At 65.5% G+C, this 108,125-nt stretch carries 116 protein-coding genes and 5 tRNA genes (2 of these 121 only partly in view); 29 read left to right on the top strand and 92 right to left on the bottom strand.

Annotation, left to right across the window (positions count from 1 at the left end):
• From ACEN9H_RS07365 to ACEN9H_RS07215, 31 genes are all read right to left on the bottom strand, one after another.
• Nucleotides 1-240: the 5' end (the start) of an ion transporter gene (locus ACEN9H_RS07365; protein WP_413674249.1), read on the bottom strand. The gene continues 663 nt to the left of window position 1, outside the view; only the first 240 of its 903 coding nucleotides appear in the window; the start codon lies at nucleotides 238-240; its stop codon lies beyond the left edge, outside the window.
• Nucleotides 237-671 (bottom strand): VOC family protein, encoded by a 435-nt coding sequence (locus ACEN9H_RS07360; RefSeq protein ID WP_413674248.1) that lies wholly within the window; start codon nucleotides 669-671, stop codon nucleotides 237-239. The genes ACEN9H_RS07365 and ACEN9H_RS07360 overlap by 4 nt, the downstream gene beginning before the upstream one ends.
• Nucleotides 661-1,215, bottom strand: coding sequence for an NADPH-dependent FMN reductase (locus tag ACEN9H_RS07355; protein WP_371768093.1), 555 nt, complete (start codon nucleotides 1,213-1,215; stop codon nucleotides 661-663). Before ACEN9H_RS07355 ends, ACEN9H_RS07360 begins: the two co-directional genes overlap by 11 nt.
• Nucleotides 1,216-1,284: 69 nt before the next feature.
• Nucleotides 1,285-1,593 (bottom strand): hypothetical protein, encoded by a 309-nt coding sequence (locus ACEN9H_RS07350; protein WP_413674247.1) that lies wholly within the window; start codon nucleotides 1,591-1,593, stop codon nucleotides 1,285-1,287.
• Between the two features lie 3 nt (nucleotides 1,594-1,596).
• Nucleotides 1,597-2,808 carry an MFS transporter gene (locus tag ACEN9H_RS07345; RefSeq protein ID WP_413674246.1) on the bottom strand — a complete coding sequence of 404 codons (1,212 nt, stop codon included), beginning with the start codon at nucleotides 2,806-2,808 and terminating at the stop codon, nucleotides 1,597-1,599.
• A 92-nt stretch (nucleotides 2,809-2,900) separates the two neighbouring features.
• Nucleotides 2,901-3,413: a 2-C-methyl-D-erythritol 2,4-cyclodiphosphate synthase gene (ispF, locus tag ACEN9H_RS07340; RefSeq protein ID WP_036230599.1), complete on the bottom strand. Its 513-nt coding sequence runs from the start codon at nucleotides 3,411-3,413 to the stop codon at nucleotides 2,901-2,903.
• A gap of 15 nt (nucleotides 3,414-3,428) precedes the next feature.
• Nucleotides 3,429-4,133, bottom strand: coding sequence for a 2-C-methyl-D-erythritol 4-phosphate cytidylyltransferase (ispD, locus tag ACEN9H_RS07335; protein WP_413674245.1), 705 nt, complete (start codon nucleotides 4,131-4,133; stop codon nucleotides 3,429-3,431).
• 10 nt (nucleotides 4,134-4,143) lie between these two features.
• Nucleotides 4,144-4,836 carry a hypothetical protein gene (locus ACEN9H_RS07330; RefSeq protein WP_413675563.1) on the bottom strand — a complete coding sequence of 231 codons (693 nt, stop codon included), beginning with the start codon at nucleotides 4,834-4,836 and terminating at the stop codon, nucleotides 4,144-4,146.
• A gap of 10 nt (nucleotides 4,837-4,846) precedes the next feature.
• Entirely contained in the window at nucleotides 4,847-5,404 is a 558-nt protein-coding gene (locus ACEN9H_RS07325; protein ID WP_413674244.1) for an NUDIX domain-containing protein, read from the bottom strand.
• A gap of 53 nt (nucleotides 5,405-5,457) precedes the next feature.
• Nucleotides 5,458-5,778, bottom strand: coding sequence for a DUF2818 family protein (locus ACEN9H_RS07320; RefSeq protein WP_413337351.1), 321 nt, complete (start codon nucleotides 5,776-5,778; stop codon nucleotides 5,458-5,460).
• 7 nt (nucleotides 5,779-5,785) lie between these two features.
• Nucleotides 5,786-7,312: an NADH-quinone oxidoreductase subunit NuoN gene (gene nuoN, locus ACEN9H_RS07315; protein ID WP_413674243.1), complete on the bottom strand. Its 1,527-nt coding sequence runs from the start codon at nucleotides 7,310-7,312 to the stop codon at nucleotides 5,786-5,788.
• 23 nt (nucleotides 7,313-7,335) lie between these two features.
• Nucleotides 7,336-8,859 carry an NADH-quinone oxidoreductase subunit M gene (locus ACEN9H_RS07310; RefSeq protein ID WP_056137056.1) on the bottom strand — a complete coding sequence of 508 codons (1,524 nt, stop codon included), beginning with the start codon at nucleotides 8,857-8,859 and terminating at the stop codon, nucleotides 7,336-7,338.
• Between the two features lie 16 nt (nucleotides 8,860-8,875).
• Nucleotides 8,876-10,993, bottom strand: a complete 2,118-nt coding sequence (gene nuoL, locus ACEN9H_RS07305) for an NADH-quinone oxidoreductase subunit L (protein WP_413674242.1) — start codon at nucleotides 10,991-10,993, stop codon at nucleotides 8,876-8,878.
• Between the two features lie 45 nt (nucleotides 10,994-11,038).
• Nucleotides 11,039-11,347, bottom strand: coding sequence for an NADH-quinone oxidoreductase subunit NuoK (nuoK, locus tag ACEN9H_RS07300; protein WP_029757428.1), 309 nt, complete (start codon nucleotides 11,345-11,347; stop codon nucleotides 11,039-11,041).
• Nucleotides 11,344-12,009 (bottom strand): NADH-quinone oxidoreductase subunit J, encoded by a 666-nt coding sequence (locus ACEN9H_RS07295; protein WP_413674241.1) that lies wholly within the window; start codon nucleotides 12,007-12,009, stop codon nucleotides 11,344-11,346. The genes nuoK and ACEN9H_RS07295 overlap by 4 nt, the downstream gene beginning before the upstream one ends.
• 26 nt (nucleotides 12,010-12,035) lie before the next feature.
• Nucleotides 12,036-12,524: an NADH-quinone oxidoreductase subunit NuoI gene (gene nuoI / locus ACEN9H_RS07290; RefSeq protein WP_029757430.1), complete on the bottom strand. Its 489-nt coding sequence runs from the start codon at nucleotides 12,522-12,524 to the stop codon at nucleotides 12,036-12,038.
• A gap of 13 nt (nucleotides 12,525-12,537) precedes the next feature.
• Entirely contained in the window at nucleotides 12,538-13,605 is a 1,068-nt protein-coding gene (nuoH, locus tag ACEN9H_RS07285) for an NADH-quinone oxidoreductase subunit NuoH (protein ID WP_371831819.1), read from the bottom strand.
• A 36-nt stretch (nucleotides 13,606-13,641) separates the two neighbouring features.
• On the bottom strand, nucleotides 13,642-15,972 hold the full coding sequence (gene nuoG / locus ACEN9H_RS07280) for an NADH-quinone oxidoreductase subunit NuoG (protein WP_413674240.1): 2,331 nt from the start codon (nucleotides 15,970-15,972) through the stop codon (nucleotides 13,642-13,644).
• Between the two features lie 21 nt (nucleotides 15,973-15,993).
• Nucleotides 15,994-17,289, bottom strand: coding sequence for an NADH-quinone oxidoreductase subunit NuoF (gene nuoF / locus ACEN9H_RS07275; RefSeq protein ID WP_413674239.1), 1,296 nt, complete (start codon nucleotides 17,287-17,289; stop codon nucleotides 15,994-15,996).
• A complete protein-coding gene (nuoE, locus tag ACEN9H_RS07270; protein ID WP_036230634.1) occupies nucleotides 17,286-17,762 on the bottom strand; it encodes an NADH-quinone oxidoreductase subunit NuoE in 477 nt (158 codons plus the stop codon). Before nuoE ends, nuoF begins: the two co-directional genes overlap by 4 nt.
• 17 nt (nucleotides 17,763-17,779) lie before the next feature.
• Complete coding sequence (locus ACEN9H_RS07265; protein ID WP_056137044.1) at nucleotides 17,780-19,033, bottom strand: NADH-quinone oxidoreductase subunit D; 1,254 nt, start codon at nucleotides 19,031-19,033, stop codon at nucleotides 17,780-17,782.
• Complete coding sequence (locus ACEN9H_RS07260) at nucleotides 19,033-19,626, bottom strand: NADH-quinone oxidoreductase subunit C (protein ID WP_056137042.1); 594 nt, start codon at nucleotides 19,624-19,626, stop codon at nucleotides 19,033-19,035. Before ACEN9H_RS07260 ends, ACEN9H_RS07265 begins: the two co-directional genes overlap by 1 nt.
• Before the next feature lie 18 nt (nucleotides 19,627-19,644).
• Entirely contained in the window at nucleotides 19,645-20,121 is a 477-nt protein-coding gene (locus ACEN9H_RS07255) for a NuoB/complex I 20 kDa subunit family protein (protein ID WP_036230641.1), read from the bottom strand.
• Between the two features lie 3 nt (nucleotides 20,122-20,124).
• Nucleotides 20,125-20,484, bottom strand: a complete 360-nt coding sequence (locus ACEN9H_RS07250; RefSeq protein WP_056137041.1) for an NADH-quinone oxidoreductase subunit A — start codon at nucleotides 20,482-20,484, stop codon at nucleotides 20,125-20,127.
• Between the two features lie 297 nt (nucleotides 20,485-20,781).
• Nucleotides 20,782-20,866: transfer RNA gene (locus ACEN9H_RS07245), tRNA-Leu, on the bottom strand.
• 209 nt (nucleotides 20,867-21,075) lie between these two features.
• Nucleotides 21,076-21,516, bottom strand: a complete 441-nt coding sequence (secG, locus tag ACEN9H_RS07240) for a preprotein translocase subunit SecG (protein ID WP_413337359.1) — start codon at nucleotides 21,514-21,516, stop codon at nucleotides 21,076-21,078.
• 177 nt (nucleotides 21,517-21,693) lie between these two features.
• Nucleotides 21,694-22,440, bottom strand: coding sequence for a triose-phosphate isomerase (gene tpiA, locus ACEN9H_RS07235; protein ID WP_413674238.1), 747 nt, complete (start codon nucleotides 22,438-22,440; stop codon nucleotides 21,694-21,696).
• 111 nt (nucleotides 22,441-22,551) lie between these two features.
• Nucleotides 22,552-23,538 carry an NAD(P)H-quinone oxidoreductase gene (locus tag ACEN9H_RS07230; protein ID WP_413674237.1) on the bottom strand — a complete coding sequence of 329 codons (987 nt, stop codon included), beginning with the start codon at nucleotides 23,536-23,538 and terminating at the stop codon, nucleotides 22,552-22,554.
• A 312-nt stretch (nucleotides 23,539-23,850) separates the two neighbouring features.
• A complete protein-coding gene (locus tag ACEN9H_RS07225) occupies nucleotides 23,851-24,177 on the bottom strand; it encodes a KGG domain-containing protein (RefSeq protein WP_036230653.1) in 327 nt (108 codons plus the stop codon).
• Nucleotides 24,178-24,346: 169 nt separating this feature from the next.
• On the bottom strand, nucleotides 24,347-24,961 hold the full coding sequence (locus tag ACEN9H_RS07220) for a tetratricopeptide repeat protein (protein WP_056137032.1): 615 nt from the start codon (nucleotides 24,959-24,961) through the stop codon (nucleotides 24,347-24,349).
• 62 nt (nucleotides 24,962-25,023) lie between these two features.
• Nucleotides 25,024-25,797, bottom strand: coding sequence for a GIN domain-containing protein (locus ACEN9H_RS07215; protein WP_371768084.1), 774 nt, complete (start codon nucleotides 25,795-25,797; stop codon nucleotides 25,024-25,026).
• Between the two features lie 302 nt (nucleotides 25,798-26,099).
• Here ACEN9H_RS07215 and ACEN9H_RS07210 point away from each other — a divergent pair, with 302 nt between their 5' ends.
• Together ACEN9H_RS07210 and ACEN9H_RS07205 are read left to right on the top strand one after the other, a co-directional pair.
• Nucleotides 26,100-27,452, top strand: coding sequence for a M16 family metallopeptidase (locus ACEN9H_RS07210; protein ID WP_413674236.1), 1,353 nt, complete (start codon nucleotides 26,100-26,102; stop codon nucleotides 27,450-27,452).
• An 11-nt stretch (nucleotides 27,453-27,463) separates the two neighbouring features.
• Nucleotides 27,464-28,882, top strand: coding sequence for a M16 family metallopeptidase (locus tag ACEN9H_RS07205; RefSeq protein ID WP_413674235.1), 1,419 nt, complete (start codon nucleotides 27,464-27,466; stop codon nucleotides 28,880-28,882).
• Between the two features lie 33 nt (nucleotides 28,883-28,915).
• On the opposite strand, the gene ACEN9H_RS07200 is transcribed toward ACEN9H_RS07205, so the two are convergent.
• The 12 genes from ACEN9H_RS07200 to rpsO all read right to left on the bottom strand — a co-directional run bounded on the left by ACEN9H_RS07200 (nucleotide 28,916) and on the right by rpsO (nucleotide 39,244).
• A complete protein-coding gene (locus ACEN9H_RS07200) occupies nucleotides 28,916-29,104 on the bottom strand; it encodes a hypothetical protein (protein ID WP_056137417.1) in 189 nt (62 codons plus the stop codon).
• A gap of 79 nt (nucleotides 29,105-29,183) precedes the next feature.
• Nucleotides 29,184-31,076: a response regulator gene (locus tag ACEN9H_RS07195; protein ID WP_413674234.1), complete on the bottom strand. Its 1,893-nt coding sequence runs from the start codon at nucleotides 31,074-31,076 to the stop codon at nucleotides 29,184-29,186.
• 10 nt (nucleotides 31,077-31,086) lie between these two features.
• On the bottom strand, nucleotides 31,087-32,424 hold the full coding sequence (locus tag ACEN9H_RS07190) for a sensor histidine kinase (RefSeq protein ID WP_413674233.1): 1,338 nt from the start codon (nucleotides 32,422-32,424) through the stop codon (nucleotides 31,087-31,089).
• Nucleotides 32,421-33,449 (bottom strand): SpoIIE family protein phosphatase, encoded by a 1,029-nt coding sequence (locus ACEN9H_RS07185; RefSeq protein WP_413674232.1) that lies wholly within the window; start codon nucleotides 33,447-33,449, stop codon nucleotides 32,421-32,423. Before ACEN9H_RS07185 ends, ACEN9H_RS07190 begins: the two co-directional genes overlap by 4 nt.
• Nucleotides 33,437-33,904: an anti-sigma regulatory factor gene (locus tag ACEN9H_RS07180; RefSeq protein ID WP_082577662.1), complete on the bottom strand. Its 468-nt coding sequence runs from the start codon at nucleotides 33,902-33,904 to the stop codon at nucleotides 33,437-33,439. Before ACEN9H_RS07180 ends, ACEN9H_RS07185 begins: the two co-directional genes overlap by 13 nt.
• Entirely contained in the window at nucleotides 33,904-34,260 is a 357-nt protein-coding gene (locus tag ACEN9H_RS07175; RefSeq protein WP_056137019.1) for an STAS domain-containing protein, read from the bottom strand. Before ACEN9H_RS07175 ends, ACEN9H_RS07180 begins: the two co-directional genes overlap by 1 nt.
• 9 nt (nucleotides 34,261-34,269) lie before the next feature.
• Nucleotides 34,270-35,139, bottom strand: coding sequence for an STAS domain-containing protein (locus ACEN9H_RS07170; protein WP_056137018.1), 870 nt, complete (start codon nucleotides 35,137-35,139; stop codon nucleotides 34,270-34,272).
• Nucleotides 35,140-35,475: 336 nt separating this feature from the next.
• Nucleotides 35,476-35,688, bottom strand: coding sequence for a hypothetical protein (locus tag ACEN9H_RS07165; RefSeq protein ID WP_056137016.1), 213 nt, complete (start codon nucleotides 35,686-35,688; stop codon nucleotides 35,476-35,478).
• A 182-nt stretch (nucleotides 35,689-35,870) separates the two neighbouring features.
• Nucleotides 35,871-36,194: a type II toxin-antitoxin system RelE/ParE family toxin gene (locus ACEN9H_RS07160; protein WP_413674231.1), complete on the bottom strand. Its 324-nt coding sequence runs from the start codon at nucleotides 36,192-36,194 to the stop codon at nucleotides 35,871-35,873.
• Between the two features lie 8 nt (nucleotides 36,195-36,202).
• Nucleotides 36,203-36,478, bottom strand: a complete 276-nt coding sequence (locus ACEN9H_RS07155) for a type II toxin-antitoxin system Phd/YefM family antitoxin (RefSeq protein ID WP_413674230.1) — start codon at nucleotides 36,476-36,478, stop codon at nucleotides 36,203-36,205.
• Nucleotides 36,479-36,639: 161 nt separating this feature from the next.
• The gene (gene pnp, locus ACEN9H_RS07150; protein WP_056137010.1) at nucleotides 36,640-38,748 is read right to left on the bottom strand and encodes a polyribonucleotide nucleotidyltransferase; all 2,109 of its coding nucleotides are present in this window, start codon (nucleotides 38,746-38,748) and stop codon (nucleotides 36,640-36,642) included.
• Nucleotides 38,749-38,974: 226 nt separating this feature from the next.
• Nucleotides 38,975-39,244 carry a 30S ribosomal protein S15 gene (gene rpsO, locus ACEN9H_RS07145; RefSeq protein ID WP_056137414.1) on the bottom strand — a complete coding sequence of 90 codons (270 nt, stop codon included), beginning with the start codon at nucleotides 39,242-39,244 and terminating at the stop codon, nucleotides 38,975-38,977.
• Between the two features lie 189 nt (nucleotides 39,245-39,433).
• Between rpsO and ACEN9H_RS07140 the strand changes: the two genes are divergently transcribed.
• The 4 genes from ACEN9H_RS07140 (at nucleotide 39,434) to ACEN9H_RS07125 (ending at nucleotide 42,234) form a co-directional block, all read left to right on the top strand.
• Nucleotides 39,434-39,937, top strand: coding sequence for a hypothetical protein (locus tag ACEN9H_RS07140; RefSeq protein ID WP_413674229.1), 504 nt, complete (start codon nucleotides 39,434-39,436; stop codon nucleotides 39,935-39,937).
• A 14-nt stretch (nucleotides 39,938-39,951) separates the two neighbouring features.
• On the top strand, nucleotides 39,952-40,458 hold the full coding sequence (locus tag ACEN9H_RS07135; protein WP_413674228.1) for a hypothetical protein: 507 nt from the start codon (nucleotides 39,952-39,954) through the stop codon (nucleotides 40,456-40,458).
• Nucleotides 40,459-40,522: 64 nt separating this feature from the next.
• Nucleotides 40,523-41,257: a hypothetical protein gene (locus ACEN9H_RS07130; protein ID WP_413674227.1), complete on the top strand. Its 735-nt coding sequence runs from the start codon at nucleotides 40,523-40,525 to the stop codon at nucleotides 41,255-41,257.
• Between the two features lie 356 nt (nucleotides 41,258-41,613).
• Complete coding sequence (locus tag ACEN9H_RS07125) at nucleotides 41,614-42,234, top strand: phasin family protein (RefSeq protein WP_413674226.1); 621 nt, start codon at nucleotides 41,614-41,616, stop codon at nucleotides 42,232-42,234.
• Between the two features lie 81 nt (nucleotides 42,235-42,315).
• Here ACEN9H_RS07125 and pssA read toward each other — a convergent pair whose 3' ends face one another.
• From pssA to ACEN9H_RS07095, 6 genes are all read right to left on the bottom strand, one after another.
• Entirely contained in the window at nucleotides 42,316-43,176 is an 861-nt protein-coding gene (gene pssA / locus ACEN9H_RS07120; protein ID WP_056137002.1) for a CDP-diacylglycerol--serine O-phosphatidyltransferase, read from the bottom strand.
• A gap of 85 nt (nucleotides 43,177-43,261) precedes the next feature.
• The gene (locus tag ACEN9H_RS07115) at nucleotides 43,262-44,026 is read right to left on the bottom strand and encodes an SIMPL domain-containing protein (protein ID WP_056137000.1); all 765 of its coding nucleotides are present in this window, start codon (nucleotides 44,024-44,026) and stop codon (nucleotides 43,262-43,264) included.
• Between the two features lie 237 nt (nucleotides 44,027-44,263).
• Nucleotides 44,264-45,280, bottom strand: coding sequence for a ketol-acid reductoisomerase (gene ilvC, locus ACEN9H_RS07110; RefSeq protein WP_056136998.1), 1,017 nt, complete (start codon nucleotides 45,278-45,280; stop codon nucleotides 44,264-44,266).
• Between the two features lie 73 nt (nucleotides 45,281-45,353).
• Nucleotides 45,354-45,845 (bottom strand): acetolactate synthase small subunit, encoded by a 492-nt coding sequence (ilvN, locus tag ACEN9H_RS07105; RefSeq protein WP_056136997.1) that lies wholly within the window; start codon nucleotides 45,843-45,845, stop codon nucleotides 45,354-45,356.
• Entirely contained in the window at nucleotides 45,845-47,569 is a 1,725-nt protein-coding gene (locus ACEN9H_RS07100; RefSeq protein ID WP_056330513.1) for an acetolactate synthase 3 catalytic subunit, read from the bottom strand. Before ACEN9H_RS07100 ends, ilvN begins: the two co-directional genes overlap by 1 nt.
• 372 nt (nucleotides 47,570-47,941) lie before the next feature.
• Entirely contained in the window at nucleotides 47,942-48,568 is a 627-nt protein-coding gene (locus ACEN9H_RS07095; RefSeq protein ID WP_413674225.1) for a glutathione S-transferase family protein, read from the bottom strand.
• A gap of 166 nt (nucleotides 48,569-48,734) precedes the next feature.
• Here ACEN9H_RS07095 and ACEN9H_RS07090 point away from each other — a divergent pair, with 166 nt between their 5' ends.
• The 5 genes from ACEN9H_RS07090 to ACEN9H_RS07070 all read left to right on the top strand — a co-directional run bounded on the left by ACEN9H_RS07090 (nucleotide 48,735) and on the right by ACEN9H_RS07070 (nucleotide 51,582).
• On the top strand, nucleotides 48,735-49,304 hold the full coding sequence (locus ACEN9H_RS07090; RefSeq protein ID WP_056136992.1) for an RNA polymerase sigma factor: 570 nt from the start codon (nucleotides 48,735-48,737) through the stop codon (nucleotides 49,302-49,304).
• Complete coding sequence (locus ACEN9H_RS07085; RefSeq protein ID WP_413674224.1) at nucleotides 49,301-49,729, top strand: DUF3619 family protein; 429 nt, start codon at nucleotides 49,301-49,303, stop codon at nucleotides 49,727-49,729. Before ACEN9H_RS07090 ends, ACEN9H_RS07085 begins: the two co-directional genes overlap by 4 nt.
• 3 nt (nucleotides 49,730-49,732) lie before the next feature.
• The gene (locus ACEN9H_RS07080) at nucleotides 49,733-50,500 is read left to right on the top strand and encodes a DUF3106 domain-containing protein (RefSeq protein ID WP_413674223.1); all 768 of its coding nucleotides are present in this window, start codon (nucleotides 49,733-49,735) and stop codon (nucleotides 50,498-50,500) included.
• 29 nt (nucleotides 50,501-50,529) lie between these two features.
• Nucleotides 50,530-51,048, top strand: coding sequence for an RDD family protein (locus ACEN9H_RS07075; RefSeq protein WP_413674222.1), 519 nt, complete (start codon nucleotides 50,530-50,532; stop codon nucleotides 51,046-51,048).
• A 78-nt stretch (nucleotides 51,049-51,126) separates the two neighbouring features.
• A complete protein-coding gene (locus ACEN9H_RS07070; RefSeq protein ID WP_413674221.1) occupies nucleotides 51,127-51,582 on the top strand; it encodes an EF-hand domain-containing protein in 456 nt (151 codons plus the stop codon).
• A 3-nt stretch (nucleotides 51,583-51,585) separates the two neighbouring features.
• Here ACEN9H_RS07070 and ACEN9H_RS07065 read toward each other — a convergent pair whose 3' ends face one another.
• Both ACEN9H_RS07065 and ACEN9H_RS07060 read right to left on the bottom strand, forming a co-directional pair.
• On the bottom strand, nucleotides 51,586-52,032 hold the full coding sequence (locus ACEN9H_RS07065; protein WP_413675562.1) for a thioredoxin family protein: 447 nt from the start codon (nucleotides 52,030-52,032) through the stop codon (nucleotides 51,586-51,588).
• A gap of 64 nt (nucleotides 52,033-52,096) precedes the next feature.
• Nucleotides 52,097-52,789: a cytochrome c biogenesis CcdA family protein gene (locus ACEN9H_RS07060; protein WP_413674220.1), complete on the bottom strand. Its 693-nt coding sequence runs from the start codon at nucleotides 52,787-52,789 to the stop codon at nucleotides 52,097-52,099.
• Nucleotides 52,790-52,962: 173 nt separating this feature from the next.
• On the opposite strand from ACEN9H_RS07060, the gene ACEN9H_RS07055 reads away from it, so the two are divergent.
• The 3 genes from ACEN9H_RS07055 to ACEN9H_RS07045 all read left to right on the top strand — a co-directional run bounded on the left by ACEN9H_RS07055 (nucleotide 52,963) and on the right by ACEN9H_RS07045 (nucleotide 55,536).
• Nucleotides 52,963-53,706 carry a response regulator gene (locus ACEN9H_RS07055; protein ID WP_056136984.1) on the top strand — a complete coding sequence of 248 codons (744 nt, stop codon included), beginning with the start codon at nucleotides 52,963-52,965 and terminating at the stop codon, nucleotides 53,704-53,706.
• Entirely contained in the window at nucleotides 53,703-55,004 is a 1,302-nt protein-coding gene (locus ACEN9H_RS07050; RefSeq protein WP_413674219.1) for an ATP-binding protein, read from the top strand. Before ACEN9H_RS07055 ends, ACEN9H_RS07050 begins: the two co-directional genes overlap by 4 nt.
• A 61-nt stretch (nucleotides 55,005-55,065) precedes the next feature.
• Complete coding sequence (locus ACEN9H_RS07045) at nucleotides 55,066-55,536, top strand: MarR family winged helix-turn-helix transcriptional regulator (RefSeq protein WP_082577689.1); 471 nt, start codon at nucleotides 55,066-55,068, stop codon at nucleotides 55,534-55,536.
• A 3-nt stretch (nucleotides 55,537-55,539) separates the two neighbouring features.
• On the opposite strand, the gene ACEN9H_RS07040 is transcribed toward ACEN9H_RS07045, so the two are convergent.
• Nucleotides 55,540-56,145, bottom strand: coding sequence for a TetR/AcrR family transcriptional regulator (locus tag ACEN9H_RS07040; protein WP_056136979.1), 606 nt, complete (start codon nucleotides 56,143-56,145; stop codon nucleotides 55,540-55,542).
• An 82-nt stretch (nucleotides 56,146-56,227) separates the two neighbouring features.
• Here ACEN9H_RS07040 and ACEN9H_RS07035 point away from each other — a divergent pair, with 82 nt between their 5' ends.
• A complete protein-coding gene (locus tag ACEN9H_RS07035; protein WP_056136977.1) occupies nucleotides 56,228-56,965 on the top strand; it encodes a 3-oxoacyl-ACP reductase family protein in 738 nt (245 codons plus the stop codon).
• On the opposite strand, the gene ACEN9H_RS07030 is transcribed toward ACEN9H_RS07035, so the two are convergent.
• The 13 genes from ACEN9H_RS07030 to ACEN9H_RS06970 form a co-directional block, all read right to left on the bottom strand.
• Nucleotides 56,893-57,921, bottom strand: a complete 1,029-nt coding sequence (locus ACEN9H_RS07030; RefSeq protein ID WP_056136975.1) for a hypothetical protein — start codon at nucleotides 57,919-57,921, stop codon at nucleotides 56,893-56,895. The two genes, ACEN9H_RS07035 and ACEN9H_RS07030, sit on opposite strands and share 73 nt — an antisense overlap.
• 68 nt (nucleotides 57,922-57,989) lie before the next feature.
• Entirely contained in the window at nucleotides 57,990-58,709 is a 720-nt protein-coding gene (locus tag ACEN9H_RS07025; RefSeq protein WP_056136973.1) for a S4 domain-containing protein, read from the bottom strand.
• Nucleotides 58,706-59,743 carry a low-specificity L-threonine aldolase gene (ltaE, locus tag ACEN9H_RS07020; protein WP_056136971.1) on the bottom strand — a complete coding sequence of 346 codons (1,038 nt, stop codon included), beginning with the start codon at nucleotides 59,741-59,743 and terminating at the stop codon, nucleotides 58,706-58,708. Before ltaE ends, ACEN9H_RS07025 begins: the two co-directional genes overlap by 4 nt.
• Nucleotides 59,740-60,615 carry a class I SAM-dependent methyltransferase gene (locus ACEN9H_RS07015; RefSeq protein ID WP_056136969.1) on the bottom strand — a complete coding sequence of 292 codons (876 nt, stop codon included), beginning with the start codon at nucleotides 60,613-60,615 and terminating at the stop codon, nucleotides 59,740-59,742. The genes ltaE and ACEN9H_RS07015 overlap by 4 nt, the downstream gene beginning before the upstream one ends.
• A complete protein-coding gene (gene iscX, locus ACEN9H_RS07010) occupies nucleotides 60,602-60,796 on the bottom strand; it encodes a Fe-S cluster assembly protein IscX (protein ID WP_036230754.1) in 195 nt (64 codons plus the stop codon). The genes ACEN9H_RS07015 and iscX overlap by 14 nt, the downstream gene beginning before the upstream one ends.
• A gap of 16 nt (nucleotides 60,797-60,812) precedes the next feature.
• On the bottom strand, nucleotides 60,813-61,151 hold the full coding sequence (gene fdx / locus ACEN9H_RS07005; protein ID WP_056136967.1) for an ISC system 2Fe-2S type ferredoxin: 339 nt from the start codon (nucleotides 61,149-61,151) through the stop codon (nucleotides 60,813-60,815).
• A gap of 203 nt (nucleotides 61,152-61,354) precedes the next feature.
• Nucleotides 61,355-63,259: a Fe-S protein assembly chaperone HscA gene (hscA, locus tag ACEN9H_RS07000; RefSeq protein ID WP_371762922.1), complete on the bottom strand. Its 1,905-nt coding sequence runs from the start codon at nucleotides 63,257-63,259 to the stop codon at nucleotides 61,355-61,357.
• Nucleotides 63,260-63,350: 91 nt separating this feature from the next.
• Entirely contained in the window at nucleotides 63,351-63,866 is a 516-nt protein-coding gene (hscB, locus tag ACEN9H_RS06995; RefSeq protein WP_056136963.1) for a Fe-S protein assembly co-chaperone HscB, read from the bottom strand.
• A 16-nt stretch (nucleotides 63,867-63,882) separates the two neighbouring features.
• Complete coding sequence (gene iscA, locus ACEN9H_RS06990) at nucleotides 63,883-64,206, bottom strand: iron-sulfur cluster assembly protein IscA (RefSeq protein ID WP_056136961.1); 324 nt, start codon at nucleotides 64,204-64,206, stop codon at nucleotides 63,883-63,885.
• 27 nt (nucleotides 64,207-64,233) lie between these two features.
• Nucleotides 64,234-64,626 carry a Fe-S cluster assembly scaffold IscU gene (gene iscU, locus ACEN9H_RS06985; protein WP_025511909.1) on the bottom strand — a complete coding sequence of 131 codons (393 nt, stop codon included), beginning with the start codon at nucleotides 64,624-64,626 and terminating at the stop codon, nucleotides 64,234-64,236.
• A 31-nt stretch (nucleotides 64,627-64,657) separates the two neighbouring features.
• A complete protein-coding gene (locus tag ACEN9H_RS06980; RefSeq protein ID WP_056136957.1) occupies nucleotides 64,658-65,914 on the bottom strand; it encodes an IscS subfamily cysteine desulfurase in 1,257 nt (418 codons plus the stop codon).
• Complete coding sequence (gene iscR, locus ACEN9H_RS06975) at nucleotides 65,914-66,411, bottom strand: Fe-S cluster assembly transcriptional regulator IscR (protein WP_056136955.1); 498 nt, start codon at nucleotides 66,409-66,411, stop codon at nucleotides 65,914-65,916. The genes ACEN9H_RS06980 and iscR overlap by 1 nt, the downstream gene beginning before the upstream one ends.
• Before the next feature lie 376 nt (nucleotides 66,412-66,787).
• A complete protein-coding gene (locus ACEN9H_RS06970; RefSeq protein ID WP_056132428.1) occupies nucleotides 66,788-67,549 on the bottom strand; it encodes a uracil-DNA glycosylase in 762 nt (253 codons plus the stop codon).
• 153 nt (nucleotides 67,550-67,702) lie between these two features.
• On the opposite strand from ACEN9H_RS06970, the gene ACEN9H_RS06965 reads away from it, so the two are divergent.
• Complete coding sequence (locus ACEN9H_RS06965) at nucleotides 67,703-68,161, top strand: CBS domain-containing protein (RefSeq protein ID WP_056132425.1); 459 nt, start codon at nucleotides 67,703-67,705, stop codon at nucleotides 68,159-68,161.
• 31 nt (nucleotides 68,162-68,192) lie between these two features.
• Here ACEN9H_RS06965 and maiA read toward each other — a convergent pair whose 3' ends face one another.
• Together maiA and ACEN9H_RS06955 are read right to left on the bottom strand one after the other, a co-directional pair.
• Complete coding sequence (gene maiA, locus ACEN9H_RS06960; RefSeq protein WP_160410012.1) at nucleotides 68,193-68,837, bottom strand: maleylacetoacetate isomerase; 645 nt, start codon at nucleotides 68,835-68,837, stop codon at nucleotides 68,193-68,195.
• On the bottom strand, nucleotides 68,834-69,859 hold the full coding sequence (locus ACEN9H_RS06955) for a fumarylacetoacetate hydrolase family protein (RefSeq protein WP_160410011.1): 1,026 nt from the start codon (nucleotides 69,857-69,859) through the stop codon (nucleotides 68,834-68,836). The genes maiA and ACEN9H_RS06955 overlap by 4 nt, the downstream gene beginning before the upstream one ends.
• A 95-nt stretch (nucleotides 69,860-69,954) precedes the next feature.
• Here ACEN9H_RS06955 and ACEN9H_RS06950 point away from each other — a divergent pair, with 95 nt between their 5' ends.
• The 3 genes from ACEN9H_RS06950 (at nucleotide 69,955) to ACEN9H_RS06940 (ending at nucleotide 72,200) form a co-directional block, all read left to right on the top strand.
• Nucleotides 69,955-70,953 (top strand): LysR family transcriptional regulator, encoded by a 999-nt coding sequence (locus tag ACEN9H_RS06950; RefSeq protein ID WP_056132415.1) that lies wholly within the window; start codon nucleotides 69,955-69,957, stop codon nucleotides 70,951-70,953.
• A gap of 56 nt (nucleotides 70,954-71,009) precedes the next feature.
• Nucleotides 71,010-71,582: a gamma-glutamylcyclotransferase gene (locus ACEN9H_RS06945; protein WP_056132412.1), complete on the top strand. Its 573-nt coding sequence runs from the start codon at nucleotides 71,010-71,012 to the stop codon at nucleotides 71,580-71,582.
• An 81-nt stretch (nucleotides 71,583-71,663) separates the two neighbouring features.
• The gene (locus ACEN9H_RS06940; RefSeq protein ID WP_413674218.1) at nucleotides 71,664-72,200 is read left to right on the top strand and encodes an ankyrin repeat domain-containing protein; all 537 of its coding nucleotides are present in this window, start codon (nucleotides 71,664-71,666) and stop codon (nucleotides 72,198-72,200) included.
• Nucleotides 72,201-72,208: 8 nt separating this feature from the next.
• Here ACEN9H_RS06940 and ACEN9H_RS06935 read toward each other — a convergent pair whose 3' ends face one another.
• Nucleotides 72,209-72,778: an RNA 2'-phosphotransferase gene (locus ACEN9H_RS06935; protein ID WP_200949053.1), complete on the bottom strand. Its 570-nt coding sequence runs from the start codon at nucleotides 72,776-72,778 to the stop codon at nucleotides 72,209-72,211.
• Nucleotides 72,779-72,873: 95 nt separating this feature from the next.
• Between ACEN9H_RS06935 and ACEN9H_RS06930 the strand changes: the two genes are divergently transcribed.
• A complete protein-coding gene (locus ACEN9H_RS06930) occupies nucleotides 72,874-74,076 on the top strand; it encodes an acyltransferase family protein (protein ID WP_413674217.1) in 1,203 nt (400 codons plus the stop codon).
• A gap of 3 nt (nucleotides 74,077-74,079) precedes the next feature.
• On the opposite strand, the gene ACEN9H_RS06925 is transcribed toward ACEN9H_RS06930, so the two are convergent.
• On the bottom strand, nucleotides 74,080-74,772 hold the full coding sequence (locus tag ACEN9H_RS06925) for a PadR family transcriptional regulator (RefSeq protein ID WP_413674216.1): 693 nt from the start codon (nucleotides 74,770-74,772) through the stop codon (nucleotides 74,080-74,082).
• A gap of 116 nt (nucleotides 74,773-74,888) precedes the next feature.
• On the opposite strand from ACEN9H_RS06925, the gene ACEN9H_RS06920 reads away from it, so the two are divergent.
• Nucleotides 74,889-76,223 (top strand): deoxyguanosinetriphosphate triphosphohydrolase, encoded by a 1,335-nt coding sequence (locus ACEN9H_RS06920; RefSeq protein ID WP_056132405.1) that lies wholly within the window; start codon nucleotides 74,889-74,891, stop codon nucleotides 76,221-76,223.
• Here the strand turns inward: ACEN9H_RS06920 and ACEN9H_RS06915 are convergent.
• Nucleotides 76,220-76,765 (bottom strand): AAA family ATPase, encoded by a 546-nt coding sequence (locus ACEN9H_RS06915; RefSeq protein WP_056330387.1) that lies wholly within the window; start codon nucleotides 76,763-76,765, stop codon nucleotides 76,220-76,222. The two genes, ACEN9H_RS06920 and ACEN9H_RS06915, sit on opposite strands and share 4 nt — an antisense overlap.
• A gap of 85 nt (nucleotides 76,766-76,850) precedes the next feature.
• Between ACEN9H_RS06915 and ACEN9H_RS06910 the strand changes: the two genes are divergently transcribed.
• Nucleotides 76,851-77,405, top strand: a complete 555-nt coding sequence (locus ACEN9H_RS06910; RefSeq protein WP_056330390.1) for a GNAT family N-acetyltransferase — start codon at nucleotides 76,851-76,853, stop codon at nucleotides 77,403-77,405.
• Here the strand turns inward: ACEN9H_RS06910 and ACEN9H_RS06905 are convergent.
• The 7 genes from ACEN9H_RS06905 to ACEN9H_RS06875 all read right to left on the bottom strand — a co-directional run bounded on the left by ACEN9H_RS06905 (nucleotide 77,402) and on the right by ACEN9H_RS06875 (nucleotide 84,556).
• Entirely contained in the window at nucleotides 77,402-78,553 is a 1,152-nt protein-coding gene (locus ACEN9H_RS06905; RefSeq protein WP_056132578.1) for a PA0069 family radical SAM protein, read from the bottom strand. The two genes, ACEN9H_RS06910 and ACEN9H_RS06905, sit on opposite strands and share 4 nt — an antisense overlap.
• Nucleotides 78,554-78,652: 99 nt before the next feature.
• A complete protein-coding gene (locus ACEN9H_RS06900; RefSeq protein ID WP_056330394.1) occupies nucleotides 78,653-79,258 on the bottom strand; it encodes a tRNA-uridine aminocarboxypropyltransferase in 606 nt (201 codons plus the stop codon).
• A gap of 31 nt (nucleotides 79,259-79,289) precedes the next feature.
• Nucleotides 79,290-79,904, bottom strand: a complete 615-nt coding sequence (locus tag ACEN9H_RS06895) for an NADPH-dependent FMN reductase (protein WP_056330398.1) — start codon at nucleotides 79,902-79,904, stop codon at nucleotides 79,290-79,292.
• 21 nt (nucleotides 79,905-79,925) lie between these two features.
• Complete coding sequence (locus tag ACEN9H_RS06890; protein ID WP_056330402.1) at nucleotides 79,926-81,296, bottom strand: efflux transporter outer membrane subunit; 1,371 nt, start codon at nucleotides 81,294-81,296, stop codon at nucleotides 79,926-79,928.
• Nucleotides 81,293-82,372 carry an HlyD family secretion protein gene (locus ACEN9H_RS06885; protein WP_056132388.1) on the bottom strand — a complete coding sequence of 360 codons (1,080 nt, stop codon included), beginning with the start codon at nucleotides 82,370-82,372 and terminating at the stop codon, nucleotides 81,293-81,295. The genes ACEN9H_RS06890 and ACEN9H_RS06885 overlap by 4 nt, the downstream gene beginning before the upstream one ends.
• 13 nt (nucleotides 82,373-82,385) lie before the next feature.
• Nucleotides 82,386-84,122 carry an MFS transporter gene (locus tag ACEN9H_RS06880; RefSeq protein ID WP_082577642.1) on the bottom strand — a complete coding sequence of 579 codons (1,737 nt, stop codon included), beginning with the start codon at nucleotides 84,120-84,122 and terminating at the stop codon, nucleotides 82,386-82,388.
• Nucleotides 84,119-84,556, bottom strand: coding sequence for a MarR family winged helix-turn-helix transcriptional regulator (locus ACEN9H_RS06875; RefSeq protein WP_056132385.1), 438 nt, complete (start codon nucleotides 84,554-84,556; stop codon nucleotides 84,119-84,121). Before ACEN9H_RS06875 ends, ACEN9H_RS06880 begins: the two co-directional genes overlap by 4 nt.
• Before the next feature lie 204 nt (nucleotides 84,557-84,760).
• Between ACEN9H_RS06875 and ACEN9H_RS06870 the strand changes: the two genes are divergently transcribed.
• Both ACEN9H_RS06870 and ACEN9H_RS06865 read left to right on the top strand, forming a co-directional pair.
• Complete coding sequence (locus ACEN9H_RS06870; protein ID WP_413674215.1) at nucleotides 84,761-86,005, top strand: dienelactone hydrolase family protein; 1,245 nt, start codon at nucleotides 84,761-84,763, stop codon at nucleotides 86,003-86,005.
• A gap of 160 nt (nucleotides 86,006-86,165) precedes the next feature.
• The gene (locus tag ACEN9H_RS06865; RefSeq protein ID WP_413674214.1) at nucleotides 86,166-87,362 is read left to right on the top strand and encodes an esterase/lipase family protein; all 1,197 of its coding nucleotides are present in this window, start codon (nucleotides 86,166-86,168) and stop codon (nucleotides 87,360-87,362) included.
• On the opposite strand, the gene ACEN9H_RS06860 is transcribed toward ACEN9H_RS06865, so the two are convergent.
• The 3 genes from ACEN9H_RS06860 to ACEN9H_RS06850 all read right to left on the bottom strand — a co-directional run bounded on the left by ACEN9H_RS06860 (nucleotide 87,363) and on the right by ACEN9H_RS06850 (nucleotide 91,179).
• Nucleotides 87,363-89,267 carry a PAS domain S-box protein gene (locus ACEN9H_RS06860; protein ID WP_413674213.1) on the bottom strand — a complete coding sequence of 635 codons (1,905 nt, stop codon included), beginning with the start codon at nucleotides 89,265-89,267 and terminating at the stop codon, nucleotides 87,363-87,365.
• A gap of 177 nt (nucleotides 89,268-89,444) precedes the next feature.
• Nucleotides 89,445-90,326, bottom strand: coding sequence for a helix-turn-helix domain-containing protein (locus ACEN9H_RS06855; protein WP_413674212.1), 882 nt, complete (start codon nucleotides 90,324-90,326; stop codon nucleotides 89,445-89,447).
• Between the two features lie 4 nt (nucleotides 90,327-90,330).
• Nucleotides 90,331-91,179, bottom strand: coding sequence for an alpha/beta fold hydrolase (locus tag ACEN9H_RS06850; RefSeq protein ID WP_413674211.1), 849 nt, complete (start codon nucleotides 91,177-91,179; stop codon nucleotides 90,331-90,333).
• Between the two features lie 254 nt (nucleotides 91,180-91,433).
• Here ACEN9H_RS06850 and ACEN9H_RS06845 point away from each other — a divergent pair, with 254 nt between their 5' ends.
• Both ACEN9H_RS06845 and ACEN9H_RS06840 read left to right on the top strand, forming a co-directional pair.
• Nucleotides 91,434-93,692 (top strand): ATP-binding protein, encoded by a 2,259-nt coding sequence (locus ACEN9H_RS06845; protein WP_413674210.1) that lies wholly within the window; start codon nucleotides 91,434-91,436, stop codon nucleotides 93,690-93,692.
• Nucleotides 93,693-93,710: 18 nt separating this feature from the next.
• Nucleotides 93,711-94,169, top strand: coding sequence for a response regulator (locus ACEN9H_RS06840; RefSeq protein ID WP_025511382.1), 459 nt, complete (start codon nucleotides 93,711-93,713; stop codon nucleotides 94,167-94,169).
• Here ACEN9H_RS06840 and ACEN9H_RS06835 read toward each other — a convergent pair whose 3' ends face one another.
• The 8 genes from ACEN9H_RS06835 to ACEN9H_RS06800 form a co-directional block, all read right to left on the bottom strand.
• The gene (locus tag ACEN9H_RS06835) at nucleotides 94,170-95,780 is read right to left on the bottom strand and encodes a response regulator (RefSeq protein ID WP_413674209.1); all 1,611 of its coding nucleotides are present in this window, start codon (nucleotides 95,778-95,780) and stop codon (nucleotides 94,170-94,172) included.
• 136 nt (nucleotides 95,781-95,916) lie between these two features.
• A complete protein-coding gene (locus ACEN9H_RS06830; RefSeq protein WP_413674208.1) occupies nucleotides 95,917-96,261 on the bottom strand; it encodes an HNH endonuclease in 345 nt (114 codons plus the stop codon).
• A 40-nt stretch (nucleotides 96,262-96,301) separates the two neighbouring features.
• Complete coding sequence (locus ACEN9H_RS06825) at nucleotides 96,302-97,396, bottom strand: tartrate dehydrogenase (RefSeq protein ID WP_413674207.1); 1,095 nt, start codon at nucleotides 97,394-97,396, stop codon at nucleotides 96,302-96,304.
• A 25-nt stretch (nucleotides 97,397-97,421) separates the two neighbouring features.
• Nucleotides 97,422-98,807 (bottom strand): MFS transporter, encoded by a 1,386-nt coding sequence (locus tag ACEN9H_RS06820; RefSeq protein ID WP_413674206.1) that lies wholly within the window; start codon nucleotides 98,805-98,807, stop codon nucleotides 97,422-97,424.
• Nucleotides 98,808-98,872: 65 nt separating this feature from the next.
• Entirely contained in the window at nucleotides 98,873-100,090 is a 1,218-nt protein-coding gene (locus ACEN9H_RS06815; protein WP_413674205.1) for a YeeE/YedE family protein, read from the bottom strand.
• Between the two features lie 114 nt (nucleotides 100,091-100,204).
• Nucleotides 100,205-100,280 (bottom strand) — tRNA-Asn (locus ACEN9H_RS06810).
• A gap of 22 nt (nucleotides 100,281-100,302) precedes the next feature.
• Nucleotides 100,303-101,397 carry an acyl-CoA dehydrogenase gene (locus ACEN9H_RS06805; protein ID WP_413674204.1) on the bottom strand — a complete coding sequence of 365 codons (1,095 nt, stop codon included), beginning with the start codon at nucleotides 101,395-101,397 and terminating at the stop codon, nucleotides 100,303-100,305.
• A 53-nt stretch (nucleotides 101,398-101,450) separates the two neighbouring features.
• A tRNA-Asn gene (locus ACEN9H_RS06800) sits at nucleotides 101,451-101,526 on the bottom strand.
• 102 nt (nucleotides 101,527-101,628) lie between these two features.
• Here ACEN9H_RS06800 and purT point away from each other — a divergent pair.
• Entirely contained in the window at nucleotides 101,629-102,831 is a 1,203-nt protein-coding gene (purT, locus tag ACEN9H_RS06795) for a formate-dependent phosphoribosylglycinamide formyltransferase (RefSeq protein WP_413674203.1), read from the top strand.
• 42 nt (nucleotides 102,832-102,873) lie between these two features.
• Here purT and ACEN9H_RS06790 read toward each other — a convergent pair.
• From ACEN9H_RS06790 to ACEN9H_RS06780, 3 genes are all read right to left on the bottom strand, one after another.
• Nucleotides 102,874-102,949, bottom strand: a tRNA-Asn gene (locus ACEN9H_RS06790).
• A gap of 67 nt (nucleotides 102,950-103,016) precedes the next feature.
• A tRNA-Asn gene (locus ACEN9H_RS06785) sits at nucleotides 103,017-103,092 on the bottom strand.
• A 45-nt stretch (nucleotides 103,093-103,137) separates the two neighbouring features.
• Nucleotides 103,138-104,349, bottom strand: coding sequence for an aromatic amino acid transaminase (locus ACEN9H_RS06780; RefSeq protein ID WP_082577643.1), 1,212 nt, complete (start codon nucleotides 104,347-104,349; stop codon nucleotides 103,138-103,140).
• Nucleotides 104,350-104,457: 108 nt separating this feature from the next.
• Between ACEN9H_RS06780 and uvrB the strand changes: the two genes are divergently transcribed.
• A complete protein-coding gene (uvrB, locus tag ACEN9H_RS06775) occupies nucleotides 104,458-106,554 on the top strand; it encodes an excinuclease ABC subunit UvrB (protein ID WP_413674202.1) in 2,097 nt (698 codons plus the stop codon).
• 43 nt (nucleotides 106,555-106,597) lie between these two features.
• Here the strand turns inward: uvrB and ACEN9H_RS06770 are convergent, their stop codons facing one another.
• Nucleotides 106,598-107,173, bottom strand: a complete 576-nt coding sequence (locus ACEN9H_RS06770) for a methyltransferase domain-containing protein (RefSeq protein WP_056132335.1) — start codon at nucleotides 107,171-107,173, stop codon at nucleotides 106,598-106,600.
• A gap of 481 nt (nucleotides 107,174-107,654) precedes the next feature.
• On the opposite strand from ACEN9H_RS06770, the gene ACEN9H_RS06765 reads away from it, so the two are divergent.
• Nucleotides 107,655-108,125 carry the start of a choice-of-anchor Q domain-containing protein gene (locus ACEN9H_RS06765; protein WP_413674201.1) on the top strand. It continues 597 nt past the right edge of the window, so only the first 471 of its 1,068 coding nucleotides appear in the window; it begins with the start codon at nucleotides 107,655-107,657; the stop codon falls past the right edge of the window.

The raw sequence follows: 108,125 nt of genomic DNA, 5'->3' as shown, positions 1-108,125 counted from the left end.
CCATTCGAACGCGTTCAGCAGGTCGGCATGGTCGCGGTGCAGCCGCGGCACGCTGTCCAGCACGACGACGAGGATGCTGAGCAGGATGGCGCACACGAGCGCGATGTCGAAGCGCCGCCCGGCCGGGGTGTCGGCTTCGAAGATGACGTCGTACATGCGCCGCCGCCACCCGGGCGGCGGCTTGCCGTAGGCGACGGGCGCCTGCGACACGTACGTCGGTGCTTCATCGTCCTGCCTCATGGCGCGGTCGGCGGCCCCTTCAGCTCGATCATGTTGCCTTCCGGGTCAGTCAGGTAGATCGACGGGCCTTCTCCTTCGGCGCCGAAGCGCGACGCGGCCGGCCCCGCCTCGATGCCGTGCGCGGCCAGGTGGGCGCGGATCGCGTCTTCGTCGAATGGCTCGACGCGGAAGCAGAAGTGATCGACGTTGCGCCCTTCCGTGCCCGGCGCCGCGCCGCCCGCCGCCCCCAGCTTGCCGGAAATCGGGATCAGGTCGACCATCGAACTGCCGGCGCGCAGCTGCACGAGGCCGATCTCGTCCTGGCGCCGCACTTCGCGGCAGCCCAGCACGTCGCCGTAGAAGGCCTGCATGCGCGCGAGATCCACCACGCGCAGCACGATGTGATCGATTTCGCGGATCGCGATGGGGCTTTTTACGGCATCAGTCGGCATGGCGCTCCACCCACGTCGCAAAACACTCCATGAACTGCTGCAGGAAGGTTTTCAGGCCTTCGTCCGTCAGCGTGTCGCCGTCGAACTTGTTGGCCACGCCGCCGATGTACGCTTCCGGCGACTGCATGCACGGCATGTTGAGGAAGACGAGGCACTGGCGCACGGCGTGGTTGGCGCCGAAGCCGCCCAGCGCACCCGGCGAGTTGGACACGACCGCACACGGCTTGCCCGTCCACGCTGCCTGGCCGTACGGGCGCGAGCCGACGTCGATGGCGTTCTTGAGGACGCCGGGCAGCGAGCGGTTGTATTCCGGCGTGCAGAACAGGACGCCGTCGGCGTCGCGGATGCGGCCGCGGAACTCGGTCCAGGTGGCGGGCGGCGTATCGGTCTCGTCATCCTGGTTGTACAGCGGCATGTCGCCGATCTCGACGATCTCCAGTTCGAGCGTGGGCGGTGCGGCCAGCATCAGGCTCTTGGCCAGCTTGCGCGTAAATGATTCCTTGCGCAGGCTGCCGACGAGCACTGCAATCTTCCTTGTTGCCATGACGGTCCTTTCGGTCTTGATGGGTCGGATGATGCCCAGAGTGTAACGATTTTCGGCGGACCGTGCGGATCAGATGCGCCGGCGCCGGTATTCGTCGAGAAAGGAACGCACCTCGCGCGCCGTCAGCACGCGCACCGGATCGCCATGCCACGCGTACAGGAACGGCGGCCCGCCCGCGCGGTCCGTCAGCTTGGCGCGGATGAGGAACCGGGTGCCGGCGGGATAGCGCTCGGGGTCGGACAGCGCCCGCGCGCACTGCACGCGCATCGACGTCGCGTACGCCTGCCCCGCCATCGGCTTGATGCGCAGCCGGCCCGTGCGCGGGTCCGGTACCGATTCGACCGCCACGTCGCGGTAGGCCCAGGGATCGCGTGCCATGCGTTACGCCGCCACGGCCGCGGGGGCCGGCTTCGCCTCGCGGATCGGCAGGTTGACGAAGGCGGCGGCGAGCGCCAGCGCGATGTCCGCGTACCACATCCAGGAATAGTCGCCGAAGCGGACGAATGCGAGCCCTCCCAGCCAGGCGCCGAAGAAGCCGCCGATCTGGTGCGACAGCAGCGTCAGGCCGAACAAGGTGGCGAGGTAACGCATGCCGAACAGCTTGCCGACGAGGCCCGCCGTGGGCGGCACGGTCGCGAGCCACGTGAAGCCGAGGGCGGCGGCGAACACGTAGAACGTCCAGGCGGATTTCGGCGCCAGCAGGTATGCCGCGATGATCACGGCGCGGCTGCCGTAGGTGAACGCCAGCAGCCATTTCATGCGGTAGCGCTGCGCCAGCGCGCCCGCCGCCAGCGACCCGGCGATGTTGAACAGGCCGATCAGGCCCAGCGCCGTCGCCGAGACGCCCGCCGGCAGGCCGCACAGCGCGACCTCGCCCGGCAGGTGGGTGACGAGGAAGGCGATGTGGAAGCCGCACGTGAAGAAGCCGGCGTGCAGGCACAGGTAGCTGCGGTCGCGCATCGCGTCGCGCACCTGGCGGCTTAGGGTGAGATCACCGTGGCCGACGACGGACTGCGCCGGCGGCTTGCCGCGCAGCGGCCACGCGAGCGGGATGGTGAAGAGGCTCGTCGCGGCCAGCGCCAGCATCGCCGTGATCCACCCGGTGGTCGCGATGAGGAACTGGACGAGCGGCGCGAACACGAACTGGCCGAACGAGCCGCCCGCGTTGATGAAGCCGGACGCGAACGCGCGCCGCTCGGCCGGCAGGCGCTGCGCGGTGGCGCCGATGAGGATCGAGAAGCTGCCCGCGCCCGCCCCGCTCGCGGACAGGATGCCCAGCGTGACGAGCAGGCCCCATTGGGTGGAGACGAAAGGCGTCGCCGCGAGCCCGCCGGCCAGCAGCACGGCGCCCAGCACGATGACGGGCATGGAACCGTATTTGTCGGCGACGGCGCCGAAGACGGGTTGCGAGGCGCCCCACATGAACTGGCCGACGGCCATGGCGAAGCTGATCGACGCGATGCCGAGGCCCGTCGCCGTGTTCAGCGGCGACAGGAACAGGCCCGTCGTGAGACGCGCCGCCATCGTGATCATCAGGATGGCGCTGGCGGCCAGGATCAGCGTCCAGGCCGCACGTGGCGTGGTGGTGGTCATGTCGTCCCCGTTGTTATTGTCAGACCGACGATGTTACAACGGAAACGCCAAAGAGGTTGAAGGTGGGCACGCCGTGCCCACCGAACGACTGATCAGCCCGCCGCGCGGATCAGGAGCACGGTCGCCTGCGCCGCCATGCCTTCCTCGCGGCCGAGGAAGCCGAGTTTTTCATTGGTCTTGGCCTTGATGTTCACCTGCTGCGGCGACGCGCCGATGTCCTCGGCGATGCGCGACACCATCTGCGGGATGTGCGGCGCCATCTTCGGCTGCTGCGCGATGATGGTCGCGTCCACGTTGCCGATGGTGTAGCCGGTGCCCAGCACGCGGTTGGCCGCTTCGCGCAGCAGCACGCGCGAGTCGGCGCCGGCGAACATCGGGTCGGTGTCCGGGAAGTGCTTGCCGATGTCGCCGAGGCCGGCGGCGCCCAGCATGGCGTCGATGATGGCGTGCAGCAGCACGTCCGCGTCCGAGTGGCCGAGCAGGCCCAGCCGGTGCGGGATGGTGACGCCGCCGACGATCAGTTTGCGCCCTTCGACGAGGGCGTGGCAGTCATAGCCGGTACCGATGCGGAACGGCGGGGTCGGGTTGTACGATGCGAGAGCCATGATGTTCTTTACACGCTATACGAATTCAGGTTGGGACACTGCCAGGTACATCTCGGCGATCCGGATATCGTCCGGCAATGTCACTTTGAGATTGCGGGGATGCCCTTCCACCAACTTGGGGCTCAATCCGAGGGCTTCAACCGCACTGGCATCATCGGTAATCGAATCCGGATCTTTAGCCGCCGCCAGCGCTTCGCGCAGCAATTCATAGCGGAACATCTGCGGGGTCTGCGCGAGCCACAGGCCGTTGCGGGGCACGGTGCCGGCCGCTTCGCCGTGGATGCAGCGCTTGACCGTGTCGACGACCGGCAGCGCCAGCAGGCCGCCGGCCGGGTGGTCGCCCGTGCCCGTGATCAGTTTTTCGATCAGTTCGGCAGTCAGGCCGGGACGCGCGGCGTCGTGCACGAGCACCCGGTCGGCGGGCGACAAGGTGTTGGCGAGCACGGCCAGGCCGTTGCGCACGGATTCCATGCGGCTCGCCCCGCCGCAGCGCAGGACCGTCACGCCGTGATGGGGCGCGACGGCGTCGATGTACGGGTCGTCCGGGCTCACGACGACGAATGTGTGCGCGATGAGCTCGCTGGACAGGAATGCGTCGAGCGTGTGCCTGAGCATGGGCTTGCCGCCGATTTTCAGGTACTGCTTGGGGCTCGTGGCCCCCATCCGGGCGCCGACGCCGGCGGCGGGAATGAGGGCGAAATAACGTGGTGCTTGAGTCATGTTGTTCAATCTACGATCGGGAACGTCTTGTCGATCCAATAAGAGACTGTACCTCACCTTGGCAAACTTTGCTCAGACGTGCGTACTCCGCCGGACTGTCGATCGTGGCCTGCAAGCGTTCGACACGTCCCATCTCGGCCTTAATGTACGGCATCCAGTTGCGGTCGATTTCGCGCTGGAGCAGCGTGCGCGACTCGCCGGCGCGCGCATACAACGGTTTGCCGGCAAAGCGGCCGCCGAGGCGTGCGCGCACCCGCTCTTCCACTTTCGGCAGATAGTCCAGGTAAGACTTGAGATGGCGCATTTCGTGCGCAAGTATCTCGTCATACGTGCACGAGTCCGGCTCGAATTCGCGGCTGACGTACACGACGATGGGCTGGTAGTACAAGGTCACCGCGATGCGCGGCATCACGCATTCGGCCGCGCCGTCCGGCGACGTGAGCAGGGCGCCGTCGACCTGGATCGCGACGCGCGACTCCGTGCGCGTGAGGCCCAGCACGTAGCCGTTGCGTACGCCGGGCCGCTTCATGCGCGTCAGGTCGCGGTAGGACACCGTATTGTCGACGCGCCAGCCGCTCTCGCGCGTGGAAAACGTCGCGCCGGCATCCCGGGCCGCGGCTTCGCAACTCGCCTCGAACGGCGTGCGCGCGGATGCGAAGCCGCTCCAGGCGAGCAGCATCAAGCCGAGCGCGGCCGGGCGCACAGGCTTCAAACTAAGCCGGCGTCCAGGTGCCGGCGGCGATCTTCTCCAGCCAGAACGTGCCGATCACGGTTTTCACATCCGTGATGTCGCCCCGTTGCACCATCTCCAGCATCTCGGGGATGGTCGCCGTGAAGGTCTCGAGAAATTCACCGTCGTCCAGCTTCGCGTCGCCCGCCGTCAGGCCGCGTGCGAGGAACAGGTCGAGGTGCTCGTCCGAATACGCGATCGCGTTGTGGATCGTGCAGACGAAATGCCAGTCGGTGGCCGTGTAGCCAGTCTCTTCTTCCAGTTCGCGCTTGGCGCAGGCGAGCGATGCCTCGCCCGGATCGATCTTCCCGGCCGGGAATTCGATGAAGACCTGGTCGTTCGGATAGCGGAACTGGCGTTCGAGCAGCACGCGGCCGTCGTCGAACAGCGCGAGGATCACGACGGCGCCGGGATGGCGGATGAATTCGCGTTGCGTGACCTTGCCGTCGGGGAGTTTCACGCGGTCGCGCGAGACTTTGAGGAAGTTGCCGTCGTAGGCGAGCTGGCCGTCGATTTTTGTTTCTTTGAGGTGGTCGTCCATGGAAGGCTCCGGTACATCGTTATTCTTTGCACCGGCGCCATGGACGCTGGTGCTCAGCCGCGGCGCTTGCGCAGATATCGTAAAACGAAACCCGGGAAGGCCAGCACGACGAACAGGCAGGCGGTGATCGCATAGAACTCCCAGGTCTGGGGGAACGCGGTACCGATGCGGGATTCGAGGGCGTGGGCCAGCGCGCCGACGACGAAGTATAGAACAACCAGCTCGAGCAGACGCACGACGAAGTATTTCGCGTGCGCCTTGTTGAGTGCCGGCTTCACGGGAATGAAGCCGAGCACGCTCTCGTTGAGGAACGGCAGGTTGGCGAACGCGAGTGCGACCGCGATCACCAACCAGCTGGCCAGGGAGGCGTCCACCGTGGCCTTAGGACTTCAGGGTTGCGGACATGGCCGACAGGCAAGCCGCCAGCAGCGGGCCCGGCAGGATGCCCAGGATCACGACGAGGATACCGTTCAACGACAGCACGACGCGCATGTCCAGCGGGGTCGAGATCGGCGATGCATCGGCCACCTCGTCGAACCACATGACTTTCACGACGCGCAGGTAGTAGAACGCACCCACCAGCGACGCGGCCACGGCGATGATCGCGAGCCACAGCTGGCCCGAACCGACGACGACGTCCAGCACGGCCCACTTGGCCATGAAGCCCATCATCGGCGGCACGCCGGCCAGCGAGAACATCAGGGCGGTCATGACGAGCGCGTACCACGGGCTGCGCTTGGCCAGGCCCTTGAAGTCGGCCACTTCTTCCGCTTCGTGGCCCGAGCGCGCCAGCATCATGATGATGCCGAAGGTGCCCAGCGTGGTCAGCACGTAGGTGATCGTGTAGTACATCGACGCGCTGTAGGCGTTGGCGATGTTCGCGGCATTCGTGGCATCGCGGGTGCCGACGACGCCGGCCATCATGCCCAGCAGGACGAAGCCCAGCTGTGCGATGGTCGAGTAAGCCAGCATGCGCTTCAGGTTGGTCTGCGCGATCGCGGTCAGGTTACCGACCAGCAGCGACAGCACGGCCAGCGCCAGCAGCATCTGCTGCCAGTCGATCGCCAGCGGCAGCAGGCCTTCGACCAGGATGCGGATCATCATCGCGAACGATGCCAGCTTCGGCGCGGCGCCCAGCAGCAGCGTGACGGCGGTCGGCGCGCCCTGGTACACGTCCGGGACCCACATGTGGAACGGTACGGCGCCCAGCTTGAAGGCCATGCCGGCCACGACGAACACGAGGCCGAACACGAGGATCGTGTGGTTGGCGGCGTTGCTCGACACCAGCTTGGCGATCGTCGTGATGTCCAGCGAACCGGTGGCGCCGTAGATCATCGAGATACCGTACAGCATGAAGCCCGACGCGAGCGAACCCAGGATGAAGTACTTCATCGAGGCTTCGGTCGAGATCGCGTGGTCGCGGCGCATCGCCACCAGCGCGTACAGCGACAGCGACATCAGTTCCAGGCCCAGGTAGATCGGCAGCATGTTGTTACCAGAGATCATGATCATCTGGCCCAGCAGCGTGAACAGCGCGAGCACGTAGAACTCGCCGCCCATGTTGCCCGACATCATGCCGCGCTCGCCGGCGTACTGGCGCGAGTACACGAGGGTCACGCCCACGGCCAGGTAGGTGAACAGCTTGAGCAGGTTCGCCATCGGGTCCGACACGAACATGTTGTAGAACGTGTAGGTCGTCGTGCCGGCCTTGAAGTCGGCGTAGGTGATCACGGCGCAGCCCACCAGGGTGAGCAGCGACAGTGCGTAGGTCAGCGTGCGCTTGCCTTCCTTCTGGAACATATCGATCAGAAGGATGGCGCAGGACGCGATGACCAGGAAGATTTCTGCAGAGACCGGCCCCAGGTTGTTGGCGGCCAGCACGGCTTGGGTGTTAATCATCGGATTCATATCGTTATTTGTGCCCTATCGACTCAGTGCGCGGCGACGGCAGCCACTGCCTGCGGCAGCTTGCTGACCGACACGTGCTGCAGCAGGTCCGCGACCGACACCTGCATCGTGTCGGTGAACGGCGCCGGATACAGGCCCATGTAGATGGTCAGGATCGCGAGCACGCCCAGCATGAAGAACTCGCGGCCGTTCAGGTCGGTCAGTTCGGCCACGTGCTTGTTGCCGATCTTGCCGAACACGACGCGCTTGACCATCCACAGCGAGTACGCCGCGCCCAGGATCAGGGCGGTGGCGGCCAGCAGGCCGGTCCAGAAGTTGAACTTGACGGCGCCCAGGATGACCATGAATTCACCCACGAAGCCCGACGTCGCCGGCAGGCCGCAGTTGGCCATCGCGAACAGCACGGAGAACGCGGCGAACTTCGGCATCACGTTGACGACGCCACCGTAGTCGGCGATCTGGCGCGAATGCAGGCGGTCGTACAGCACGCCGATGCACAGGAACATCGCGCCCGACACGAAGCCGTGCGAGATCATCTGCACGATACCGCCCTGCACGCCGATCTCGTTGAAGATGAAGAAGCCGAGCGTGACGAAGCCCATGTGGGCGATCGACGAGTACGCGACCAGTTTCTTCATGTCGACCTGCACCATCGCGACCAGGCCGATGTAGATCACGGCGATCAGCGACAGCACGATGATCAGCGGTGCCAGGTAGTGCGAGGCGTCAGGCGCGATCGGCAGCGAGAATCGCAGGAAGCCGTAACCGCCCAGCTTCAGCATGATCGCAGCCAGCACGACGGAACCGCCGGTCGGCGCTTCCACGTGGGCGTCCGGCAGCCAGGTGTGCACCGGCCACATCGGCACCTTGACGGCGAAGGCCATCAGGAACGCGACGAAGATCAGGACTTGCTCCTTCATCGTCAGCGGCAGGTTGTGCCATGCCAGGATGTCGAAGCTGCCGTTCGATTTGTTGTACAGGTAGATGATCGCGATCAGCGTCAGCAGCGAGCCCATGAACGTGTACAGGAAGAACTTAAACGACGCATACACGCGGTTCGGGCCGCCGAACACGCCGATGATGATGAACATCGGGATCAGCGTGGCTTCGAAGAAGAAGTAGAACAGCAGGCCGTCCAGCGCGACGAACACGCCGATCATCAGGCCCGACAGCAGCAGGAACGACCCCATATACTGGGCGACACGTTCCTGGATCACTTCCCAGGCCGAGATCACCACGATGATCGTGATGAACGCCGTCAGCGGCACGAACCAGAGGCTCAGGCCGTCGATGCCGAGGTAGTACTGGATGTTAAAGCGCGAAATCCAGGCGGCTTTTTCCACGAACTGCGGGCCGTGGGCCGTGTTGCTGAATTGCGTGAACAGCGGGATCGTCGGCAGGAAGCTGATGATAGCACCGGCCAGCGCCAGAAGGCGGGTGAAGCCCGCGCGGCTGTCGCGACCGACGGCCAGCACGATGACGCCGCACAGGATCGGCAGCCAGACGGACAGGCTCAGGTAAGGAGGAAAGGTCGAAATAGACTGCATCTTGTTTTTCTCTCTTTTAAGCGTGCCAGAACGGGAAGAAGTACAGCAGCGTACCCAGCACGCCCAGGATCATCACGAACGCATAGTGGTAGATGTAACCAGTCTGGAACGTGCGGACGACGGTCGAGAACCAGCCCACGACCTTCGCGGAACCGTTGACGACGAGGCCGTCGATCAGCGCGCGGTCGCCGACCTGCCACAGGCCCTTGCCCAGCAGGCGTGCGCCGCCGGCGAACACGACTTCGTTGAACTTGTCCATGTAGTACTTGTTGTCCAACAGCGTGTGGATCGGACGCAGCGCTTTGTAGAAAGCGGCCGGCACGCGCGGATTGATCATGTAGCAGTAGAACGCGGCGACGACGCCGGCCAGTGCGAGCCAGAACGGGAGCGACGTGAACGAATGCACGCCCATCGCGGCGGCGCCGTGGAACTCGTGCGCCAGTTCTTCCATCGCCGGGTGACGCTCGGCGTTGATGTAGATGACGTTCTTGAAGAAGTCGCCGAACAGCATCGGACCGATCGTGAAGAAGCCGATGATGACGGACGGGATCGCCAGCAGGATCAGCGGCAGGGTCACGACCAGCGGCGACTCGTGCGGCTTCTGGCCCGGGGCCAGGCCGTGGTGGCCGTGATCGTCCTCGTCTTCTTCGTGATGGGCAGTGGCCTCGTGCAGCGCGGTCGGGTCCTTGCCTTCGCCGTTGTGTGCGTGGTCGTCGTGGTGCGCGTGGTGATCGTCATGAGCATGCGCCTTGCCGAAACGCTCCTCGCCGTGGAAGACCAGGAAGTACATGCGGAACGAGTAGAACGCGGTCACGAACACGCCGGCGATGACGGAGAAGTACGCGAAGCCCGAACCCCACAGGTGCGAGGCGGCGACGGCTTCGATGATCGAATCCTTCGAGTAGAAACCGGCGAAGAACGGCGTACCGATCAGTGCCAGCGAACCCAGCAGCGACGTGATCCACGTGATCGGCATGTACTTGCGCAGGCCGCCCATGTTGCGCATGTCCTGGTCGTGGTGCATGCCGATGATGACGGAACCGGCACCGAGGAACAGCAGCGCCTTGAAGAACGCGTGGGTCATCAGGTGGAACACGGCGACGTTATACGCCGACACGCCCAGTGCGACCGTCATGTAGCCCAGCTGCGACAGCGTGGAGTACGCGACGACGCGCTTGATGTCGTTCTGGATGATGCCCAGGAAGCCCATGAACAGCGCGGTGATCGAGCCGATGACGACGATGAACGACAGTGCCGTATCCGACAGCTCGAACAGCGGCGACATGCGGGTCACCATGAAGATGCCGGCGGTAACCATCGTCGCGGCGTGGATCAGTGCCGAGATCGGGGTCGGGCCTTCCATCGAGTCCGGCAGCCAGACGTGCAGCGGGAACTGCGCCGATTTGCCCATCGCGCCGATGAACAGGCAGATGCAGGCAGCCGTCAGCAGCGGCCAGGTCGTGCCCGGCACGAACATGGCCGACAGCGCGTCCGCCTTGGCGAACGTCTCGTCGTAGTTCATCGTGCCGGTCGCGGCCAGCAGCAGGCCGATGCCGAGGATGAAGCCGAAGTCACCCACGCGGTTCACGAGGAACGCCTTCATGTTCGCGAAGATCGCGGTCGGACGCGTGTACCAGAAGCCGATCAGCAGGTACGAGACCAGTCCCACCGCTTCCCAGCCGAAGAACAGCTGCAGGAAGTTGTTGGACATGACCAGCATCAGCATCGAGAACGTGAACAGCGAGATGTACGAGAAGAAGCGGTTGTAGCCGTCGTCTTCCGCCATGTAGCCGATCGTGTAGATGTGGACCATCAGCGAGACCGACGTGACGACGCACATCATCATCGCGGACAGCGCGTCGATCTTGAAGCCGACCGACATCTTCATGGTGCCGATCGTCATCCAGGTGTAGACGTCGCCATTGAACGTGGCGCCGTCGATGACCTGGTTCAGCGTCATGATCGAGATGACCATGGCAATGAAGACGCCCAGGATGGTCGCGGAGTGCGACACGACCCGGCCGACGACGTTGCCGAAGAACTTGGTGCCGAGCAGGCCGGCGATCGCCGAGCCCGCGAGCGGCGCCAGTGGCACCGCCAGCAAGAGATTAGGGTTAATAATTTGCCCCGCCATGTTGAACCTTTTGTGTATTTATCAGGAGGTTGACAGACAAACCGCTTAGCCCTTCAGGCTGTCGAGGTCTTCCACGTTGATCGTGTCCAGGTTACGGAACAGGACCACCAGGATCGCCAGGCCGATCGCCGATTCGGCGGCCGCGACAGTCAGGATGAAGAACACGAAGATCTGCCCTGCCGCGTCGCCCAGATAATGCGAGAACGCCACAAAGTTCAGGTTCACCGCCAGCAGCATCAGTTCGATGGCCATCAGCAGGATGATGATGTTCTTCCGGTTCAGGAAAATGCCGATCACGGAGATCGCGAACAGGATCGCGCCCAGGATCAGGTAGTGAGCGAGCGACAACGTCATTGCGCCTCCTTGTTGGCATTGGCGGCAGCGGCGGCGGCAGCGATAGCCGCATCGTCGATCGCCTTCTGGTTCACCGTCTGCATCTTGACGATCTTCAGACGGTCGTTACGCTTGACGCGGACGGCGAGGCCCGGGTCGATGGCTTTGGTGTCCTTGCGCTTGCGCAGGGTCAGCGCCACGGCGGCGATGATGGCGACCAGCAGGATCAGGCCGGCGATCTCGAAACCGTAGATGTACTGGGTGTAGATCAGGCGGCCCAGTTCATGCGTGCCGCCGATGTGGCCCACAGTCGCCTCGGTCGGGGCATCGCCCTGGCCCAGGAAGCCGCGCCACAGCACGGCGGCCATTTCCAGCACGATCAGCGCGCCGACGCCGGACGCCACCGGGAGGTAGCCCCAGAAGCCTTCGCGCATGCGGTCGATATTAATGTCGAGCATCATCACGACGAACAGGAACAGCACCATGACGGCGCCGACGTAGACCAGTACCAGCACGATGGCCAGGAACTCGGCCTTGAGCAGCATCCAGATACCGGCAGCGTTGAAGAACGCGAGCACCAGGAACAGCGCGGCGTGGACCGGGTTCTTGGCGGTAATGACGCGCAACCCGGCCAGCACCATCACGGCCGAGAAGACGTAGAACAGAACAGTTGTGAAATCCATGACGTTACGCAGGAGCCCTTTTTTTGTTAGCGGTACTTGGCATCGGCTTCGCGTGCAGCGGCGATGTCGTTCTCGTAGCGATCGCCCACGGCCAGCAGCATTTCCTTGGTGTAGTACAGGTCGCCGCGTTTTTCGCCGTGGTATTCCAGCACCTGGGTCTCGACGATCGAGTCGACCGGGCACGACTCTTCGCAGAAACCGCAGAAGATGCACTTGGTCAGGTCGATGTCGTAGCGCGTCGTGCGGCGGGTGCCGTCTTCGCGCTGCGCCGATTCGATCGTGATGGCCATCGCCGGGCACACGGCTTCGCACAGCTTGCACGCGATGCAGCGCTCTTCCCCGTTCGGGTAGCGGCGCAGCGCATGCAGGCCGCGGAAGCGCGGCGAGATGGGGGTCTTTTCTTCCGGATACTGAACCGTGATCTTGCGCGAGAACGCGTACTTGCCGGTCAGGGCCAGACCTTTAATCAGCTCGGACAGCATCAGGCTGCCGAGGATCTCTTTAACTCGTGTCATTTTGTGTGCTTCCTTACTTCCAGATGTTCCACGGCGTCTGCATCCAGCCAGCCACCAGCACCAGCCAGATCAGGGTCAGCGGAATGAACACTTTCCAGCCGAGGCGCATGATCTGGTCATAGCGGTAGCGCGGGAACGTGCCGCGGACCCAGATGAACAGCGAGACGATCAGGAACATCTTCGCGAACAGCCAGAAGAAACCGCCGATGGCGCCGAATTCCAGGAACGAGAACGGTGCGGACCAGCCGCCCAGGAACATGATAGCCGCCAGCGTGCCGACGAGGATCATGTTGGCGTACTCGGCCAGCATGAACATCGCGTACGACATGCCCGAGTATTCGACCATGTGGCCGGCCACGATTTCCGATTCGCCTTCCACCACGTCGAACGGGTGGCGGTTGCACTCGGCCAGGCCGGACGTGATGTAGATGATGAACAGCGGCAGCAGCGGCAGCCAGTTCCACGACAGGATGTTCACGCCGTGGGCGGCGAACATGCCGCGTTCCTGGCTTGCGACGATGTCGGAGAAGTTCAGCGAGCCCGACACCATCAGCACGACGACCATCACGAAGCCCATCGGGATTTCGTACGAGATCATCTGCGCCGATGCGCGCATCGCGCCCATGAACGAGTACTTCGAGTTGGCAGACCAGCCGGCGATGATGATGCCGTACACCTCCATCGACGTGATCGCCAGCAGCAGCAGCAGGCCGGCGTTCACGTTGGCGAGGGCCGCTTGCGGGCCGAACGGGATGACCGACCATGCGGCCAGCGCCGGCATGATGGTCATCAGCGGGCCGATCACGAACAGGCTCGCGGTGGCTTTCGCCGGGATCACGATTTCCTTCAGCAACAGCTTCAGGGCGTCCGAGATCGGCTGCAGCAGGCCGCCGGGGCCGACGCGGTTCGGGCCGATACGGATGTGGATCCAGCCGATCAGCTTGCGCTCCCACAGCACGAGATAGGCCACGAGGCCCATCAGCGGCAGCAGGACGACGACGATTTTCAGCAGCGTCCACACGAGCGGCCATGCCGTCGTGCCGAGCAGGCTCGCGCCACTGCTGTTCAGGTTGTTAATCATGTCAGGTACCGACATTTTGCTTGGGCTCCCCTGCTTTTATGCTTTAGCTACGTTGATCGGACCGAACATGTCGCCCAGTACCGAAGTCGATTCGTGGGCGGCCGCGACGCGCACGACGTTCGCCGGCAGGCGTGCGTCGATGTTTGCGCTCAAGACGACACTGCCCTGCCCTTGCGATACCGTGATCTGGTCGCCGGCGTTGACGCCCAGCTTTTCAGCCAGTGCTGCCGAGATGGTCGCCAGCGGCGCCTGGCCGTCGGCCGTGCGCAGCAGCGGTTCGGAACGGCGCGCGACGGCGTCGGCGAAGTGGATCGGCACGTCGGCCAGGCGTTCCAGTTGCTCGCCATTGCCGAAGAACGCGCCGGCCGGAGCGATCTTGGCGACGTTGTTCAGCTTGGCGGACAGGTCGGTGTTGCCCTTGCCCAGCGCTTCGTCGCGGATAGCTTCCGAGTTCTCGTAATCGAAGCCTTGCAGGCCCAGCAGGTTGCCCAGCACGCGCAGCACTTTCCAGGCCGGACGGGTTTCACCCAGCGGCTTGACGGTGCCGTTGAAGCTCTGTGCGCGGCCTTCGCAGTTGACGAACGTACCGGCGGTCTCGCTGAACGGCGAGATCGGCAGCAGCACGTCGGCGTAGTCGGTGCCGTGCTTGAAGGCCGACATCGCGACGACCATCTCGGCGCCACGCAGGGCCTTGACGGCTTGCGCCGGGTTGGCGGCATCCAGTTCCGGCTCGGCGTTCAGCAGCACGTACGCTTTCTTCGGCTGTGCGAACAGGTTCGCGGCGTTCTTCGAGGTCGCATTGACCAGGTAGCCACCGACCGTGTTGGCGGCGTCGACGAAGTAGCCGAACTTGGCGCCCGTCTCGGCGGCGATCCACTCGGCGACGGCGTGCAGCTTCGATGCCTGCGGGTGGTACATCGCGGCATTGCCCAGCAGGACAGCGCCCGGCAGGTCGGCGGCGTTTTCCACGACCAGCGTCGCGGCGACAGCCTTGGCGGCGTCGCCGGCGGTCACGCCTTCGAAGCCGGCCGGCGCAGCGATGCCTTTGGCAGCGGCGACGGCGACGGCGATTTCCGTCAGCGCAGCCAGCCAGTCGCTCGGTGCGGCGATGATGCGGTTCGCGGTCGGGATCAGGTTGTCGTCGGCCGAACCGTGGACGATGGACAGCTTGGCGCCCGACTTGACGGCGGCGCGCAGGCGCGTCGCGGCCAGCGGGTGGTCCTTGCGCAGGAACGAGCCGACGACCAGCACGCGCGACAGGGTCGACAGTTCGGCGATCGGCATGCCCAGGTGCGGGACGACTTTGCCGTCCAGCGCGAAGTCGGTCTGGCGCAGGCGGAAGTCGACGTTCTCGATGCCGAAGCCACGCATGGCTTTCTGCAGCAGGAACAGTTCTTCGACCGTCGAGTGCGCGGTGCCGATCGCAGCGATGCTGTCGGCGCCGTGCTCGTGGCGGATGTTGCGCAGGCCGTGGGCGACGTATTCCAGCGCCGTCTGCCAATCGGTCTCGATCCACTTGCCGTCCTGCTTGATCATCGGCTGCGTGAGGCGCGAGGCGTTGTCGAGGGCTTCGTACGAGAAGCGGTCCTTGTCGGAGATCCAGCACTCGTTGATGTTCTCGTTTTCCAGCGGCAGCACGCGCATGACCTTGCCGCCCTTGACCTGGACGATCAGGTTCGAACCGAGCGAGTCGTGCGGCGACACCGAACGGCGGCGCTGCAGTTCCCACGGACGTGCCGAATAGCGGAACGGCTTCGACGTGAGTGCGCCGACCGGGCACAGGTCGATCATGTTGCCCGACACTTCCGAGTCGACCGACTTGCCGACGAACGTCGTGATTTCCGAGTGCTCGCCGCGGCCCAGCATGCCGAATTCCATCACGCCGGCCACTTCCTGGCCGAAACGCACGCAGCGGGTGCACTGGATGCAGCGGGTCATCTCTTCCATCGAGATCAGCGGACCGGCTTCCTTCGGTGCCACCACGCGCTTTTCTTCCGCGTAGCGCGACTCGCCCTTGCCGTAGCCGACTGCGAGATCCTGCAGCTGGCATTCGCCGCCCTGGTCGCAGATCGGGCAATCCAGCGGGTGGTTAATCAGCAGGAATTCCATGACGGATTTCTGCGCCTGCACGGCCTTGTCGCTGTGCGTGCGCACGATCATGCCCGGCGAGACCGGGGTGGCGCAGGCAGGCAGCGGTTTCGGCGCTTTTTCCACTTCCACGAGGCACATGCGGCAGTTGGCCGCGATGGACAGCTTCTTGTGGTAGCAGAAGTGCGGGATGTATGTTCCCAGTTTGTTTGCGGCGTCCATCACCATCGAACCTGGTGGGACTTCGACTTTCTTGCCGTCTAATTCGATTTCAACCATTTGATCGTTACCTGACCTGGTTTAGAGGTAAGTCGGCACCAGGCAGTGCTTGTGCTCGACGTGATATTCAAATTCTTCGCGGAAGTTCTTGATCATGGCGCGAACCGGCATCGCGGCAGCATCGCCTAGCGCGCAGATGGTGCGGCCCTGGATGTTGTCGGCGATCGAGTTCAGCATATCCATGTCTTCCGGACGACCCTGGCCATGTTCGATGCGGTGGACCATGCGGTACATCCAGCCCGTACCTTCACGGCACGGCGTACACTGGCCGCACGATTCCTCGTAGTAGAAGTAGGACAGGCGCAGCAGCGACTTGACCATGCAGCGGGTCTCGTCCATGACGATCACGGCGCCCGAACCCAGCATCGAACCGGCCTTGGCGATCGAGTCGTAGTCCAGGTCGGTCTGCATCATGACGTCGCCGCGCACCACCGGTGCCGACGAACCGCCCGGGATGACGGCCTTGATCTTCTTGCCACCACGCATGCCGCCGGCCAGCTCCATCAGCGTGGCGAACGGGGTGCCCAGCGGGACTTCGTAGTTGCCCGGACGCTCGACGTCGCCGGAGATCGAGAAGATCTTCGTGCCGCCGTTGTTCGGCTTGCCCAGCGCCATGTAATCGGCGGCGCCCATGTTCAGGATGAACGGGACGGCTGCGAACGTTTCCGTGTTGTTGATCGTGGTCGGCTTGCCGTACAGGCCGAACGAGGCCGGGAACGGCGGCTTGAAGCGCGGCTGGCCCTTCTTGCCTTCCAGCGATTCCAGCAGCGCGGTTTCTTCGCCGCAGATGTAGGCGCCGTAGCCGTGGTGCGCGTGCAGCTGGAACGAGAACTCCGAACCCATGATCCTGTCGCCCAGGAAGCCGGCGGCGCGCGCCTCTTCCAGCGCCTCTTCGAAGCGCAGGTATTCCTGGAAGATCTCGCCGTGGATGTAGTTGTAGCCCACGGTGATGCCCATCGCGTACGCACCGATGGCCATGCCTTCGATCAGCGCGTGCGGGTTGTAGCGGATGATGTCGCGGTCCTTGAACGTGCCCGGTTCGCCTTCGTCGGTGTTGCAGACGAGGTATTTCTGGCCCGGGAACTGGCGCGGCATGAAGCTCCACTTCAGGCCGGTCGGGAAGCCCGCGCCGCCGCGGCCACGCAGGCCGGACGTCTTGAGGTCGGCGATGATCGCCTCGGGGGTGATCTTCTCTTCCAGGATGCGGCGCAGCGCGGAATAGCCGCCGCGCTTGACGTAGTCTTCCAGGTGCCAGTTATCGCCGTTCAGATCCTTCAGGATCAGCGGATTGATGTGGCGGTCGTGCAGGCTGGTCATTTGTTCAGTTCCTCCAGCAGGGCGTCGATCTTCTCGTCCGACATGAACGAGCACATGCGGTGGTTATTCACCAGCATGACCGGCGCGTCGCCGCAGGCGCCCATGCACTCGCCTTCCAGCAGGGTGAACTGGCCGTCTTCGGTCGTGTCGCGGAAATTGATGCCCAGGGCATCCTTGATGCGCTGGGCGGCACGCTCGCCGCCCGACAGGGCGCACGGCAGGTTGGTGCACACGGTGATCTTGTGCTTGCCGACCGGCTTGATGTTGTACATGTTGTAGAAGGTGGCGACTTCCTGCACGGCGATGGCGGGCATGCCGATGTAGTCGGCCACTTCCTGCATCGTTTCCGGCGACAGCCAGCCCTTTTCGACCTGCGCGTGGGCCAGCGCGGCCATCACGGCCGACTGGCGCTGGTCGGCCGGATACTTGGCCAACTCGCGGTCGATTTTTTTCAAGCACTGCTCAGATAACATAATCTTTTCTACCCTTCTTATCGGTCGATCGAGCCGAACACGATGTCCTGCGTACCGATGATGGTGACGGCGTCGGCGATCATGTGACCGCGCGCCATTTCATCGAGCGATTGCAGGTGGACATAGTCCGGGGTGCGGATCTTCAGGCGGTACGGCTTGTTGGCGCCGTCCGAGACGATATAAATGCCGAACTCGCCCTTCGGATGTTCGACCGCTGCGTAGGCTTCGCCCGGCGGGACGTGGAAGCCTTCGGTGAACAGCTTGAAGTGGTGGATCAGCGATTCCATGTTGGTCTTCATGTCCACGCGCGACGGCGGAGCGACCTTGTGGTTGTTCGTCATCACCGGGCCCGGGTTCGCCTTCAGCCAGGCGACGCACTGCTTGATGATGCGGTTGGCCTGGCGCATTTCCTCGATGCGGACCAGATAGCGGTCGTACGAGTCGCCATTGGTGCCGACCGGGACGTCGAATTCGACCTTGTCGTAGGCGGCGTACGGCTGGAGCTTGCGCAGGTCCCAGGCGATGCCCGAACCGCGCAGCATCGGGCCCGAGAAGCCCATGCCCATCGCGTCTTCCGGCGTCACCACGCCGATGCCGACGGTACGCTGTTTCCAGATACGGTTGTCGGTCAGCAGGGTCTCGTATTCGTCGACATAGCCGTCGAAGCGCTTCGTGAACGACTCGATGAAGTCCAGCACGGAACCGTGGCGCGTCTCGTTCAGTTCGTCGATGGCCTTCTTGCTGCGCAGCGGCGATTCGCGGTGCTTCGGCATCACGTCCGGCAGGTCGCGGTACACGCCGCCCGGGCGGTAGTAGGCCGCGTGCATGCGCGCGCCCGACACGGCTTCATACACGTCGAACAGGTCTTCGCGGTCGCGGAACGCGTACAGGAACGGGCCCATCGCACCGATGTCCAGCGCGTGCGCGCCCAGCCACATCAGGTGGTTCAGGATACGGGTGATCTCGTCGAACATCGTGCGGATGTACTGCGCACGGATCGGGACGTCGATGCCCAGCAGCTTCTCGATGGCCAGTACATAGCCGTGCTCGTTGCACATCATCGAGACGTAGTCGAGGCGGTCCATGTACGGCACCGACTGCAGGTAGGTGCGGGTCTCGGCCAGCTTCTCGGTGCCGCGGTGCAGCAGGCCGATGTGCGGGTCGGCGCGCTGGATGACCTCGCCGTCCAGTTCCAGCACGAGACGCAGCACGCCGTGCGCTGCCGGGTGCTGCGGACCAAAGTTCAGGGTGTAATTCTTAAGCTCAGCCATTATTTCATCCCGTAGGTTTCTTCGCGGATCACACGCGGAATGTTTTCGCGCGGCTCGATCGTCACGGGTTGGTAGATCACGCGTTTCTGCTCGGGGTCGTAACGCATCTCGACATAGCCCGAGATCGGGAAGTCCTTGCGGAACGGGTGGCCGATGAAGCCGTAGTCGGTGAGGATGCGGCGCAGGTCGCCGTGGCCCTCGAACAGGATGCCGAACAGGTCGAACGCTTCACGCTCGAACCAGTTGGCATTGCGCCAGACGCTCGTGACGGAGTCGACCAGCGGCATGTCGTCGTCCGGGCAGAACACGCGGACGCGCACACGCCAGTTGTGCTCGATCGACAGCAGGTGCGACACGACCGCGAAACGCAAACCGTCCCACGTGCCTTCGCCGTAGGACTGGTAGTCGACGCCGCACAGGTCGACGAGTTCCTGAAAACGCAGCGCGGGATCATCGCGCAGCTTTTGCATGGAGGCCAGGTAGTCACTGGCCTTCACCACTACCGTTACTTCGCCCAGCGCCACGGTAATGGCAGCGCCCTCGCCCAGAGCATTCTTCAGGGCGAGTTCGAGGGCTTCGATTTTTGTCGTCATGGTTGAAACCGGCTTGGATTATCGCGCGATGGTATTGGTGCGCTGGATCTTATTCTGGAGCTGGATGATGCCGTACAACAGGGCCTCGGCGGTCGGCGGGCAGCCCGGGACGTAGACGTCGACCGGCACGATGCGGTCGCAGCCGCGCACGACGGAGTACGAGTAGTGGTAGTAGCCGCCGCCGTTGGCGCACGAGCCCATCGAGATGACCCAGCGCGGCTCGGCCATCTGGTCGTACACCTTGCGCAGCGCAGGTGCCATCTTGTTGCACAGGGTACCGGCCACGATCATCACGTCGGACTGGCGCGGCGACGGGCGGAACACAACGCCGAAACGGTCGAGGTCATAGCGCGCGGCACCCGCGTGCATCATCTCGACCGCACAGCATGCCAGGCCGAACGTCATGGGCCACATCGACCCGGTACGCGCCCAGTTGATCAGTTTGTCGGCTGTGGTAGTGACAAAACCTTCGTTTAAAACGCCTTCAATAGCCATGGCTTATTCCCAATCAAGGGCACCTTTCTTCCAGATGTACCAGAACCCGACGATGAATTCGACGATGAACACCATCATCGTGAGGAATCCAGGCAGGCCCAGGTCGCGCATCGAAACGCCCCAAGGGAAGAAGAATGCCGTTTCCAGATCAAACAAAATAAACAGGATCGCGACCAGGTAGTACCGGACGTCGAACTTCATGCGCGCGTCTTCGAAGGCTTCGAAGCCGCATTCATACGGAGAGAGCTTGGCGGGGTCGGGACGATGCGGACCGACGACACGGCCCAACACCTGCGATGCGACGCCGACGACGGTGCCGATCACGATGAAGAGTAAGACGGGGAAGTAGTTCTCGAGGTTCACGATGAAGCCTTAGTTGAACGATCGGTTGAAAAAACACTGCAGGGGCTGCAGTACCGCATCGCGCAATCCTGGCTATTGGCCTACACCAGGATCGTACGACTGGAGACTCTCAATCACCTGTTCCGCGTTGCCGATCCCGACCTTCGAGGCTCGCCGCACGTTCGTACGACCGGGCTTCTCGGGCCAGAAGGGCCGCCGCAGGGGACGGTTCTTCAAAGCCTCCGACAGATCCTCGTAAAAAAGCCAGCTAGTGCTAACGAGCGGAAGCTCATGCGCCCTAGCTGGCTTCTTGTATCTTGGTGCCGACGGCGAGACTCGAACTCGCACAGCTTGCGCCACTACCCCCTCAAGATAGCGTGTCTACCAATTTCACCACGTCGGCTGGAGACCAGTATTCTACTCTGACTTAGCAGCATTTTTCAATGCTCAAATTGCGCTAAACCAAGAAAAAATACTCTTTTTCTCAACTTTTTAAAACCCGTGTTTACGGCGAACCGAGTTGAGAGTCCGGTCGCCGGCGCTGGCGGACCGAAGCCCGCAGCATGTTACACCACCCTGCTCGCGCTTGCAGGAAGTGGCCGCGCCGCAAAATTACTTGGCAGGCGCGGGTGCCGGAGCAGCCGGTGCGGCTGCCGGCGCAGGCGCCGGCACGTCTTGCGTGGCCGACGGTGCAGGTGCAGCAGGTGCCGGAGCCGGTGCGGTCGTCGGGACGGCATCGCCTGCGCCGGCGGGAACCTTGGCGGCCGGGACCGTCACGCGTTCCATCACGCCGCCGCCGACACTCGCGTGCGGACGGTTGGTGCCGAAGTACGCCAGGCCCAGCGTCGACGCGAAGAAGATCGCGGCGGCGACGGCCGTCGATTTCGACAGGAAGTTCGACGAACCGCTGGCGCCGAACAGGCTGCCGGACGCGCCGGAACCGAAGGCGGCGCCCATGTCCGCACCCTTGCCGTGCTGGACGAGCACGAGACCGATGATGGCCAGCGCGGAGATGACCTGTACGACGACGATCAGATTGAACAACACGTTCATTGTTTATTCCATTCCAAGGTTGACTACGTTTGCAAAAACTTTGCACCACGTCGTCCCTGCGAAGGCAGGGACCCAATTTTCCAAGCATCGTGGCAGCGCCCGAAACTTGGGTTCCCGCCTGCGCGGGAACGACGTTTTTGCTTCATCGCCCGGATGGAATTTCCAACCCGGCACTATTCAGGCGGCGTGTATGATGGCAAGAAAATCTTCCGCCTTCAAGGCCGCGCCGCCGATCAGCCCGCCATCGATATCCGGCTGGGACAGCAGTTCCTTCGCATTCTCCGGCTTCATGCTGCCGCCGTACAGGATCGGCACGACTTCCGCCGCTTCCGCGTTGCGCGCCTTCAGTTGCGCGCGCAATTGCGCATGCACTTCCTGCGCCATCGCCGGCGTCGCGTTCCTGCCGGAGCCGATGGCCCACACGGGCTCATAGGCCACGACGATTCTTCCCACCGATGCCGCGTCGAGCGCTTCCAGCACCGCGTCGAGCTGGGCGCCGACCACCTGCGCCGTCTCGCCCGCCTCGCGCTGCTCCAGCGTTTCGCCGACGCACACGATCGGGGTCATCCCTTCGGCCAGCACCGCCTGCGCCTTCTTCGCCACCAGCGCGCTGTCTTCGCGGTGGTAGGCGCGGCGCTCGGAATGGCCGACGATCACGTAGCGGCAACCGAACTCGGTCAGCATCTTCGCGCACACTTCGCCGGTGTACGCGCCGGACGCGTGCATCGACACGTCCTGCGCACCCCAGGCGACCGGCGTACCGGTCAGCACGTCTTCGCACTGCTGCAGGAATGGTGTCGGCACGCAGACAGCGCACACTGCACGCGCATTGTCGAGGCCGGCGACGATCCCCTTCAGCAAAGCTTCATTGGCCGCGCGGCTGCCATTCATCTTCCAGTTGCCTATGATGAGCTTGGCACGCATTACAACCTCACGGTCAAATAACCCGTTATTGTAACGGGCGTTGAAAAACCGGTCAAACCGGGCCGGGCATGGTTGTTCAGTCGCTGATTCATTGTATTTTTCATTGTCTTATCAGTGTTCTACGACACGCAGCATGATCTTGCCGACGTGCGCACTGCTTTCCATCAGCGTGTGCGCGGCCGCGGCTTCTTCGAGCGGGAACGTCTTGTAGATGACGGGCTTGATCTGGCCGGCCGCCAGCAGCGGCCACACGCGCTCGCGCAGTTCGCGCGCGATCCGCGCCTTGAACGCGACCGGGCGCGGACGCAAGGTGGAACCCGTGATCGTCAGGCGGCGGCGCAGCACCTGGCCCAGGTCGACGTTCGCCTTCGCCCCGCCCAGCAGGGCGATGATGACGATGCGGCCGTCGTCCGCCAGGCATGACACCTCGCGCGCCACGTAGTCGCCGCCCACCATGTCGAGCACGACGTCGACGCCCTTCCCGCCCGTCAGTTCCTTGACGATGGGCGCGAAGTCCTCGGTCTTGTAGTTGATCGCCCGCTCGGCGCCCAGGTCTTCGCACGCGCGGCATTTGTCGGCGCTGCCGGCCGTCGCGAACACGCGGTGGCCCAGCGCCTTCGCCAACTGGATCGCCGTGGTACCGATACCGGAGCTGCCGCCCTGGACGAGCAGGGTCTCCCCTTCGCCCAGCGCGCCGCGCTGGAACACGTTGCTCCACACGGTGAAGAACGTCTCCGGCAGCGCGGCCGCCTCGAGTGCGCTCAAGCCTTGCGGCACCGGCAGGCATTGCGCAAGCGGCGCCGCGCAGTACTCGGCATAGCCGCCGCCCTGCACGAGGGCGCAGACGAGGTCGCCCCTTTTGAATCCGCTGTCGCCGAGGTCGCCGTCGACGATCTCGCCGGCCACTTCGAGGCCGGGCAGGTCGGATGCGCCGGGCGGCACGGGATACTGGCCGAGCCGCTGGAACACGTCGGGCCGGTTGACGCCGGCCGCGTGGACGCGGATGAGGATTTCGCCCGGCTTCAGCTCGGGCATCGGGCGCTCGCAAGGCTGAAGCACCTCGGGCCCACCGGGTTGGACGATTTCTATTGCACGCATGGCATACCCTAGTTAAATGATGAGCAATGGTACCCCATCGGACCGGATCACCCAAGCATGCCGCGCCAGAAAATGGCTGCTATCGCTAACAATGAGCAAGAAACTGCTCATTTAATGGAAGAATGTAGTAAATTTACTGCTCGGCTCACAGATCGTGTAGTAGCCGGACGGACGCATGAAACGACACCGCCAGCCTCGAAGGGCTGGCGGTGTCGTGAACATTGTGTGTGCGATATAGAACGGCCAGGCAGCATGCGAACTCGCCGGCGGCGCCGGCGCACGCGGCCTGCCTGCGGCGTTCAGCGCATCACATTACTTCTTGTCGTTCTTGTGGCTCTGCGAGCCGGCCTTGGCGTGCTGCTCGGGCGTGCCGCCGCGGGTGCTGTTGCCGCTTTGCTGGCTGCCGCCGCCCTGGCTCTGCTGGCTGCCGCCGTCGTTCTTGTGGCTCATCGAGCCGGCACGGCGTGCCTCTTCCGACGTGAACTCGTGGGCGTTGCCCGAGGCGTGCGCAGCCTTGCCGCCTTCCGAGGCGATTTCGCGCTGCTTCTGCGGGTCCATCGATGCGAAACCGCGGTTGCTGGTATCGCCGCTCTGGTTGTTGCCCTTGTTGCCGCCCTGATTATTGCCTTGGTTTGCCATGATTGCCTCCAATGGATGCGTTGTCGTACAGCTCGTGAAAACTGCTTGAGGGGTTCTCATCGTAGTCCCGCAAAGGCGGGCGGGACACCAAGGTTTGGCCATGCGCGCGTAGGACGACGCCCCATACCAGCGTCGGCATCGTCCTTACATTTGAAGGTAACAAAACTGTTCAGGAACCGCCGCTGCCCGTATGCGATTGCGTCGGCAGCGGCGTGCCCGGTTTCCAGTTGCGCGACATCGATTGCGCTTCGTCGATCTGTTCCTGGCTCATCTGCTTGACGAGCGAAGCGCGCTGCTCGATGGCGTTGCGGTGGCCGTTGGCGGCCGCCAGGTTGCACAGCATGTACGCGATGACGAGGTCTTGCGGCATGCCCGCCACGTGGTAGCGGTACATCAGGGCGAGCGCGTGCTGGGCATCCGGATGGCCCTGCTCGGCGGCCTTGCGGAACCACTGCACGGCCAGTTTCTGGTCCTGGGGCACGGCATTGCCCGTGTAGTACATGGCGCCGATCACGTATTGCGCGTCGGCCTTGCCCTGCACGGCCGCCTTGTAGTGCCAGGCGAACGCCTGCTTGTAATCGCGCGGCACGCCGCGGCCCATGTAGTACATCAGGCCCAGCAAATGCTCCGCGTCCGCGTTGCCGGCCTTGGCAAGCGGCGTGATTTCCTTCAGGGCCAACGCATAATTGCGGGCATTGTAGGCATTGGCGCCCTCCGCGAGGCCCGCCATCGCACTACCGTGCAGGCCCAGCGCGAACAGGATCGCAACGGTCAGTTTTCTCATCGTCTCGTTCGGATTCGTGAGGCCTCGCCTCTTTGTTCTTTTGTTTCGAGATAAATCTTCTTTTACTTCCAGCTCACTTTCCCCAGCCCGTCGACCGCGACCTTGCGGTTCTGGGGCTTGCCGTACACCGTGACGGAACCCATGCCGGACAAATTCAGGTTCGCGTTCTGGCGCGCCGTCACGCGCGCGTTGCCGAGGCCGGACAGGTCGATGTCGACGGAGTCCGCGTTACACTGCTGCGCGTCCAGGTTGCCCAGGCCGCCCAGGTCGGCCTTCAGCCATTTCGCGCGTCCCGCCAGCGAGATGTATCCGGCACCCTGCAGGTTCAGTTCGACGCCCTCCCCGTTCAGGCCCTGCATCTCCATGCTGCCGATGCCGCCCAGGCTCGCCCGCACGAGGCGGTAGCTGCCCGCGATCTTCATCGAGCCGGCGCCGTCCAGGGTCAGTTCCAGCTCGTCGCCGGAAAAGCCGGAAATGTCCGTCGAGCCCAGGCTTTCCGAGGTCACCGACCGCAGCGCCGGCAGCACGAGTTCCGCGTGGAGCGACCCGGTGCGCACGTGGCCGCGGATGTCCGTATCGATGTTCAGCGTATCGCCGTTCTGCGACGTCATCGTGCGTTCCAGGTAGCGCGATTCGCCCTTGAGCGTCAGGGCCGGCGTGGCGCCCTGGCGGATCTTCAGGTCGACGGCGCCGTCGACCTTGACCCGCACGACGCGGGCATCGACGGGGCGCGTCTCGGTCGCGAGGTCCGGGGCGGCATGCGCGAGCCCGAGGACGAACAACTGCGCGACACACAGGGCGGCACCGACGGGGGCGAGCGAGAAAATCTTGTTCATCCGATTCTCCGAATTCCTGTTTTTGTTTTGTATGGGTTGGTGTGATGGAAAACAGGATAAACGGACGGCCCCGCCCGGCCCAGCGGATTGCGACGAACTGCAAAAATGACCACCTGAACGACATGGGGGCGGGCTGGCATGCATAGGCGAGCCGGTCATTATCGCGCGCCGGGCTGCCTTCAAATGTCACCGTTTGTCACCGTTTGTCGCCGATGTATGTATCAACATTTCATGCCGGCCCTGCATTTGTTGCGTTAAGATAAATTCGATGCCCTGACCCATAACTTCATAAAAGGTGATCAATGCGCCTGCGCTACCTGCCCGCCCTGCTGGCCGGGTTGTCACTCTCGCTGACCTCGCTCGCGGCGACCAGCGACCAGTGGACCCTGCCGGTCAACGTCAAGAAGCTCGACAACGGCCTGACGGTCGTCGTCTCCGAAGACCATGGTTCGCCGACCGTCGGCGTATCCGTCGTGTACCACGTCGGCATGCGCCTCGAGCCGCGCAACCGCACGGGCTTCGCCCACCTGTTCGAGCACCTGATGTTCCAGGGCACGCCGAACGCGCCGAAGGGCGTGTTCGACCGCGCCATCACGGGCGGCGGCGGCAACAACAACGGCTCCACGCGTCCCGACTTCACGAACTACATCGAGACGGCGCCCGTGTCGTCGCTCGAGCCGATCCTGTGGCTCGAGGCCGACCGCATGAAGACGCTCGACTTCAACCCGGCCACGCTGAAGAACCAGCAGGACGTGGTCAAGGAAGAGATCCGCGTGAACGTCAAGAACAAGCCGTACGGCGGCTTCTTCTGGCTCGACATCAGCCAGCTCGCGTTCCAGAAATGGGAGAACAACCACGACGGCTACGGCAGCTTCGAGGACCTCGAAGGCGCGAGCCTCGACGACGTGCGCGCCTTCCACCGCGACTACTACGGTCCGAACAACGCCGTGCTGGCGATCGCCGGCGACGTCACGCCCGCGCAGGCCTTCGCGCTCGCGCAGAAGTACTTCGGCGGCATCGCGGCCCGCCCCGTGCCGCAAGGCTCCGACTTCACGGAAGGCCTGAACACACAGGAAAAACGCATCGAGCAAAGCGACGCGCTGGCGCAGGTGCCGGCCGTCGCCGTCGGCTGGAAAGTGCCGCCGCAGGGCAGCGCGGACCAGGCGCCGATGGCCGTGCTGTCCGAACTGCTGGCGGGCGGCGACGCGTCGCTGTTCTACCTGAATCTCGTCAAGGGCCGCGAGATAGCGCTGAACGTCCAGGGCGGCTTCGGCCTCACCGGTCCGTTCGAATACGGCGGTCCTACGCTGTTCACCGTGTTCGGGCTGTACAAGCCGGACAGCAGCGCGGACGCGATGCTGGCCGCGATGGACGAGCAGATCGCGAAGGTCGTCAAGGACGGCGTCGACGCCGCCACCTTGAAGCGCGTGAAGACCCGCATGCTCGCGGACTGGAACAACGACCTGGAAAACATCCTGTCGCGCGCCGATACGCTCGCCAAGCTGCAGACGCTGTGGGGCGACGCCAACGTCGTCAACAAGGTGCCGGGCTGGATCGAGGGCGTGACGTCCGCCGACCTCCAGCGCGTGGCCGCCACCTACCTGACGAAGGCGAACCGCACCGTCATCGACCGTAAACCGGCAGCAAAGAAATGAGGAGCGCATCGATGAACAAACTGATGCTGACGATGATCGTGGGCGCTTTGTTCGCCCACCCGGCGCAAGCCGCGGACGTGCCGAAGGACGCGATGCCGGCCGCGATGCCGGCCTATGCGAAAGACAAACCCCTGCCCGTCCCGCACATCGGCAAGAAGACCCTGGCCAACGGCCTGCAGGTGTGGATCGTGCCGCGCACGGGCATCCCGCGCGTGGACATGGTGCTGGCCGTGCGCGACGCGGGCCTCGTCGCGGACGATGCGAAACACCCGGGCTTCGCCAACCTGCTGGCCGGCCTGCTCAACGAAGGCACGGCGAAACGCGATTCGCGCGCGATCGCGGAGGCGGCGCAGGGCATGGGCGGCTCCGTGGCCGCCGGCGCCGGCGCAGACGGCATCGCGGTCCAGGCCAGCGCGCTCGCGTCGCAGGCCGGGCCGATGATGCAGTTGCTGGCCGAAGTCGTGCGCACGCCCGCCTTCCCGGCCAACGAAGTGGCGCTGGCCAAGGCGAACGCACTGCAAAGCCTGCGCGTGTCCGAGACGACGCCGCGCTTCCGCGCCGAGCGCGCGATCAGCCGTGCGATCTACGGCGATCACCCGTACGGGCACATGACGCCGACGGCGGAATCGATCGAGTCGACGACGGAAGACCTGCTGCGCACCGAGCACGCGAAACGCTTCCGTCCGGAGCGCGCGCTGCTCGTGATCACGGGGCGCATCAAGGAAGCGGATGCCTTGAAACTCGCGCAGAAGGCGTTCGGCGACTGGAAGGCGAGCGGTCCGGCCACGGCCGACGTGCCGAAGGCCCCGGCCACGGCAAAACCCGTGCGCCTGCTGCTGGAACGGGGCGGCAGCGTGCAGTCGACGCTGCGCCTGGGCAGCCCCGGCATCGCGGCGACGGCGTCCGACCAGATCCCGCTGCGCCTGGCCAGCACGATCCTGGGCGGCAGCTTTTCGAGCCGGGTGAACATCAACCTGCGCGAGGAGAAGGGTTACACCTACGGCGCCTCGGCCGGCGCGCGCCTGCTGCGCGAAGGCGGCGGCATCGTCGGCGGCGCGGACGTGCGCAACGAAGTCACGGGCGCCGCGCTGACCGAGTACTTCAACGAGTACAAGCGCATCGGCGCGGACCTCGTCCCGGCGGACGAGATGAAGATGCACAAGCGCTACGTGGCGGGCGGCTACCTGCTGAGCAACCAGATGCAGCGCGCCGTCGCGAACACGCTGTCCAGCAACTGGCTCGTGGGCCTGCCGGCCGAGTTCCTGGGCCAGTACGTGCCGCTGATCGAAAAGGTCACGCCGGAACAGGTGCGCGACGTGGCGAAGAAGTACTTCGCGCCGGAGAACCAGTCCATCGTCGTGGTGGGCGATTCGAAGGCCGTCGGCGAGCAGCTGAAGGCGTTCGGCGACTTTACGGTGACCGACAAGTAACCGCACCAGCCCCCGGGCGCAAGTCCGGGGGTTTTACTTCTTCGCCGACTGCTTCGACCCGCCGCCCGACGACTGCTTCGTCTCGCCGTGCTCCGCGCGCTGCTTGTTCACGATGCGCGACGCGACCTCTTCCTCGCGGCCGGGATAGCGGTGTTCCTTCTTGAATTCCGTCTCGAGCTTCTTGTACTCGCGCTCGCGTTTCGGGCTGGCTCCCTTGGGCATGATGGCCTCCATCGGTGGCAATGATGGCGCCAGATTAGGCCGATGCAGCGCGAATGTACGTGCGCTGACGCACGTTCCATCAACCCTGCAATGCCTTTTCCAGATCCTCCAGCTCGGCCGGCTTGACGAGGTGCGCATCGAACCCGGCGTCGTGCGCCTTGCGCCGGTCTTCCGGCGAACCGTAGCCGGTATGCGCGACGAGGCGGGTCGAGGCCAGCTGCGGATGCCGCTTGAGCATGCGCGCTAGTTCGTAGCCGTCCACGCCCGGCAGGCCGATGTCGAGCACGATCACGTCCGGCCGCAACTCCAGCGCCATCTGCACGAGGTTGCCGGCATCCGCGGTCGTGTGCGCCTCGTAGCCCATCTCGGCCAGCAGGAACGCCATCATCTCCATCGCATCGACGTTGTCGTCGACGAGCAGGATCCTGCGGCCGCCCGACGCCGGCGCCGGTGCGCCGGACGGCGCCTCGGCCGCCTGCGCGCCCTGCTCCGCCGTGCGCAGCACCGGCAGCTCGACGGTGAACGTGGAGCCGAGGCCGATGCCGGGGCTCGTGGCGGACAACCGGCCGCCGTGCATCTCGAGCAGGCGCGAGACGAGCGACAGGCCGATGCCGAGGCCTTCCGGTGCGCGGTCCGGCGGGACGGCGGCCTGCGCGAACATGCCGAAGATGCGCGACAGGTTGTCCTCGGCGATGCCGATGCCGTTGTCCTGCACGGCGATGCGCACGACGGCGTCCTGCAGCGTCACCTCGACCCTGATCCTGCCGCCCTTCGGCGTGAACTTGGCCGCATTGTGCAGCAGGTTGCCCATCGATTGCGCGAGGCGCACCGGGTCGCCCCTCAGCCAGATCTGGCGGTCCGGCTGGACGACGTCCAGCTTGTGCTCGCGCGCCGCGATCAGCGGGCCGGCCGTTTCGACCGCCTGGGCGATCACGCCTTTCAGCTCGACCTCTTCCTGGCGCAGGACGATCTTGCCCTCCGAGATGCGCGCCACGTCGAGCAGGTCGTCGACGAGGTGGGCGAGATGGTCGACCTGGCGCGTGATGACGTCGCGCGCGCGCGCCTGGTGCTCGCTGGCGCCATTGCCGGACGCACCCAGCAGCGCCGCCGCATTGCGGATCGGCGACAGCGGATTGCGCAGCTCGTGCGCGAGCGTCGCGAGGAACTCGTTCTTGTTGGCGTCGGCCGCGCGCAGCAGGGCTTCCATCTCCTTGCGGCGCGTGATGTCGCTCGTCACGCGCGCCACGCGGTACACCTCGTCGCGCCGGTCGCGCACAGGGAACAGGCGGTCGCGCACCCAGCGCGGCGAGCCGTCCGGCATCATCACGCGGAATTCGGCTTCGTAGTGCGGCGCGGTCTGCAGCGCATCCCACAGCGACGCAACGTAGGCGCGGTCGTCCGGATGCACGGCCGAGAGCCAGCTGCCTGGCTCGCGTTCCAGCGTGTCGATGGGGCGGCCCCAGATCGTCGCATAGGCCGGGCTGACGTATTCGAGCGCGCGCGCCGGCACGGAGAACATCCAGAACACGTCCTCGATGTTGTCGGTGAGCTGGCGGAAGCGTTCCTCGCTGTCGCGCAGCGCGCTCTGGGTCTGGCGCATGCGCAGCAGCGCGTTGACGTTGGCGACCAGTTCGTCGGCCTCGATCGGCGCCGCGAGATAGTTGTCGGCGCCGCCTTCCAGGCCGCGGATCTTGTCGGCGCGGCCCGTCAGCGCGGCCGACGTCTGCAGCACGAGGACCATCGCGCTGTCCGGGTCGGCCTTGATGCGGCGGCACACCTCGATGCCGTTGATGTCCGGGAGCTTCACGTCGAGCAGCACGAGCGCCACGCCGCCGCGCTTGACGACATTCAGCGCATCGGTCCCGTTGCTGGCCTCGACGACGTCGAAGCCGGCGCTCTGCAGGATGCGCGTCTTGGCGTAGCGGGCGCCGTCGTTGTCGTCGACGTTGAGGATCAAAGTCGGGGTAGTCATGTTGCGTTCCTCAGGTTCCAGCGTTGCGCTGCACAGTTTGGGCCGGGAAGAAGCGCGGCAGCACGAGGCTGAAGGTGGAGCCGACGCCGGGCTGGCTGGCCACGTCCACGCGACCGCCGAGTAGATCCGCCAGCTTGCGGCACAGGGGCAGGCCGAGGCCGGTGCCCTTGCTGCGCCGCTGCAGCGGGTGTTCGATCTGGCTGAACTCTTCGAAGATCAACTGCAGGTTGTCCGGGCTGATGCCGATCCCGGTATCGGCGACCGCGAACGTGATCGTGTCGGCCTCGGGGTCGTGGAAGGCCGACACGCGCACCGCGCCCTGCTCGGTGAATTTCAGGGCGTTCGAAATGAAGTTGCGCAGGATCTGCGAGATCTTGCCCTCGTCCGAATCGAATGCGTCGACATAGTCGCACGGTTCGAAGATCAGATCGACCCGCGCATCGTCGACGAGCGGACGGAGCATGCCCTTGAGCGCGCGGAACAGGTTGTCCACGACGATGGGCGCCACCACCACCTCGACGCGGCCCGCCTCGATCTTGGCCAGGTCGAGCAGGTCGTTGACGAGTTCCGACAGGTCGGCCGCGGCGGCCTCGATGAAGCGCACCTGGCGTTCCTGTTCCTGCGTCAGGTCGCCGTCCATGCGGTCCAGCAGCAGCTTGGCCAGCGCGCGGATCGACGACAGCGGCGTGCGCAGCTCGTGGCTCGTGTTCGACAGGAAGCGCGACTTCATCTCGTCGGCGCGGCGCAAACGCTCGGCCTTGTCCTCGATCTCGGCGTACAGCGCGACGATGCCGCGGTTAGTGTCTTCCAGTTCGCGCGTCAGCGACAGCAGGTCTTCCTGGCGCTCGCGCAGTTCCGCCAGCGTGGCGACCAGTTCGCGGTTCTGCAGCTCCAGTTCGTTGTACGTGTTCGCGACGGGGCTGTCCTTCGCCAACTGCCCCGCGACCTCGGCCAGGCGCGCATGGTCGATCCACAGCTGCGGCGGCAGCGCCTTGCGCATCGTGATCACGCCGGCGCCCTGCTCGTCCTCGGCGACCTCGCACTCGTCCATCAGGCGGTGCGCGGTGACGACGGCATCGTCCGGCAAGCTGCCGTGCGCGCCCTTGCCGCCGCTGATCGTCACCTCGAGCGACTGGCGCCGGCCCGCCTCGCGAATCAGGAACGCGGCGCGGCCGCCGAAGCCGGCGTGGCAGGCGCCGCGCGCCACTTCCGAGACGGCGGTGGCGATGCGTACCTGGTCCTGCTGCGAAAACCCGAGCAGGTGCGAGACCTGGCGCGCGCGCTGGCGCACGAGCACGACGTCCTGCTCGTCGTCGAGGCCCACGGCGAGGATGCGCTGGACGTTCATGACGTTCTCCGGCGCGCGACCAGCACCATCGCATCGTCGCGGCGGCGGATGAAGTCGCGCATCAGCACGGCCGCCACGAGCGCGGGCGCGTGCACATGCAGGCCCGGGTACGCGCCGATGTCCCACTGGGTCTGGATGCCGTCCGAGGCCAGCACGCACAGCGCGCCGGGCGGGAACGGCGCGGTGAATTCCTGTACCTTGCGCATGTTGTGGCCCACGATGCCGTTGTGCGAGACGAGCGCGCGGCGCGCCGTGCCGTCGAACACGACGGCGGCCACGTTGCCGATGCCGGCGAAACGGACGTCGCCGCCGCTGTAGTCGATCCTTGCCACGGACATCGCGGCACCGCGCGTGATGCGCAGCAGTTCGTGCGCCGTCTGCAGCACCTCGGCAGGCCGGGCGGCCGGACGCTTTTGCAGCGCCTGGATGGCACCGGCGGCGGCCTTCGCCGCGTCCGGCCCGTGACCGAGTCCGTCCACGCCGACCAGGGTCGCGCCATCGAGATCGCAGGTGACGGCCCAGCCGTCGCCGCTCTCGTCCTCGCCCGCCAGCGGCGTGCACAGCGCACCCACTTCGATGCCGCAGGGCTCGGGCGGCACGGCGCCCTGCCAGACACGCATGAAGAAGGCGCTGCCGCCGCCGTGCCGGGTCCACGCGTCGAATTCATCGGCCTGGCGGCGCAGCGCACCGAGGCCCGTGCCCGCCGTGCCGGCCGTCGAGACGCCGTCGCGCAGCGCGAAGTCGAGGTCGGCGATGCCGGGCCCGTTGTCGACGGCGACGACGTCCACGCCCGGCATCGCGACGCCGGACTGCGTGCGCATGATCGTGACGGTGCCCTCGCCCGCGTGCTTGAGGATGTTGGTGGCCGCTTCCGTGATGATGATCGCGAGGCGGCCGGCCTTGACGTCGTCGAAGCCGAGCGCGTCCGCCAGCTTCTGCCCGGCGCGGCGCGCGGCCGAGACGTCGCTGGCGTGGGTGATGACGAAGTTGAGCTGCGGGGACAGCGAACTGATCAGCGTTTCCATTTGACGACCGACACCGCAGTGCCCTCCCCCGCGCGGGAATCGATGTCGAATTCGTCGACGAGGCGTTTCGAACCGCCGAGGCCAAGCCCGAGACCGCCGCCCGTCGTGTAGCCGTCGCGCAGCGCCATCTCGAGGTCGGGGATGCCGGGACCGTTATCGACGAAGATCAGGCCGACGCCCTTGCGGAAGCCGTCCGTCAGCGCATCGAGGTAGACCATGCCGCCGCCGCCGTACTTGAGCGTATTGCGCGCCAGCTCGCTGGCCGCCGTCACGAGCTTGGTCTGGTCGACGAGCGACAGCGCGATCGCGACGGCCCGTTCGCGCACGTGCTTGCGCAGCGCGACGACGTCCTCGTCCGAGCGCAGCGGCAGCGCCGTGCGTTCGGTGCGGTCCTGGCGGTGCCGCTCGAGCAGTTCGGACTCGAAGACCACCGCGTTGTTGAGAGCAGCGCTCATCAAAAATCAGTCTTTCCCAACAGGGCCATGCCCTTCTCGACGTTGAGTGCCGTCTTCACGCCGTGCAGCGTGAGACCCAGTTCGACCAGCGTGATCGCGACGGCCGGCTGCATGCCGACCACCACGGTCTGCGCATCGAGCACGCGCGCCATCGCGGCCGTGTTGCTGATCATGCGGCCGATGAACGAATCCACCAGGTCGAGCGCCGAGATGTCGATCAGGACGCCCTTGGCGCGGTCGCGCACGATGCGTTCGGTGAGGTCGTCCTGCAGGGTCATCGCCAGGCGGTCGTGCATGTCGACCTGGATCGTCACCAGCAGGAGGTCGCCCATGCGGAGGATCGGGATGCGTTCCATGCGCGATCCTTATGCGTGGGCGGTGCGTTTGATGACGGACGTGCCGGTGCGCTCGAGCGCGACGAGGAACGCGTCCGCCAGCGTGGCCTTCGTCACGACGTCTTCCAGGTTCACGCCCAGGTGCACGATGGTCTGCGCGATCTGCGGACGGATGCCGCTGATGATGCAGTCGGCGCCCATCAGGCGTGCGGCCGCGATCGTTTTCATGAGGTGCTGCGCGACGAGCGTGTCGACGGTCGGCACGCCGGTGATGTCGATGATGGCGATCGCGGCGCCCGTGTCGACGATCTTCTGCAGGATGTTCTCCATCACCACCTGGGTGCGTGCCGAATCCAGCGTGCCGATCAGCGGCAGCGCGAGGATGCCATCCCACAGTTTGACGACGGGCGTCGACAGTTCCAGCAATTCCTGCTGCTGGCGCACGATGATCTGGTCGCGCGCGCGCTGGAACACTTCGATGGTGTACAGGCCCATCTTGTCGAGCAGCGAGCTGATGGTCCACGAGGCCGATGCGAGCGCGGCCGGGTCGCCCGCGAAGCCTTCGTTCAGGCGCGTGAACAGCGGCTGCTTCAGCGAGAACACGAAGGTCGCCGTCTCGCTCGGGGTCGAACCGTTCCTGGCGCGGGTCGACGAGATCTCGCTCAGGATGTCGCGCACCTCGTCCCACGAACGGTGGTCGATGTTCTGCAGTTCGCCGCCGCGCGTGGCCTGGGCGAACGCGGCCAGGAATTGCTGGCAGTGCTTGCGCAGCTGGTCTTTCGAGACGACGCTCGACCGCACCGTCAGCGCTTCCAGCTGCTCGATCCACTCCGAGCCGATGTCGGCCTGATGATCCTGGATGAGCTGGCTGATGCGGTTCGCGTAGTCCTGGGTCGTCATCTGTATTCCTTTTTTGGAGTGAAAGGTTGTGCCGTTTGGACCCGTTTGCGGCCCCGGCAATTCTGTCAAATGACCAACTATACCATCCATTTCCTGCACAACACGACACGATAGGCGGGGAAACCTCGATATATTCTGCAGCTTTGCAGCATGAGGCGTCAAAGGTTTACCGTAGTGGTAACTTTGGGAAACTTCTTTTGGTAAAGGCGCAGGAAATGCGAATTCTGTGGGGCGGCAGAAACAAAAAACCGCCAGGCTCACGCACTGGCGGTTTTAGTTGCTGATGAACAGGGAAACTACATGCGGTGACGATGGGCAATGCTGCATGACGCCGGCTCAGGCACGTTTTGCTTTCTGTTCAGCCGTCAGGCGTTTGCCGACGACGACGATGGTGATCAGCGGGGATTCCATCACGGGCGCAGCCGACACGACGGCGCGGGGCGCGGCAATTTCCAGCGGCGCTGCGGGTGCGGCGATCGCGTTCGCCACGCTGGCGACGACGACGACGGCTGCGACAAAGATCGATTCCATGTTCTTGGCGATGTTCATTTCTCTTCTCCGGTTCGTTTGGTGTAAGGACATTATGCGAACGGATGAGATATAAATCCAATTTCATGTTCAAATACTGAGCATTCCCAAAAGGAATATCTCGGCAATCGACTACGGTTGAGATATCACGTTGATGAATGTGTTAATCCAAGACCATGAATGAGATGGCAGGAAAGGTTGGTTCATGCATCGGCCAACAGCCGTCGACGCAGGAGTGCCTCGAGATCGTGGCTCGTATGACAAACAATGTGAATGTAGAACGCTTCGCTCGCGCGTTCGAAGATGATGCGATGTTGGCCCGCAAGAAGCTCGCGATACTGATCCCGCTGAAGCTCTTCCAATTCCGGCACGTAGGTGCCCTTGGAAGGCCAGTCCTTGAGTGAACCGGCTTCGTCCCGGATCTGTTCAGTGACCTTTTTGACGAATGCCGGCGACTGATAGAGCTTCAGGTACGCGCGGATTTCAAGCACATCGTCGCGCGCGGCATTCGTCCAGATGATGTTCATGGAAGTGTTCAGCTTTCCTTGTCTTCCGCGTCGAACCGGGCAAAGAGATCATCATGATCGGTTACCTCGCCTTTTTCGATTTGCTTCTGGCCATGCGCCAGAATGCGGAACATCGTGAGCTGATCCTGCATTTTTTGATAGCTCAAGGGATCCTGGATGACAGCCTGAACCTTGCCGTTCACGGTAATCATCACAGGCTGACGCGTCTCCTGCACCTGCTTGACCACATCGCTGGTGTTCGTTTTCAGGTAGCTGATGGGCTGAATGTTCTGCACGAAGTTCATGGTGCCTCCACGGTCGATGACGGCATCCTACCATAGACCTAAATTCAGCACCAAATTTGGCACCAGGCAGGCTTGAGATAGGCCGCGCCAATAAAAAAACCGCCAGGCTCACGCACTGGCGGTTTTCGTAATCTGGACGCCGCGGCGTCCGGAGGCAGGGCTTACTGCGCCGCTGCCGCCGCGTCATCCGCAGCCGCTGCCTTCATCGACAGCTTCAGGCGGCCGCGCTCGTCGGTCTCGAGGACCTTCACGCGCACTTGCTGGCCTTCTTTCAGGTAGTCGGCGACGGCGTTCACACGCTCGTTGGCGATCTGCGAGATGTGCAGCAGGCCGTCCTTGCCCGGCATGACCTGGACGATGGCGCCGAAGTCCAGCAGCTTCAGCACGGTGCCGTCGTAGGTCTTGCCCACTTCGACCGATGCGGTCAGCTCTTCGATGCGGCGCTTGGCTTCCTGGCCGGCGGCGGCGTCGACCGACGCGATGGTCACGATGCCTTCGTCGGTGATGTCGATCTGCGTGCCGGTCTCTTCGGTCAGCGCGCGGATCACGGCGCCGCCCTTGCCGATCACGTCACGGATCTTTTCCGGGTTGATCTTGATGGTGATCAGGCGCGGTGCGAAGTCCGACAGTTCCGTCTTCACAGACGGCACGGCCTTCTGCATCTCGACCAGGATGTGCTGGCGGGCTTCCTTGGCTTGCGCCAGGGCCACCTGCATGATTTCCTTCGTGATGCCCTGGATCTTGATGTCCATCTGCAGCGCGGTGATGCCCGCGGTGGTGCCGGCGACCTTGAAGTCCATGTCGCCCAGGTGGTCTTCATCGCCCAGGATGTCGGTCAGGACGGCGAACTTGCCGCCTTCCTTGATCAGGCCCATCGCGATGCCGGCCACGTGGGCCTTCATCGGGACGCCGGCGTCCATCAGTGCCAGGCAGCCGCCGCAGACGGACGCCATCGACGACGAACCGTTCGACTCGGTGATTTCCGACACCAGGCGGACCGAGTAGCTGAACTCTTCCGGCGACGGCAGCGCGGCGACCAGCGCGCGCTTGGCCAGGCGGCCGTGGCCGATCTCGCGGCGCTTCGGCGTGCCCACGCGGCCGGTTTCACCGGTGGCGAACGGGGGCATGTTGTAGTGCATCATGAAGTCGTCGGTGTACTCGCCCATCAGCGCGTCGATCTTCTGGCTGTCGCGGCCGGTGCCCAGCGTGGCGATCACGAGGGCCTGGGTTTCGCCGCGGGTGAACAGCGCGGAACCGTGGGTGCGCGGCAGGACGCTCGTGCGGATCGAGATCGGACGCACGGTGCGGGTGTCGCGGCCGTCGATGCGCGGCTCGCCTTCCAGGATCTGCGAACGCACGACCTTGGCTTCCATGTCGAACAGGATGTTGCCGACTTCGGCTGCATCCGCTTCGACGCCCTGCGCGGCCAGGCCGGCCAGCACTTCGGTCGACAGCGACTTCAGCTTTTGCTGGCGCGCCGATTTTTCGCGGGTCTGGTAGGCGTCGCGGATTTTCGCGTCGGCCAGTTGCGCGACTTGCGCGATCAGTGCTTCGTTCTTCGGTGCCGGCGCCCATTCGACTTCCGGCTTGCCGCCTTCTTCGACCAGCGCGTGGATCGCGTCGATGACGGCCTTCATCTGCTCGTGGCCGTAGACGACCGCGCCCAGCATGACTTCTTCCGACAGCTGCTGCGCTTCGGATTCGACCATCAGCACGGCGTGCTCGGTACCGGCGACGACCAGGTCCATCTGCGAGGTCTTGAGCTGGGTCGTGGTCGGGTTCAGGATGTACTGGCCGTTCGCGTAGCCGACGCGGGCCGCGCCGATCGGGCCGTTGAACGGGATACCGGCGATGCACAGGGCGGCCGAGGCGCCGATCATCGACGGAATGTCCGGATCGATTTCCGGATTGACGGACAGGACGTGGATGATTACCTGGACTTCGTTCAGATAGCCTTCCGGGAACAGCGGACGGATCGGACGGTCGATCAGGCGCGACGTCAGCGTCTCCTTCTCCGACGGACGGCCTTCACGCTTGAAGAAGCCGCCCGGGATCTTGCCCGCGGCGTAGCTCTTCTCGATGTAGTCGACGGTCAGCGGGAAGAAATCCTGGCCTGGCTTGGCATCCTTCTTGGCCACGACGGTCGCGAGGACGACGGTGTCTTCGACCGACACGAGGACGGCGCCACTGGCTTGACGGGCGATTTCGCCGGTCTCGAGGGTGACGGTATGGTCGCCGTACTGGAAGGTTTTCGTAACTTTGTTAAACATGGGTAATCCCTTTCTATTTGCCGACAGATTTTCAGGCGCTGTCGTTCACCTCGACTGCATTTTTTTCCTTCGGGGTCAGAGCACGGTGTTCACGGTTGTGCTCTGACCCCGACTTACTTCAAAGAAAAACTCAACGACGGCCAAAACGAAAAATGCCCGCGACAGTGAAACTGACGCAGGCATTTCGAAGCTTGGGCCGTCTGGCGCAATGCTCGGGAACTGCTGATTACTTACGCAGGCCGAGTTTGGCGATCAGGTCGCGGTAACGGTTCAGATCCTTGGCCTTCAGGTAAGCCAGCAGGCTCTTACGACGGTTGACCATCATGATCAGGCCACGACGGGAGTGGTGATCCTTCTGGTGTTCCTTGAAGTGGCCGTTCAGTTCGTTGATGCGGGCGGTCAGCAGTGCAACCTGGACTTCCGGCGAACCGGTGTCTTTGTCGCCGCGTGCGTTGTCCGCGATGATCGCGGCCTTGTTGATGTTTTCTACGGTCATGATGTTGCCTTTCACATGCGGTGCAAGAGTCGGAACCCAGCGCACCGTGAATTGATAAAAAACCTGGCCCGAAGGCCAAGACCGGGAAGTATATGGGAAAAGCGCGGGCGAGGCCAGTTTTTCCGCCGCTTCCGTTAAAATCGGCAGGTTGGCGATGCCACAATGGCATGCCCGCTGAACCGTACATACATGAAAAACACTCTCATCCGCACCGCCGCCGCCCTGGGCATCGCCCTGTCCCTGTCCGCCTGCTCGACCTTCAGCCGCACACCGCCGGCCGGCACGCCGCTGGCCGACGTGACCGCGAAACTGGGCAAGCCGGACGCCGTTTACCCCGATCCCGCCGGCGGCCAGGTGCTGGAATACCGCGGCCAGCCGATGGGCCAGTACAACCACATGGCACACATCGGCGCCGACGGCCGCCTCGTGGCGTACGAGCAGGCGCTCACCAGCGAGAATTTCGCCAAGGTGCAGCCGGCGCGCTGGACGAAGGACGACGTGCTGCGCCGCTTCGGCCGCCCCGCCGAAGTCTCGCGCGACCGCGCGACGGGCGACGAAGTCTGGTCCTACCGCTACAAGCAGGACGGTGTCTGGAACTCGTACAGGAACATCTATTTCAACGTCCGCGGTGAAGTACGGCGCACGGACGACACGCCGGATCCACTGCTCGACGACCGTTCGAAGGGCCTGTAACCCAGGAGATTGCGATGATGAACCCGCTCCGTTCGACCCTGCGCGTAACCGCCCTGGCGCTGGTCCTGTCAGGCTGCACGACGATCTTGCGCCAGCCGCCGCCCGTCGGGGCGCCGCTGGCCGCCGTCACTGCGCAGCTCGGGCAGCCGAACGCCGTCTATCCGGACCCCGCCGGCGGCCAGGTGCTCGAATACCGTGGCCAGCCGATGGGCCAGTTCCAGTACATGGCGCGCATCGGCCCGGACGGCCGCCTCGTCTCGTACGACCAGGTGCTCACGAGCGAGAACTTCGGCAAGGTCAAGGTCGACCGGTGGACCAAGGACGACATCCTGCGCAATTTCGGCCGCCCGGCCGAGGTGTCGCGGGTGTACGCGCACGACTACGAAGTCTGGTCGTACCGCTACAAGGAAGCGGGCGTGTGGAACTCGATGATGAACGTGCACTTCGATGCGCAGGGCGTCGTGCGCCAGATGCTCAACGGGCCCGACCCGCTGTACGACGACCGTTTCCGCCGCCGCTGATCCACGCCGGCAGCGCAACAATGTGTGAGGATGTGGCGATCGGCGCTGGCTATACTGGGCCGACATGATCACCACCGCACCTGCCCTGCTCCCGCCGCGCGACCGCCGCCACGTCGGCATCGCGGTCACTCTCGTCGTGCATGCCGTCCTGGTCCTGGGCTGGCAGATGACGCGCCGTCCGCCCACCGTCGCGCCCGATCCGCCGCGCTCGACGATCCAGTGGATTCGGCTGCCGGCGCCCGCCGCGCCCCGGCCGCGGCGCGAACAAGAGGAACAGGCGCCCGCGCGCCCGCAGGCAGCGCCGCGCGCAGGCGCAATCACCCTGCCCCGCGTGACCGTGCCGGCCGCACCCGCCGTGGCGCCGCCCGCGGCCGACACGCCCGCCGCCGCGAGCACGCCCGCGGCACCGCCGCCGCCCTCCGCCGGCGCCGCCATGCTGGAACGCGCCCGGCGCGACGTCGGCGCCATCGACCGCGCGCTGCGCAAGGAAAACAATCCGTATATCGTCGCCCCGCCGGACAGCCCGCAGATCCGCCTGCGCAGGGGCATCCAGGCCGCGGCCGACATGGCGCCGAACGCGTGGTACCAGGCGCCGAAGGTGGCGGAACTCGTCAACAACACGGGCGACGGCGCGCGCCGCGAGCGCGTGATCTCGGGCGGTGGCACCTATTGCATGACGGAGCGCGCGCCGACGACGAGCATCGACATGATCGAGAAGCACGGCAAGTGGCGTCAGACCAATTGCCCGGAGCACGAATCGACGGCCAGCTCGCAGGAATGGCGCACGGCCCGGGATTGACACCCGGACGCTCGCTCCAGGCATGGCGCCACACGCCGCCGACCCGTTCCATACTTCCATGACAGACCTGCTGCAATGCAGCAATTCCTCATAAATTTCCCGGCGAATATGAGGCGAAAAATATATTGACCGAAAACGACGGAAGTTTATTATTCAGGACAAAAACGTCGTGCGCACGGTTGAAACCGACATTGAAAAGTCATGAAAAGCGTCTAGTCTAACGAACTCGCGCTAGAACGCATATGTGCTGAGCAGTGCGATTGTGCGATGCAAAATCTAGCTATCAATTGATTTCTGGCATCTTTGTGCCACAGCGTCGCAATTTTCAGACCGGATACACTTTCATGAGGTCATACATGTTCCTATTCTCGCAATCCGTTACGCCCGCAGTTCGTTCGCACCTGGATGCCCAGGTTGCGTTTCTCAACGACATGTCGAAATCGTGGTCGCGTTCGATCCAGAACATCGTCGAAGCCAACATCCAGCTGGGCCAGACCTTGCTGGAAGAAACGAATATCGCCAGTCAACAACTGATGACCACAACGCATCCGACCGAGGCCATCTCGGCCGCCGCATCGCGCGCCCAACCGGCGGCGGAAAAGATTCGCGCCTACCAGCAGCATCTCTCGCGCGTCGTGGCGGACTCCCAGGTCGAACTGGCCCGTGTCGCCGAGCAGCACGTGCCCCAGACGTCGCGCACGGCCAAATCCCTGGCCGACGAGGTGTCTCGCGCAGCCTCCGAAGAAACGCAGAACAGCCTGCGCACCCAGCAGGACACGCTGAAGAACTTCCGCGATCTGTTCCAGCAGGGTGGCGGGAATGGCAGTGCCCACCGCGGCAACCTGCAAAGCGGCGGCAACGGCGCGGAGGCCGGTGTCCGCGTCGAAGCCGATGCGCGTGACGGCACGATCCAGGGCAACGTCCAGGGCAGCCAGCAGGGCCAGCAACATGGCAAGTCGACTGGCAAGGCAAGCTGACGCCCGATAGAAATGACAACGGGACCGCGCACGGTCCCGCTTCGCATGACGCCCTCCGGGGCGTTTTTTCGTGGGGCGGCCTCAGCGCCGCTCGCTCGGATCCAGCGCCTCTTCGTCCGTCTGGACGATGCTGACGGGCTTGCCCTTCGCGAGCCGGTACAGATACACGGCATAGCCCGACAGGCCATACAGGACGAACAGCGGCCACAGCACCTTGGGCGGATCGATCGCCAGCAGCGCCAGCGCGAGCGCGATCAGGAACACGACGATGAACGGCACCGACTTGCGGAAATTGACGTCCTTGAAGCTGTAGAACGGGACATTGGTCACCATCGTCAGGCCCGCGAACAGCGTGATGCCCCACGAGATCCAGTCGACCTTGCGCGCGCTGACGTTGATATCCGGGTCCGTCATCATCATCACGAAGCCGACGACCAGCGCAGCAGCGGCCGGGCTCGGCAAGCCCTGGAAAAAGCGCTTGTCGACGACCTCGATATTCGTGTTGAAGCGGGCCAGGCGCAGCGCGGCGCCGGCGCAGTAGACGAACGCGGCGATCCAGCCCAGCTTGCCCAGGCCGCGCAGCGACCATTCGTAGATGACGAGGGCCGGCGCGGCGCCGAACGAGACCATGTCGGACAGGCTGTCGTACTGCGCGCCGAACTCCGATTGCGTGTTCGTCAGGCGGGCGACGCGGCCGTCCAGGCTGTCCAGCACCATCGCGATGAACACGGCCCAGCAGGCGTGGTCGAAGCGCTGGTTCATCGCCATCACGATCGCGTAGAAGCCGCCGAACAGCGCTGCCGTCGTGAAGGCGTTCGGCAGCAGGTAGATGCCCCGGCGCGGGCGCGACGCGGCGGCGTCCGTCTTGCGGACGCGGCTGAAGCGGGCGAAGCGGGGCGCCTTGATGGCGCCGGGTTTGCGGCGTCGGGGTAGTGTCGGCATAGGTTTCTTTTTCTCAACAATGCACCGAGGAGGCGCGGACCCCGCCATTATAAGGTCCGCCTCCCGTGTTAGCGAACGGCTACCTTCAGCGGAATTTCACCTTGCCGACCAGGCGCATCTGCAAGGTCGTCTCGCCCGGCTCGAAGCTGGGTTCCGGCATCTCGGCCATGTCGGCGCGCTTGGCCGACATGCGCATCATCTGCGGTGCCGCGGCCTCGGCCTGGCCGCCCGCGTAATTGCCGCTGCCTTCGAAATCGACCGTGTCGATGACGGCGTCGTTCACGTTGCGGCCCATCGCGCGCGCGATGGAAGCGATGCGCTCGTTCAGGTTGCGGTAGGTGGCGGCAATGCGCTCGTCGTCCAGGCGTTTCTGCAGCTCCGGGCTCAGGTGGTAATCGATGCCGTTCAGGTTGACGACTTTCTGCGCGGCGGCGGCCGTCTTCGGCAGCGCCTGCAGGTTGCGCGTTTTCACTTCAAGATATTGCCCGACGCGCCAGCCGATCGGGACGCGGCGCGCGGCAGGGTTCGCCAGCGGACGCGGGCCGTCCGGCACTTCCGGATAGACGGGATAGGTGTAATAGCCGACCGTTTTCAGTTCCGCCTGCGGATCTTCGCGGCGCACGATCTCGGTGCCCTGCTTCATCTTCTGGTTGGCGCGGGCGGTGGCTGCCGCGCGATCCTTGTCCTGCTCCTCGACGGCGAAGGTGACGGTCGCCTCGTCGTTGGCATGTTTCACTTCACCGAACGCGGGCACGATGACCAGGGTGCCGCTCGTGGCGGGCGCGGACTGGGCTTGCGCGGACAACGCGGACGCCAGCGCGGTCAACAGGACGAGTTTTTTGATGGACATTGTTGTTCTCCTTGATTGCATGCGCGGCTGTTGCCGCGGCAGGAGAACGATAACCGGTTTGGCGTAAAAGTCGAGTTTATGTAATGGAAAGTTGCAAATCGTTGCAATCGAATGCACTTGGCCTGCGGCCCAAAAGCGTCGCCCCCGCGGAGGCGGGGGCCCAATTTAGCGTTGTCGAAACGCTGAACTTGGGCCCCTGCCTGCGCAGGGGCGACGGTACGACAGCTAACTAGACGATCAGTTCTTCGACTGGTCGACCAGCTTGTTCTTGGCGATCCACGGCATCATCGCGCGCAGCTGTGCGCCGACCGTCTCGATCTGGTGCTCGGCGTTCAGGCGACGACGCGAGATCAGGGTCGGGGCGCCGGCCTTGTTTTCCAGGATGAACGACTTGGCGTATTCGCCAGTCTGGATGTCCTTCAGCACGGCGCGCATCGCGTTCTTGGTGTCTTCGGTCACGACGCGCGGGCCGGTGACGTATTCGCCGTATTCCGCGTTGTTCGAGATCGAGTAGTTCATGTTGGCGATGCCGCCTTCGTAGATCAGGTCGACGATCAGCTTCAGCTCGTGCAGGCACTCGAAGTAAGCCATTTCCGGAGCATAGCCGGCTTCCACCAGCGTCTCGAAGCCGGCCTTGATCAGCTCGACGGCGCCGCCGCACAGCACGGCCTGCTCGCCGAACAGGTCGGTTTCGGTTTCTTCACGGAAGTTGGTTTCGATGATGCCGGCCTTGCCGCCGCCGTTGGCCATGGCGTACGACAGGGCGATGTCGCGGGCTGCGCCGGACTTGTCCTGGTAGACGGCGACCAGGTGCGGCACGCCGCCACCCTGGCGGTAGGTGCCGCGCACGGTGTGGCCCGGGGCCTTCGGTGCGACCATGATGACGTCGAGGTCGGCGCGCGGCACGACCTGGCCGTAGTGCACGTTGAAGCCGTGCGCGAACGCCAGCACGGCGCCCTGCTTGATGTTCGGTTCGACGTTGTTCTTGTACACGTCGGCGATGTTCTCGTCCGGCAGCAGGATCATGACGACGTCGGCGGCTTTCACTGCCTCGTTGACTTCAGCGACCTTGATGCCGGCCTGTTCGACCTTGCCCCACGACGCGCCGCCGCGGCGCAGGCCGACGGTGACGTTGACGCCCGATTCCGTCAGGTTCTGGGCGTGTGCGTGGCCTTGCGAGCCGTAGCCGATGATGGCGACATTCTTGCCTTTGATGAGGGAGAGGTCGCAGTCTTTGTCGTAGAAAACTTTCATTTTTAATCCTGTACTTTTCGTGTGTCGTTATTTTGTTTGGTGGACGCAGGGTCCACCGAATGAATCGCCAGCGTCAAACCTTGAGGATGCGCTCGCCGCGGCCGATGCCGGACCCGCCCGTGCGGACGGTTTCGAGGATCGAGGCGCGGTCGATGGCGTCGATGAAGGCGTCCAGCTTCGTCTTCGCGCCCGTCAGTTCGATCGTGTACGTTTTTTCCGTCACGTCGATGATGCGGCCGCGGAAGATGTCGGCGGTGCGCTTCATTTCTTCGCGTTCCTTGCCGACTGCCCTCACCTTGATCAGCATGAGCTCGCGCTCGATGTGCTGGCCTTCGGTCAGGTCGACCACCTTCACCACCTCGATGAGGCGGTTCAGGTGCTTGGTGATCTGCTCGATGATGTCGTCCGAACCCGTCGTCACGATGGTCATGCGCGACAGGGTAGCGTCTTCGGTCGGCGCCACGGTCAGCGTCTCGATGTTGTAGCCGCGTGCCGAGAACAGGCCCACCACGCGCGACAGCGCGCCGGCTTCGTTTTCCAGCAGGACGGAGATGATGTGTCGCATTACAGGTCCTCCGATCCGAGCAGCATTTCCGACAAGCCTTTGCCCGTCTTGACCATCGGCCAGACGTTTTCGCTACGGTCGGTAATGAAGTTCATGAACACCAGGCGGTCCTTCATGGCGAACGCTTCGCGCAGCGCGCCGTCGACGTCGCCCGGCTTCTCGATGCGCATGCCGACGTGGCCATACGCTTCGGCCAGCTTCTCGAAGTCCGGCAGGGAATCCATGTACGACTCGGAGTAACGCGAACCGTAGTCGAGTTCCTGCCACTGGCGCACCATGCCCAGGAAGCGGTTGTTCAGGAGGATGATCTTCGGCGTCAGGTGATACTGCTTGCAGGTCGCGAGTTCCTGGATGTTCATCTGGATCGAACCCTCGCCCGTGATGCAGGCCACGGTCGCGCCCGGATTCGCCATCTGCACGCCCATCGCGTACGGCAGGCCCACGCCCATCGTGCCCAGGCCACCGGAATTGATCCAGCGGCGCGGCTTGTCGAACGGGTAGTATTGCGCGGCCCACATCTGGTGCTGGCCCACGTCCGACGTGATGAACGCGTCGCCGCCGGTGACTTCCCAGACTTTCTCGACGACGGACTGCGGCTTGATCAGCTCATCCGAGGTCGCATAGCGCAGGCACTCGCGGCCGCGCCAGTCCTCGATCTGCTGCCACCACTTCTGCACGGCCGGGTTCGGACGCTGCTCGGCGGCATCGAGCTGCGACAGCAGTTCGACCAGCACGTCCTTGACGTTGCCGACGATGGGGATGTCCACCTTCACGCGCTTCGAGATCGACGACGGGTCGATGTCGATGTGGATGATCTTGCGCGGGTTCGACGCGAAGTGCTTCGGGTTGCCGATCACGCGGTCGTCGAAACGGGCGCCGATGGCGATCAGGACGTCGCAGTGCTGCATCGCCATGTTCGCTTCGTAGGTGCCGTGCATGCCCGGCATGCCGACGAATTTCTTGTCGGTGGCGCGGTAGGCGCCCAGGCCCATCAGCGTGTTCGTGACCGGGAAGCCGAGCTTGTCGACCAGCTTGTTCAGTTCGTTCGATGCATTGGCGAGGATGACGCCGCCGCCCGTGTAGATCATCGGACGCTCGGCCGCCAGCAGCAGCTGCACTGCCTTGCGGATCTGGCCGGCGTGGCCCTTGTCGACGGGGCGGTAGGAACGCATCTCGACCTCTTTCGGGTACGAGTACGTCGCCTTCTGCATGCTCACGTCCTTCGGGATATCGACGAGGACCGGGCCCGGACGGCCGGTGCGTGCGATATAGAAGGCCTTCTTGATGGTATCGGCAAGGTCTTTGACGTCCTTGACGAGGAAATTGTGTTTCACCACCGGGCGCGTGATGCCCACGGTGTCGCATTCCTGGAATGCGTCCTGGCCGATCGCATTGGTCGGAACCTGGCCGGAAATCACGACCATCGGAATCGAATCCATGTATGCGGTGGAGAGGCCGGTGACGGCATTGGTGACGCCCGGACCGGACGTGACCAGGCATACGCCCACTTCATTCGAGCTGCGCGAATACGCGTCGGCCGCGTGCACGGCTGCCTGCTCGTGGCGTACCAGGATGTGCTGGAATTTGTCCTGCTTGAAGATGGCGTCGTAGATGTAGAGAACCGCACCGCCGGGGTAACCGAAGACGTGCTTCACGCCCTCTTCCGCCAGGCAACGGACTACGATCTCAGCGCCCGTGATGGGAGCTGCTGCGTCGTTACTCATGATACGTTTCCTTTCAAAACCCATAGGGAGATTGATCGGATGCTCGTCCCTGACGAGATACGTGTCACGCAACAGTGCTCATGCTTCCCTTCTCTCTGCGGTCACGTCGATCTTTCAGGATGCCGTAGGATCCTTACGAACCGGCGCTGGACGCAACTCGTTCAGCTTGAGTTACTGTAGCGGAATGCGAATCTCTCGCGCTTGTGGCACGGGTTGGAGCAAACTGCCTACATTGTGAAAGCGCGTCATGCCCAGGTTGACCTTGTGTGACAAGCTGGCTTGACAATAAGCTTCGGGGGTGCAAAGCGTTCCATACCTTACTGCGTTGCACCATTCTGGTCAAGATAAATAATTATTTTTTCAAGCGCGCTTTCACACAATATCGTCCGGCAGCCACGCGCGGGCCGCGGGTCGCACCTCCAGCCGCGCCATCCAGGCCGCGATGGCAGGATAGCCGGGACGCTCGTCCATCGGCGTCTTGCGCCAGCGGTGCGCGGACAGGCCGAGCACGATGTCGGCCAGCGAAAACGCCCCGCCCGCCACGTAGTCGCCTGCCGTTTCCAGGTGCCGCTCGAGCAGGCCCATCTGGCGATTCCAGGCGGCGATGCTCGCGGCGATCTGGACCGGATCCTGGTGCGCCGGACTGTTGCGCAGCAGGCCCATGAACGCGTAGCGCCACGCATTGTTCAATTCCGTCGCCTGCCAGTCCATCCACTGCTCGACCTTCGCGCGGGCCAGCGCATCGGCGGGCAGCAGGCGTCCGTCGCCGTAGCGTGCGGCCAGGTAGCGGCTGATCGTGTTCGACTCCCACAGCACGACGTCGCCATCGACCAGCACCGGCACCATCGCGTTCGGATTCAGCGCGAGGAATTCCGGTTCCTGCGTGGAGCGGAAGCCGCTGCCCCAGTCTTCACGTTCGAACGCGATGCCGAGTTCGCTGGCAGTCCACAAGACCTTGCGGACGTTGATCGAGCTTGCCTTGCCGAGGATGCGCATCACGTCTATCTCCTGAACAATGTTAATCCGACCATTCTAGAGTCAATAAGGGAAGACCGCACACGCGACCCTGCCGGTTTCGGGTGCGGTCATCCGTAAATTTTGCTAGCATTCGAAAGTTTTCCGAAAAGCCACAGGCAACGTACCGGTGGCGCCCACCACTTATCGCATGGCCACTGATAAAGAACTCAACGACTTCCTCGAGAGTGTCGAGCGGCGCGCCTTCAAGCAGGCGGCGTACGCGGTCCGCAAGGACGAGGCAGCGCTCGACATCGTTCAGGACGCCATGATCAAGCTCGCGGAGAAATACGGCGACAAGCCCCTGGCCGAATTGCCGATGCTTTTCCAGCGCATCCTGCAGAACACCATCCTCGATTACTTCCGCCGCGAAAAGGTCAGGAATACCTGGATCAGCCTCTTCGGAGGCCTCGGCCGCCGCGACGACGACGACGAGGATTTTGATATACTGGCATCTTACGAGGCCGAAGAAGGAACGTCCGCCGCGGAGTCGAGCGCGGATCAGGTCGAACGTGCGGAAACCCTGCGCCTGATCGAGGAAGAGATACAAAAGCTCCCGGCGCGTCAACGGGAAGCGTTCCTCATGCGTTACTGGCAGGACATGGATGTGGCCGAGACGGCCCAAGCGATGGGATGCTCCGAGGGCAGTGTAAAGACGCATTGCTCTCGCGCTACGCATTCCCTGCAAAAAGCCCTGGAGGCCAAGGGAATTAAATTATGAACACCGACGACATCAACCTGGCGTACAAGATTCGCCATGCCCTGAACGAGAACCTCGACAACCTGCCGGCCTCGACGACCGACCGCCTGGCCGCCGCACGCGCGGCCGCGCTCGCACGAAAAAAAGCGCATGCTACCGCTGCGCCGGTACGCGCCAACCAGCAGCGTGCGTCGTTCGACCTGGGCGCGCTGTTCTCGATGCAGTGGGTGGCGCGTGCCGCAGTCGTCGCGCCGCTGCTGCTGATGGCGGCCGGCATGGTCGGCGTGTACCAGTACGAACGCGAGCAGCGTGCGGCCGAGCTGGCCGAGCTGGATGCGGCCGTGCTGTCCGACGACCTGCCCCTGACCGCCTACACCGACCACGGCTTCAACGCTTACCTGGCGCAACAGCAGCAAGCACAACAACAGCCGCAGCGAGCCCAGTAAAGGATGACGGCTAACAAGCTCAAGGTTGCCGGCGCCGCCGCCGCCGTCGTGCTCGTTGGCGCGGTCGCACTGACCCTCCACCAGCAAGGCGGCTTCCTTCCCGCATCAGGCCCGACCGCGCGCGATGCGGCCGACGCCACCACCGCCTCGACGCAGCCCGTCAAACCGGCCACCGGCAGCCACAAGGGCGGCGACAAGTCCCCGTGGCGCAGCCTGACGCCGGCCCAGCAGGTGGCCCTGCAGCCGCTGCAGGCCGAATGGGACCAGATGGATGGCGTGCGCAAGCAGAAATGGCTGCAGCTCGCGAACCGCTTCGCCACGCTGAAGCCGGAAGAGCAGCAGCGCGTGCACGAACGCATGCGCGCATGGGCCAAGCTGACGCCCGAGCAGCGCGAACTGGCGCGCGAAACCTATACGCGCACCCGCAAGATCGCCCCCGAGCAAAAGAACGCTACGTGGGAAAGCTACCTGCAACTGCCGGAAGACCAGAAGAAGAAACTGGCCGCCTCGGCCACGGCCCGCAAGACGCCCCGCGTCGTGCCGTCCCAGGCCAACGGCAAGGTCGTCGCACCGCTGGGCCAGGGCGCGACGTCGTGCCCGGCCGGCATGATCAAGAACACCGTCTCGGCCGCCCCGCCGTGCGTGACGCCGCCGCCGCCCCCGGCGCCCGTGCAGCCCGCACCGGCGCAGCCGCCCGCCAATCCCCAGCCCGCACCGGAGCCGGAAAAGCAGGTCCCGGCCAACTGGGGCATCACGCCGAACAACGCCTAGACAGGATCACCATGCACGACACCCCCAGCATGACTCCGACCATAAAGCGCCGCCTCACCGCGATGGTCTACGAGACCTTCCTGTTGCTGGCGGTGGAGATGCTGGCGGTCGCGCTGTTCCTCATCGTCACGCGCAACAATCACGCGCCCGTGTTCCAGTACGCGATGAAGGTCTGGCTGTTCGTCGTCACCGGCGCGTATTTCACCTGGGGCTGGACCAACAGCGGCCACACCCTCGCGATGAAGACGTGGCGCATGCAGGTCGTCACGACCGGCGGCGCGCGCCTGCCGCTGCGCATGGCCATCGTGCGCTACCTGCTGGCCTGGGGCTGGTTCCTGCCCGCCCTCCTCGCCTGCACGGCACTGGGCCTGAAGGACAAGGCCCAGATCGGCGCGGCCGTCGCCGTGGGCGTGCTGGCGTGGGGTCTCACGGCCTTCCTCGACCGCGACCGCCAGTTCCTGCACGACCGCCTGGCCGGCACGCGCCTCGTGCAGTTGCCGAAGGCCGTGCGCACCCCGGCGCCGGCCGCCACGGAAGCGCTTGAATGACGGCAATACAATTTTCTGACAGAAATTACTAGACGCCGGGGCGAGAATGGGTGCCCGATCCAATCGCAAGGGATACCCATGACCACGATCTCCACGCACCGCACGTCCTCCGTCCCGGCCGCCGAGTCCGCGGCCAATCCTGCCAGTCCCAGCGTCACGCCCGCAAAATTCCTCGACATGTACCGCGGCGCGATCGCGGCCGCCGTCGACGCGGACGGCGATGGTCAGATCTCGCGGGCAGAGTACGCGGCGCAGATCGCCGGCGCCGGCGGCAGCGATACGGACGCCCGCTGGCACGCGCTGGATGCGGACGGCGACGGCAAGGTCGGCACGGCCGAGTTCGCGAAGACGGTCGCCGACCCGTTCGGCAACGAGCGTGACGCCCTGCTCCGCCGCATCCTCGACGAACTCCGGGCCGGCCAGGGGGCCGTCCAGCCGCGTGGCCAGGTGCTGGATGCGGCCGGCGGCGTCGCCGATCCGCATGCCACGCTGCGCTGGCTCGCCGCCTCCTTCCCCGGCAATATCCCCTACTGACGCTTACTGCGCCAGCAGCTTGCGGATCGTCGCCTCGGTCTGCGCATAATCCCCTTCGCCGAAGTGCGTGTAAACGACTTCGCCCTTCTTGTCGACGAGGTAGAACGCCGGCCAGAACTGGTTGTTGTACGCGCTCCAGGTGGCATACCGGTTGTCCTGCGCGACCGGGAACGTGATGCCGTTGCGCTGCACGGCCGTCTTGAGGTTGTTCAGGTTGCGCTCGAAGCCGTATTCCGGCGTGTGCACGCCGACGACGACCAGTCCCTGGTCCTTGTACTTCTGGTGCCAGCCTTTCACGTACGGCAGCACATGCTGGCAGTTGATGCAGTCGTAGGTCCAGAAGTCCACGAGCACCACCTTGCCGCGCAGCTGCTGCATGCTCAAAGGCGCGCTGTTGATCCAGTTGTCGATGCCCGCGAATTCCGGTGCGGGTGCGGCGCTTGCACTCATGCTTGCGCCGGTGGCGACGAAGGCGGCGGCGGTGATGAGGGAACGGATTTTCATGGTGAACTCCTTACAGGGTTGGGAAGATGGACGGGATATGCGCGGCGATCTGCGTGTCGACCTGGAACCAGATCGCGGCCGCGCTGGCCAGCACGAGGACGCCGAACGCGCGCTGCAGGGCCACCGCATGACGGGCCACGCCGCGCACCCGCTGGACGATGGCCTGGCCACCGTGGATCAGCGCCAGCATCGGCAGCGCGGCACCGAGCGCATACAGGCCGACGAGCTGCACGGCTCTACCGGGATCGTGCGCCCGCACGACGAGGGCGAGGATCGAGGCGAGGACGGGCCCCGCGCACGGCGTCCACACGGCGCCCAATGACAGGCCCAGCACGAACGCGCCGCTCTGCCGCGGCACCGCATCGGTGCCGCGCAGCGTCGCCCACAGCGGGCGGACGGTGTCGACGAGGAGGTCCCACGGCCGCGACCAGATCCGCAACAGGCCCGATACGCCCAGCAGCAGGATCGCGATATTCCGCAGCGTCTCCTGCGCCAGCTGCGCCGCGCTCGACACGGCGCCCAGCGCCAACGCGAACGCGGAAAACGACAGCACGAAGCCGGCGACGATCAAGAGCGGACGGCGGCGGCTCGACTGTTCCACGGTCGCGCCGAGTAAAAACGGCAGCACGGGCAGCACGCACGGCGACGCCACCGTGGCCAGGCCGGCCAGCAGGGCCAGCGGGGATTCGATCGGGTTGGTCATGAGAGCCTCCTTGTTGTGTGAGACTCCATTGGACGCCCGCGGTGTGTACGCGATGTGTCCGCAACCTCCCATTTTTGTCAGGCCATGTGTCCTGTCCAGCCCCCGACACATTCGGACATAATGACGCCGCGACGTCGCGCTACAGTAGCCCTGCAACCAACGAAGGAGAACCCATGAACGAGTCCGATCACGTCCTGGTCGTCGACGATGACCGCGGCATCCGCGAACTGGTCGGAGCCTATCTGGAAAAGCAGGGCCTGCGCGTCACCCTGGCTGCCAACGGCCGCGAGATGAGAAACGCGCTGATGCACGCGACGCCCGACCTGGTCCTGCTCGACATCATGATGCCCGGCGAGGACGGCCTCACCTTGTGCCGCGAACTGCGCGCGGGGAAGCACCGCGCGATCCCGATCGTGATGCTGACGGCGCGCGACGACGAGACGGACCGCGTCGTCGGCCTGGAACTCGGCGCCGACGACTACGTGCCGAAGCCGTTCGCCGTGCGCGAACTGCTGGCCCGCATTCGCGCCGTCCTGCGCCGCACGCGCATGCTGCCGCCGAATTTGCAGGTGACGGAGGCCGCCAAACTGATCGCGTTCGGCGACTGGCGCCTCGACACGGTCGGCCGCCACCTGCTCGACGACAACGGCGTCGAGGTCGCGATGAGCGGCGCCGAGTATCGCCTGCTGCGCGTGTTCCTCGACCACCCGCAGCGCGTGCTGTCGCGCGACCAGCTGATGGGCCTCACGCACGGCAACGACGCGGAATTCTTCGACCGCTCGATCGACCTGCTCGTGAGCCGCCTGCGCCAGCGCTTGGGCGACGGCGCGCGCGAACCCCGCTACATCAAGACCCTGCGCAACGAGGGCTATGTGTTCTCGGCCGAGGTGACGATCCTGGAAGGCCGGTCGACATGAACAGCAACTGGTGGCCGCGCAGCCTGTATGCGCGCCTCGCATTGATCCTGTTCGCGGGCCTCGCAGCGGCGCAGGGCCTGTCCGTCGCGCTCACGTTCACGGAACGCGACCAGGCGACGACGAACCTGATGATGGGATATGTGGAACGCGAGGTCGCGAGCTCGGTCGCCCTGCTCGACCTGCTGCCGGCGGCCGAGCGCCCGGCCTGGCTGCCACGGCTCGCGCGGCGCAGCTACCGCTTCATCCTCGGGCCGGGCGAGACGATAGGCGCGATGCCGGACGAGAAGCTGTCGGCGCAGATCGCGCACTCGATCGAACAAGGCATCGGCCGCAGCTATCCGCTGTCCGTGAACGGCCTCGGCAACGAGGGCCGCATGCAGGTCCACCTGCGCCTGACGGACGGCTCTCCCTTGACCATCGACGTGCAGCCGATGCGCGGCGTGCCGCTATCGCCATGGCTGCCGTACATGCTCGCGGCGCAGCTGGCGATCCTCGCCGCGTGCTGCTGGTTCGCGGTGCGCCAGGCCGTGCGTCCGCTGCGCGTGCTGGCCGAGGCAGCCGATGCGCTCGGGCCGGACCTGCGCCCCGTCGAGCTGCCGGAACGCGGCCCGTCCGAAGTGCTGCGCTCGGCGCGCGCGTTCAACGCCATGCAGAAGCGCATCGCCGCGTACGTCGACGAGCGCGTGCGCATCCTGGCCGCCATCTCGCACGACCTGCAAACGCCGATCACCCGCATGCGCCTGCGCGTGGACATGATGGACGACGAAGCCCAGCAGCCGCGCCTGCGCGCCGACCTGGAAGAGCTGCAAGGCCTGGTCAAGGACGGCATCGGCTACGCGCGCGCGATGCACGGCGAACGCGAGCCGGCGCGCGCCATCGACCTCGACGCCCAGCTCGACAGCCTCGTGCTGGACTACCGCGACGCGGGCAGCGCCGTGAACCTCGACGGCCGCATCGGCGCACCGGTGCACACGCGCCCGAAAGCGCTGCGGCGGATCGTCGGCAACCTCGTCGACAATGCGTTGCGCTACGGTGGCGGGGCCGACATCGTCGCCGGGCGCGACCGCCAGGGCGCAGTGCTCATCCGCGTGCTGGACAACGGTCCCGGCATCCCCGCCGGGCAGCTGGAAGCCGTGTTCGAACCGTTCTTCCGGCTGGAGGCATCGCGCAACCGCGACACGGGCGGCACGGGGCTCGGGCTGGCCATCGCGCGCCAGCTGGCGGGGAGTCTCGGCGGGACGCTCACCTTGCACAACCGGCCGGAGGGCGGGCTGGAGGCGCGGCTGACCCTGCCGTGACCTGCACGATTCCGGAATTTCAAGTACGATAATCGTTATCGCGATAATTTTATGGATGATCATGCCTGCCGATAACGACACCCGCGCCAAAGCCGCCCGCATGGCGGACTTCATGTGCTTTGCCATCTACTCGACCAATCTGGCGTATTCGCGCGTGTACAAGCCCGTGCTGGACGCGCTGGGCCTCACCTATCCGCAATACCTGGCGATCATCGCGCTGTGGGAGCAGGACCAGCTGACCGTCAAGGCCTTGAGCGAAAAGCTGTTCCTCGAACCGAGCACGGTGACGCCGATGCTCAAGCGGCTGGAAGCGATGGGCTATGTGCGCCGCGAGCGCGACAAGGAAGACGAGCGCAACGTCCGCATCTCGCTCACGGACGCGGGCCGCGCGCTGCGCGAGAAGGGACTGGGATTCGGCAAGCAGACGGTCGCCGCGTCCGGCCTGGGCCCGGAAGAATTCCCGCAGCTGCAGAAGGCCATCGTGCAATTGCGCGACAACCTGATCGACGCGGCCGCCAGGACGGAAGGCTGACGCTCAGACTTCCGCGACGGGCGCCGCGCGCGCCTTCAATGCGGCCATGACGAAGTCCACCGTCGCGCCGAGTTGCGCGGCGCCGGCGCCCGCCTTCGCGCTGATGCGCATGCCGCGGATGGCCGTGTGGACGAAATGCGCCGCGGACGCCGGATCGAGGCCGGGCGCCAGTTCGCCCGCCCGGCGCGCACGCACGAGGACCTGCGCGAAGATGTCTTCCGTGACCCGTTGCGAGCGCTCGACGAGCGCCTGCACGCCGGCGTCGGCCTGCCCGAATTCCGCGATGGCGTTGACGCTGAGGCAGCCGCGCGCGCGCAGGGCCGCGTCCGCACCGGCGATCTCGCGCAGGAACGCTTCCAATGCACCCAGTGGCGACTGTCCGGCCCCAAGACGGTGCTGCAGCGCCGCGCCGCCCGTGTCCGTGTAGTGCGTGAACGCGGCGAGATAGAGCTGCTTCTTGTCGCCGAACGTGTCGTACATGCTCTGGCGGCCGATGCCCATCGCGCGCACCAGGTCGTCCGTGGACGTCGCCTCGTACCCCTGCTCCCAGAACACCCGCACCGCCGCATCGAGCGCCGCGGCCGGGTCGAATACCTTCGTTCTTGCCATCGTTTTTATCTTGACTAGTCAGTCCAGAATGAAAGTATAATCGATTCTCCATTTTGGACCAATCAGTCAAGAAAGGCTCACCATGACTTCCCTCACCGGCAAGATCGCATTCGTCACCGGCGGTTCGCGCGGCATCGGCGCCGCCATCGTCCGCCGCCTCGCGGCAGACGGCGCCACCGTCGCGTTCACCTACGTCAGCGCGCACGACCGCGCATTGCAGCTGGCCGCCAGCATCGACGCCGCGGGCGGCCGCGCCCTGCCCCTGCGCGCGGACAGCGCCGACGCGCAGGCGCTGCAGCGGGCCATTGCGGGCGTGGCGACGCAGTTCGGCCGCATCGACATCCTCGTCAACAGCGCGGGCATCCTCGTCCACAAGGACCTCGCCGAGACGACGCTGGAAGATTACGACCGCATCGCGGCCGTCAACGTGCGCGCCCTGTTCGTCGCCACGCAGGCGGCCGCGCCGCACATGGGAGAAGGCGGGCGTGTCGTCAACATCGGCAGCATGGTGGCGGACCGCGCGGGCAGCCCGGGCGTGGCGTTGTACGCGATGAGCAAGGCGGCCGTGGCCGGCCTCACGCGCGGGCTCGCGCGCGACCTCGGGCCGCGCGGCATCACGGTGAACAATGTGCAGCCGGGGCCGACGGAGACGGAGATCGTCGCGGACGAATCCGTGCGCGCTTACCTGCGCGCGCAGATCCCGCTGGGGCGGATGGGGCAGGATGCCGAGATCGCGGGGCTGGTGGCTTACCTCGTAGGGAGCGAGGCGGGGTATGTCAACGGGGCGTCGTTGACGATCGACGGCGGATACGTGGCCTGACCGGCTTGCATGCCGTAGCCGCTGGCCTTGAGGATCGCGCCGGGATCGCGCAATTCGATGAGTTCACGGATCGCGGCGCGCTTGTCGGACGCGCGCGCCACGTACGCTTCGGCGATGCGCATGCCGATCCAGTAGCCGGCCTCGCAAGGCCAGCCCTCGGGCGCGGAACCGCAGTTCGCGAACCAGCGCCGGAAGCGAGGGCTTGCGACCAGCCGGTTGATATCGCCGCCGCCTCGGATGGCTTCGCGGTCGCGCTGAAATGCCTGCCACAGCGAGGCTTCCTGCGGCCGCGCCCAGGCGTCGCGCTCCGGACGCGGGATCGCACCCGTGACCAGTGTCGCAAGATAATCGGCGACGCCCTCCGTCAAGGCCTGGCCCAGCAGGAAATCAGCCAGTTTCACCGGGGTATCGCCGTCCTGCCACGTGTGGACCGTCTCGTGCGCAAAGAAGCCGCGCATCGTGGTGCGGAACTGCTCGGGCGTGGTTCCGGGCGGACAGGTCACCTCGAGGCCGATCACCTGCCTGTCGCCGCTGGCCGTGCCGCCCGACGTGCGGGCGCCGAAGACGACGTCGATGGCGGGCAGCGGGCGTTCCGGCACCAGGCCCGCAAACGCGAGATAGATCGCGCGCAGGTCGCTGCGCAGGGCCGGCAGCTGCGGCAGGCATTCGCGGATCGCGTAGCGGTAGCTGTCGGGATGCGCGGCGACCGTCTTTGCCAGGCGCTGCGCGTCGATGATCCGCGGCGCCGGCGTGAAGACCTTGACGCCGGGCCCAGCCCCATCCAGATAGCCGCGCTGCAACGCATCGGCCGTCGGCACGGCGCCATCCTTCATGAGACTCGCGAAACGCAGCGCGTCGCGCGCGTCGATATCGACCGTCAGCGGATCGACGCCCGCGGCCAGGACGACGCCCGTCCATAGCGACAGCACGGGCAGAAGCAGCTTACCGAACTTCATCCATTGATCCTCTCTGTAGCGCACGCGCGCGCGACGCAGTGTACAGGAGGGGTTGCCTTTCTGGCAAATCAGAACCGTTCGGTCTCGGGCACATACCGCCAGCGCCCAACCGGCAGCTGGCCCAGCGCCACGCGTCCGATGCGCAGCCGGCGCAGTGACTTGACGGTCAAGCCGACCTCGGCGCACATCGCTTCGACCTGCCCGGGCCGGACGTCCTTGCCGGCCAGGCGCAGCCGCGCCTCGCTTTGCCAGCTTGCCTTGAGCGGCACGGTCGCCCTGCCCTTCACACGCATGCTGGCGTTCAACCGCGCGAGACCATCCTCCAGAATCGCGCCCGTCACCTCGGCCACGTATTCCTGTTCGACGCGCGCGCCGTCCTCGACCAGCTTGCGCGTCACGCGCCAGTCCTGGCTCAGCACGAGCAGGCCGCTCGCTTCCGGTTCCAGCGGCGTGACTATCGTCAGCCGCGACAAATGCCGGCGCAGATAACGCGAACCCGGTGCGTTGGGCGATGCGGCCAGCGTCTCGGGCGCGATCAGCGCGAGCGCCCCGGCCGCATCGATGCCGGCCGGCTTGTGCAGCACGATCGTCACCGGCGCCGGCTCGACGGGTTCGGCGCCCGGCAGCAGCGCCACCGTCTGCGCAGCGGTCACGCGCGTCGCGGGGTCTTCGACGACGACGTCATCGACCGTCACCCAGCCGCCCGCGATATAGCGCTCGGCCTCGCCGCGCGAGCACGGCACCGTTTCGGCCACGCGCTTGGCGAGGCGGATTCCTTCGTCACTCATTGTGCTTTCCAGTCGCGGAAGAACGCCTCGAACGCGGCGATGGTCGTCTTCACATCCGCGGCCGTCACGTCCAGGTGCGTCACGAGGCGCGTGTGAGGGCCGATCGAGGCGCGGATGCCCTGGCGGCTCAACGCCTCGCGCAGAGGCGCGCACGCGGCGTCCGGGATCTCGACATAGAAAATGTTCGTCTGCGGCGTCGTCACCTTCAGCGGCTCGATGCGCGCGAGGCCGGCGGACAGGTCGGCCGCATTTTGATGGTCCTCGGCGAGGCGCTCGACGTTATGCTCCAGCGCGTAATGCGCCGCGGCCGCGATGACGCCGGCCTGGCGCATGCCGCCGCCCAGCATCTTGCGCCAGCGCTTGCCCTGCTCGATGAACGCTTTGGGGCCCAGCAGCACGGAACCGACCGGCGCGCCGAGGCCCTTCGACAGGCACACGGACACGGTGTCGAAACCGGCCACCGCCTCCCGCAGCGAGATGCCCTGCTTGACGGCCGCGTTGCAGACACGGGCGCCGTCCAGGTGCGTGACCAGGCCCTTCGCATGCGCGAAATCCGTCGCCGCCTTCAGGTAGTCGCGCGGCAGCACGCGGCCGCCGATCGTGTTTTCCAGCGCCAGCACGCGGGTGCGCGCGAAGTGCATGTCGTCCGGCTTGATGTACGCGGCGATGTCGGAGACCGCGATCGAACCGTCCGGCTGGTTGGCGATCGGCTGCGGCTGGATCGAGCCCAGCACGGCGGCGCCGCCGCCTTCGTACTTGTAAGTGTGCGCTTCCTGGCCGACGAGGTATTCGTCGCCGCGGCCGCAATGCGTCATCAGCGCGATGAGGTTCGTCTGCGTGCCGCTCGGCGCGAACAGGGCCGCTTCGAAGCCGAACAGTTCGGCCGCGAAGTCCTGCAGACGGTTGACGGTGGGGTCGTCGGCGTAGACGTCGTCGCCGACGGCTGCAGCGGCCATCGCGGCGCGCATCGCGGCGGACGGTTGGGTGACGGTGTCGCTGCGCAGGTCGATCCAGCGGTCGTGGTGGTCGCTCATGTCGTTGGCTCGCTTGTCGTTGGCTCAGTATAGAAACGCGAAGAGAGTTCCCCGAGGCCGACTTCCGCCAGCACCTGCTGCAGGCGCTCTGCCGGCCGGCGGCGCGGCAGGTTCTTGTACGTGGCGACGATCAGCTCGTTCTTCATCGAGTGCTCCCAGCCCACCAGTTCCGTCACGGTGACCTGGTAGCCGTGCGCCTCCAGCTGCAGGCAGCGCAACACGTTCGTGATCTGGCTGCCGAATTCGCGCGTGTGGATCGGGTGGCGCCAGATTTCCGTCAGCGCGCTGCGGCCCAGGTCCTTGCCTTTATTCTTGCGCAGCACGGACGCGACTTCGGCCTGGCAGCACGGCACCAGCACGATATGCTTCGCGTGCTTCTTCAGCGCGAAATCGATGGCATCGTCCGTCGCCGTGTTGCAGGCGTGGAGCGCCGTCACCACGTCGATCGTGGCCGGCAGCTTGTCGGACTCGGTGGACTCCGCGACGGACAGGTTCAGGAACGACATGCCCGGAAAGCCCAGGCGTGCCGCCAGTTCCGTCGACTTCTGCACGAGTTCCTCGCGCGTCTCGATGCCGTAGATATGGCCGCCGTTCTCCCTGCCCTTGAAGAACAGGTCGTACAGGATGAAGCCGAGGTAGGACTTGCCGGCGCCGTGGTCGACCACGGTCGCACTTTCCCCGACATCCTTCAGCAAGGGCTCGATGAACTGGACGAGGTGGTAGACCTGCTTCAGTTTGCGGCGGCTGTCCTGGTTCAGTTTGCCGTCGCGCGTGAGGATGTGCAGTTCCTTCAGCAGTTCGATCGACTGACCCGGCTTGATTTCCGGGGCCAGTTGATAAATTGTCGGGGCTTCTTTTTTAGCGGGCTTCATCGATCCATGCTGCCTGGATGGCTTCCAATACGCGTTCGCCGCCGCGCGTGCGGTCGTCGTCGAAGCCGTCCAGCGCGACGACCCAGTTATGCAGGTCGACGAAGCGCACGGTGGCCGGATCGACGTCCGGGTGCTGTTCGTACAAGGCCTCGGCGATGGCCGTGACATCGGTCCACTTCATGTGTCCCCCGTCGTGATCAGTGGTTCTCGGCTGCGTGGTTGATCGTGTACTTCGGGATCTCGACGACGAGGTCTTCGTCGGCGATGATGGCCTGGCAGGACAGGCGCGAGTTCGGCTCGAGGCCCCAGGCCTTGTCGAGCATGTCCTCTTCCTTTTCCTCCTGCTCGTTCAGCGAATCGAAGCCTTCGCGCACGACCACGTGGCACGTCGTGCATGCGCACACGCGGTCGCAGGCGTGTTCGATCTCGATGTCGTTCTCGAGCAGCGTGTCGCAGATCGACTTGCCGCTCTGGCCTTCGAGCACGGCGCCTTCGGGGCAGAAGACGGGATGGGGGAGGATGACGATTTGTGGCACTTCTTGACCTCTTGTGTTTGTTTATTCCCGGGTTGCCGACCGTGGCCCGCGTCCCCAAAACCGTCGTCCCCGCGCAGGCGGGGACCCAAGTTGAGTTACCGAAGTCGGTGCACCCGCGATACCGCACACGTTGCGATTCCTGATGCTCAGCTTGGGTTCCCGTCAAGGCGGACGGCCAGTCCGGGAACGACGATGTTCTACTGTTACACCTGATCGAGCGCTTTACCTGCCAATACCTTGCGCACGCTCTTGTCCATGCGCCGCGCGGCGAATTCCTCGGTGCCGCGCGCCAGTGCCTGCACGGCGTCGTGCAGCACGTTCTGGCGCGAGTCCGCGTCGATGGACGTATCGTTCGAGCGCGCCGTCGCGTCGCGCACGCCCTGCATCAGTCGCGCGATCGCGCCCTGCTCTTCTTCGTCGAGCAGCTCGGTGTCGGCATCCAGCGCGGACTGCGTCGCCAGCAGGATGCGCTCGGCCTCGACCTGTTCTTCGCGCAGCGCGCGCGCGACCATGTCCACTTGCGCCGAGTTGTACGAGTCCTGCAGCATGCGCGCGACTTCGTCGTCGCCGAGGCCGTACGACGGCTTCACGGTGATCGACGCTTCCACGCCGGAGCGCGTCTCGCGCGCCGACACGGACAGCAGCCCGTCCGCGTCGACCTGGTACGTGACGCGGATGCGCGCCGCGCCGGCCGCCATCGGCGGAATGCCGCGCAGCTCGAAGCGCGCCAGCGAACGGCAGTCGGACACGAGCTCGCGCTCGCCCTGCACCACGTGCACGGCCAGCGCCGTCTGGCCATCCTTGAAGGTCGTGAATTCCTGCGCGCGGGCGCACGGGATCGTCGAGTTGCGCGGGATGATCTTCTCGACCAGGCCGCCCATCGTCTCGATGCCGAGCGACAGCGGGATCACGTCCAGCAGCAGCCAGTCGTCGCCGGCCGCGCGGTTGCCCGCGAGGAGGTTCGCCTGGATGGCGGCGCCCAGCGCGACGACCTTGTCCGGGTCGATGTTCGCGTGCGGGATCGTCTTGAAGAAATCGCCGACGGCGCGGCGGATGTGCGGCATGCGCGTGGCGCCGCCGACGAGCACGACGCCATCGACGTCTTCCACGGACACGTTCGCGTCGCGCATCGCCTTGCGCACGGCGTTCATCGTCTTCGCGACGAGCGGCTGCGTGATCTCGGCGAAGGTCTTCGCGGTGATCGTCACCTGCACGACTTCGCCCGATTTCAGGATCGCCTCGACGGTCGTCTCTTCGTTCGTCGACAGCAGTTCCTTGGCCTGGCGCGCCTTGACCATCAGCGTGGCGGTGTCGACGTCGGACAGCGGCGCGAGGCCGGCCTGCTGGGTGATGTAGCAGAACAGGCGCTGGTCGAAGTCGTCGCCGCCGAGCGCGGAATCGCCGCCCGTGGACAGCACTTCGAACACGCCTTTCGACAGCTTGAGGATCGAGATGTCGAACGTGCCGCCGCCCAGATCGTACACGGCGAACACGCCTTCCTTGCCGTGGTCGAGACCATACGCGATGGCGGCGGCCGTCGGCTCGGACAGCAGGCGCAGCACGTTCAGGCCGGCCAGCTGGGCCGCGTCCTTCGTCGCCTGGCGCTGCGCGTCGTCGAAGTATGCCGGTACCGTGATCACCGCGCCGACCAGTTCGTCGCCGAGCGCGTCTTCCGCGGTCTGGCGCAACGTGGCCAGGATCTGCGCGGAGACCTCCACCGGCGACTTCACGCCGGCCACGGTCTTCAGCTGGACCATCCCGTGACCGCCTTCGCGGCCACCATCGACAAAGTCATACGGCAGGTTCTCGACGTGCGCGATGTCCTTCAGGCCGCGGCCCATGAAGCGCTTGACGGAGACGACGGTGTTCTTCGGATCGGTGGTGCGGGCCGCCATGGCCTTGTAGCCGATATTGGCGTGGCCGTTCGGGAGGTAGCGCACGATCGATGGCAGCAGCGAGCGGCCGTCCTCGTCGGTCAGCACTTCCGGGATCGAATGGCGCACGGTCGCGACGAGGGAATTGGTGGTGCCCAGGTCGATGCCCACCGCCAGCCGGTGCTGGTGCGGCGCGGTCGACATGCCGGGTTCGGAGATCTGCAATAGTGCCATGGTCGTGTTACCTGGTTTTATTATTGGATACGTTCGCGGCGCGTTGCGTAACGTTCGCGCATGTTGGCGTTACGCGTGGGCCCGGAGAGCCCTACGACTCTAATGCCTCGAACGCGTAATGCAATTCGTCGCCGAATTTATCGAGGAACATCAGCGCCCGCACGCCCTGCGCCGCCTGCTGGTAGTCCCCGGCGTCGAGCAGCTTGCCGACCTGCGCCAGGCGCTGCTTGCGCTCGCCGCGGATGCGCGCATCGAGCTCGTCGAGCGCGCCGGCATCCTTCGCGTCGCGCGCGTCGGACAGCGCTTCGCGCAGCTCCATCTGCTCCATCAGGAAGTCCATCGGCATCGCGGTGTTCGACTCGGTCTGCAGGTCGACGCCATTCAGCTCGCACAGGTAGCGCGCGCGCAGCATCGGGTTGCGCAGGGTCTGGTAGGCCTCGTTGGCACGCGTAGCCCATTGCATCGCGACGCGTTTTTCCGCGTCGCTCGCGTTCACGAAGCGGTCCGGATGGACGCGGCCCTGGACTTCGCGGTAGGCCGCGTCCAGCGCGTCCATGTCGACGTCGAACCTGGCCGGCAGCTGGAACAGCTCGAAATGGTTTTGCACGTTCCGGCGCTCCCGGTCAGACGCGGAAGCTTTCGCCGCAACCGCAATTGTCCTTGACGTTCGGGTTGTTGAAGCGGAAGCCTTCGTTCAGGCCTTCGCGGGCGAAATCGAGCTCGGTGCCGTCGATGTACGCCAGGCTCTTCGGATCGACGAAGACCTTCACGCCATGCGATTCGAAGACCGTATCTTCGGCACTGGCTTCGTCGACGTATTCCAGCTTGTAGGCCAGGCCGGAGCAGCCGGTCGTGCGCACGCCGAAACGCAGGCCCACGCCCTTGCCCCGGCGTTCGAGGTAACGGTTGATGTGCTTTGCGGCTTTTTCGGTCAGGGTCACAGCCATTTCACTCTCCAGCTTGGGGTTACGACGTTACGCTTTTTCGGTCGCGTGCTTGGTCTTGTAGTCGGCGACGGCCGCCTTGATGGCGTCTTCGGCCAGGATCGAGCAGTGGATCTTCACCGGCGGCAGCGCCAGTTCTTCGGCGATCTGCGTGTTCTTGATGGACAGGGCTTCGTCCAGCGACTTGCCCTTGACCCATTCGGTCACGAGCGAGCTCGATGCGATCGCCGAACCGCAGCCGTACGTCTTGAATTTCGCGTCTTCGATCACGCCGGCTTCGTTCACCTTGATCTGCAGCTTCATCACGTCGCCGCAGGCCGGTGCGCCGACCATGCCGGTGCCGACGTCGTCGGAATTCTTGTCGAACGAGCCGACGTTGCGCGGGTTTTCGTAGTGGTCCAGGACCTTGTCGGAATATGCCATGGTAGTGCTCCTTGGTGTTCTGTTCGGTGAATTAGTGGGCTGCCCACTGGATCGAGTTCAGGTCAATGCCATCCTTGTGCATTTCCCACAGCGGCGACAGTTCGCGCAGCTTGCCGACTTTTTCCTTCAGCAGCTTGATGGCGAAGTCGATGTCTTCCTCGGTCGTGAAGCGGCCGATGGTGAAGCGGATCGAGCTGTGCGCCAGCTCGTCGCTGCGGCCCAGGGCGCGCAGCACGTACGACGGTTCCAGCGACGCCGAGGTGCAGGCCGAACCCGACGACACGGCGATGTCCTTGACGGCCATGATCAGCGATTCGCCTTCGACGAAGTTGAACGACACGTTCAGGTTGTGCGGGACGCGGTGTTCCATGTCGCCGTTGATGTAGACCTCTTCGATCTCCAGCAGGCCCTTGGCCAGGCGGTCGCGCAGCGCCTTGATGCGCGCGAGTTCGGTGTCCATCTCTTCCTGCGCGATGCGGAACGCTTCGCCCATGCCGACGATCTGGTGCGGAGCCAGCGTGCCCGAACGCAGGCCGCGCTCGTGGCCGCCACCGTGCATCTGCGCTTCCAGGCGCACGCGCGGCTTGCGGCGCACGTACAGGGCGCCGATGCCTTTCGGACCGTAGGTCTTGTGCGCGCTGAAGCTCATCAGGTCGACCTTCAGCTCTTCCAGGTTGATCTCGACCTTGCCGGTGGCCTGCGCCGCGTCGCTGTGGAAGATGATGCCCTTCTTGCGGCACAGTTCGCCGATTTCCTTGATCGGCTGGACCACGCCGATCTCGTTATTCACGAGCATCACGGAGACGAGGATCGTGTCCGGACGCATCGCCGCTTCCAGCTGCTCCAGCGTGATCAGGCCATTGTCCTGCGGCTCCAGGTAAGTTGCCTCGAAGCCCTGGCGTTCCAGTTCGCGGACGGTGTCCAGCACGGCCTTGTGCTCGGTCTTCACCGTGATGATGTGCTTGCCCTTGGACTTGTAGAACTGCGCCGCGCCCTTGATCGCGAGGTTGTTCGATTCGGTCGCGCCCGAGGTCCAGATGATCTCGCGCGGATCGGCGCCGACGAGCGCTGCGACTTGCGCGCGCGCCTCTTCGACGGCCGCCTCGGCGCTCCAGCCGTAAGCGTGGCTGCGCGACGCCGGATTGCCGAACTGCTCGCGCAGGTACGGAATCATCTTGTCCGCCACGCGCGGATCGATCGGCGTCGTGGCCGAATAATCCATGTAGATCGGGAAATGCGGCGCAGTCACGAAGCTCTGCTCGATTTTTTTGTCCAAGGGCGCGTTCATCAGTTCACTCCAATATGCTTAGCTTCAGTATTGTCCGACGGCGCGTGGCGATGCATCACCACGACGTTCTGTTCTTTCTGCTTCTGCTGGTCGACGAGATCCTGCAAGGTCACCGAGTCGAGGAAATCGACCATCTTCGCGTTCAGCGTGGCCCACAGTTCGTGGGTCATGCAGCGGGTGCCGCTGGCGGCATCGGCGCCGTGACAGTTTTCCTTGCCGCCGCACTGGGTCGCATCGATCGGCTCGTCGACGGCGATGATGATGTCCGCGACGGTCACCTTGTCGGCGCTGCGCGCGAGGCTGTAGCCGCCGCCCGGGCCGCGCACCGACTCGACGATCTCGTGCCGGCGCAGCTTGCCGAACAATTGCTCCAGGTACGACAGCGAAATGGCCTGGCGCTGGCTGATGCCCGACAGCGTGACCGGACCATTGCCCTGGCGCAGGGCGAGGTCGATCATCGCGGTAACAGCAAAACGGCCTTTGGTGGTCAGACGCATCAGAACCCCGGTTGGTTTTCCAGACAGTGTTAAAATCTTGCTTCTCTTCAACCGCCCAGGCTCTCGTCTGCTTTCATCCGTCCCTCGGGACGTTGAGAAAAACCTGATTAGTTGATCGATTTAGTCAAGTATAGCGTATTTCGCCAGCCTTTGCTTGGCCCCCTCTTTTTTAGCCGCGGTGCAGCAAACGCCTCGACAATTCGGGGTCAGAGCCCTTTTTTTGGCAATGGCTTCCTGCCAAGTTTCGCACCGGGCATTGGCGCTTCGGTCAGCGGACGGCATGGCAGCTGCCTGGAGATCGTTGCCGCCCCCTCCTGCCCTCAGCCGGTCGAACAGCATTGGATCAATTGCGCAAAAATGTGCTCTGACCCCGAATTTAACGGCGGTGCAGCAAATGCATCGGCCCGAACAGTTTCTGCATGCCTTCGTGGCGGATGAACGACAGGTTGTACGGGTGCTCGGCGTGGATCTGCGGCAGGCCGGCCGTCTCCGGCACCTTGTTCAACTGCTCCGCGATCTTGCCCCACAGGACCAGCGTCGGCTTGTCGGCCCGTTCCGCCAGCGCGGCAAACACGGCGCGTTGGAACGGTACCCACGCACGCGCTTCCTGGACCGGGGGCACGTGCTTGCGGAACACCAGGGCAGCGTTCAATAACAGGAACCCGTGGCCAAGCAGGTTGTCCTGCAGCTCGGCCAGGGTCTGGATCGAGCCATCCGTTTGCGCCGCCTTCGCGACCGGGGCCAATGCCGCGCCGCCCGTGTCGTCCTCGCTCAGCCGGCCCTCGGCCACGAGCAGCATCTTCATGAAGTTGCGCAGCGACGTCGCGCGGTTGACGGGCTTCGACAGGCCTGTCTCCGACCACAATGGTCCGACGGCACCGTCCATGAAGCACACGCCGGTCGCGCTCTCCTCGCGCGGATACGGGCCCTCCCCCACGAGCACGTAGCGCACGTCGGGCAGCGGCAATGCGAACGCCGCGAACAGGCGGCCGCCGGTCGGCAGGTATTGATCGCTGGCGAGGTCCGGCAGGTAGTCCGGCGTCGCGCGCATCATCGCGTCGAGACCGGTGACCAGATGGGGGCGCCACGAGGCGTCGGCGCGCTGCAAGGCTTCGAGGATGGGCGCGGGAATAGGCATGGTGTCGTTGCGAGTCAAAGAGCCGCAGATTGTAGCCGAGCCGGCTTCGCACAAGCCCCGTATTCACGGACTGTTCCGCGAGTCAACGTAGCGTCCGATCTTCGCGAAAGCGTGCATCATGCATCGCCGTGTGAACATCAGGAGGAAGTTCAAATGCAGACCATTCAGGATGTGATGACCCGCGACGTGCAAAGCATTTCGCCGCAGGACACCGTGCAGCGCGCCGCGCAGATGATGGATGAATTGAATGTGGGCTCGATCCCCGTGCTGGACGGCCAGAAGCTCGTCGGCATGATCACCGACCGCGACATCACGGTCCGCTCGACGGCGGCCGGCCAGGCGCCGGGCCAGACACGCGTGGGCGACGTGATGAGCACCGACGTGCGCACCTGCGCGCCGAACCAGACGGTGGACGAGGTGCTGGGCCAGATGGGCGACGTGCAGATCCGCCGCGTACCCGTCGTCGACGAGCAATCGCAGGAAGTGATCGGCATCGTTTCCCTTGGCGACATGGCGGCCAAGCATTCGGCCGGCATCGATCACACGCTGGAAGAGATCTCGACGCCGGCCGAGCCGGATCGCTCGACTTTCGGCTCGCAGACGCGGCACTGAGCAGCGCCGCGTCGTCAATCTGCCGGTCGCTTTACTCGGCGTCCGGCTGGTTGGACGGATGCGCCGCCACGAAGGCGGGCAATTCGACGCACGCGGCATTGATGCGCGCGATGTTCGGATAGACAGTAATGTCGATGCCGTGGCGCTGCGCATTGAACACCTGGGGCACGAGGAAGCAGTCGGCGATTGTCGGCAGGTAGCCGTGGCACAGCGGGCCCGCGCTCGGGTCGCGTGCCAGATGCTTCTCCAGCACCTCGAGGCCGCCCACGAGCCAGTGGCGGTACCACTGCGTCTTGATCTCTTCCGACAGGCCGAGGTCCTTGACGAGGTAGCGGAGCACGCGCAGATTGTTTACAGGATGGATGTCGCAGCCAATAATCTGCGCGAGCTCGCGCACGCGCGCGCGGCCGGAAGCATCCTTCGGCAGCAGCGGGACTTGCGGGTATTCATCCTCGAGGTATTCGAGGATGGCCATCGACTGCGTCAGCGTGATGTAGTCGTCCTGGAAGGTGGGGACGAGACCGCTGGGATTCATCTTGACGTAGTTCTCTTGCAGCTGCTCGCCGCCGCCACGCAAAAGGTGCACCGGGACCGCGTCGTACTTCAGCCCCTTCAGGTTGAGCGCGATACGCACCCGGTATGCGGCCGAACTGCGGAAATAGGTATAGAGCTTCATTCCTTCCTCCCGTGATAGTGTGCTACCTCCTGGGCGATGGCGCCGAACACGCTGGCGCCGTCGGCATCGAGCATCTCGATACGGACAGTATCGCCGAAGCGCAGGAAAGGCGTGCCGGGCGCGCCCTGTTCGATCGTCTCGTACATACGCAGCTCCGCCAGGCAGCAATAGCCCACGCCGCCGTTGGCGATGCTCGATCCATGCAGGCTGCCCTGCTTGTTCGACACCGTGCCCGAGCCGATGATGGAACCGGCTGCCAGCTCACGCGTCTTCGCGGCGTGCGCGACCAGTTGCGCGAAGCTGAACGTCATGTCGTCGCCCGCGTTGGGACGGCCGAACGGCTCGTCGTTCAACGTCACTAGCAGCGGAAGGTGCAGCTTGCTGTCGCGCCAGGCATCGCCGAGCTCGTCCGGTGTCACGGCCACCGGGGAGAACGCACTGGCCGGCTTGGACTGGAAGAAGCCGAAGCCTTTTTCCAGCTCTTTCGGTATCAGATTGCGCAGGGAGACGTCGTTGACCAGCATGACGAGGCGGATGGCCCGGGCCGCCTGCTCCACGTTGGCCCCCATCGGCACGTCGCCGGTCACGACCGCGACTTCCGCCTCAAGGTCGACGCCCCACTCCTCGGACAGCACGGCGATCGGATCGCACGGGCCGACGAAGGAATCCGAACCGCCCTGGTACATCAGCGGATCGGTATAGAACGACGGCGGCACCTGCACGCCGCGCGCCTTGCGCACGAGTTCCACATGGTTGATGTAGGCGGAGCCGTCGGCCCACTGGTAGGCACGCGGCAGCGGCGACGCGCATGATTCCTCGATGAAGGATTCCGCCTCGGTGGCCTTGCCGGCATTCAGTTGCTCATAGACTTGGCGCAGCGTCGGCGCGACATGGTCCCAGTCGTCCAGCGCCTGCTGCAGGGTGCGGGCGATCCTGGGGACGGCTTGGCACGTGACCAGGTCCCGGCTGACGACGACGAGCGTACCGTCGCGGCCGCCCGACTTCAGGGTAGCGAGTTTCATGGCGTTTCCTTCAACGATTAAGTGTTTCCGCCATTAAAAATTAAAACGGACTATCATACAAACAATATTTTCCGTCCTATTTATCGGATTTTCTGATGAATCCTACCCTGCGCCAGATGCGCGCCCTTGTTGCCCTGGCGAAGACCGGTAACTTTACGCTTGCCGCACAGTACATGCACGTTACACAATCGGCCTTGTCCGGTTTGATCAAGGAGCTGGAACAGACGCTCGGCGTCCGCGTCGTCGACCGCAGCACGCGGCGTATCGCCTTGACCGAAACAGGGAACGAGCTGTACCCCCTATTCAGCCAGATGATCGACGATCTCGACCGTGCGCTTGCGAACATTGCGGACCAGGCGCAACTCAGGAAGGGCATCGTGCGCGTGGCCGTGCCCCAGTTGATGGCCTGCACCCTGCTCCCGCAGGTGATCGCCGCGTGGCGCACGCGCTACCCGGACATCCGCATCAGCCTGTCCGATTCGCCGGTCGAGGCCGTCACGACGCGCGTGCTGTCCGGCGAGACGGACTTCGGCATCGGCCCCGAACGCGACAACGCCCCGCAGCTGGAAGCACGCGAGCTGATGGAGATGCCGTTCGAAGCGGTGCTGCCGACCGATCATGCGCTGGCGAAGCGCCGCCGGCTCGGCTGGAGCGACCTGGCCACGCATCCGCTGATCACCCTGCGCGGCCAGTTCACGGAGCGGCTGCTGGCGGACATGGGCCGTGGCCGCAGCAGCGGCAGCGGCAACGGCAGCGGCAACGGCGGCGCCGCCGAATCGACAGCCGGCAGCACGGGCACGCTGCACGAGCCGACGCTGCGGCCGGCCCACGAAGTCACGTACATGACCACCGCGCTGGCCATGGTGGCATCCGGCCTCGGCGTCACCGTCTGCATGCCTTACGCCGCGCCGCTCGTGCGCCTGCACGGCCTGCGCATGCTGCCGCTCGACGCGCCCGTGCTGACGCGCCGCTTCTTCGTCTACACACGCGAACAGCGGTCGCTGTCGCCGGCCGCGGCCGCCTTCATCGCGTTCCTGTTCGACTGGGTCGGCGCGGCCCACAATCCCGCGGGCGCATTGCGGCCACGCGCCTGACGCCGCCGAACGGCCGCGCTAGAATGCAGCTTCCTCCACGCAACCTCCTTTCATCGATGTCCCATAACACCATCGCGATCAACCAGCGCATGGGCAGGTTCGACAACCACGCCAGCGTCTGGCTGTTCGGCTACGGCTCCCTCATCTTCAAGGCCGACTTCCCCTACATCGAACGGCGCCCCGCGAGCATCACGGGATGGACGCGGCGCTTCTGGCAAGGCTCGCACGACCACCGCGGCACCGAGACGGCGCCGGGCCGGGTCGTGACCCTGGTGCCGGACCCGGACGCGACGTGCCACGGCATGGCCTACCTCGTCACGCCCGAGGAATTCGCGCACCTCGACTACCGCGAGAAGAACGGCTACCTGCGCCTGGCGACCGACATCCGCTTCGAGGATGGGAGCGCCACCGAAGGCCTCGTCTACATCGCCACGCACGAAAACGCCGCGTACCTCGGTCCGGCGAGTGAGCGCGACATTGCGCTACAAATCGCCACCGCGCGCGGCCCGAGCGGACCGAACAGCGAATACCTGCTGGAACTGGCCAAGGCCCTGCGCGCACTCGGCAAGCCCGACCCGCATGTGTTTGAGATCGAACGGCACCTGGAAGAGTTCCAACGCCGGGTTTGATATCGCGCGAATCCGGCGCTGCCGTGCGCGCGGGGGCTTTATGTTCTAATCCTGTCGAGCTTTCACGCACAGGAGACCACGATGCAACCACCGCCTCATCCGCCATCGGCCAGCGAACTCGACGAAGACACGCTGGCCTTCGTGCGCAAGGTCTTCCACTTCGCGCGCGCCGGCGAGGCCGCCGAACTCGCGACGCTGCTGGGCCAGGGCCTGCCGCCCAACCTGCGCAACGAACGCGGCGACAGCCTCCTGATGCTGGCCTGCTACCACGGCCATGCGGACGCGGCCCGGGTACTGCTGGAGCATGGCGCCGATCCGGAACTCATGAACGACGCCGGCCAGACCCCGCTGGCCGGCGCCGCCTTCAAGGGGGACCTGGCGATCGCGACCCTGCTGCTGGACCACGGCGCGGCGGTCGACCACGCGGGCCCGAACGGCAAGACGGCGCTGATGTTCGCCGCCATGTTCAACCGCGGGGACATCGTCCGCCTGCTGCTGGCGCGCGGCGCCGACCCGTTCCGCCCGGACGCGGACGGCAATGCGATCCTCGACGCGGCGCGCAGGATGGGTGCGGGCGACACGGCCGAACTGCTGGCTGCCGCGACCGACGAGCGCTGAGCCGCTTCTCAATCGCCGTTGCGACTGTTCCCATCCAGCACGCGCAGGTAGCGCGGCGCCACGGGACCAGTCAGCCAGACGCCGTTGTCCGAGCGGTAGAACACGGCGCCATCCGCGCGCATGCGGGCCGTGTCGACGCGCAGGATGACGGGAAAGCCGTAGCGTGCACCGACGCGGCGAGCGGTGCCGACGTCGCCCGACAGATGCACGTGCTGGCGGTTGCCGGCGCGCAGGCCCGACGCGAGGATCGACTTCAGGAAGCGGCTCGCCGTGCCGTGGTACAGCACGTCCGGCGGTTGCGCCGGCTGCAGGGCCAGGTCGACCTGGATCGAGTGTCCCTGGCTGGCGCGGATGCGGGTACGGGTGGCATCGAACGCGAAACGCTGCTTGTCGTTGTTCGCGACGACGCGGTCGAGCAGTTCGCGCGCGACCGGCTTGCCATGTTCGGCCAGACGCTGCAGCAGCGCGTCGACATCGGCCCAGCCGTTGGTATCGAGCTGAAGGCCGATGCTGTCCGGGCGATGGCGCAGCACGTAGCTCAGTAGTTTGCTGGTGTCGACGATCGTATCGCGGGACATGATGTGAACAGGAGAAATGGAATCGGCGCCAGCATACGACAGGCGGGTCGCGACCGCCAACGCACTCGCCGAGACGCGGTGATGATTGCCGAGTCTTGACGCCTTGCGCTCGGGTAGACTTGCGCGCCATGCATCCATCACCCGTTCCGACTTCGCCGTCGCCGTCGCCTTCGCCGTCGCCCCGCGCGCCCGGCCTCGATCTGCTGCGCGCCATCGCCATCGGCGTCGTCATGTTGTACCACCTGTCCAGCCACGGCATCGACGTCTCGGGCCCCGGGCGGCATGGCTGGATGGGTGTCGACCTGTTCTTCGTGCTCAGCGGCTACCTGATCGGGTGGCCCGTGCTGCGCGACCTGGCGGCCGGCCGCACGCCGGACTGGGCGGGCTTCGTCGCGGGCCGGGCGTTGCGCATCCTGCCGGCCTACCTTGCGGTGCTGGCGCTGTATCTCGCGCTGCCGGCATGGTGCGAGGCCGGGACGATGCCGCCCGCCTGGCAATTCCTCACCTTCACCATGAACGTCTTGCCCGACCACCTCACGCAGCGGGCGTATTCACACGCCTGGTCGCTGTGCGTCGAGGAGCATTTCTACCTGCTGTTCCCGCTGGCTGCATGGCTGCTGGCGCGTCGCGGACGGATGCCGGGCGTGCTCGCGACAAGCGCCGGTGCCGCCCTGCTGTTCGGTGCCGGGATGCTGTTGCGCGACTGGGAATGGCGGCATGCGATCGCGCCGCATCTCGCGCCGGGCGGAGACGCAGCGCGCGCGGTCGCGGGCTACGTCGGCAGGATCTACAGCCCGACATGGACGCGGGTCGACGGGTTGCTGGCCGGTGTCCTGCTGGCTGCCTTGCGCGCGTTCCGTCCAGCCTGGTGGACGCGCGTGCTGTCGCACGGATGGGTGCTACTCGGCGCGGGCCTGGCGCTGCTTGTCGCGGCCACGCGGGTCGATGTGCTTGGCCGTGGCGGTGCCGCTTTTCTCTATCCGCTCGTGGCCCTCGGCTGCGCCTGCCTACTGCTCGGTGCACTGAGTCCGCGTACGCCGCTCGGATGCCGGGCGCTGCAGGGCATCCGAGTGCTCGCCCGACTCGCGTTCAGCCTGTACCTGACGCATCGCCAGGTGGTTGCGTGGCTCGATGGCGTGGCGGGCGATGTGGCGGCCAACGCACCGTTCACCGCGTTCGTGCTGTACAACGGGGCGTCGCTGGCCGTGGCGGCGCTGCTGTACGTGGCGGTCGAGCGTCCGGGACTGCGAATGCGTCGAGGCATGGCCCGCCGGCTGCCCGACGCACTCGCGGGCTGAGCTTCAGCCGGCTGCGCCGCCCTGCTCGATCTCGGCGGCGGCGCGCGCCAGGACGGCGGCGATGCGCTGCTGCTCCTCGGCGGACGCGCCCGCCCGCGAGGCCAGTGCCCGCTTGAGTGCGTGGCGTGCGTCGTGCAACTCGGCGCTGAACGCACCGCGTCCGCCCGGCCCCTCTTCTCCTTCGGCGAGCGCGCTGCGCATCAATTCCATCTTGCGCGCGGCCTCCTGCAGCCGGGCGAGCAGCATGTCGACGTGTTCGCGGTTCGCGTCCAGATGGGCGCGGCCGTCGTCGGACAACGCATAACGCTTGCGCGTGCCTTCGAGCTCGATGGTCACCCAGCCCAGGTCTTCCATCGCGGCGAGTGCCGGATACATCATGCCGGGGCTCGGTACGTAGAAGCCGCCCGAGCGGGCTTCCAAGGCCCGGATGAGCTCGTAGCCATGGCTCGGCTGTTCGGCGATGAGGGCCAGCAGCAGCAATTGCAGGTCGTCCGACGACAGCTTGCGTCCGCGCGGCAGCCCGCCGTCGTCGGAAAAGCCAAAGCCGCCCGGACCGCGGCCCCGGCCATGGTGGCCGCCGGGACCGCCGGGACCGCCGGGACCATGCCGGTGGTGCGGCGCGAACCCTGCGTGTCCGTGGTCGTGATGAAGGTGATGGTGATGATGATGATGATGATGTGGATGGTGGTGTGGCATGATCGCCCCTTATATCGTAAGATACATCGTAAGATATACAACCAAGTTGATACTGTCAACCATTTATTGACGCGAGCGCGCTACACTGGGCCGCCTGATAATTTATGGAGAGATTGATGTCGATGGAATGGGACTGCCTGGTGTCGACGATGCGCCTGGGCCGCGAGGATGACCGGGGCGACGGCGGCAGCCGTACCGAATACATGCGCGACTGGGACCGGCTCGTGTATTCGAGCGCGTTCCGGCGCCTGCAGGACAAGACGCAGGTGTTCCCGCTGTCGGACAGCGATTACGTGCGCACGCGCCTCACGCACAGCATCGAAGTGTCGTCGGTGGGCCGCTCGCTGGGCATGCTGTGCGGCGAATTCATCAAGGAGCGCGAACCCGCGTTGTCGATGGCGCCGCAGGACTTCGGCAGCATCGTGGCCGCCGCCTGCCTCGCCCACGACATCGGCAACCCGCCGTTCGGCCACTCGGGCGAAGCTGCGATCCAGTCATGGTTCGCCGAGCACGAGGAACGCTGGCTGGCCGACCTCACCGAGCGCGAACGCCAGGATTTCCTGCGCTTCGAAGGGAATGCCCAGGGCTTCCGCCTCGTCACGCGCCTGCAGAATGCCGTCGACCATGGCGGATTCCAGCTCACCTATGCCGTGCTCGCGGCGTTCATGAAATACCCGCGCGCGTCCGACCTGCCGTCGGCCAGGGACAGGATCAGCGAAAAGAAATTCGGCTACTTCGCGGACGACGCGGCAACGGCCGAACGGGTCGCCACCCAGGTCGGACTCGTGCGCAAGGCCCCGGGCGCCTGGACGCGCCATCCGCTCGCCTTCGTGATGGAAGCGGCGGATGACATCTGCTACGGCATCGTCGACCTGGAAGACGGTCACCGTCTGGGCCGCGTGTCCTTCGACGAGGCGCGGCAACTGCTGTGGCCCCTCGCCTTCCCGGGCGGCGCGGCCGAGAGCCCGTCCTACCGCCAGCTCGCGGACGACACGGGCCGCGTGGAATACCTGCGTGCCCGCGCCATCGGCCATCTCATCGGCGCCGCGCTGGATGTGTTCCGCGAACATTACGACGCGATCATGAACGGCCGCTTCGAGCAAGACCTCGCCGGCGCATCGCGCTTCGCGCCCGAGCTGAAGGCGATCGCGACGCTGTCGCGCGAGCGCATCTATGCGACGCCTTCCGTGCTGCAGATCGAAGCGGCCGGCTTCGAGATCCTCGGCGGGCTGCTGGGCAAGATCGTGCCGGCGCTCGTCAAGCCGGAAGCGGAGCGGTCGGCGGCCGACCGCAAGATCGCGCAAATCATCCCGCAGCAATTCAGCCGCGGTACGACGCCGTACGCGCGCCTGCTCGGCGCGACCGACTATATTTCCGGCATGACGGACGGCTTCGCGCTGAAGCTGTTCCGGCGCCTGCACGGTATCGAATTGCCGGGCACGATCGTCTAAACGACGCCGTCGAGCACCCGGCGCACCTGGCGTGCCCGCTCTTCCACGCTGCCGTGCACGACGGTGTACGGGATGCGGCGGGCGTCGAGATCCTTCAGCACGAGTCGCTGGATGCGCCCGCGCCACGCCTCGTTCTCGCGCACGTCCTGTTCCTCGTACGGGATGTCGTCCGCGCAGACGAACGTGTGGGCATAGCGCGCGCGGCATTCGCCGGCGCAGCGCAGCAGCTCGGCCGGCGGCGGGTCGCCGACCTGGCGGAACTCCATGCCCAGCAGCAGTGTCGTCAGCGCATTCGTGTCGACGAACAGCCAGCGCCGCGCCTGCGCCATCGCCGCGTCCTCGGCGGCGCGGTGCCTGACGGCGATCTCGACGTAGTCGTCCGGCCCCAGCTTGCCCTGTTTTTCTTCCCAGATGAAGCGGCCGATCTCGGGCACCGCGACCGTGTCGTAGGCATGTGCCAGATGCTCGGACAACGTCGATTTCCCCGTCGATTCCGCGCCCACGAACACGACGCGCTGCACCGTACTGCCCTGCTCCACCATATCCCGCCTGCCGATCCGCCGATATAAAGAACGCAATCGTAGCCGAGAGCCTGCATCCCTACAACTGACCGGTTATCATGCTGACATGACACAGCCCATCCACGCCGACGGTTTCCTCCTGCGTCCCCTCGTCCCGGACGACGCGCCGGCGATGGCGGCCGCGGTCCGCGAATCGATGGCGAGCCTCGGCCCGTGGATGCCCTGGGCCCATGCCGCCTACGACGATGCCGATGCGCTGGCCTGGATCGCGTTCTGCGCTGCCGCGCGTGCCGATGGCAGCGCGCACGAGTTCGGCATTTTCGGGCCGGACGGCCGGCACTACGTCGGCGCGGCAGGCCTCAACCAGTTCAATCGCCTGCACGGCTTCTGTAACCTCGGCTACTGGGTGCGTACCTCGTCCCAGGGGCAAGGTGCGGCTCTGGCGGCCATCCGGGCGCTGTCGCGTCATGCGTTCGAGCACCTGGGCCAGGCGCGGGTCGAAATCGTCGTCGCGGACGGCAACCAGGCTAGCCTCGGCGTTGCCCGCAAGGCCGGGGCGGTGCATGAATGCCTCGCGCGCAACCGCCTCAACCTGCACGGGCGCCCCGTCGCGGCGCATGTGCTGTCGCTGACGCCGTCGGACACGACGGCGAACGTTTAAAACAGATCCATCTGCGCCGCCGCCGCGCTGGTCGGCTTGACGATCGTCTTCGGCACCACGAGCGGCCGCTTGAACTGCGAGCCGTCCAGCTTGTGGAACCGTCCCATATAGCCATCCAGGCCCAGGCGCTTGATGGCCTTCGTGAAACGCTGGCGAATCAGGTCGGCCCAGATGCCCTCGCCCGTCATGCGTTTGCTGAAGTCGCTGTCGTAGTCCTTGCCGCCGCGCATGTCGCGGATGCGGTTCATCACGCGCTGGGCGCGGTCCGGGAAGTGGGCGTGCAGCCATTGCTGGAACAGCGGGTTCACTTCCCACGGCATGCGCAGCACCGTGTAGTGCGCGCCGACGGCGCCGGCGTCCTTCGCGGCCTCCAGGATGCGCTCGATTTCCGGTTCCGTGATGAACGGGATGATCGGCGCGACGCTCACGCTGACGGGGATCCCGGCTTCCGTCAGGGTGCGGATCGCGCGCAGGCGGCGGGCCGGCGCGGCCGCGCGCGGTTCGAGCGTGCGCGAGATTTCGCCGTCCAGGGTCGTCAGGGTAATCGCCGCGCAGGCAAGGCCCTTCTCGGCCATCGGCGCGATCAGGTCGATGTCGCGCTCGATCAGCGACGACTTCGTGATCAGGCCGTACGGGTGGTTGCATTCGCCCAGCACTTCCAGCACCTCGCGCGTGAGGCGGCGTTCGCGTTCGCACGGTTGATAGGCGTCCGTGTTCACGCCGATGGCGATGTTTTCCGGGACGTAGCCCGGCCGCGCCAGCTCGCGCCGCAGCAGGTCGGCCGCGTTCACCTTGGCGTACAAACGGCTTTCGAAATCGAGACCCGGCGACAGGCCCAGGTAGGCGTGTGTGGGCCGTGCGAAGCAGTAGATGCAGCCGTGCTCGCAGCCGCGGTACGGGTTCAGCGACACGCTGAACGGGATATCCGGCGACGTGTTGCGGCTGAGGATCGATTTGGCGATCTCGTCCGTGACGGTCGTCTTGAGGGGCGCCGGTGCCTCGTCCTTTACGCCAGGCACGGTCCAGCCGTCGTCGAACCGCTCGCGGCCGTTCACTTCGTACCGGCCTTGCATATTGGTGACGGCGCCACGGCCTTTGATCGGACCGTGGATGGGCACGACCTCGGCGGACTTTTGCGGGAACGGCAACACCACCTGGCTGACCGCCCGACTTGCGTTTGCTTTGTTGACCCGATTCACACGGCGCTCCTTAAATACTGTATGTTTATACAGTATAGTACGCCGATGTCAGGATGGGTTCAAGCACAAAAAAAGAGCAGCTTGTTGTTGCACAAAACCGTCAAACGCCTGTAGTAGAGGCCGGTATGCGTCGGCGTCGCTTTCCATTTGGCCAAGTGCCAGCGCGGCCGCTTCCAGCGTCGACAACTGGTGTGGCGCATGCGCCTTGCGAATCCGATAAGCCGACGCGGGCACGTCGTGCAGCGCCAGGCGTGGCAGGCGTTGCAGCTCGGGATTTACGTGGAGCATCTTGCGGCTCTTGCGCCAGGTGGCGTCCAGCACGACGAGCCGCAGCCGCTCCGGCGGCGCCGGTTCGAGCACGGGCGCCGCCAAGCCGGGCGTTTCGGGATACAGCAGCACGGGTACGCGCCCATCCGCGTACAACAGCGCCTGCAGATCAGGGAACGTCTCGCCCACTTCGAGGCGGCTCCCGGGCAAGCACAGATGCAGCAGCCGCGCACTGTTCTTGGCGTTGCGCACCTCGAGCGGATGTTGCAGGATCAACAGGTCGACGCGGCTGGACAGCGGCCGCACCCAGTGGCAGATGCAGGCGCTCTGCGCGCGCAGGCAGGCGGCGCACGTTGCGCGCCTTGTGGAAGAGGATGAAGCGGTCATGGGCGGCGATTGTAACGCCGCCGCCATGCCGTCACTGGCTGCCCATGCGCTGACCCGTATGCGGCGCGTCGGCCGACGTGATGGGCGCATCCGGCCGCAACGTCCTGAGCGCCCGGCTCCACGCCACCACCTGGTCCAGCATGGCATCCACGGACTGCTCGTGATGCTCGGCCGGATTGAAGGTCGTGTGATTCTCGAAGTCGGTGCGCAGCGACAGCATCACCTGCGCGCGCACGTCGGCTACCATCAGCTCGCCCATCACGAGGCGCAGGCTCTCGATGGCGCGCGAGCCGCCCGCGCTGCCGTAGCCGACGAACCCGGCGGCCTTGTTGTTCCATTCCTTGTACAGGAAATCGATGGCGTTCTTCAGCGCGCCGGACGTGCCGTGGTTGTACTCGGGCGTGACGAACACGTAGCCGTCGAAGCCGGCGATGGCGGCGGCCCAGGCCTGCGTATGCGGCTGCGTATACCGGCCCTGCGACGGCGGCACCGGCTCGTCCAGCAGCGGCAGGTTGAAATCCTGGATGTCGACCAGCTCGAACACGGCGTCGGCCCGCATGCCCGCGATGTCCAGCACCCAGCGCGCCACGTCCAGCGCCTTGCGGCCCGGCCGGGTGCTCCCGACGATGATCCCGATCTTGATCATGTTCCCTCCTCCATGGTGTCGTTATTGATGCCAGCCCCCGCCCAGCGCGCGGTACAGGTCGACGTGCGCCTGCAGCCAGGCGGCGCGCAGCTGCAGCGCGGCGTTCTCCGCGGCGAAGGCGTTGCGCTGGGCGTCCAGCTCTTCCAGGTACGACGAATAGCCGTTGCGGTAGCGGTTGTGGGCAATCCTCAGCACCTCGCTGGTGGCCACCCGGCGCGCCTCCGCCTCGTGCAGCTGCTCGCGCAGGCGCTGCACGGCCGTCAAGGCATTCTCCGTGTCGGCGAACGCATTGCGCACCGCGGCTTCGTACGCGAACACGGCGCGGTCGCGCAGCGAGGCGCTGATCTCGGCCTGGGCGCGCAGCCGGCCCGCGTCGAACAGCGGCGCCAGCACGCTGCCGCCCACGCTCCACAGCCTCGTCGGGGATGACAGCAACGTCGGCAAATCGTTCGCGTACGCGCCCAGCGACGCCGTCAGGCGCAACGACGGCAGCATCTGGTCGCGCGCGGCCGCGAGGCTCGCGTCGGCCGCGGCGAGCGCGCGTTCGGCCGAGGCGATGTCGGGCCGCCGGCGCAGCAGTTCGGACGGCAGCCCGGGCTGGATCGCGGGCGCATTCAGGCGAACCAGTGCGGTGCCCCGTCCGACCGGGCCGGGATTGGCGCCGGCGAGGATGTCGAGGGCATTTTCCTGCTGCGCGATCGCCCGCTCCAGCTGCGGCACGACGGCGGCCGTGGCGCGGTACTCGGCCTCGGCCTGCGACAATTCCAGGCGCGAGCTGTAGCCGACCTCGAACTGGCGCCGCGCCAGGTCCAGCGAGCGCTGGCGCGACGCCAGGGTGGCGCGCGCGAGTTCCAGCTGGGCGTCGAGGCCGCGCAGGTTCAGGTAGCCGGATGCCGTGTTCGCCGCGACCGACAGCGCCGTCGCCTCCGCCGCCGCCTGCTGCGCGGCGTAGTCGAGGCGCGACGCTTCCGTCAGGCTGGCCGTGCGGCCGAACGGATCGAGCTCGTAGGCGGCCTGGAATGCGCCCTGGATGGACGTCGTATCGATCGGCGTGCCGAACGGCCCGATCACGCGCGCCCGCGTGGGCGTGAAGCCGACGGACAAGGTCGGCGCCTCGGCCGCGCGCGCCACCTGGACGCGCGCCCGGTATTCCTGCAGCCGCGCCTGCGCCGTGCGCACGTCGTTGTTGCGGTCCAGCGCCTGCGCGACGAGCCGGTCCAGCGCGGGATCGGCGAACGCGCGCCACCAGTCCCGCTCGACGGGCGCACCCGGCCCGACCTGGCCCCGCCACGCGGGCGGCACGACGAGGGTCGTCTGCGGCGGCGGCTGCACGGGAATGCGGCAGCCGGCCAGCAGCGCGGCGCAGGCGCCCAGCATCAGGCGGCGCTTCATCGGGCCTGTCCTTTCGCTTTCGTGTCGATGCTCGCCACCACCGACATCCCGGGCCGTAGCCGCGCCGCCAGTGCCTGGTTCGGGTCGATGCTGATGCGGACCGGAATCCGCTGGGCGATCTTGACGAAGTTACCCGTCGCATTGTCCGGCACGATCACGGAAAACTCGGACCCGGTCGCCGGCGAAATCTGCTCGACGTGGCCGCGCAGCCTGGCGTGGTTGAGCGCGTCGACGGTGAACGTAACGGGCTGGCCCAGCCGGACATCGGCCATCTGCGTCTCCTTCATGTTGGCGACGACCCACATCGTCTGCGGCACGAGCGCCGTCAGCTGCGCGCCCGCGTTGACGAACGCGCCGAGGCGTACGCTCACCTGCCCCAACTGGCCGTCGCGCGGCGCCGTGATGCGGGTATTGGACAAATCGATCTCGGCCAGCCGCACGGCCGCCTCCGCATTCGCGACGGCCGCCTCCAGCGACGCACGGTTGACGTCGACGGTGCGCAGGTTCTGGCGCGAGATCTCGAGGGCCGCCCGCGCCTGCTCGGCCGCGGCGACGGTCTGCGCGCGGGTAGCGCGGGCGGCGTCGCGTTCGCGCGCGGACAGCGAACCGTCGGCCGCCAGTTCTTCCACACGTCTCAGGTCGGCATTCGCGCGCTGCGCCTGGGCGGCCGCGTTGGCGACCGCGGCCTGGTTCTGCTGGATGGTGGCGCTGGCCGTGCCGCGGCTTTGCGCGAAGTTCGCGAGTGCCGCGCGTGTCGTCGCCAGCTGGGCCTTGGCCTGGTCCAGTCTCTGCTGGTAGATGCGGTCGTCGATGCGCATCAGCAGCTGGCCCTGGTGGACCACCTGGTAATCCTGCACGTCCACTTCGACGATGTAACCGGACAGTTGCGGACTGATGATCGTCACCTGGCCCCGCACGAGCGCGTTCTCCGTCGTCTGCAGCGCGCTGTGGAACGGCGGCAGGTTCCAGGCATACAGCACGATCAGGACGCCGATCAGGGCGATGAACGCGAACAGCAGGCCGCTCACGATGACGCGGCGGTTCGATGTTTGTTGGGTTGTGGTCGTTTCCGGCATGGTCGGGCTCGGTTCAGGTTGGGACGGCCGGCGTCGGCTGGGGCGGACGCGGCGCCGTGCGGCGGTCGCCGGACGGGACGGCGATCGGCGAATCGGTTGGGTCGGGCGGTGCCGGCACCGGCACCGGCGCCGGCGGTGGCGGCGCTACGTACTTCAGCCACAGCGAGCGGCCGAAGATCCACGCCGCCAGCAGGGTGGCGATGATGGAAATCAACAGGAACACGTCGTTGTAGGCGAGGATGTTCGCTTCCCGCGCGGCCGTCTGCGTCAGCACGGAGATGCCCTGGCGCGTGCGCGCGGCGGGATCCGCCAGCTGGCGCGCGTACGCCGCCCCGTACTGCTGGATGCGCGCGGCGACGAGCGGATCGAGCGAACTCAGTTGCTCGGCCAGCACGGACGAGTGGTATTTTTCGCGCATCACCTGGAACGTGCCCAGCAGCGACGAGCCGATCAGTCCGCCCAGGTTCTGCGTCAGGCCGAACAGCACGGAAAAGCTGATCAGGTTCGCGGGGTTGGCGATCACGGACCCGAGCAGCGTAAGCAGCAACGGCCCGAGGAACATCACGCCGCCGAACGCCAGCAGGCCCTGGCTCACGTACATCTGGGCGGGCCGCGTGGCGTTGGTCGCGTTCGAATCGATCCATGCGCCCAGCGCCATGATCAACAGCGCCACCACCTGCGGCGCCATCAGGTGCGGCGGCCGGGTGACCAGCACGGAGACGACGATGCCGAGGATCGTCGCGAGCAGGATGACGATGAACAGCGTCTGCATCTCGTCGTTGTTCAGGCCCACGAGGCGCAGGAAGCCGACCGCGCCCACGCTCTGCTCGGACAGCACGACGCGCACGAGCATCAGCGCGATGGACAGGCGCAGGATCATCCCGTTGGTCAGCCAGCGGATGTTCAGCAGCGGATTGTCGCGGTTGTGCTCGACGCAGATCGCGGCCAGCAGCAGCACGATGGACACGGCCAGCGCGATCCCCACCCACGCGTTCTCCGTCCACCACAGCACGCGGCCGAACGTGAGCGCCGCGCACAGCAGCGCCATGCCGGGCGCGAACAGGGAAAACGTGAGGAAGTCGGCGGGCCGGAACGCCCTGAAGCGGTCGCCCGGCGGCAGTTTCAGCCACAGCACGGCGGCCAGCGTGACGAGCGTGAGCCCGAGCTCGAACAGATACAGGCCGCGCCATTCCGCGATCTGCAGCAGGCTCCTGGAAAAGATGTAGGCGATCGGCTGGGCCAGCTGCGCGATGCCGGTCGAGATCACGATGCCCCGCGGCCGCCATTCCTTTTTAAAAGCCTGCAGGCTGTAGTACAGGCCCAGCGTCGACAGGGCCGCGCCCGCCATGCCGTGGGCCGCGCGCACGGCGATCGCGGAGCCCAGGTCGTTGACGAACAGGTGCGCGAACGTGATCAGGGCATACAGCACGAGGAAGAATTCGGTGAACGCGCGCAGGCCGAATTGCTGGCGGAATTTCACCAGCAACAGATTCATCGACACATTGGTCATCACGTAGGCCGTCGGCAGCCAGTTGACTTCGGCCGCGAACACGCCCAGCGTGCCCTGCAGGTTCACGAGGTTGACGGTGACGAGTGCGTTACCGAGGCCGCCCGTGATGGTCACGAGCGTGCCGATCAGGAAGTAGGCGATGCGGCGCGGCATCGAGTGCTTCGGAAACGATGGTCCGCCCGGCAGCGTGGGGCGCTCGTCGGGATGCCACTGGCGCGGCGCGTAATCGGCGTCGCTCATGGGTTCTCCAGCAGCCGCTGCAGGTCTTCCAGCACGGCCGCCGCCGCGGCCATGGCGCTGGCGTCCAGCCGCGCGACGGTCAGGCGCCGCAGCGCGGCCGCTTCCGCGTGGACGTGGTCCGCCACCGCCTCGCCCTGCGGCGTGAGCGCGATGCGCTTGACGCGGCGGTCGCCCGGCGCCGAACCGCGCCGCACGAGGCCGCCCGCGACGAGGCGGTCGAGGGTCGTCACGAGCGTGGCGCCGTCCACGCCGAGCCGGCGCGCCAGTTCCCGCTGCGACGGCGGTTCGGGGCTGTCGGCCACGGCCGTCAGTGCGTTCCAGCCGGCCATCGTCAGGCCGTTCGCCTTCAGGTGGCGTTCGAGCGCGAGGCGCCAGGCGCGCGCGCTGCCTTGTAACGCTTGCAGAAAACGGTCGTCGGGGTCGTCGGTATTCATGTCAGTTAAACATGGGCATCCCAATCGTTGGCCATCCAGATTATCTGCCTGTTATGGCAAATGTGGCCACACGTGAAGATTTAGTTCGAGATTTGGTTAATTGGACATTGCTCTGAGAAATCACCGTGCTTAGAATCAATTCATTCCGCGAGGCAATCAGTTCTCGGGGAAAAGTGCAAACCCGGTGTCGTCGCAGAGTCTTCCATGCTTAAAGTCCGCCCTTCCGTTCGCAAACTGACGTCCGCCTTCATTGCCGCCCTGGCCCTGCTGCCGGGTCTCGCCATCGAACAAGAGCTTCAGCTCGACTATCGGATCAACGAGCACATCGTCCTGATCCCGGCCGGCCAGGACCATCAGGCCCGCCTGGAGACGACCGTGTTCCAGCCGAACGGCCCGGGGCCCTTCCCGCTCATCATCATCAACCACGGCAAGGATCCGGGTCACCCGAACCTGCAGCCGCGCGACCGCTTCTACCACATGGCCCACGCGTTCGTGGCACGCGGCTATGCCGTGATGGTGCCGATGCGCCAGGGCTTCGCCAACTCGACGGGCTATTACCACGACCATGGCTGCGACATGACGGCCAACGGCTACACCCAGGCCGAGGACATCAAGGACACCCTCGAATACGCGCGTGCGCAGAAATGGGTCGACGCGGACCATATCGTCGTCGCCGGCCAGTCGTACGGCGGCCTCGCGACGATGGCGCTCGGCACCGAGGACCTGCCGGGCGTGCGCGGCCTGATCAACTTCGCGGGCGGCCTGCGCGACGACAGCAACGGCTGCGGCTGGCGCTCGGCCCTCGTGTCGGCCTTCGCCGAGTACGGGTCGCAGAACAAGCTGCCGAGCCTGTGGATGTACGGCCAGAATGATTCGCTGTTCTCGCCGGAACTCGTGGCGCGCATGCACGACGCGTTCGAACAGGCCGGCGGCCGCGCCCAGCTCGTCGAGTACGCCCCGTTCAAGCGAGATTCGCATGGAATGCTGGCCAGCCGCGACGGCCAAAAGGTATGGCTGGCCGACACGATGCACTTCCTGCAGCAGATCGGCATGCCGACCAAGGTCGTCTACAAGGTGCCGGAACCGCCGCAGCCGCAGGCGACGAACTTCGCCGGTATCGAGGACATCGAGGCCGTGCCGTTCCTGTCCGAGAACGGCAAGCGCGCCTACCGCGAATATCTGACCAAGATGACGCCGCGCGCGTTCGCCGTGTCGCCCAGCGGCGCCTGGTGCTGGGCCGAGGAAGGCGAGGATCCGGAAGCCCGCGCCCTGGCCACCTGCTCGGCCAAGAGCGACAAGCCATGCCGCCTGTATTCGGTGGACGAGCACGTCGTCTGGAACCCGGACCTGGCCGAGAAGGCGGCCGTCACGGCATCCAATACGCCGGCCCCGTCCACGCCGGGCGATGGCGCGGTGGGCAATGCGGCGGGCATGACGGCGGCGAACTGACCTCGCGTTGCACAATGTGCGGCGGTATAGTGCGCACAAGCCACACCGACGCCATTTTGTTGCATTGCAGCAGCCGTTTCGTCGTCCCGGTCGAGGCAGCGCAAACTCCGTGCCGCATATCAAACCGACAATGGGCTCGCCACGTCCAATGGAGAGTCACATGTTGCGACTGACGAAGTCCTGCGCCTGCGCGCTGCTGGCGCTTGCCGCCTTGCTGGGCACCTCCGCGCGCGCCACCAACAACGATCCCGTCGTGCTCGTGCACGGCGTCCTCGGCTTCGGGCCGGAATCGCATCCGCTCGGCAGCTTCCTGTACTGGGGCGGCTACGGCAACATCGCCGCGCACCTGACCGTCTACCACGGCCCGCATACCGTCTTCACCGCGCAGGTGGGCGCGATCGCGTCGAACTGGGACCGCGCCGCCGAGCTGTACGCCCAGGTCAAGGGCGGCTGCGTCGACTACGGCGCCCACCACGTGGCGCGCTATGGCTATCCCGGCCAGGCACAGAAGCCGGCCGGCAAATGCTGGGCCGCGGATCCGGCCAACAATCCGGACAACTACCCGCTCGCGTTCTACCCGCAATGGGATGCCGCGCACCCGGTCCACATGATCGGCCACAGCCAGGGCGGCACGACGATCCGCGCCCTGGTCCAGTTGCTGGAACACGGCTCGCCCGACGGCGACGAGGGCGGCGGCGAGCTGTACAAAGGCGGCAAGGTGGGCTGGATCAGGAGCGTCGTGACGATCTCCGCGCCGCACGACGGCACCACCCTGCGCGATGCCGTGCTGGACGTGCAGCCGAACCTGCGCAGCCCCTTGCGCGACATCCTCGACAACGAACTGGCCCACTGGGAACTGGCGCCGGACGGCGCGCGCGAATTCAACCGCTGGGCGCTGACGTCACCATCGGCCTATTACTTTTCGGTGGGGACGCTGGCGACGGAAGCCGGCGCCTGGTGCTGCAACGGCACGGACCGCGTGCTCGCGCCCGTGCAGAACGTCCAGTTCCAGTATCCGCGCGCGGACATGATCCCGTACTTCAAGCTGTTCGCCGGCGAATGGATCGTCGGCTCGCTGGCCCAGCCGGGCATGGGCTCGTACACGCAGAACGCGCCGGGCCGCGTGCGCATCGACAGGGCATGGTTTCCGAACGATGGCGTAGTCAACACGGTGAGCATGCGCGCGCCGAGCGGCCATCCGGTGCGCGACTACGACGGCAAGGCCGTCAAGGGGACGTGGAATTTCCTCGGCAATTACCGCGGCTACGACCATTTCGATATCTTGAACTGGCCGAACAACGGACCGTCGGCCGACCCGATCTACGAGCGGATCAGCGACATCATCTTCGGCTTGTAATCACATCGCAGACCGCAAGGTCCGCGCCAGGTCCGACAGCCGATACGGCTTGTTGACGAACGCGAACTCGTTGAGGTCGACGCCATGCCGCTGCTTGAGGGCCGGCAGCGGATAGCCGGACGCGAGCATGATCTTGATAGTCGGAAAATGCTCGCGCGTATAAGTGGCCAGCTCGATGCCGTTCATTCCGTTGGGCATCACGACGTCGGTGAACAGGATGTCGATGTCGCGCTGTTCCATCAAGTCGATCGCTTCCTGCCCGCTGGCGGCCGTGACGACCTCGTAGCCCATGCTCGTGAACAGCGACGCGGCCACGTCCATCAGGTCCGGCTCGTCCTCGACGATGAGGACGCGCTCCGTGTGCTCGGCCTGCGCCTCCTCGGCGGGATTGACGACGGCCGGCAGGTAGATCGCGATCGTCGTGCCTTCGCCCGGTTTGCTGTCGATGGCAACCTCGCCGCCCGACTGCTTGATGAAGCCGTAGACCTGCGACAGGCCCAGGCCCGTGCCCTTGCCCACTTCCTTCGTCGTGAAGAAGGGTTCGAAGGCGCGCGCCACGACGTCCGGCAGCATGCCGGTGCCCGTGTCGCTGACGGTCACGCGCACGTAGTCGCCCGGCGCGAGGCCGGCCGGATGCTGGCCGTCCGCCACGACATTGCCCGTCGCGATGACGAGGCGGCCGCCCTCCGGCATCGCGTCGCGCGCGTTGACGACAAGATTCAGCAGCGCCGACTCGAAGCGGGCGCTGTCGATCAGGGCATTGTGGGCCTTGCGGTCGAGGTCGATCACGAAATCGATGGACGGATTGCCGGCGCGGCGCAGCACGGTCTCGAAGCCGCGGATGACGGCATTGAGGTTGCGCGTTTCCGCCTGCAGCGGCTGCTGGCGCGCGAACGCGAGCAGTTGCTGCGTCAGGCGCGCGCCGCGGTCGATCGCGCGCCGCATCGATTCCAGCGTGCGCGCATCGCCCTCGCCCCGCTGCAGGTTCAGCACCTCGAGGCCGCTGGACAGCACCGACAACAGGTTGTTGAAATCGTGCGCGACGCCGCCCGTGAGCTGGCCGATGGATTCCATCTTCTGCGCCTGGTACAACGCGATGCTGGCCTTTTCCAGCGCCTCGTCGGCCTTCTTCTTTTCCGTCAGGTCGCGCGTGATCTTGGCGAAGCCGAGCAGTTCGCCGTCGTCGCCGCGGATGGCGTCGAGCACGGCATGGGCCCAGAACCGCGAACCGTCCTTGCGCACGCGCCAGCCCTCGGACTCGTAGCGGCCCGCCGCGGCGGCCGTGGCCAGCGCGCGCTTCGGGATGCCCGCGACCTGGTCTTCCGGCGTATAGAAGCGCGAGAAATGGCTGCCGACGATCTCTTCCTGGCTATAGCCCTTGATGCGCTCGGCGCCCGGGTTCCAGTTGGTGACGGTGCCTTCCGGCGACAGCATGAACAGCGCATAGTCGGTGACGCCGTTCACGAGCAGGCGGAAGCGCTGCTCGCTTTCGCGCAGCGCATCCTCGGCGCGCTTGCGCTCGGTGACGTCGCGCGTCACCTTCGCGAAGCCGAGCAGGACGCCCTCCTCGTTGTAGATCGGATCGATCACCACGTGCGCCCAGAACCGCGAGCCATCCTTGCGCACGCGCCAGCCCTCGGCCTCGTACTTGCCCTCCGCGAGCGCGATCGACAGCGCCCGTGCCGGCTTCCCCGCTTCGCGGTCCTCGGGCGTGTAGAAGCGCGAGAAGTGCTCGCCCAGGATCTCCTGCGCAACATAGCCCTTGAACCGGTTCGCGCCGGCATTCCAGCTGCTGACGTAGCCGTTCGGATCGAGCATATAGATGGCATAGTCGCTGATCCCGGAGATCAGGTACTGGTAGCGCCGCTCGTCTGGCCAGGATTGCGTAGGTGACAGGTCGTTCATTTACTGCGGCTGAATGCGCTCGAATAGGGTCAAAACCGGGTCATCATACACCGCAGCAAAAAGCCTTGCGCGCGTTGCGATTAACGAATTTCACATTGTCAATTTCAGTATTTTACTGGGCCGAAAAACTTGCATTGACGATGCATCTTCACCAAAAATCACCGGAATTGATGAGTATTATTGCACCGCAAAATTTTCGCGAAACCATGCCGCCGTCGGATCGTCGGCCGGGAAAAACGATTCCAGCCGCAACTCGTGCACGGTGACGTCGTGCGGCGTGCCGAGCGTCGTGATCGTCGTGAACAGGTTCAGTTCCACACCCTCGTGGGCGATCGTCAGCGGCAGAAACGGCAGCGCGCGCCGGTCGAGGTTCGGCACGTGGCCGTCGGACAGCGCCGCCATCCCGGGCAACGCGGACAATTCGGCCAGCAGCGCCGTCGCCTCGCTGCCCGACCCGTCCGCCATCGCTTCCCGCTGGATCCACGACAGGCTGTCCGCGCACACGGCCTCCCAGTTGACGAGGCGCGGCCGCAGCCCGTCCGGGTCGAGCATCAGGCGCAGCACGTTGATGGAGCCGTCGCGCGGGATGGCCGCGTCGGAAGGCAGGCCCAGCAGCCACTTCATGAAGCCGGCGGCGGGCTCGTTGAACATCACGAGGTTCCACAGCCGGTCCACGACGAGGGCGGGAAACGGCGCCTGCTGGCGCAGCATGAAGTCGAGCGCCTGCATCACGGACGACAGTTCCGGGTCGGACAGGTTGCGCTCCTGGTAGGCGGGCGCGAAGCCGGCGGCGAGCAGCATCGCGTTTCTCTGGCGCAACGGCACGTCGAGCACGATGCCGAGTTTCAGGACCAGGTCGCGGCTCGGCTGCGCCCGTCCGCTCTCCAGGAAACTCAGGTGCCGCTGCGAGACGCCGCCATCCACTGCCAGGCGCAGCTGGCTGTAGCCGCGCCGCATGCGCCAGTAGCGCAGCGCCGAGCCGAAGTCGCTGAAGTAGCCGTCGCTGCGCGCGGCCGCGTGTCCATCCTGCATCGCGATCCCCTGTTGATGTAAAGGCATCAATTTAGACCTCCGCACGGATGAACTCAAGCAACTCGCCATTGACCTGCTCCACGTGCGTGAGGAACATGCCGTGCGCGGCGTCTTCATGGACGACGAGGCGGCAGTCCGGTACGAGGGCGCTCGTCCTGCGCGCGGTCAGCTCCAGCGGCGCGGAGACGTCGCGGGCGCCGGCGATCAGGAGCACCGGCACGTCGACGGCTTCCAGCTCCGCCACCATGTCCGATTCCTCCACGCAGAGGTGGCAATCGTGCAGCGCCTGCAGCGAGCATTGCAGGGCCATCTGCGCGAGCCAGTCGCGCATGCGCGGGCCGGCGCCGGGCACGAACGGCTCGACGTTCTCCTCGATCCAGCGTGGGAAGTCGTGCAGCAGCTGCGTGCTGCGGAACTGTTGCAGCAGCGCGGGATCGACCCCATGCGGATTCGATGCGGACAGCGTGATGCCCGGCGTCATCGGCCCGAGCAGCGCGACCTGCGTCACCCGCGCGCTGCCGTGGCGCGTGAGGTAGCGGACGATCTCGTTGCAGCCCATCGAATGCCCGACCAGCACGACGTCGCGCAGGTCGAGGGCTTCGATGACGGCCGCGATGTCGTCGGCCAGCGTGTCGAGGTCGTAGCCGCCGCCCGGGTCGGACGAGCGGCCGTGGCCGCGCCGGTCGAAGGCGATGCAGCGCAGGCCCTGCCGGCACAACGCCATCATCTGGTAGCCCCAGGAATCGGAGCACATCGACCAGCCGGCCACGAACAGCACGGGCCGGCCGCGGCCCCAGTCGCGGTAGTACAGGTTGACGTCGCCGGCGATGATGGTGTTCGGCGCGGCGGTGTAGGCGCGGGTGTGTCGCTGCAGGGTCATGATGGTCTCCTTCGGTGGTTGACGTTGGAGCCAGTGTGCCGGGCGGCGTGCGGCGCGGCGATTACCTCCCAGGTAATGACGGCTGTCGTCGAATTTCCCATTTCTACAGCGACAAGCCCATCAATACACCGCGCAATTCGCCGGATTCGCGCGGATCGACGAGATTGAATGGTAGGAATGCCGAATCGGCGTTCAGCTTTTCATTGTAAAATGCTGCACTTGCAACCCGACGTTTCCCACGCCGTTTACCACCCATGACCCAGGCCGCCACCGTACCCGTCCTCGACCTGTCGACCTGCGACAAGGAACCGATCCGCACGCCCGGCAGCATCCAGCCGCACGGTTTCCTGCTGACGCTCGCGCCCGACCTGGCCGTGCTGCAGGCCAGTGGCAACGTGGGCGACTGGACCGGCGTCGCGGCGAGGGACGCCGTCGGGCAGCCGCTGGCGGCCGTGATCGGCGCCGCGGCGGCGCAGCGTATCGCGCCCGAGCTGGCGGCCGACCTGGGTCCGCGCCCGTACTACGCCGGCACGATCACGACGGCCAACGGCCACCACTTCGACGTGCTGGCCCACGAATGGGATGGCGTGATCATCGCCGAATTCGAAGCCGTCGATCGCGCGGAAGCGGCGGATTTCCGCCACTTGTACCCGCTGATCGGCGACTTCCTGCTGAAGGTGAACGACGCGACCGGCATCGAAGCGCTGGCGAGCCTGGCGTGCCAACACATCCGCTCCGTGACGGGTTTCGGGCGCGTGCTCGTCTACCAGTTCGACGCGGACGGCCACGGCCACGTGACGGCGGAAGCGCGCGATGAGCGCTATCACTCGTACATGGGGCAGCACTTCCCCGCGTCCGACATCCCGGCGCAGGCGCGCGAGCTGTACAAGCTGTCGCGCATCCGCCTGATCCAGGACGCGACCTACGTGCCCGCCCCGCTCGTGCCGGCGCTGAACCCCGTCACGGGCCGGCCGAACGATTTGTCGTTCGCGGCGCTGCGCAGCGTCTCGCCCGTGCACCTGCAGTACATGCGCAACATGAACACGCTCGCGTCGATGTCCGTGTCGCTGATGGTCAAGGGCAAGCTGTGGGGCCTGATCTCGTGCCACAACGAGGAACCGATCCCGATCGCCTTCGAAAAGCGCACGGCGTGCGAGCAGCTGGGCCAGATCCTCGCGCTGTGCATCGAATCGCGCGAGGACGCGGCCGACCTGCAGTTCCGCCTCGAAGTGCGGCGCACGATGGTGTCGATGCTCGCCGGCCTCACGCAGGGCAGCGACTTCGTCGAGAACCTGGTCAATGTGTTCCCGGACCTGCTGCGCTTCGCGCGCGCGTCGGGCGCGGCGATCATGGTCGACGGCCGCGTCCTCACGTACGGCGACACGCCGGAGGAAGACGACGTCCGCGCCCTCGTCGACTGGCTCACGCTGCACGACCACGGCGACGTGTTCCACACCGATAAACTGTCCGCGCAGTATCCGCCGGCGGAACGCCTCACGCGCAACGCCAGCGGCCTGCTCGCGATGCCGATCTCGCGCATCCACAAGCACTACCTGCTGTGGTTCCGTCCCGAGTGGGTGCACACGATCGAGTGGGCGGGCAATCCGCACGCGAAGGCGGCGGCAACGGGCGCCGTCTCCGGCGCCCCGCCGACGCAGCTGTCGCCGCGCACGAGCTTCGACGCGTGGCGCGAGACGATCCACGGCACGAGCCAGCCGTGGCACCAGGGCGAGGTCGAGATGGCGCTGGAATTCCGCACCGCCCTCCTCGGCATCGCGCTCGAACGCGCGGAGCAGATGGCCGAACTGGCCGAGGAACTGGGCCGCGCGAACAAGGAACTGGAAGCGTTCTCGTACTCCGTGTCGCACGACCTGCGCGCGCCGCTGCGCCACATCGTCGGCTTTGCCGACCTGCTGCTCGAATCGGCCGGCAGCGAGGACGCCCAGCAGCGCCAGCGCTTCCTCAAGAACATCAAGGAAGCCGCGCGCCTGGCCGGCAAGCTCGTCGACGACCTGCTGTCGTTCTCGCAGATGGGCCGCGCCTCGCTGCGCCCGACGACGGTCGACATGAACGACCTCGTCGCGTCCTGCCTCGACAAGCTGGCGCTGGAAACGCGCGGCCGCAACATCGAGTGGAACATCGGCACGCTGCCGGAAGCCTGGGCCGACCCGACTTTCCTGCACCTGGCCTTGTTCAACCTGCTGGCCAATGCCGTCAAGTTCACGGGCCAGCGCGATCCGGCCGTGATCCGCGTGTCTGCCGAAGACCATCCGCACGAGACGGTCTTCCACGTGGCGGACAACGGCGCCGGCTTCAACATGGAGTACGTACACAAACTGTTCGGCGTGTTCCAGCGCCTGCACCGGATGGAGGACTTCCAGGGGACTGGCATCGGCCTGGCGAACGTGCGCCGCATCGTCGAGCGCCACAACGGCCGCGTCTGGGCCGACTCCGTGCAGGGCGAAGGCGCGACGTTCTCGTTCGCGCTGCCCAAACAAGACGCATCTCACTGAAAGCTTACGAAGACATCCATGCTCAAACCCATCCTGCTGGTCGAAGACAACCCGAACGATCTCGAACTCACGCTGATCGCGCTGTCCAAGAGCCAGCTCGCCAACCAGGTCATCATCGTGCGCGACGGCGCCGAAGCGCTGGACTACCTGCACCGCCGCGGCGAATACGCGTCGCGCCCGGCCGGCAATCCGGCCGTCGTCCTGCTCGACCTGAAGTTGCCGAAAGTCGATGGATTGGAAGTCCTGCGCGAAGTCCGCAGCACGGACGGGCTCAAGCCCCTGCCGGTGGTGATGCTGACGTCGTCGAAGGAAGAACAGGACCTCGTGCGCAGCTACGAGTTGGGCGTGAATGCCTACGTCGTCAAGCCGGTGGATTTCACGGAATTCGTGCGCGCGATCGCGGACCTGGGCATTTTCTGGGCCGTGCTGAACGAACCGCCGCCGGGGTCGCAGCGCTACGTCAAGCCCAACAAGTAATCACATCATCGCGACCTGGCGCCGCCGCAGCAGGTGCCGGATGCGCGCACTGAGCGCGTCCGGGTGGTAAGGCTTCTGCAACAGGTTGACGGACGCCTCCAGTTTCCCTTCGTGCGCCAGCACGCCCTCCGCATAGCCCGACGTGTACAGGATCTGCGCCTGCGGCAGGCGCGCACGCACCACCTCGCCCAGTTGCAGGCTGCTCACCGGGCCCGGCATGATCACGTCCGTGAACACGAGGTCGATGTGCTGGCCGCTCTCGACGATCTCCACGGCCTTCGCCGCATCCGGCGCCTCCAGCACCTTGTAGCCGAGCGCGGACAGGATGCCGCAGGTCGTGCTGCGCACGTCTTCCTCGTCCTCGACGACGAGGATGGTCTCGATGCCACCCAGCAGCGGCGCCGTCGGCGCCTGTTCCGCGTGCTGCGGCTCGGCCTCGCTGCGCGGCAGGTAGATGCGCACGCTGGTGCCCTTGCCCGGCTCGCTCCTCAGCACGATCTCGCCGCCGGACTGCTTGACGAACCCGTACGCCATCGACAGGCCCAGGCCCGTCCCCTGCCCCGTCGGCTTGGTCGTGAAGAACGGCTCGAACGCGCGCTCCAGTACTTCGGGCGCCATGCCCTTGCCCGTATCCGCCACTTCGATCAGCACATAATGGCCGCGCGGCACTTCCGTCGGCAACGTGCCGTCGGGCCCGGCATTGGCCGCGCGGATCGTCAGCGTGCCGCCGCCCGCCATCGCATCGCGCGCATTGATCGCGAGGTTCAGCAGCACGTTGTTGAGCTGGTTCGGATCGACGAGCGTGCTGCCCAGGCTGGCCGCGATCTCCGTCACGACGCGCGCCCGCGGACCGAGCACGCGCCGCATCATGTCGTCCATTTCGCGCAGCAAATGGCCGGGATTGATCACGACGGCCTGCAGCGGCTGGCGGCGGGCAAAGGCGAGCAGATGCGACGACAGCTTGGCGCCGCGCTCCACGCCGGCCAGCGCCATGTCGACGCGCGCCTTGCCGGCATCGTTCAGGTTGCCCACCAGTTTCAGCAGTTGCAGGTTGCCGCCGATGATCTGCAGCACGTTGTTGAAATCGTGCGCGACGCCGCCCGTCAACTGGCCGATCGCCTCCATCTTCTGCGCCTGGTGCAGCGCCGACTGGCTGGCGGCCAGTTGTTCCTGGCTGTGCCGCAGCGATACGAACGCGGCATCGCGCTGGCGCCGCGCGATGCAGGCATCGCTGTGGTAACGCACGCGTGCGACGAGTTCGCGCGGATCGGGCCACTTGACGAGGTAGTCGTTGGCGCCGAGGGCGAACGCTTTCGCCTTGATCTCAGGATCTTCTTCGGACGACAACAGGACGACGGGAATGTGTTCCGTATCCTTGTCCGCGCGCAGGCGGCGGGTGACTTCGAAGCCATCGATCTCGGGCATGCGCAGGTCGACGAGCACGACCGTCGCGCCGACTTCCTTGGCCAACTCGACCGCCATGCCGGGATCGCGGGCATAGCGCAACGCATAGGCGGCGCATCCCTTCATGCCGTGGGAGATGATGTCCTCGGCAAAGGGTTCGTCGTCGATCAGGAGAACCGAGCAGGTGTTCGAGTCTTCTTGGTTCATTGCAACTGCGGAAGTAGCGGCATTAAAAAAGGAACCAGAATTGCAAAAAAGTAATATCCGATTTTAACACCAAGCACGACAGGGGGACGTTCGATTCAATCGTGCGACATAGGTGATGCCATCCTGATCATACCGGTCAGTCACGCCCTTTCTTCTTATTCGACGTGAACGTCCGCGCATAAAACTCCGGAGGCTTTTTCACCACCCAGTCGACGAACGCCCGGATATCGTTATCGCCCTTGAGCGCCTCCCACGTGTGATAAGCCCGCAGCAATTCGCGCTCGGAAAACATCGCATGAATCTTGCGGTGGCAGATCTTATGGATAGGAAACTGTTCCCTGCCCTTCAGCGACTTCGGGATCAGGTGATGCCGGTCGATGTTGACCGTGCCGAGCGGCCGGCCGCACAGCGGACACGGGCTGTCCGCCGCGGCAGGCTGGGCAGGAGAATCGAAGTCGGGAATACGGGAACGGCGCGCCATGTTCCTGATATCGGGGCGGCCGTGCCCGTTTAAAGCATCGTCAGCCGCGCACGCGCGCCGCGATGGCGTCGCCCACCTCGACCGTCGTCGCCGTGCCGCCCAGGTCGCCCGTGCGCGGTCCTTCGCGCAGCACGTCCTCGATCGCGGCCACGATCGCATCGTGCGCCTCGCCGCAGCGCGGATCGGCGTCGGCGCCGGCGGCGAGGAACGACAGCATCATCGCGCCCGACCAGATCATCGCGATGGGGTTGGCGATGCCCTTGCCGGCGATGTCCGGCGCGGAGCCGTGCACGGGTTCGAACAGCGACGGGAACCTGCGATCCGGGTTCAGGTTGCCGGACGGCGCCAGGCCGATCGTGCCCGTGCACGCCGGGCCGAGGTCGGACAGGATGTCGCCGAACAGATTCGACGCCACGACGACATCGAAACGGTCCGGCTGCAGCACGAAGCGGGCCGTCAGGATGTCGATGTGCTGCTTGTCGACGGTGACGTCCGGGTAGTCGGCGTGGATCGCGTCCGCGCGGCCGTCCCACCACGGCATGCTGATGGCGATGCCGTTCGACTTGGTCGCCACCGTCACATGCCTGCGCTGGCGCGCGTTCGCGAGCTCGAACGCATACTGCAGCACGCGGTCGGTGCCGTAACGCGTGAACACGGATTCCTGGATCACCATCTCGCGCTCGGTGTCCGGGAACATCACGCCGCCCAGGTTCGTGTACTCGCCTTCCGTGTTTTCGCGCACCACGAAAAAGTCGATGTCGCCCGGCTTGCGGCCGGCCAACGGGCACGGCACGCCTTCGAACAGGCGTACCGGACGCAGGTTGATGTACTGGTCGAATTCGCGGCGGAACTTGAGCAGCGAGCCCCACAGCGAGATGTGGTCGGGCACCAGCGCGGGCCAGCCGACGGCGCCGAAATAGATGGCGTCCATGCCGGACAATTGCGCTTTCCAGTCGGGAGGCATCATCTCGCCGTGCTGGATGTACCAGTCGCAACTGGCCCACGGGAAATGCGTGAACTCGAGCTGCAGGCCGAAGCGCTCGGCCGCGGCCGCCAATACCTTCAGGCCTTCCGGCAGGACTTCCTTGCCGATGCCGTCGCCGGCGATGGCGGCGATCCTGAAACGTCGTGTCATTTGGTTCTTTCTTGAATGGTAAAACTCACACCGCGGGCGCCGCAACGACGAGGCGCGAGAAACTGGCCACGCTGGCCGCGAACGAGAACGCGGCGGCGATGCCGAGCGCGATCCACGGACCGCGTACATGGGAGATGGTAAGGCAGAATGCGACGAGCGCGGCGCCCGTCGCCTGGCCCGTCAGGCGGGCGGTGGCGACCATGCCGCTGGCGCTGCCGGCACGCGAGCCGGGCGCGCTGCCCATGATCGCCTTCACGTTCGGCGCCTGGAAAAAGCCGAAACCGATGCCGCACACGGCCATGCGCCAGCCGATGTCGAGGGCGGACGGCGCTGCCGGCAGGCTCATCATCGTGACCAGGCCGGCCGCGAGGATCAACAGGCCGATGCCGCCCAGCAGGCCCGGCGAATACCGGTCGCTCAATCGTCCGGCGACGGGCGCCATGATCCCGACCATCACGGGCCACGGCGTCATCAGGAAGCCCGTCTCGACGGGCGAACGGCCGAGCGTCGTCTCGAAAAAGAACGGCAGCGCGACGAACGCGAGCGCCTGCGCGGCGAACGTGCAGATGGCGGTGATGGTCGACAGCGCGAACAGGGGACGGCGGAACAGGTCCACCGGCAACAGCGGTGCCGGATGGCCGCGCTCGCGGCGCAGCAGCAGGCCGAAAAATACCAGCGCGATCAACGCCTCCGGCAGCAACGTCTTCATGTCCACGCGGTGCGCGGCATCGCCCAGCGCCAGCACGGCCATCGAAAACGCGACGACGTTGTAGACGCCGGCGAGCCGGTCGACGCGGTGGGTCGCGCGGCGCGTTTCCGGCAGCACCTTGCGCGCCATGAAGAACGCGACGATGCCCGGCACCACGTTGATGCCGAACAGCCATTGCCACGACGATGCAGCCAGGATGATCGACGCGAGGCTCGGCCCGAGCGCGAAGCCGACCGCGACGACGAGGGCATTGGTGCCGAAGCCGCGTCCCAGCAGTTTCGCCGGATACGTGGCGCGCAGCAGCGCCGTGTTGACGCCCATGATGGCGCTGGCCCCGAGGCCCTGGAACAGACGCGAGGCGATCAGCACGGGCAGCGACCACGCGAGCGCGCACGCGAGCGAGGCCACCGTGAACAGGGCAATGCCGGCCACGTAGACGCGGCGGTAGCCGATGGTTTCGCCCAGCGCCGCGATCGGCAGCAAGGTGGCGACCATGGCCAGCTGATAGGCATTCACGATCCACACGGAGTCGGCCGGCGAGGCGTGCAATTGCTGCGCCATCGCGGGCAACGCGGTGTTGGCGATGGCGGTATCGAGGGATGACATGCCCACGCCGAGCGCGAGGGCGAGAATGGCCCAGGCGCGCGGACCCGCGGGTAATCCGTCCTGTTCGAGAGGTGTTGTATTGACTGCTGCTTGCATGCTCGATCCTGACGGCAAAAGGATCGATTGTAGGCCTGTCCGGCGAAGCGTGCAGCGGACCGGGCTCAACAGCCGCTCGGTTTCACCCGCTCGACCTCGAGCCCGAACAGCGGACGCAGCCGCGTACCGAACACGTTGCCGGTGAACGCAGCCACGAGCCACAGCCAGCCGTGCAGGCTGCCCGACACGATGCCGCTGAAGTAGGCGCCGATATTGCAGCCGTACGCGAGCCGCGCGCCATAGCCGAGCATCAAGCCGCCGACGACGGCCGCGAGGAGCGAGCGCAGCGGCACGCGCCACACGGGCGCATAGCGGCCCGCCAGCGCCGCCGCCAGCATCGCGCCCAGCACGATGCCGATGTCCATCACGGACGTCACGTCGTGCGACACGGGCGCGGCCAGCGCGGCGGCGTTCGCCTTCGTCGACCAGTACGTCCAGCTCGCCGTGTCGACGCCGATCGCCTGCGCGACCTTGGCGCCCCACAGCGCGAACGCGGACGTCACGCCCCACGGCCGGCCGGACAGCGCGAGCGTCGCGAAGTTCAACACGACGAGCGCGACGGCGCCGGCCACCAGCGGCCACGGCCCGTGCAGCCACGGCGACGCGTGCGCGGGCCGCACGGTCGGGTCGACGAGGCGGCCGTGCCGGCGCTTCTCGACGACGACGGTGATGAACGCGATCAGCGCGAACACGGCCCAGTTGAGCAGCAGCGCGGGGGCCAGGCCCAGCGTCTTCACGAGCGAGACCGGTTTCAGTTGTGGCAGCGACGTCCAGAACGGCATGTGCGCCGTGGCGATGACGGAGCCGGCGATGAACGCCAGCAAAGTCACGATCATGCGCGTGCTGCCGCCGCCGACCGTGTACAGCGTACCGGACGCGCAACCGCCGCCCAGCTGCATGCCGATGCCGAACATGAACGCGCCGACGATCACGGACGTGCCCGCAGGCGACACGAGCCCGTTGACGGGATTGCCGAACAGGGTGCCTGCGGACAGTGCCGGGAAGAACAGCGCGACGCCGACGGCGAGCATGATCATCTGCGCGCGCAGGCCGGCGCCGCGGCCGTCCGCGATGAAGACGCGCCACGCGGACGTGAAGCCGAATGCGGCGTGGTACAGCGCGAGGCCGAGCAACGCGCCGACGACGAACAACGCAGCGTGCTTCGCACCGACGGTTTGCGCGAGATACCACGCGCCGACGATGATGAGCAACAGCGCGACGCCGAGCGGTTTCGGGTTGACGTCGGCGCCACGGGGGAATGTTGGAGAAGCTGCAGTAGACATTAGGAAACGATCTCGGGATAACGTAAGTCGTTATTTTCGCTCGTTTTTTTGTTTCCTGCTGGGGCGGGCAAAAACGAAAATGGGCATCGATTTCTCGATGCCCATTTTAAATTCTGGCTCCCCGACCTGGACTCGAACCAGGGACCTGCGGATTAACAGTCCGTCGCTCTACCGACTGAGCTATCAGGGAAAAGAGGCCGCATTATAGCGGCTCAGCTCTGCGGCAGCAAGAGCGCGTGTTGCGACGCCGTGTGGAAGTCGCGCCAGACGCGGTTGATGGCACTGTCCGCGCTGGCCGCCACGAGGCCGCAGTACGGATACAGCGTGTCGACGGCGTGGCGCGACGCGGCGACCCACTCCTGTGCCAGCGCCTGCATCTGCGCGGCCTGTTCGTCCGCGACGTCGGCGCCGGCGACGACGTCGGCCCACGTCGCGTCGAGCAGGGCGTAGAAGCGCGCACGCACGTCGTCCAGCCTGCCGCGGGCACCATCCAGCACTGCGCGCACGGCCGGCACGTCGATCAACAGCTCGTCCTGCCCGCCAAACCGGTTGCGCCGGCGAGCGATGCAAGCATGGGCCAGGTCGACGAAGTGGGACGCCATCCCGGCCACGTTCGCGGCCAGCGTGACGAAGGCGAACGGGAGAAATGGAAAACGGTACAGCGGCCCCTGCTCGCGCGCGGCCGCCGGGGCTATGACGAAGCCGTGGTCGGCATGGACCCACGCGCCGCGGACACGGTAGGCGTGCGACGCCGTCGCGCGCAGGCCGATGCTGCGCCACCGGGGCACGATCTCGACGATCTCCTTCGGCACCACGAACGCCTGGATGCGCGGCTGGCCATCCGCATCCAGCAGCGGCCGGCCGTCCTCGCGCAGGAAGGCGTTGAACGTGAAATGCGTGGCCATCGGCGCGCCGCTCGCGTAGTCCCATTCGCCCTCGATGCGCCAGCCGTCGCCGTCACGGTCCGCGTGCCCGGTCGGGGCGCCGCTGCCCGCGAGGCAGGCGCGGGGCGTGGCCAGGATCGCGTGGGCCAGGTGCGGCGGCAGGAAACCCGTGAACCAGCCGGCGCCGGCGCATAACGTGACGGTCCAGCCGACGCTGCCGTCGACGCGGGCGATGGCTTCTTCCAGCCGCACGACGTCCGGCAGCGGCCGCTCTTCCCCGCCGACGGCGCGCGGCGCCAGCATGCGCAGCCAACCGCGGTGATGGACCAGCGCCTGGTGGACGGGGTGCAGCCAGCCGTCGGTGTCGGCAGAGGCGGCGTGGCGGTCGATGCGGGCGGCGTCGCGCGGAGAAAGGATATTCATGGCAGGGCGGAAACGAAAAAGGCCGCGTTGGATAACGCGGCCTTTTAAAATTCTGGCTCCCCGACCTGGACTCGAACCAGGGACCTGCGGATTAACAGTCCGTCGCTCTACCGACTGAGCTATCAGGGAATTGAGGCAATATTATAGCAGGTATCCGGGAATTGCCAAATATCGCACCGCGCGCCGGTGTTTGCTATAGTCGCCGTCTTCCCGACCTGCCCCTACTGACCAATGACCACCCTCGGCACTCCCCTCTCCCCTTCCGCAACCAAAGTCATGCTGCTCGGCTCCGGCGAGCTCGGCAAGGAAGTCATCATCGCGCTGCAACGGCTCGGCATCGAAGTGATCGCCGTCGACCGCTACCCGAACGCGCCCGGCCACCAGGTCGCGCACCGCGCGCACGTCATCGACATGACGGACGGCGACGCCCTCGCCGCGCTGATCGAGCGGGAGCGGCCTGACCTCGTCGTGCCGGAGATCGAGGCGATCGCGACCGCGAAGCTGGCCGAGCTGGAAGCGGCCGGGACGATCACCTGCATCCCGACCGCGCGCGCCGCGCAGCTGACGATGAACCGCGAAGGCATCCGCCGCCTCGCCGCCGAAGAACTGGGCCTGGCCACGTCGCCGTACCGCTTCGCGTCCAGCCTAGACGAGCTCAAGACCGCCTGCGCCGAGATCGGCTTTCCGAACGTCGTTAAACCCGTGATGTCGTCGTCGGGCAAGGGCCAGTCGAAGCTGGACAGCGCGGCCGACGTCGAGAGCGCCTGGAACTACGCCGCGTCCGGCGGGCGCGTGGACGCGGGCCGCGTGATCGTCGAAGGCTTCATCGACTTCGATTACGAGATCACCTTGCTGACCGTGCGCGCGGTCGGTGCCGATGGCAACGTCGAGACGCGCTTCTGCGAGCCGATCGGCCACAAGCAGGTGCATGGCGACTACGTCGAATCGTGGCAGCCGCAGCCGATGGCACCGCTCGCGCTGCAGCGCGCGCAGGAGATCGCCGAAAAGGTCACGGCGAACCTGGGCGGCCAGGGCGTGTTCGGCGTCGAGCTGTTCGTCAAGGGCGACATGGTGTGGTTCTCGGAAGTGAGCCCGCGCCCGCACGACACCGGCATGGTGACGATGGCGACGCAGGTGCAGAGCGAATTCGAGCTGCACGCCAAGGCGATCCTGGGCCTGCCCGTGAACACGGCGCTGCGCGCGCCGGGTGCGTCCGCCGTGATCTACGGCCAGCTGGAGGAAGCGGCTATCGCGTTCGAAGGCGTGGCCGACGCGCTGCGCGTGCCGGGCAGCGACATCCGCCTGTTCGGCAAGCCGGAGTCCTTCGCGCGCCGCCGCATGGGCGTGGCGCTGGCGACGGCAGAGGATGTCGATACGGCGCGTGCGCGGGCGCTGGAGGCGGCGTCGAAGGTCAAGCCGGTATCGGGCCGATAACGAAAAAGGGGCATCGATCGCTCGATGCCCCTTCTGAAATTCTGGCTCCCCGACCTGGACTCGAACCAGGGACCTGCGGATTAACAGTCCGTCGCTCTACCGACTGAGCTATCAGGGAATAGGTGGTCGTATTATAGCCGCTCACCAACGGCTTGCAAAGTTGGCAGGCCAACCGTGCGAAAATCTGGCTCCCCGACCTGGACTCGAACCAGGGACCTGCGGATTAACAGTCCGTCGCTCTACCGACTGAGCTATCAGGGAATCGTCTTTCGCTACGACAGATGCCGCAGCGAAAGAAGCGAGATTTTAGAGAACTTTTGCGATGGCGTCAACGACGCGATCGATGTTCTTCGAGTTCAGGGCAGCGACGCAGATGCGGCCGGTGTCCACGGCGTAGATCGATTCCGCACGCAGCTTCTCGACCTGCTCCTTCGTCAAACCCGAGTACGAGAACATGCCGACCTGCTTGCGCACGAACTCGAAGTCCGAGCCCGGTGCCTTTTCGGCCAGCTTCTTGACCAGCTCGTCACGCATCTGCTTGATGCGGACGCGCATGCCGGCCAGCTCGTCTTCCCACAGCTGACGCAGTTCCGGCGTGGACAGGACGGTCGCGACGACCTTGCCGCCGTGCGTCGGCGGGTTCGAGTAGTTGGTGCGGACGATGCGCTTCAGCTGCGACAGCAGGCGGGCAGCCTCTTCCGCGGTCGATGCGACGACGGACAGCGCGCCGACGCGCTCGCCGTACAGCGAGAACGACTTCGAGAACGAGTTCGACACGAGCAGCGGGCCGGGGGTAGCGGTGAAGCGGCGCACGACGGCGCCGTCTTCGGCGATGCCGTCGCCGAAGCCCTGGTAGGCCATGTCGAGGAACGGGATCAGGTTGTTGGCACGCACGACCTCGATCACCTGGCCCCACTGGTCGGCGTTCAGTTCGGCGCCGGTCGGGTTGTGGCAGCAGGCGTGCAGGACGACGATGGCGCCTTCCGGCATCGCTTTCAGCGCGGCCAGCATGCCTTCGAAGTTGACGCCGTGCGTGGCCGCGTCGTAGTAGGCGTAGTTGTTGACGGTGAAGCCGGCGCTTTCGAACAGGGCACGGTGGTTCTCCCAGCTCGGGTCGCTGATGTAGACTTGCGAATCCGGCGCGAAGCGCTTCAGGAAATCGGCGCCGATCTTCAGCGCGCCGGTGCCGCCCAGGGCTTGCACCGTGACTGCACGTTTCTCTTGAATTACGGCGCTGTCGGCACCAAATACGAGTTCTTGCACAGCCTTGTCGTACGCACCCAGGCCTTCGATTGGCAGGTAGGTACGCGGCGTCGGTTGTTCCATCAACTTCGCTTCCGCTTTCTGCACGCATTCCAGCAGCGGCACTTTCCCGTTGTCATCGTAGTAGACGCCCACGCCCAGATTGATCTTGGCGGGGTTGGTGTCTGCATTGAAGGCCTCGGTGATGCCGAGGATCGGATCGCGGGGAGCCATGGCGATGGCGCTGAAGATGCTGGCAGTAGCTGGGGAATTCATCGTGATAAACTTGGTTTGTCGGCTGGGTTTCGCAGCGGTTGTATAGACAGCGACCTCGAGAGTTGCTCGGTCGCAGGCGGATTCTCATTCTAGCAAAGGTCTGATCCAATGGCAGATTTATCGGTTGCAAATTCACCAGCACCTACCGTCATCACGTTCCCGGATTCCCCGTTCAAGCTGCACCAGCCCTTCCCGCCTGCGGGTGACCAGCCCACGGCGATCGACGGCCTGGTGGAAGGCATCGAGGACGGCCTGATGTACCAGACGCTGCTCGGCGTGACCGGTTCCGGCAAGACTTATACGATGGCCAACGTGATCGCCAGAGCCGGCCGTCCGGCGATCGTGTTCGCCCCGAACAAGACCCTCGCGGCCCAGCTGTACGCGGAGTTCCGCGAGTTCTTCCCGCAGAATGCCGTCGAGTACTTTGTCTCGTACTACGACTATTACCAGCCGGAAGCGTACGTGCCGCAGCGCGACCTGTTCATCGAAAAGGACTCGTCGATCAACGAGCACATCGAACAGATGCGGTTGTCGTGCACGAAGTCGCTGATGGAGCGGCGCGACGTCGTCATCGTCGCGACCGTCTCGGCCATCTACGGTATCGGTAATCCGAACGAGTACCACAAGATGATTCTCACGTTGCGCACAGGCGACAAGGTCGCACAGCGCGACGTCATCGCGCGCCTGATCCAGATGCAGTACACGCGCAACGAAATGGACTTCGCGCGCGGCACGTTCCGCGTGCGTGGCGACACCATCGACATCTTCCCGGCCGAACACGCCGAGCTCGCGATCCGCGTCGAAATGTTCGACGACGAGATCGAATCGCTGCAACTGTTCGATCCGCTGACGGGTAAAGTGCGCCAGAAGATCCCGCGCTTCACCGTCTACCCGGGCTCGCACTACGTCACCGGCCGCGCGACCGTGCTGAAGGCCGTCGACTCCATCAAGGCCGAGCTGCGCGACCGCCTGGAAGAATTCCGCCAGCAGGGCAAGCTGCTGGAAGAACAACGCCTCGAGCAGCGCACCCGCTTCGACCTCGAGATGCTGGCCGAAGTCGGTTTCACCAAAGGCATCGAGAACTACTCGCGCCACCTGTCCGGCTCGATGCCGGGCGAGCCGCCGCCGACCTTGATCGACTATCTGCCGAAAGACGCGCTGATGTTCATGGACGAGTCGCACGTGATGATCGGGCAGCTGAACGCCATGTACAACGGCGACCGTTCGCGCAAGGTAAACCTCGTCGACTACGGCTTCCGCCTGCCCTCCGCGCTCGACAACCGCCCGCTGAAATTCTCGGAATTCGAAAACAAGATGCGCCAGTGCATTTTTGTCTCCGCGACGCCGGCCGACTACGAAAAGGAAAAAGCCGACAACGTCGTCGAGCAGGTCGTGCGCCCGACGGGCCTCGTCGACCCGCAGGTCATCGTGAAACCCGCGCGATCGCAGGTGGACGACCTGATGGGCGAGATCACGGACCGCATCAAGAAGGACGAGCGCGTGCTGGTCACGACGCTGACCAAGCGCATGGCCGAGCAGCTGACGGAATACCTGTCCGACCACGGCATCAAGGTGCGCTACCTGCACAGCGACATCGACACGGTGGAGCGCGTGGAGATCCTGCGCGACCTGCGCCTGGGCACGTTCGACGTCGTCGTCGGCATCAACCTGCTGCGCGAGGGTCTCGACTTGCCGGAGGTGTCGCTCGTGGCCGTGCTGGACGCCGACAAGGAAGGCTTCCTGCGTTCGGAACGCTCGCTGATCCAGACCATCGGCCGCGCGGCGCGCAACCTGAACGGCGTGGCGATCCTGTACGCGGACCAGATCACGGATTCGATGAAGCGCGCGATCGACGAAACGGAACGCCGCCGCGCCAAGCAGATCGCGTTCAACGCAGCGAACGGCATCACCCCGAAAGGCGTGCAGAAGAAGATCAAGGAAATGATCGACGGCGTCTACAGCGCGGCCGCGCAGAAGGCCATGCTGAACGACAACGGCTTGTCGGAGGAAGCGGCCAAGGTCGAGGGGATGAGCGAGAAGCAGATTTCGAAAGAGATCAAGCGCCTCGAAAAGCTCATGGTCGACCATGCGAAGAACCTCGAGTTCGAAAAAGCGGCGCAGGTGCGCGACCAGTTGCATATCCTCAAGCAGCAGGCGTTCGGCGCGCCGGGGGCGGACAACGTCGTGTCTATCCTCGGCAAGTAAGCGGCACACCAGATCAAAAGCGGCCTTCGAGGCCGCTTTTGCTTTACAGGTATTGGTGCAGCGAGCTCTGGGAATCCTGGTTCCTGAAGAGCGTGACGAAACCGGCTTTTGCAAGGCACAGCCGGTGCTTGTCGTTGGCGTACGCGATGATCGACTGGCTCCGCCTGAACTTGTCCATATTGTTTTTCAGGAATTCGAGCAGGATCGCCTCGCCAAATGGGTTGAACAGGTAGACCAGATTATTTCCGGCCGGAAGTGAGAAACTGGCTGCGTCGGCGTTGACGAAGCAGATATTATCGGCGCCAAATTTCCTGACGTTACGGTCCGCCGCCTGCACCAGCGGCTCCGAAAACTCGACGCCGACGAGCCGTCGAAACCGGTAGTTCGCGGCAGCATAAAAACACGCCTTTCCCTTGCCCGAGCCGAGATCGATGAAATGGTCGAATACGATACCGGTCTTCATTGCCTCATTGAGCAACGCCCGCATCGCCACGCAGGTAACGGCCTGGTAGGCCCGTGAGTGCGCGCGCGCCGACGAATAACTGGTTTCGAGTTCGTGCCCATCGATAAAGCCCCCGCAGTCGAGGCCGTGCCATTTTTCGAACAGCTGGTCCTCCATCCAGCTCACTCCACCCGCGGCCTTGTTCGAAAGCGAGCGCAGTTTATGGGCGAGCGGTCGTCTCAGCCAAGTGGCGATTCTGTCTTGCAATTGAATGCGAGTCGATTCACTGTGGTGAGACATTGACATTCCGACAAATGATCCGAAGCTGGGACTTCATCTATTTTCCCGACCTTCGCTAGCGCGGCCTTTATCGATGGTCAATCAGCGCCATGCTCGCCGGTTCAAACGAACACCGTTGTTGTCGAACACGGCGTCAGGGCCATCCAAGTTTTTGATCAGACCACACATATAACGCACGAGAAACTTCTGTAGAAAAACTATTACTCAGGGAAATTTATTTCGCGAAACGTTGAACTTTGGCAGTTTCCCCTCGTCAAAGTTACTCCTTCGTTTATTGATGAGTGGCTTTCCCTTGAAAACTTTTTCGTTCGCAAACAACGCATTGACCGCCCCCCTGCTGACTGGTTTTGCGGTCGCAATGATGACTTGTACCGTCGCCTCGGCCGCCGACCTGTATGTGTCGACCGCAGGCCGGGACACCAACACCGGCACGTCGAGCACCGCCCCGCTGCGCACCATCCAGCGCGCCGCCAACCTGGCACGACCCGGTTATACGATCCACGTGGCCCCCGGCACCTACACCGAGACCATCACCTCGACCGTGAACGGGACCTCGTCCGCGCGCATCCGCTTCGTTTCGGACACGAAGTACGGCGCGATCCTGCGTCCGGCCGGCAGCGCCTATACGATGTGGACCGCCCGGGGCGGCTATACCGATATCGACGGTTTCCAGATCAATGGCGCCGGCAGCACCACCGCGCGTGTCGGCATCTATCTGAATGGCGGCAATTCGTCGGTCAAGAACAGCTGGATCCACGACGTTGCGATGGCCTCGGGCTGCGACAACCGCGGCGGCGGCGGCATCGTCGCCGACCAGGGCCGCGGTTCG

It is taken from the genome of Massilia cellulosiltytica (assembly GCF_047325105.1).
In the GTDB taxonomy this organism is placed as follows: domain Bacteria; phylum Pseudomonadota; class Gammaproteobacteria; order Burkholderiales; family Burkholderiaceae_D; genus Telluria; species Telluria orientalis.
This window is presented reverse-complemented; position numbering and strand designations above follow the sequence as displayed.

What these genes read in the sequence shown, in the direction of transcription:
- ACEN9H_RS07360 (WP_413674248.1), bottom strand. Translation starts at nt 671, where the DNA reads ATGCCGACTGATGCCGTAAAAAGCCCCATCGCGATCCGCGAAATCGAT.
- ACEN9H_RS07355 (WP_371768093.1), bottom strand. Translation starts at nt 1,215, where the DNA reads ATGGCAACAAGGAAGATTGCAGTGCTCGTCGGCAGCCTGCGCAAGGAA.
- ACEN9H_RS07350 (WP_413674247.1), bottom strand. Translation starts at nt 1,593, where the DNA reads ATGGCACGCGATCCCTGGGCCTACCGCGACGTGGCGGTCGAATCGGTA.
- ACEN9H_RS07345 (WP_413674246.1), bottom strand. Translation starts at nt 2,808, where the DNA reads ATGACCACCACCACGCCACGTGCGGCCTGGACGCTGATCCTGGCCGCC.
- ispF (WP_036230599.1), bottom strand. Translation starts at nt 3,413, where the DNA reads ATGGCTCTCGCATCGTACAACCCGACCCCGCCGTTCCGCATCGGTACC.
- ispD (WP_413674245.1), bottom strand. Translation starts at nt 4,133, where the DNA reads ATGACTCAAGCACCACGTTATTTCGCCCTCATTCCCGCCGCCGGCGTC.
- ACEN9H_RS07325 (WP_413674244.1), bottom strand. Translation starts at nt 5,404, where the DNA reads ATGGACGACCACCTCAAAGAAACAAAAATCGACGGCCAGCTCGCCTAC.
- nuoN (WP_413674243.1), bottom strand. Translation starts at nt 7,312, where the DNA reads ATGAATCCGATGATTAACACCCAAGCCGTGCTGGCCGCCAACAACCTG.
- ACEN9H_RS07310 (WP_056137056.1), bottom strand. Translation starts at nt 8,859, where the DNA reads ATGCAGTCTATTTCGACCTTTCCTCCTTACCTGAGCCTGTCCGTCTGG.
- nuoL (WP_413674242.1), bottom strand. Translation starts at nt 10,993, where the DNA reads ATGGCGGGGCAAATTATTAACCCTAATCTCTTGCTGGCGGTGCCACTG.
- nuoK (WP_029757428.1), bottom strand. Translation starts at nt 11,347, where the DNA reads ATGACGTTGTCGCTCGCTCACTACCTGATCCTGGGCGCGATCCTGTTC.
- ACEN9H_RS07295 (WP_413674241.1), bottom strand. Translation starts at nt 12,009, where the DNA reads ATGGATTTCACAACTGTTCTGTTCTACGTCTTCTCGGCCGTGATGGTG.
- nuoI (WP_029757430.1), bottom strand. Translation starts at nt 12,524, where the DNA reads ATGACACGAGTTAAAGAGATCCTCGGCAGCCTGATGCTGTCCGAGCTG.
- nuoH (WP_371831819.1), bottom strand. Translation starts at nt 13,605, where the DNA reads ATGATTAACAACCTGAACAGCAGTGGCGCGAGCCTGCTCGGCACGACG.
- nuoG (WP_413674240.1), bottom strand. Translation starts at nt 15,972, where the DNA reads ATGGTTGAAATCGAATTAGACGGCAAGAAAGTCGAAGTCCCACCAGGT.
- nuoF (WP_413674239.1), bottom strand. Translation starts at nt 17,289, where the DNA reads ATGACCAGCCTGCACGACCGCCACATCAATCCGCTGATCCTGAAGGAT.
- nuoE (WP_036230634.1), bottom strand. Translation starts at nt 17,762, where the DNA reads ATGTTATCTGAGCAGTGCTTGAAAAAAATCGACCGCGAGTTGGCCAAG.
- ACEN9H_RS07265 (WP_056137044.1), bottom strand. Translation starts at nt 19,033, where the DNA reads ATGGCTGAGCTTAAGAATTACACCCTGAACTTTGGTCCGCAGCACCCG.
- ACEN9H_RS07260 (WP_056137042.1), bottom strand. Translation starts at nt 19,626, where the DNA reads ATGACGACAAAAATCGAAGCCCTCGAACTCGCCCTGAAGAATGCTCTG.
- ACEN9H_RS07255 (WP_036230641.1), bottom strand. Translation starts at nt 20,121, where the DNA reads ATGGCTATTGAAGGCGTTTTAAACGAAGGTTTTGTCACTACCACAGCC.
- secG (WP_413337359.1), bottom strand. Translation starts at nt 21,516, where the DNA reads ATGAACGTGTTGTTCAATCTGATCGTCGTCGTACAGGTCATCTCCGCG.
- tpiA (WP_413674238.1), bottom strand. Translation starts at nt 22,440, where the DNA reads ATGCGTGCCAAGCTCATCATAGGCAACTGGAAGATGAATGGCAGCCGC.
- ACEN9H_RS07230 (WP_413674237.1), bottom strand. Translation starts at nt 23,538, where the DNA reads ATGCGTGCAATAGAAATCGTCCAACCCGGTGGGCCCGAGGTGCTTCAG.
- ACEN9H_RS07225 (WP_036230653.1), bottom strand. Translation starts at nt 24,177, where the DNA reads ATGGCAAACCAAGGCAATAATCAGGGCGGCAACAAGGGCAACAACCAG.
- ACEN9H_RS07220 (WP_056137032.1), bottom strand. Translation starts at nt 24,961, where the DNA reads ATGAGAAAACTGACCGTTGCGATCCTGTTCGCGCTGGGCCTGCACGGT.
- ACEN9H_RS07215 (WP_371768084.1), bottom strand. Translation starts at nt 25,797, where the DNA reads ATGAACAAGATTTTCTCGCTCGCCCCCGTCGGTGCCGCCCTGTGTGTC.
- ACEN9H_RS07210 (WP_413674236.1), top strand. Translation starts at nt 26,100, where the DNA reads ATGCGCCTGCGCTACCTGCCCGCCCTGCTGGCCGGGTTGTCACTCTCG.
- ACEN9H_RS07205 (WP_413674235.1), top strand. Translation starts at nt 27,464, where the DNA reads ATGAACAAACTGATGCTGACGATGATCGTGGGCGCTTTGTTCGCCCAC.
- ACEN9H_RS07200 (WP_056137417.1), bottom strand. Translation starts at nt 29,104, where the DNA reads ATGCCCAAGGGAGCCAGCCCGAAACGCGAGCGCGAGTACAAGAAGCTC.
- ACEN9H_RS07195 (WP_413674234.1), bottom strand. Translation starts at nt 31,076, where the DNA reads ATGACTACCCCGACTTTGATCCTCAACGTCGACGACAACGACGGCGCC.
- ACEN9H_RS07190 (WP_413674233.1), bottom strand. Translation starts at nt 32,424, where the DNA reads ATGAACGTCCAGCGCATCCTCGCCGTGGGCCTCGACGACGAGCAGGAC.
- ACEN9H_RS07185 (WP_413674232.1), bottom strand. Translation starts at nt 33,449, where the DNA reads ATGGAAACGCTGATCAGTTCGCTGTCCCCGCAGCTCAACTTCGTCATC.
- ACEN9H_RS07180 (WP_082577662.1), bottom strand. Translation starts at nt 33,904, where the DNA reads ATGAGCGCTGCTCTCAACAACGCGGTGGTCTTCGAGTCCGAACTGCTC.
- ACEN9H_RS07175 (WP_056137019.1), bottom strand. Translation starts at nt 34,260, where the DNA reads ATGGAACGCATCCCGATCCTCCGCATGGGCGACCTCCTGCTGGTGACG.
- ACEN9H_RS07170 (WP_056137018.1), bottom strand. Translation starts at nt 35,139, where the DNA reads ATGACGACCCAGGACTACGCGAACCGCATCAGCCAGCTCATCCAGGAT.
- ACEN9H_RS07165 (WP_056137016.1), bottom strand. Translation starts at nt 35,688, where the DNA reads ATGAACATCGCCAAGAACATGGAATCGATCTTTGTCGCAGCCGTCGTC.
- ACEN9H_RS07160 (WP_413674231.1), bottom strand. Translation starts at nt 36,194, where the DNA reads ATGAACATCATCTGGACGAATGCCGCGCGCGACGATGTGCTTGAAATC.
- ACEN9H_RS07155 (WP_413674230.1), bottom strand. Translation starts at nt 36,478, where the DNA reads ATGAACTTCGTGCAGAACATTCAGCCCATCAGCTACCTGAAAACGAAC.
- pnp (WP_056137010.1), bottom strand. Translation starts at nt 38,748, where the DNA reads ATGTTTAACAAAGTTACGAAAACCTTCCAGTACGGCGACCATACCGTC.
- rpsO (WP_056137414.1), bottom strand. Translation starts at nt 39,244, where the DNA reads ATGACCGTAGAAAACATCAACAAGGCCGCGATCATCGCGGACAACGCA.
- ACEN9H_RS07140 (WP_413674229.1), top strand. Translation starts at nt 39,434, where the DNA reads ATGAAAAACACTCTCATCCGCACCGCCGCCGCCCTGGGCATCGCCCTG.
- ACEN9H_RS07135 (WP_413674228.1), top strand. Translation starts at nt 39,952, where the DNA reads ATGATGAACCCGCTCCGTTCGACCCTGCGCGTAACCGCCCTGGCGCTG.
- ACEN9H_RS07130 (WP_413674227.1), top strand. Translation starts at nt 40,523, where the DNA reads ATGATCACCACCGCACCTGCCCTGCTCCCGCCGCGCGACCGCCGCCAC.
- ACEN9H_RS07125 (WP_413674226.1), top strand. Translation starts at nt 41,614, where the DNA reads ATGTTCCTATTCTCGCAATCCGTTACGCCCGCAGTTCGTTCGCACCTG.
- pssA (WP_056137002.1), bottom strand. Translation starts at nt 43,176, where the DNA reads ATGCCGACACTACCCCGACGCCGCAAACCCGGCGCCATCAAGGCGCCC.
- ACEN9H_RS07115 (WP_056137000.1), bottom strand. Translation starts at nt 44,026, where the DNA reads ATGTCCATCAAAAAACTCGTCCTGTTGACCGCGCTGGCGTCCGCGTTG.
- ilvC (WP_056136998.1), bottom strand. Translation starts at nt 45,280, where the DNA reads ATGAAAGTTTTCTACGACAAAGACTGCGACCTCTCCCTCATCAAAGGC.
- ilvN (WP_056136997.1), bottom strand. Translation starts at nt 45,845, where the DNA reads ATGCGACACATCATCTCCGTCCTGCTGGAAAACGAAGCCGGCGCGCTG.
- ACEN9H_RS07100 (WP_056330513.1), bottom strand. Translation starts at nt 47,569, where the DNA reads ATGAGTAACGACGCAGCAGCTCCCATCACGGGCGCTGAGATCGTAGTC.
- ACEN9H_RS07090 (WP_056136992.1), top strand. Translation starts at nt 48,735, where the DNA reads ATGGCCACTGATAAAGAACTCAACGACTTCCTCGAGAGTGTCGAGCGG.
- ACEN9H_RS07085 (WP_413674224.1), top strand. Translation starts at nt 49,301, where the DNA reads ATGAACACCGACGACATCAACCTGGCGTACAAGATTCGCCATGCCCTG.
- ACEN9H_RS07080 (WP_413674223.1), top strand. Translation starts at nt 49,733, where the DNA reads ATGACGGCTAACAAGCTCAAGGTTGCCGGCGCCGCCGCCGCCGTCGTG.
- ACEN9H_RS07075 (WP_413674222.1), top strand. Translation starts at nt 50,530, where the DNA reads ATGACTCCGACCATAAAGCGCCGCCTCACCGCGATGGTCTACGAGACC.
- ACEN9H_RS07070 (WP_413674221.1), top strand. Translation starts at nt 51,127, where the DNA reads ATGACCACGATCTCCACGCACCGCACGTCCTCCGTCCCGGCCGCCGAG.
- ACEN9H_RS07065 (WP_413675562.1), bottom strand. Translation starts at nt 52,032, where the DNA reads ATGAGTGCAAGCGCCGCACCCGCACCGGAATTCGCGGGCATCGACAAC.
- ACEN9H_RS07060 (WP_413674220.1), bottom strand. Translation starts at nt 52,789, where the DNA reads ATGACCAACCCGATCGAATCCCCGCTGGCCCTGCTGGCCGGCCTGGCC.
- ACEN9H_RS07055 (WP_056136984.1), top strand. Translation starts at nt 52,963, where the DNA reads ATGAACGAGTCCGATCACGTCCTGGTCGTCGACGATGACCGCGGCATC.
- ACEN9H_RS07050 (WP_413674219.1), top strand. Translation starts at nt 53,703, where the DNA reads ATGAACAGCAACTGGTGGCCGCGCAGCCTGTATGCGCGCCTCGCATTG.
- ACEN9H_RS07045 (WP_082577689.1), top strand. Translation starts at nt 55,066, where the DNA reads ATGCCTGCCGATAACGACACCCGCGCCAAAGCCGCCCGCATGGCGGAC.
- ACEN9H_RS07040 (WP_056136979.1), bottom strand. Translation starts at nt 56,145, where the DNA reads ATGGCAAGAACGAAGGTATTCGACCCGGCCGCGGCGCTCGATGCGGCG.
- ACEN9H_RS07035 (WP_056136977.1), top strand. Translation starts at nt 56,228, where the DNA reads ATGACTTCCCTCACCGGCAAGATCGCATTCGTCACCGGCGGTTCGCGC.
- ACEN9H_RS07030 (WP_056136975.1), bottom strand. Translation starts at nt 57,921, where the DNA reads ATGAAGTTCGGTAAGCTGCTTCTGCCCGTGCTGTCGCTATGGACGGGC.
- ACEN9H_RS07025 (WP_056136973.1), bottom strand. Translation starts at nt 58,709, where the DNA reads ATGAGTGACGAAGGAATCCGCCTCGCCAAGCGCGTGGCCGAAACGGTG.
- ltaE (WP_056136971.1), bottom strand. Translation starts at nt 59,743, where the DNA reads ATGAGCGACCACCACGACCGCTGGATCGACCTGCGCAGCGACACCGTC.
- ACEN9H_RS07015 (WP_056136969.1), bottom strand. Translation starts at nt 60,615, where the DNA reads ATGAAGCCCGCTAAAAAAGAAGCCCCGACAATTTATCAACTGGCCCCG.
- iscX (WP_036230754.1), bottom strand. Translation starts at nt 60,796, where the DNA reads ATGAAGTGGACCGATGTCACGGCCATCGCCGAGGCCTTGTACGAACAG.
- hscA (WP_371762922.1), bottom strand. Translation starts at nt 63,259, where the DNA reads ATGGCACTATTGCAGATCTCCGAACCCGGCATGTCGACCGCGCCGCAC.
- iscA (WP_056136961.1), bottom strand. Translation starts at nt 64,206, where the DNA reads ATGGCTGTGACCCTGACCGAAAAAGCCGCAAAGCACATCAACCGTTAC.
- iscU (WP_025511909.1), bottom strand. Translation starts at nt 64,626, where the DNA reads ATGGCATATTCCGACAAGGTCCTGGACCACTACGAAAACCCGCGCAAC.
- ACEN9H_RS06980 (WP_056136957.1), bottom strand. Translation starts at nt 65,914, where the DNA reads ATGAACGCGCCCTTGGACAAAAAAATCGAGCAGAGCTTCGTGACTGCG.
- iscR (WP_056136955.1), bottom strand. Translation starts at nt 66,411, where the DNA reads ATGCGTCTGACCACCAAAGGCCGTTTTGCTGTTACCGCGATGATCGAC.
- ACEN9H_RS06970 (WP_056132428.1), bottom strand. Translation starts at nt 67,549, where the DNA reads ATGCCTATTCCCGCGCCCATCCTCGAAGCCTTGCAGCGCGCCGACGCC.
- ACEN9H_RS06965 (WP_056132425.1), top strand. Translation starts at nt 67,703, where the DNA reads ATGCAGACCATTCAGGATGTGATGACCCGCGACGTGCAAAGCATTTCG.
- maiA (WP_160410012.1), bottom strand. Translation starts at nt 68,837, where the DNA reads ATGAAGCTCTATACCTATTTCCGCAGTTCGGCCGCATACCGGGTGCGT.
- ACEN9H_RS06955 (WP_160410011.1), bottom strand. Translation starts at nt 69,859, where the DNA reads ATGAAACTCGCTACCCTGAAGTCGGGCGGCCGCGACGGTACGCTCGTC.
- ACEN9H_RS06950 (WP_056132415.1), top strand. Translation starts at nt 69,955, where the DNA reads ATGAATCCTACCCTGCGCCAGATGCGCGCCCTTGTTGCCCTGGCGAAG.
- ACEN9H_RS06945 (WP_056132412.1), top strand. Translation starts at nt 71,010, where the DNA reads ATGTCCCATAACACCATCGCGATCAACCAGCGCATGGGCAGGTTCGAC.
- ACEN9H_RS06940 (WP_413674218.1), top strand. Translation starts at nt 71,664, where the DNA reads ATGCAACCACCGCCTCATCCGCCATCGGCCAGCGAACTCGACGAAGAC.
- ACEN9H_RS06935 (WP_200949053.1), bottom strand. Translation starts at nt 72,778, where the DNA reads ATGTCCCGCGATACGATCGTCGACACCAGCAAACTACTGAGCTACGTG.
- ACEN9H_RS06925 (WP_413674216.1), bottom strand. Translation starts at nt 74,772, where the DNA reads ATGCCACACCACCATCCACATCATCATCATCATCATCACCATCACCTT.
- ACEN9H_RS06920 (WP_056132405.1), top strand. Translation starts at nt 74,889, where the DNA reads ATGTCGATGGAATGGGACTGCCTGGTGTCGACGATGCGCCTGGGCCGC.
- ACEN9H_RS06915 (WP_056330387.1), bottom strand. Translation starts at nt 76,765, where the DNA reads ATGGTGGAGCAGGGCAGTACGGTGCAGCGCGTCGTGTTCGTGGGCGCG.
- ACEN9H_RS06910 (WP_056330390.1), top strand. Translation starts at nt 76,851, where the DNA reads ATGACACAGCCCATCCACGCCGACGGTTTCCTCCTGCGTCCCCTCGTC.
- ACEN9H_RS06900 (WP_056330394.1), bottom strand. Translation starts at nt 79,258, where the DNA reads ATGACCGCTTCATCCTCTTCCACAAGGCGCGCAACGTGCGCCGCCTGC.
- ACEN9H_RS06895 (WP_056330398.1), bottom strand. Translation starts at nt 79,904, where the DNA reads ATGATCAAGATCGGGATCATCGTCGGGAGCACCCGGCCGGGCCGCAAG.
- ACEN9H_RS06890 (WP_056330402.1), bottom strand. Translation starts at nt 81,296, where the DNA reads ATGAAGCGCCGCCTGATGCTGGGCGCCTGCGCCGCGCTGCTGGCCGGC.
- ACEN9H_RS06885 (WP_056132388.1), bottom strand. Translation starts at nt 82,372, where the DNA reads ATGCCGGAAACGACCACAACCCAACAAACATCGAACCGCCGCGTCATC.
- ACEN9H_RS06880 (WP_082577642.1), bottom strand. Translation starts at nt 84,122, where the DNA reads ATGAGCGACGCCGATTACGCGCCGCGCCAGTGGCATCCCGACGAGCGC.
- ACEN9H_RS06875 (WP_056132385.1), bottom strand. Translation starts at nt 84,556, where the DNA reads ATGAATACCGACGACCCCGACGACCGTTTTCTGCAAGCGTTACAAGGC.
- ACEN9H_RS06870 (WP_413674215.1), top strand. Translation starts at nt 84,761, where the DNA reads ATGCTTAAAGTCCGCCCTTCCGTTCGCAAACTGACGTCCGCCTTCATT.
- ACEN9H_RS06865 (WP_413674214.1), top strand. Translation starts at nt 86,166, where the DNA reads ATGTTGCGACTGACGAAGTCCTGCGCCTGCGCGCTGCTGGCGCTTGCC.
- ACEN9H_RS06860 (WP_413674213.1), bottom strand. Translation starts at nt 89,267, where the DNA reads ATGAACGACCTGTCACCTACGCAATCCTGGCCAGACGAGCGGCGCTAC.
- ACEN9H_RS06855 (WP_413674212.1), bottom strand. Translation starts at nt 90,326, where the DNA reads ATGCCTTTACATCAACAGGGGATCGCGATGCAGGATGGACACGCGGCC.
- ACEN9H_RS06850 (WP_413674211.1), bottom strand. Translation starts at nt 91,179, where the DNA reads ATGACCCTGCAGCGACACACCCGCGCCTACACCGCCGCGCCGAACACC.
- ACEN9H_RS06845 (WP_413674210.1), top strand. Translation starts at nt 91,434, where the DNA reads ATGACCCAGGCCGCCACCGTACCCGTCCTCGACCTGTCGACCTGCGAC.
- ACEN9H_RS06840 (WP_025511382.1), top strand. Translation starts at nt 93,711, where the DNA reads ATGCTCAAACCCATCCTGCTGGTCGAAGACAACCCGAACGATCTCGAA.
- ACEN9H_RS06835 (WP_413674209.1), bottom strand. Translation starts at nt 95,780, where the DNA reads ATGAACCAAGAAGACTCGAACACCTGCTCGGTTCTCCTGATCGACGAC.
- ACEN9H_RS06830 (WP_413674208.1), bottom strand. Translation starts at nt 96,261, where the DNA reads ATGGCGCGCCGTTCCCGTATTCCCGACTTCGATTCTCCTGCCCAGCCT.
- ACEN9H_RS06825 (WP_413674207.1), bottom strand. Translation starts at nt 97,396, where the DNA reads ATGACACGACGTTTCAGGATCGCCGCCATCGCCGGCGACGGCATCGGC.
- ACEN9H_RS06820 (WP_413674206.1), bottom strand. Translation starts at nt 98,807, where the DNA reads ATGCAAGCAGCAGTCAATACAACACCTCTCGAACAGGACGGATTACCC.
- ACEN9H_RS06815 (WP_413674205.1), bottom strand. Translation starts at nt 100,090, where the DNA reads ATGTCTACTGCAGCTTCTCCAACATTCCCCCGTGGCGCCGACGTCAAC.
- ACEN9H_RS06805 (WP_413674204.1), bottom strand. Translation starts at nt 101,397, where the DNA reads ATGAATATCCTTTCTCCGCGCGACGCCGCCCGCATCGACCGCCACGCC.
- purT (WP_413674203.1), top strand. Translation starts at nt 101,629, where the DNA reads ATGACCACCCTCGGCACTCCCCTCTCCCCTTCCGCAACCAAAGTCATG.
- ACEN9H_RS06780 (WP_082577643.1), bottom strand. Translation starts at nt 104,349, where the DNA reads ATGAATTCCCCAGCTACTGCCAGCATCTTCAGCGCCATCGCCATGGCT.
- uvrB (WP_413674202.1), top strand. Translation starts at nt 104,458, where the DNA reads ATGGCAGATTTATCGGTTGCAAATTCACCAGCACCTACCGTCATCACG.
- ACEN9H_RS06770 (WP_056132335.1), bottom strand. Translation starts at nt 107,173, where the DNA reads ATGGAGGACCAGCTGTTCGAAAAATGGCACGGCCTCGACTGCGGGGGC.